Source organism: Acinetobacter faecalis (assembly GCF_034187745.1).
GTDB classification, from domain to species: Bacteria; Pseudomonadota; Gammaproteobacteria; order Pseudomonadales; family Moraxellaceae; genus Acinetobacter; species Acinetobacter faecalis.
Genome location: NZ_JAXHPF010000003.1, coordinates 1 through 115343, shown reverse-complemented (window position 1 = coordinate 115343; position 115343 = coordinate 1). Strand labels below are relative to the sequence as shown.

Annotated in this window: 104 protein-coding genes and 2 pseudogenes (1 of these 106 running past the window's edge); 64 read left to right on the top strand and 42 right to left on the bottom strand. The window is 35.7% G+C overall.

The annotated features are described in order from the left end of the window. A protein-coding gene (ilvA, locus tag SKM54_RS04160; protein ID WP_321087234.1) for a threonine ammonia-lyase, biosynthetic crosses the window boundary here: on the top strand, positions 1-1276 show its 3' portion. 263 nt of this gene lie to the left of the window's left edge; only the last 1276 of its 1539 coding nucleotides appear in the window; the start codon falls outside the window, past its left edge; the stop codon is at positions 1274-1276. A 27-nt stretch (positions 1277-1303) separates the two neighbouring features. On the opposite strand, the gene SKM54_RS04155 is transcribed toward ilvA, so the two are convergent. Further along, a complete protein-coding gene (locus tag SKM54_RS04155) occupies positions 1304-1711 on the bottom strand; it encodes a hypothetical protein (protein WP_321094295.1) in 408 nt (135 codons plus the stop codon). A 298-nt stretch (positions 1712-2009) separates the two neighbouring features. Here SKM54_RS04155 and putP point away from each other — a divergent pair, with 298 nt between their 5' ends. Next, positions 2010-3527, top strand: coding sequence for a sodium/proline symporter PutP (gene putP / locus SKM54_RS04150; protein WP_321094547.1), 1518 nt, complete (start codon positions 2010-2012; stop codon positions 3525-3527). Between the two features lie 76 nt (positions 3528-3603). Here the strand turns inward: putP and SKM54_RS04145 are convergent, their stop codons facing one another. Beyond that, positions 3604-4101: an Lrp/AsnC ligand binding domain-containing protein gene (locus SKM54_RS04145; protein ID WP_154773063.1), complete on the bottom strand. Its 498-nt coding sequence runs from the start codon at positions 4099-4101 to the stop codon at positions 3604-3606. A gap of 116 nt (positions 4102-4217) precedes the next feature. Here SKM54_RS04145 and putA point away from each other — a divergent pair, with 116 nt between their 5' ends. The 6 genes from putA (at position 4218) to SKM54_RS04115 (ending at position 11979) form a co-directional block, all read left to right on the top strand. Continuing rightward, a complete protein-coding gene (gene putA / locus SKM54_RS04140; RefSeq protein ID WP_321094292.1) occupies positions 4218-7970 on the top strand; it encodes a trifunctional transcriptional regulator/proline dehydrogenase/L-glutamate gamma-semialdehyde dehydrogenase in 3753 nt (1250 codons plus the stop codon). A gap of 243 nt (positions 7971-8213) precedes the next feature. Further along, on the top strand, positions 8214-8786 hold the full coding sequence (locus SKM54_RS04135) for a hypothetical protein (RefSeq protein WP_321094289.1): 573 nt from the start codon (positions 8214-8216) through the stop codon (positions 8784-8786). 220 nt (positions 8787-9006) lie between these two features. Further along, positions 9007-10089, top strand: a complete 1083-nt coding sequence (gene trmA, locus SKM54_RS04130; protein ID WP_321094285.1) for a tRNA (uridine(54)-C5)-methyltransferase TrmA — start codon at positions 9007-9009, stop codon at positions 10087-10089. Between the two features lie 241 nt (positions 10090-10330). Continuing rightward, positions 10331-10555, top strand: coding sequence for a hypothetical protein (locus SKM54_RS04125; RefSeq protein ID WP_154773066.1), 225 nt, complete (start codon positions 10331-10333; stop codon positions 10553-10555). A gap of 161 nt (positions 10556-10716) precedes the next feature. After that, on the top strand, positions 10717-10962 hold the full coding sequence (locus SKM54_RS04120; protein ID WP_154773067.1) for a hypothetical protein: 246 nt from the start codon (positions 10717-10719) through the stop codon (positions 10960-10962). 471 nt (positions 10963-11433) lie between these two features. Beyond that, a complete protein-coding gene (locus SKM54_RS04115) occupies positions 11434-11979 on the top strand; it encodes a lecithin retinol acyltransferase family protein (RefSeq protein WP_321094282.1) in 546 nt (181 codons plus the stop codon). Between the two features lie 58 nt (positions 11980-12037). Here SKM54_RS04115 and SKM54_RS04110 read toward each other — a convergent pair whose 3' ends face one another. Next, positions 12038-13765, bottom strand: a complete 1728-nt coding sequence (locus SKM54_RS04110) for a glutamine--tRNA ligase/YqeY domain fusion protein (RefSeq protein WP_321094280.1) — start codon at positions 13763-13765, stop codon at positions 12038-12040. Positions 13766-13931: 166 nt separating this feature from the next. On the opposite strand from SKM54_RS04110, the gene SKM54_RS04105 reads away from it, so the two are divergent. The 3 genes from SKM54_RS04105 (at position 13932) to nfsB (ending at position 16139) form a co-directional block, all read left to right on the top strand. Beyond that, positions 13932-14441, top strand: a complete 510-nt coding sequence (locus SKM54_RS04105) for a peptidylprolyl isomerase (protein WP_154773070.1) — start codon at positions 13932-13934, stop codon at positions 14439-14441. A 114-nt stretch (positions 14442-14555) separates the two neighbouring features. Further along, positions 14556-15272 carry a UDP-2,3-diacylglucosamine diphosphatase gene (locus SKM54_RS04100; RefSeq protein WP_321094278.1) on the top strand — a complete coding sequence of 239 codons (717 nt, stop codon included), beginning with the start codon at positions 14556-14558 and terminating at the stop codon, positions 15270-15272. Between the two features lie 213 nt (positions 15273-15485). Continuing rightward, a complete protein-coding gene (nfsB, locus tag SKM54_RS04095) occupies positions 15486-16139 on the top strand; it encodes an oxygen-insensitive NAD(P)H nitroreductase (RefSeq protein WP_321094276.1) in 654 nt (217 codons plus the stop codon). Between the two features lie 92 nt (positions 16140-16231). On the opposite strand, the gene SKM54_RS04090 is transcribed toward nfsB, so the two are convergent. The 4 genes from SKM54_RS04090 to SKM54_RS04075 form a co-directional block, all read right to left on the bottom strand. After that, positions 16232-17083 (bottom strand): DMT family transporter, encoded by an 852-nt coding sequence (locus SKM54_RS04090; protein ID WP_321094274.1) that lies wholly within the window; start codon positions 17081-17083, stop codon positions 16232-16234. Between the two features lie 99 nt (positions 17084-17182). Continuing rightward, positions 17183-18220: a class II fructose-bisphosphate aldolase gene (gene fba, locus SKM54_RS04085; RefSeq protein WP_321094273.1), complete on the bottom strand. Its 1038-nt coding sequence runs from the start codon at positions 18218-18220 to the stop codon at positions 17183-17185. Between the two features lie 146 nt (positions 18221-18366). After that, positions 18367-18621, bottom strand: a complete 255-nt coding sequence (locus SKM54_RS04080) for a hypothetical protein (protein ID WP_321094272.1) — start codon at positions 18619-18621, stop codon at positions 18367-18369. A 127-nt stretch (positions 18622-18748) separates the two neighbouring features. Further along, positions 18749-19936 (bottom strand): phosphoglycerate kinase, encoded by a 1188-nt coding sequence (locus SKM54_RS04075; protein ID WP_321094270.1) that lies wholly within the window; start codon positions 19934-19936, stop codon positions 18749-18751. Positions 19937-20077: 141 nt separating this feature from the next. Between SKM54_RS04075 and SKM54_RS04070 the strand changes: the two genes are divergently transcribed. Then, positions 20078-20461: a DUF2237 family protein gene (locus SKM54_RS04070; RefSeq protein WP_154773076.1), complete on the top strand. Its 384-nt coding sequence runs from the start codon at positions 20078-20080 to the stop codon at positions 20459-20461. Next, positions 20461-21054 carry a Maf family protein gene (locus SKM54_RS04065; RefSeq protein ID WP_321094267.1) on the top strand — a complete coding sequence of 198 codons (594 nt, stop codon included), beginning with the start codon at positions 20461-20463 and terminating at the stop codon, positions 21052-21054. The genes SKM54_RS04070 and SKM54_RS04065 overlap by 1 nt, the downstream gene beginning before the upstream one ends. Positions 21055-21253: 199 nt before the next feature. Here the strand turns inward: SKM54_RS04065 and SKM54_RS04060 are convergent, their stop codons facing one another. After that, the gene (locus tag SKM54_RS04060; RefSeq protein ID WP_321094265.1) at positions 21254-21784 is read right to left on the bottom strand and encodes a hypothetical protein; all 531 of its coding nucleotides are present in this window, start codon (positions 21782-21784) and stop codon (positions 21254-21256) included. Between the two features lie 250 nt (positions 21785-22034). Between SKM54_RS04060 and SKM54_RS04055 the strand changes: the two genes are divergently transcribed. From SKM54_RS04055 to SKM54_RS04045, 3 genes are all read left to right on the top strand, one after another. Beyond that, the gene (locus tag SKM54_RS04055; protein ID WP_321094263.1) at positions 22035-23195 is read left to right on the top strand and encodes a ribosomal protein uL16 3-hydroxylase; all 1161 of its coding nucleotides are present in this window, start codon (positions 22035-22037) and stop codon (positions 23193-23195) included. A 163-nt stretch (positions 23196-23358) separates the two neighbouring features. After that, complete coding sequence (locus SKM54_RS04050; RefSeq protein WP_321094260.1) at positions 23359-25032, top strand: FMN-binding glutamate synthase family protein; 1674 nt, start codon at positions 23359-23361, stop codon at positions 25030-25032. 136 nt (positions 25033-25168) lie between these two features. Next, positions 25169-25600 carry a VOC family protein gene (locus SKM54_RS04045; protein ID WP_321094258.1) on the top strand — a complete coding sequence of 144 codons (432 nt, stop codon included), beginning with the start codon at positions 25169-25171 and terminating at the stop codon, positions 25598-25600. Between the two features lie 59 nt (positions 25601-25659). On the opposite strand, the gene SKM54_RS04040 is transcribed toward SKM54_RS04045, so the two are convergent. From SKM54_RS04040 to SKM54_RS04025, 4 genes are read right to left on the bottom strand one after another with little or no spacing between them, the layout of a single operon-like run. Next, complete coding sequence (locus SKM54_RS04040; RefSeq protein ID WP_321094255.1) at positions 25660-26703, bottom strand: alpha/beta hydrolase; 1044 nt, start codon at positions 26701-26703, stop codon at positions 25660-25662. After that, the gene (locus tag SKM54_RS04035; protein WP_321087207.1) at positions 26703-27827 is read right to left on the bottom strand and encodes a YdcF family protein; all 1125 of its coding nucleotides are present in this window, start codon (positions 27825-27827) and stop codon (positions 26703-26705) included. Before SKM54_RS04035 ends, SKM54_RS04040 begins: the two co-directional genes overlap by 1 nt. Positions 27828-27830: 3 nt before the next feature. Further along, complete coding sequence (gene murB / locus SKM54_RS04030; protein WP_321094253.1) at positions 27831-28874, bottom strand: UDP-N-acetylmuramate dehydrogenase; 1044 nt, start codon at positions 28872-28874, stop codon at positions 27831-27833. 10 nt (positions 28875-28884) lie between these two features. Then, positions 28885-29394, bottom strand: coding sequence for a low molecular weight protein-tyrosine-phosphatase (locus SKM54_RS04025; RefSeq protein WP_321094250.1), 510 nt, complete (start codon positions 29392-29394; stop codon positions 28885-28887). Positions 29395-29970: 576 nt separating this feature from the next. On the opposite strand from SKM54_RS04025, the pseudogene SKM54_RS04020 reads away from it, so the two are divergent. Beyond that, a pseudogene (locus SKM54_RS04020) lies at positions 29971-30720 on the top strand (OmpW/AlkL family protein). A gap of 66 nt (positions 30721-30786) precedes the next feature. Here SKM54_RS04020 and dnaX read toward each other — a convergent pair. The 6 genes from dnaX to SKM54_RS03990 all read right to left on the bottom strand — a co-directional run bounded on the left by dnaX (position 30787) and on the right by SKM54_RS03990 (position 37916). Further along, positions 30787-32811, bottom strand: coding sequence for a DNA polymerase III subunit gamma/tau (dnaX, locus tag SKM54_RS04015; RefSeq protein ID WP_321094248.1), 2025 nt, complete (start codon positions 32809-32811; stop codon positions 30787-30789). Between the two features lie 58 nt (positions 32812-32869). Further along, positions 32870-33595, bottom strand: a complete 726-nt coding sequence (locus SKM54_RS04010; protein ID WP_321094246.1) for a hypothetical protein — start codon at positions 33593-33595, stop codon at positions 32870-32872. Between the two features lie 61 nt (positions 33596-33656). Beyond that, positions 33657-34115: a copper resistance protein NlpE N-terminal domain-containing protein gene (locus SKM54_RS04005; RefSeq protein ID WP_321094243.1), complete on the bottom strand. Its 459-nt coding sequence runs from the start codon at positions 34113-34115 to the stop codon at positions 33657-33659. An 86-nt stretch (positions 34116-34201) separates the two neighbouring features. Then, positions 34202-35458, bottom strand: a complete 1257-nt coding sequence (locus SKM54_RS04000) for a serine hydrolase domain-containing protein (protein ID WP_321094242.1) — start codon at positions 35456-35458, stop codon at positions 34202-34204. A 70-nt stretch (positions 35459-35528) separates the two neighbouring features. Then, entirely contained in the window at positions 35529-36383 is an 855-nt protein-coding gene (locus tag SKM54_RS03995) for a MaoC family dehydratase (protein ID WP_321094239.1), read from the bottom strand. A 141-nt stretch (positions 36384-36524) separates the two neighbouring features. Then, positions 36525-37916, bottom strand: coding sequence for a 3-oxoacyl-ACP reductase (locus tag SKM54_RS03990; RefSeq protein WP_321094235.1), 1392 nt, complete (start codon positions 37914-37916; stop codon positions 36525-36527). A 241-nt stretch (positions 37917-38157) separates the two neighbouring features. Between SKM54_RS03990 and SKM54_RS03985 the strand changes: the two genes are divergently transcribed. Next, positions 38158-39687 carry an acetyl-CoA C-acetyltransferase gene (locus SKM54_RS03985; protein WP_321094232.1) on the top strand — a complete coding sequence of 510 codons (1530 nt, stop codon included), beginning with the start codon at positions 38158-38160 and terminating at the stop codon, positions 39685-39687. A 711-nt stretch (positions 39688-40398) separates the two neighbouring features. On the opposite strand, the gene aceI is transcribed toward SKM54_RS03985, so the two are convergent. Beyond that, positions 40399-40824, bottom strand: a complete 426-nt coding sequence (gene aceI, locus SKM54_RS03980; RefSeq protein WP_154773500.1) for a chlorhexidine efflux PACE transporter AceI — start codon at positions 40822-40824, stop codon at positions 40399-40401. 111 nt (positions 40825-40935) lie between these two features. Here aceI and aceR point away from each other — a divergent pair, with 111 nt between their 5' ends. The 4 genes from aceR (at position 40936) to SKM54_RS03960 (ending at position 44927) form a co-directional block, all read left to right on the top strand. Continuing rightward, entirely contained in the window at positions 40936-41841 is a 906-nt protein-coding gene (aceR, locus tag SKM54_RS03975; RefSeq protein WP_321094227.1) for an HTH-type transcriptional regulator AceR, read from the top strand. Positions 41842-41915: 74 nt separating this feature from the next. Continuing rightward, the gene (tal, locus tag SKM54_RS03970) at positions 41916-42905 is read left to right on the top strand and encodes a transaldolase (RefSeq protein WP_321094222.1); all 990 of its coding nucleotides are present in this window, start codon (positions 41916-41918) and stop codon (positions 42903-42905) included. A 71-nt stretch (positions 42906-42976) separates the two neighbouring features. Next, complete coding sequence (gene leuE / locus SKM54_RS03965) at positions 42977-43624, top strand: leucine efflux protein LeuE (RefSeq protein WP_321094219.1); 648 nt, start codon at positions 42977-42979, stop codon at positions 43622-43624. Between the two features lie 127 nt (positions 43625-43751). Continuing rightward, complete coding sequence (locus tag SKM54_RS03960; RefSeq protein WP_321094215.1) at positions 43752-44927, top strand: benzoate/H(+) symporter BenE family transporter; 1176 nt, start codon at positions 43752-43754, stop codon at positions 44925-44927. Between the two features lie 101 nt (positions 44928-45028). Here SKM54_RS03960 and SKM54_RS03955 read toward each other — a convergent pair whose 3' ends face one another. Next, the gene (locus SKM54_RS03955) at positions 45029-46018 is read right to left on the bottom strand and encodes an alpha/beta hydrolase (protein WP_407060880.1); all 990 of its coding nucleotides are present in this window, start codon (positions 46016-46018) and stop codon (positions 45029-45031) included. Positions 46019-46284: 266 nt separating this feature from the next. Here SKM54_RS03955 and SKM54_RS03950 point away from each other — a divergent pair, with 266 nt between their 5' ends. Both SKM54_RS03950 and SKM54_RS03945 read left to right on the top strand, forming a co-directional pair. After that, on the top strand, positions 46285-46728 hold the full coding sequence (locus SKM54_RS03950) for a universal stress protein (RefSeq protein ID WP_321094211.1): 444 nt from the start codon (positions 46285-46287) through the stop codon (positions 46726-46728). Between the two features lie 127 nt (positions 46729-46855). Then, positions 46856-47302, top strand: coding sequence for a universal stress protein (locus SKM54_RS03945; RefSeq protein ID WP_154773506.1), 447 nt, complete (start codon positions 46856-46858; stop codon positions 47300-47302). Between the two features lie 44 nt (positions 47303-47346). On the opposite strand, the gene SKM54_RS03940 is transcribed toward SKM54_RS03945, so the two are convergent. Both SKM54_RS03940 and pepN read right to left on the bottom strand, forming a co-directional pair. Next, a complete protein-coding gene (locus SKM54_RS03940; protein WP_154773507.1) occupies positions 47347-47571 on the bottom strand; it encodes a hypothetical protein in 225 nt (74 codons plus the stop codon). A 228-nt stretch (positions 47572-47799) separates the two neighbouring features. Then, on the bottom strand, positions 47800-50409 hold the full coding sequence (gene pepN, locus SKM54_RS03935) for an aminopeptidase N (protein WP_321094209.1): 2610 nt from the start codon (positions 50407-50409) through the stop codon (positions 47800-47802). Between the two features lie 354 nt (positions 50410-50763). Between pepN and SKM54_RS03930 the strand changes: the two genes are divergently transcribed. From SKM54_RS03930 to accC, 5 genes are all read left to right on the top strand, one after another. Then, positions 50764-51927, top strand: coding sequence for a hypothetical protein (locus SKM54_RS03930; RefSeq protein ID WP_321094545.1), 1164 nt, complete (start codon positions 50764-50766; stop codon positions 51925-51927). A gap of 41 nt (positions 51928-51968) precedes the next feature. Continuing rightward, positions 51969-52799 (top strand): hydroxyethylthiazole kinase, encoded by an 831-nt coding sequence (thiM, locus tag SKM54_RS03925; RefSeq protein ID WP_321094206.1) that lies wholly within the window; start codon positions 51969-51971, stop codon positions 52797-52799. Positions 52800-53605: 806 nt separating this feature from the next. Then, the gene (gene aroQ, locus SKM54_RS03920; protein WP_154773511.1) at positions 53606-54061 is read left to right on the top strand and encodes a type II 3-dehydroquinate dehydratase; all 456 of its coding nucleotides are present in this window, start codon (positions 53606-53608) and stop codon (positions 54059-54061) included. Between the two features lie 17 nt (positions 54062-54078). Continuing rightward, a complete protein-coding gene (gene accB / locus SKM54_RS03915; RefSeq protein ID WP_154773512.1) occupies positions 54079-54501 on the top strand; it encodes an acetyl-CoA carboxylase biotin carboxyl carrier protein in 423 nt (140 codons plus the stop codon). A gap of 17 nt (positions 54502-54518) precedes the next feature. After that, positions 54519-55877, top strand: coding sequence for an acetyl-CoA carboxylase biotin carboxylase subunit (gene accC / locus SKM54_RS03910; RefSeq protein ID WP_154773513.1), 1359 nt, complete (start codon positions 54519-54521; stop codon positions 55875-55877). 73 nt (positions 55878-55950) lie between these two features. On the opposite strand, the gene SKM54_RS03905 is transcribed toward accC, so the two are convergent. Beyond that, on the bottom strand, positions 55951-56436 hold the full coding sequence (locus tag SKM54_RS03905) for a hypothetical protein (protein WP_154773514.1): 486 nt from the start codon (positions 56434-56436) through the stop codon (positions 55951-55953). Positions 56437-56642: 206 nt separating this feature from the next. Here SKM54_RS03905 and SKM54_RS03900 point away from each other — a divergent pair, with 206 nt between their 5' ends. Beyond that, positions 56643-58073, top strand: a complete 1431-nt coding sequence (locus tag SKM54_RS03900) for a sensor domain-containing diguanylate cyclase (RefSeq protein WP_321094203.1) — start codon at positions 56643-56645, stop codon at positions 58071-58073. Positions 58074-58086: 13 nt separating this feature from the next. Here the strand turns inward: SKM54_RS03900 and SKM54_RS03895 are convergent, their stop codons facing one another. Then, the gene (locus tag SKM54_RS03895) at positions 58087-59247 is read right to left on the bottom strand and encodes an MFS transporter (protein ID WP_321094199.1); all 1161 of its coding nucleotides are present in this window, start codon (positions 59245-59247) and stop codon (positions 58087-58089) included. Positions 59248-59531: 284 nt separating this feature from the next. Here SKM54_RS03895 and SKM54_RS03890 point away from each other — a divergent pair, with 284 nt between their 5' ends. Then, on the top strand, positions 59532-59720 hold the full coding sequence (locus tag SKM54_RS03890; RefSeq protein ID WP_321094197.1) for a hypothetical protein: 189 nt from the start codon (positions 59532-59534) through the stop codon (positions 59718-59720). A 63-nt stretch (positions 59721-59783) separates the two neighbouring features. Here SKM54_RS03890 and SKM54_RS03885 read toward each other — a convergent pair whose 3' ends face one another. The 7 genes from SKM54_RS03885 to SKM54_RS03855 form a co-directional block, all read right to left on the bottom strand. Further along, positions 59784-60017: a hypothetical protein gene (locus SKM54_RS03885; protein ID WP_321094194.1), complete on the bottom strand. Its 234-nt coding sequence runs from the start codon at positions 60015-60017 to the stop codon at positions 59784-59786. A 248-nt stretch (positions 60018-60265) separates the two neighbouring features. After that, entirely contained in the window at positions 60266-60805 is a 540-nt protein-coding gene (locus SKM54_RS03880; RefSeq protein ID WP_321094191.1) for an Ail/Lom family outer membrane beta-barrel protein, read from the bottom strand. A gap of 249 nt (positions 60806-61054) precedes the next feature. Continuing rightward, on the bottom strand, positions 61055-61603 hold the full coding sequence (locus tag SKM54_RS03875; RefSeq protein WP_321094188.1) for an Ail/Lom family outer membrane beta-barrel protein: 549 nt from the start codon (positions 61601-61603) through the stop codon (positions 61055-61057). 107 nt (positions 61604-61710) lie between these two features. Then, positions 61711-62142, bottom strand: a complete 432-nt coding sequence (locus SKM54_RS03870) for a 2-amino-4-hydroxy-6-hydroxymethyldihydropteridine diphosphokinase (RefSeq protein ID WP_321094185.1) — start codon at positions 62140-62142, stop codon at positions 61711-61713. Next, positions 62099-62479 carry a dihydroneopterin aldolase gene (gene folB, locus SKM54_RS03865; protein WP_154773475.1) on the bottom strand — a complete coding sequence of 127 codons (381 nt, stop codon included), beginning with the start codon at positions 62477-62479 and terminating at the stop codon, positions 62099-62101. Before folB ends, SKM54_RS03870 begins: the two co-directional genes overlap by 44 nt. Positions 62480-62510: 31 nt before the next feature. Beyond that, entirely contained in the window at positions 62511-63809 is a 1299-nt protein-coding gene (locus SKM54_RS03860; RefSeq protein ID WP_321094183.1) for an ABC1 kinase family protein, read from the bottom strand. 58 nt (positions 63810-63867) lie between these two features. Then, positions 63868-64596 (bottom strand): HesA/MoeB/ThiF family protein, encoded by a 729-nt coding sequence (locus SKM54_RS03855; RefSeq protein WP_321094543.1) that lies wholly within the window; start codon positions 64594-64596, stop codon positions 63868-63870. A gap of 462 nt (positions 64597-65058) precedes the next feature. Between SKM54_RS03855 and SKM54_RS03850 the strand changes: the two genes are divergently transcribed. Next, positions 65059-65409, top strand: coding sequence for a hypothetical protein (locus SKM54_RS03850; RefSeq protein ID WP_248103440.1), 351 nt, complete (start codon positions 65059-65061; stop codon positions 65407-65409). A gap of 63 nt (positions 65410-65472) precedes the next feature. On the opposite strand, the gene prmC is transcribed toward SKM54_RS03850, so the two are convergent. Both prmC and prfA read right to left on the bottom strand, forming a co-directional pair. Continuing rightward, positions 65473-66291 (bottom strand): peptide chain release factor N(5)-glutamine methyltransferase, encoded by an 819-nt coding sequence (gene prmC, locus SKM54_RS03845; RefSeq protein WP_321094180.1) that lies wholly within the window; start codon positions 66289-66291, stop codon positions 65473-65475. Continuing rightward, positions 66292-67380 (bottom strand): peptide chain release factor 1, encoded by a 1089-nt coding sequence (prfA, locus tag SKM54_RS03840; RefSeq protein WP_154773472.1) that lies wholly within the window; start codon positions 67378-67380, stop codon positions 66292-66294. It lies immediately after the preceding gene. 419 nt (positions 67381-67799) lie between these two features. Here prfA and SKM54_RS03835 point away from each other — a divergent pair, with 419 nt between their 5' ends. The 4 genes from SKM54_RS03835 to SKM54_RS03820 all read left to right on the top strand — a co-directional run bounded on the left by SKM54_RS03835 (position 67800) and on the right by SKM54_RS03820 (position 70789). Continuing rightward, positions 67800-68228: a glycine zipper domain-containing protein gene (locus SKM54_RS03835; RefSeq protein WP_154773471.1), complete on the top strand. Its 429-nt coding sequence runs from the start codon at positions 67800-67802 to the stop codon at positions 68226-68228. 211 nt (positions 68229-68439) lie between these two features. Further along, entirely contained in the window at positions 68440-68937 is a 498-nt protein-coding gene (locus tag SKM54_RS03830) for a hypothetical protein (protein WP_154773470.1), read from the top strand. Between the two features lie 131 nt (positions 68938-69068). Further along, positions 69069-70070 carry an LLM class flavin-dependent oxidoreductase gene (locus SKM54_RS03825; RefSeq protein ID WP_321094177.1) on the top strand — a complete coding sequence of 334 codons (1002 nt, stop codon included), beginning with the start codon at positions 69069-69071 and terminating at the stop codon, positions 70068-70070. 155 nt (positions 70071-70225) lie between these two features. After that, the gene (locus SKM54_RS03820; protein ID WP_321091078.1) at positions 70226-70789 is read left to right on the top strand and encodes an NAD(P)/FAD-dependent oxidoreductase; all 564 of its coding nucleotides are present in this window, start codon (positions 70226-70228) and stop codon (positions 70787-70789) included. A gap of 112 nt (positions 70790-70901) precedes the next feature. Here SKM54_RS03820 and ppsR read toward each other — a convergent pair whose 3' ends face one another. Next, on the bottom strand, positions 70902-71738 hold the full coding sequence (gene ppsR / locus SKM54_RS03815; RefSeq protein ID WP_321087161.1) for a posphoenolpyruvate synthetase regulatory kinase/phosphorylase PpsR: 837 nt from the start codon (positions 71736-71738) through the stop codon (positions 70902-70904). 153 nt (positions 71739-71891) lie between these two features. On the opposite strand from ppsR, the gene ppsA reads away from it, so the two are divergent. The 12 genes from ppsA (at position 71892) to alr (ending at position 84424) form a co-directional block, all read left to right on the top strand. Continuing rightward, the gene (gene ppsA, locus SKM54_RS03810; protein ID WP_154773466.1) at positions 71892-74273 is read left to right on the top strand and encodes a phosphoenolpyruvate synthase; all 2382 of its coding nucleotides are present in this window, start codon (positions 71892-71894) and stop codon (positions 74271-74273) included. A 78-nt stretch (positions 74274-74351) separates the two neighbouring features. Beyond that, on the top strand, positions 74352-75128 hold the full coding sequence (locus SKM54_RS03805) for an RDD family protein (RefSeq protein ID WP_321094175.1): 777 nt from the start codon (positions 74352-74354) through the stop codon (positions 75126-75128). A 305-nt stretch (positions 75129-75433) separates the two neighbouring features. Continuing rightward, positions 75434-76474, top strand: coding sequence for a ubiquinol oxidase subunit II (gene cyoA / locus SKM54_RS03800; RefSeq protein ID WP_321087157.1), 1041 nt, complete (start codon positions 75434-75436; stop codon positions 76472-76474). Between the two features lie 3 nt (positions 76475-76477). Further along, entirely contained in the window at positions 76478-78466 is a 1989-nt protein-coding gene (gene cyoB / locus SKM54_RS03795; protein WP_154773463.1) for a cytochrome o ubiquinol oxidase subunit I, read from the top strand. A gap of 4 nt (positions 78467-78470) precedes the next feature. Beyond that, positions 78471-79091 carry a cytochrome o ubiquinol oxidase subunit III gene (cyoC, locus tag SKM54_RS03790; protein ID WP_154773462.1) on the top strand — a complete coding sequence of 207 codons (621 nt, stop codon included), beginning with the start codon at positions 78471-78473 and terminating at the stop codon, positions 79089-79091. Continuing rightward, a complete protein-coding gene (gene cyoD / locus SKM54_RS03785; RefSeq protein WP_171501349.1) occupies positions 79088-79417 on the top strand; it encodes a cytochrome o ubiquinol oxidase subunit IV in 330 nt (109 codons plus the stop codon). Before cyoC ends, cyoD begins: the two co-directional genes overlap by 4 nt. 10 nt (positions 79418-79427) lie before the next feature. Further along, positions 79428-80306, top strand: coding sequence for a heme o synthase (cyoE, locus tag SKM54_RS03780; RefSeq protein WP_154773460.1), 879 nt, complete (start codon positions 79428-79430; stop codon positions 80304-80306). A 237-nt stretch (positions 80307-80543) separates the two neighbouring features. After that, positions 80544-80933, top strand: a complete 390-nt coding sequence (gene rpsF, locus SKM54_RS03775) for a 30S ribosomal protein S6 (RefSeq protein WP_154773459.1) — start codon at positions 80544-80546, stop codon at positions 80931-80933. Between the two features lie 12 nt (positions 80934-80945). Continuing rightward, the gene (gene rpsR / locus SKM54_RS03770) at positions 80946-81173 is read left to right on the top strand and encodes a 30S ribosomal protein S18 (RefSeq protein WP_004278792.1); all 228 of its coding nucleotides are present in this window, start codon (positions 80946-80948) and stop codon (positions 81171-81173) included. Positions 81174-81182: 9 nt separating this feature from the next. After that, on the top strand, positions 81183-81629 hold the full coding sequence (rplI, locus tag SKM54_RS03765) for a 50S ribosomal protein L9 (RefSeq protein ID WP_171501347.1): 447 nt from the start codon (positions 81183-81185) through the stop codon (positions 81627-81629). 225 nt (positions 81630-81854) lie between these two features. Next, positions 81855-83300 carry a replicative DNA helicase gene (gene dnaB / locus SKM54_RS03760; RefSeq protein ID WP_154773458.1) on the top strand — a complete coding sequence of 482 codons (1446 nt, stop codon included), beginning with the start codon at positions 81855-81857 and terminating at the stop codon, positions 83298-83300. 50 nt (positions 83301-83350) lie between these two features. Beyond that, positions 83351-84424 carry an alanine racemase gene (gene alr, locus SKM54_RS03755; protein ID WP_321094172.1) on the top strand — a complete coding sequence of 358 codons (1074 nt, stop codon included), beginning with the start codon at positions 83351-83353 and terminating at the stop codon, positions 84422-84424. A 56-nt stretch (positions 84425-84480) separates the two neighbouring features. Here alr and SKM54_RS03750 read toward each other — a convergent pair whose 3' ends face one another. Further along, complete coding sequence (locus SKM54_RS03750) at positions 84481-84891, bottom strand: BLUF domain-containing protein (protein ID WP_321094169.1); 411 nt, start codon at positions 84889-84891, stop codon at positions 84481-84483. A gap of 292 nt (positions 84892-85183) precedes the next feature. On the opposite strand from SKM54_RS03750, the gene SKM54_RS03745 reads away from it, so the two are divergent. Further along, positions 85184-86185 (top strand): helix-turn-helix transcriptional regulator, encoded by a 1002-nt coding sequence (locus tag SKM54_RS03745; protein WP_248104240.1) that lies wholly within the window; start codon positions 85184-85186, stop codon positions 86183-86185. Between the two features lie 386 nt (positions 86186-86571). On the opposite strand, the gene mhpT is transcribed toward SKM54_RS03745, so the two are convergent. Continuing rightward, positions 86572-87771: a 3-(3-hydroxy-phenyl)propionate transporter MhpT gene (gene mhpT / locus SKM54_RS03740; protein ID WP_321094166.1), complete on the bottom strand. Its 1200-nt coding sequence runs from the start codon at positions 87769-87771 to the stop codon at positions 86572-86574. Positions 87772-88063: 292 nt separating this feature from the next. Beyond that, positions 88064-89944, bottom strand: coding sequence for a tRNA uridine-5-carboxymethylaminomethyl(34) synthesis enzyme MnmG (gene mnmG, locus SKM54_RS03735; protein ID WP_321094164.1), 1881 nt, complete (start codon positions 89942-89944; stop codon positions 88064-88066). A gap of 290 nt (positions 89945-90234) precedes the next feature. Here mnmG and SKM54_RS03730 point away from each other — a divergent pair, with 290 nt between their 5' ends. From SKM54_RS03730 to purD, 6 genes are all read left to right on the top strand, one after another. Continuing rightward, positions 90235-91107, top strand: a complete 873-nt coding sequence (locus SKM54_RS03730) for a bile acid:sodium symporter family protein (RefSeq protein ID WP_321094161.1) — start codon at positions 90235-90237, stop codon at positions 91105-91107. 118 nt (positions 91108-91225) lie between these two features. After that, positions 91226-92128, top strand: a complete 903-nt coding sequence (gene prmA, locus SKM54_RS03725) for a 50S ribosomal protein L11 methyltransferase (protein ID WP_171501213.1) — start codon at positions 91226-91228, stop codon at positions 92126-92128. A gap of 20 nt (positions 92129-92148) precedes the next feature. Continuing rightward, positions 92149-93009, top strand: coding sequence for a DUF3426 domain-containing protein (locus SKM54_RS03720; protein ID WP_321094159.1), 861 nt, complete (start codon positions 92149-92151; stop codon positions 93007-93009). 387 nt (positions 93010-93396) lie between these two features. Then, the gene (gene fis, locus SKM54_RS03715) at positions 93397-93666 is read left to right on the top strand and encodes a DNA-binding transcriptional regulator Fis (RefSeq protein WP_001086304.1); all 270 of its coding nucleotides are present in this window, start codon (positions 93397-93399) and stop codon (positions 93664-93666) included. A 94-nt stretch (positions 93667-93760) separates the two neighbouring features. Further along, positions 93761-95335 (top strand): bifunctional phosphoribosylaminoimidazolecarboxamide formyltransferase/IMP cyclohydrolase, encoded by a 1575-nt coding sequence (gene purH / locus SKM54_RS03710; RefSeq protein WP_321094157.1) that lies wholly within the window; start codon positions 93761-93763, stop codon positions 95333-95335. Between the two features lie 161 nt (positions 95336-95496). Continuing rightward, positions 95497-96780, top strand: coding sequence for a phosphoribosylamine--glycine ligase (purD, locus tag SKM54_RS03705; RefSeq protein ID WP_321094155.1), 1284 nt, complete (start codon positions 95497-95499; stop codon positions 96778-96780). A 67-nt stretch (positions 96781-96847) separates the two neighbouring features. On the opposite strand, the gene SKM54_RS03700 is transcribed toward purD, so the two are convergent. Continuing rightward, a complete protein-coding gene (locus tag SKM54_RS03700) occupies positions 96848-97846 on the bottom strand; it encodes an SEL1-like repeat protein (RefSeq protein ID WP_321090038.1) in 999 nt (332 codons plus the stop codon). Positions 97847-98351: 505 nt separating this feature from the next. On the opposite strand from SKM54_RS03700, the gene SKM54_RS03695 reads away from it, so the two are divergent. The 9 genes from SKM54_RS03695 to SKM54_RS03655 all read left to right on the top strand — a co-directional run bounded on the left by SKM54_RS03695 (position 98352) and on the right by SKM54_RS03655 (position 110995). After that, positions 98352-99221 carry a MetQ/NlpA family ABC transporter substrate-binding protein gene (locus tag SKM54_RS03695; protein ID WP_321087145.1) on the top strand — a complete coding sequence of 290 codons (870 nt, stop codon included), beginning with the start codon at positions 98352-98354 and terminating at the stop codon, positions 99219-99221. A gap of 73 nt (positions 99222-99294) precedes the next feature. Next, positions 99295-100320: a methionine ABC transporter ATP-binding protein gene (locus SKM54_RS03690; RefSeq protein WP_321094152.1), complete on the top strand. Its 1026-nt coding sequence runs from the start codon at positions 99295-99297 to the stop codon at positions 100318-100320. Then, the gene (locus SKM54_RS03685) at positions 100317-101012 is read left to right on the top strand and encodes a methionine ABC transporter permease (protein ID WP_321087143.1); all 696 of its coding nucleotides are present in this window, start codon (positions 100317-100319) and stop codon (positions 101010-101012) included. The genes SKM54_RS03690 and SKM54_RS03685 overlap by 4 nt, the downstream gene beginning before the upstream one ends. 268 nt (positions 101013-101280) lie before the next feature. Next, the gene (dnaE, locus tag SKM54_RS03680; RefSeq protein WP_321094150.1) at positions 101281-104850 is read left to right on the top strand and encodes a DNA polymerase III subunit alpha; all 3570 of its coding nucleotides are present in this window, start codon (positions 101281-101283) and stop codon (positions 104848-104850) included. A gap of 27 nt (positions 104851-104877) precedes the next feature. Then, complete coding sequence (locus SKM54_RS03675) at positions 104878-105705, top strand: RNA methyltransferase (protein WP_321091089.1); 828 nt, start codon at positions 104878-104880, stop codon at positions 105703-105705. 14 nt (positions 105706-105719) lie between these two features. Further along, positions 105720-106526: a serine O-acetyltransferase gene (gene cysE / locus SKM54_RS03670; RefSeq protein WP_154772158.1), complete on the top strand. Its 807-nt coding sequence runs from the start codon at positions 105720-105722 to the stop codon at positions 106524-106526. A gap of 121 nt (positions 106527-106647) precedes the next feature. After that, positions 106648-107484: an ABUW_2363 family tetratricopeptide repeat lipoprotein gene (locus SKM54_RS03665; protein ID WP_321094147.1), complete on the top strand. Its 837-nt coding sequence runs from the start codon at positions 106648-106650 to the stop codon at positions 107482-107484. Between the two features lie 111 nt (positions 107485-107595). Further along, positions 107596-109599 (top strand): esterase/lipase family protein, encoded by a 2004-nt coding sequence (locus SKM54_RS03660; protein ID WP_321090043.1) that lies wholly within the window; start codon positions 107596-107598, stop codon positions 109597-109599. A 172-nt stretch (positions 109600-109771) separates the two neighbouring features. Continuing rightward, a complete protein-coding gene (locus SKM54_RS03655; protein ID WP_321094144.1) occupies positions 109772-110995 on the top strand; it encodes a GGDEF domain-containing protein in 1224 nt (407 codons plus the stop codon). A gap of 375 nt (positions 110996-111370) precedes the next feature. Here SKM54_RS03655 and SKM54_RS03650 read toward each other — a convergent pair. From SKM54_RS03650 to SKM54_RS03635, 4 genes and pseudogenes are all read right to left on the bottom strand, one after another. After that, positions 111371-111847, bottom strand: a pseudogene (locus SKM54_RS03650) (VENN motif pre-toxin domain-containing protein); the annotation flags it as partial. 281 nt (positions 111848-112128) lie between these two features. Continuing rightward, positions 112129-112623 (bottom strand): contact-dependent growth inhibition system immunity protein, encoded by a 495-nt coding sequence (locus tag SKM54_RS03645; protein WP_321090046.1) that lies wholly within the window; start codon positions 112621-112623, stop codon positions 112129-112131. Beyond that, positions 112623-114266: an endonuclease toxin domain-containing protein gene (locus tag SKM54_RS03640; RefSeq protein ID WP_321090047.1), complete on the bottom strand. Its 1644-nt coding sequence runs from the start codon at positions 114264-114266 to the stop codon at positions 112623-112625. Before SKM54_RS03640 ends, SKM54_RS03645 begins: the two co-directional genes overlap by 1 nt. Positions 114267-114750: 484 nt before the next feature. After that, positions 114751-114990, bottom strand: a complete 240-nt coding sequence (locus SKM54_RS03635) for a hypothetical protein (protein WP_321090048.1) — start codon at positions 114988-114990, stop codon at positions 114751-114753. Positions 114991-115343 lie beyond the last annotated feature (353 nt).

The following is a 115343-nucleotide window of genomic DNA, read 5'->3' as shown; positions in this document are numbered from 1 at the left end:
AAAGTTAGGTATTCGCGCCATTATTGTTATGCCAAAAACAACACCAGACATTAAAGTGCAAGCTGTTAAACGCTTAGGTGGTGAAGTTGTATTACATGGTGACTCTTTCGATGTTGCTAACAAATACGCAATTGCACGTGCAGCTGAAGATGGTATGACATTTATTCCACCCTATGACGATGAACTCGTAATGGCTGGACAAGGCACAATTGGTAATGAAATTTTACGTCAATGGCGTGATGTAGATTATGTATTTGTTGCTGTTGGCGGTGGCGGTTTAATTGCAGGTGTTGCTGCTTACTTAGGTGATGTTGCACCACATGTAAAAGTTATTCCTGTTGAATATGATGAGTCTGCTTGTTTAAAAGCAGCACTCGAAACAAATGAGCGTGTAATTTTACCTACAGTTGGTTTATTTGCCGATGGTACGGCTGTTGCACAAATTGGCGAAAAACCATTTGATGTCATTCGTCTACAAAAATCTGATAATTCAGGTCCAATTGTTGAACCAAATGTTGTTTTGGTTAATACAGATGAAATTTGTGCTGCAATTAAAGATACCTATGACGAATGCCGAAGCATTGTAGAACCATCAGGTGCAATGGCTTTAGCAGGTATTAAAAAATACGTGGCTGAACATGGTATTGAAAATAAAAATTTAGTGTCTATTGTTTGCGGTGCAAACATGAACTTTGACCGTTTACGCTATATTGCAGAACGTACAGAACTGGGCGAACGTAAAGAAGCTATTTTTGCAGTTACAATTCCTGAAGAAAAAGGTTCATTCCTTAACTTCTGCCGTGCATTGCAAGGCCGTAACATTACCGAGTTTAACTACCGTGCAAGTCACGCATCTGCTGCACAAGTTTTTGTGGGGATTAGTCTTAAATCTGGTGAAAAAGAACGTCAAGACATTTATGAAGCATTAAAAGTTAAATTTGATGTAGATGATTTGTCTGATGATGAAGTTGCTAAATTACATATTCGTTATTTAATTGGCGGTCATGCAGATTTAGAAAATGAACGTTTATTCCGTGTAGAATTTCCTGAACGTCCGGGTGCTTTACTCACTTTCTTAGAACGCCTTGGTCCAACACACAATATTACCCTTTTCCATTACCGTAACCACGGTGCAGCGGAAGGTCGTGTATTGGTTGGTTTAGAAGCTGAAGATGCTCAACAAAACCCAGATGGTTTAATTGAAACATTAGAAAACATCAGTTATCCATACGATGAAATTACCAATAACTTAGGTTATCAACGTTTCTTAAAATAAGTTTTCTCCCTTTAAATAAAAAAGCCTCTATATAGAGGCTTTTTTTACAATCATTCTATTTTGAATTAATGAAGCAATAAAAAGTAAGATAAGTAAAATAATCGTTCCAACAAATGATTGATTCCAATTATTAGGGAGGAGAATATATCGAAATATAAGCCCATAAATAAGAATTGCAAAAGCAAAAAGTAAAATGGATTTGCAGAATACTTTCATATCGAATTTTATCTCTACAGCATCTTTAATTAAAATCTTAGTTATCAAGCCTACTAAGCAACCCGCAGTTACACTCACAATAAAAAAGACACTTAAAGAACCAAATGCAGGAGACTTATATTCAATCCATCGTAAAATTGAGAAAAAGACAAAAAATGGCAAGCCCCAACCTAAACCACCATACAAAAGTACTTCTTTAATTTTTTTATTCATATTCATTTTATAAAACTCATCATAATAAATTCCTAATCTACTTTTTATATAGCAAGCATCCTATAGTCTAAATGCCTGCAAATAAATACAAATAAGAATTATTATCACACAAAAACAATTAACCTTCATCATTTCCACTTTGTAACCAAAATTACATTCCGTTGCACAAACATCGTACAAGAGCCACTCAATTGTTACAGAGCGTAATTTTAATATTGTGCTTGAATCAGCAACTTGCAAAAAATGCATAAAAATTCATCTTGGATAGATGATTCTTTTAGGACTGACAAAGGATGGCAAAATGATGAGCCAACTGAATCCCACATTAGTAACATTCATGTTCTATATCGTGGCTATGATTGGTATTGGGCTATATGCCTACAAAGCCACTACAAATTTTGATGACTATATTTTAGGTGGACGAAGCTTAGGTAGCGTAGTAACCGCTTTATCTGCTGGTGCATCCGACATGAGCGGATGGCTATTGATGGGCTTACCAGGTGCAATTTATCTTTCAGGTTTATCTGAAGCATGGATTGCTATTGGTTTGGTTATTGGTGCTTGGCTCAACTGGCTACTTGTTGCTGGACGTCTACGTACACATACAGAGGTTCAAAATAACGCCTTAACCCTCCCAGACTATTTCACTAGTCGTTTTGGCGATACAAAAAAAGTTTTACGCTTAATTTCTGCTGTCGTTATTCTAATTTTCTTCGCGATTTACTGTGCTTCAGGTATGGTTGCGGGCGCGCGATTATTTGAAAGCCTATTTGGTTGGGACTACACAACTGCATTATGGATTGGCGCTATCGCTACAATCAGTTATGTATGTATTGGTGGTTTCCTTGCAATTAGTTGGACAGATACATTCCAAGCTGGTTTGATGATTTTTGCATTATTACTAGCACCTATCGTAACTTACCTTGCAATTGGCGATCATGCGCAAAGCGTTACGGTTCTTATTGAAAATGCACGTCCACATGCAAATAGCTTAATTGGCGATTTGAGTGTTGTTGCAATTCTATCGTCAATGGCTTGGGGCTTAGGCTACTTTGGTCAACCACATATTCTAGTACGCTTCATGGCTGCTGATTCTGTAAAAGTAATTCCTGCGGCTCGCCGTATTGGTATGACTTGGATGATTCTTTGCTTAGGTGGTGCTGTTGCTGTTGGTTATATTGGTATTGCTTATTTCCATGCAAACCCTGAACTAGGTGCATTGGTCGACGCTAACCCTGAAATCGTATTCATGGAAGTGACTAAGGTTTTATTCAATCCTTGGGTTGCAGGTATTATCTTAGCTGCAATTTTAGCTGCGGTAATGAGTACGCTTAGCTGTCAGTTACTTGTATGTTCTACAACTTTAACCGAAGATTTATACAAAGGCTTTTTCCGTAAAAACGCATCTCAAAACGAATTGGTTTGGGTTGGTCGTTTAATGGTAATTCTTATTGCAATTATTGCAATTTGCTTAGGTATGAACCCAGAAAGTAAAGTTTTAGGCTTAGTTGCTTATGCTTGGGCTGGTTTTGGTGCTGCTTTTGGCCCATTAATTTTACTTTCATTGTTCTGGAAACGTATGACGTTGAATGGCGCAATTGTAGGTATGATTGTTGGTGCTGTAACTGTAATTGCATGGAAAACTTACTTTGCAGATACAGGCCTATACGAAATTGTTCCTGGCTTCATTCTTTCTACAATTTCAATTGTTGTTGTAAGCTTATTAGGCAAAGCGCCTTCTAAAGAAGTTGAAGAGCGTTTTGAACGCGCTGAAACACTTTACGCACAAGCGATGGAAGAAATGAAACACGATAAGAAATAATCTTATTTCTTTAAAGTGAAATAGAAAAAGGGGCTAAATGCCCCTTTTTCTATTGTAAATTTCTTACGATGTATAATTAAACTGCTGCTTTTGGTGGCATTTTCAATTTAATTTGGCTCGATTCTTTAATCACTTCCATAACAGGATAACTACGGGTTTCTTTCACACCTGGTAATTGCCACAAAATTTGACCTGAAATTTTTCGAAACTCTTCCATATTGGTACAGCGAATTTTCACCACAAAATCAAATCCACCACTAATCATGTGGCATTCAACAATTTCAGGATAATGCACAACTGCATCTGAAAAAGCATCCAAAGCATTTGGTGTGGTTTTATCTAGTAATATTTCTACAAATACTACAAAACCACAATTCAATTTGTCTGGATTCAGCCGTGCTTCATAGCCTAATATATATCCTTCTTTATTTAGCTTTTGCACACGAGCTAAAGCAGCTGTTGGTGATAAATTTACAGCTTCTGCCAATTTAATATTCGAAATTTTTCCATCTTTTTGAAGAATGTCTAAAATCTTAATATCTATACGGTCTAGCGTGGTTGTGTGAGTCGTCATCCGAATAATTCTCTAAAAAACACACAAAATATAGTGAGTTGTTCGTTAAATTTTCTGTAATCATAAATTATATCTGGTTTTTTACCTATTATTTTTTGTAGTCACAGGATGCTGACATGAATATCACTGAAAACGAATTTCAAACTGATAATTCAAAACCTCATTTAGAATATATCTCCCAATTTCGTGAAAAAAATGAGTACGAACAAAAAATCAATGATGCTTGGCGCATTGATGAAAGTGATTGTGTAGAAAACTTACTTGCACATAGTGAAATTTCAGACGAACTTAATGGCAACATTCAAGATTTAGCGTTCCAACTTGCGCATGCTTTACGTGAACGTAAAGGCTCAAATGGCAAGGCTGGTATTGTTCAAGGTCTACTTCAAGAATTCTCTCTTTCTTCTCAAGAAGGCATCGCATTAATGTGCCTTGCAGAAGCATTGTTACGTATTCCAGATACAGCAACACGCGACTTACTTATTCGTGACAAAATCAACCAAGGTAGTTGGAAAGATCATTTAGGTAACAGTAACCTAATGTTCGTAAACGCTGCTGCTTGGGGCTTAATGCTTACAGGCAAGTTGATGGAAACACCAAAACAAAAAAGTTTAAGCACTGTTTTAACAGGTCTTCTTGCACGTTCAAGCCGCGGTATTATTCGTAAAGCAGTAGACGTTGCTATGCGTATGATGGGCGAACAGTTCGTTACTGGCGAAACTATTGGCGAAGCACTACAAAATGCTGAAGTACTTGAAGCAAAAGGTTTCCGCTATTCATACGATATGCTTGGTGAAGCTGCATTAACAGATCACGATGCAGAACGTTATTACCAAGACTATACCAATGCAATTCATTCAATTGGTAAAGCATCTGCCGATAAAGACGTTTACGATGGCGCTGGTATTTCAATTAAGCTTTCAGCTTTGCACCCTCGCTATGTACGTGCGCAAATTGACCGTGTACATGACGAGCTTTATAGCAAAGTTTATAACCTTGCATTGTTGGCAAAACAGTACAACATTGGTTTAAACATTGATGCTGAAGAAACTGAACGTTTAGAAATTTCTTTAGAATTATTAGAACGTCTTTGCTTCGAACCAAAACTTAAAGATTGGAAAGGCATTGGCTTCGTCATTCAGGCTTATCAAAAACGTTGCTTTTACGTTGTAGATTATATTATTGATCTAGCTAAACGTAGCGAAAAACGCTTAATGATTCGTTTGGTTAAAGGCGCATATTGGGATAGCGAAATTAAAAAAGCGCAAATTGAAGGTATGTCTGACTACCCTGTTTTCACTCGTAAAGTGCATACAGATTTGTCTTACATTGCTTGTGCTCGTAAATTACTTGCTGCTCCAGATCAAATTTACCCTCAGTTTGCGACCCACAATGCGCAATCTTTGGCAACAATTTATCACATGGCAAACCCTGCTAAATACTACCCTGGTCAATATGAGTTCCAATGCCTACACGGTATGGGTGAACCATTATACGAACAAGTTGTAGGTCCAAAAGTTGAACATAAATTAGGCGTACCTTGCCGTATTTATGCACCTGTTGGTAACCATGAAACTTTATTGGCTTACTTAGTCCGTCGTTTACTTGAAAATGGTGCGAACACATCATTCGTAAACCGTATTGCAGATAAAAATCTTAAAGTTGAAGATTTAATCGAAAATCCGCGTCAAACGATTCAAGAAGCGCAGCGCAAAGAAGGTAAAACAGGTCAAAAACATCTTAGTATTCCATTCCCTATAGATTTATACGGCTTTAACCGTAAAAACTCTTCAGGTTTAGACCTTGCTAACGATAAAGACTTGCTTCAATTAAATGAAACAGCAACTAAATTGATGGCTCATCAATGGCATGCTGCTCCGCTTGGCAAAGAAATTGTTGAAGATACATCTGCTGTAGCAGAAAACATTATCAACCCTGCAAATCATAATGATGTTGTGGGTACATTAATTGAAGCAACATCTGCACAAGTTGATGCTGCATTAAATACTGCTGCAAATGCACAAAGTGATTGGATTAACACAGACAAAGATGTGCGTGCAGGCTGTTTACTTCGTGCTGCTGACATCATGGAATCACGCTTACAAGAATTAATGGTTCTTTTAAGCCGTGAAAGTGGTAAGACTTATGCCAATGCAATTGCAGAAGTTCGTGAAGCTGTAGATTTCCTACGTTATTACGCTTCTCAAATTGTTGATTTAGACAAAAATGCAAACATTGAAGCTTTAGGTACAGTGTTATGTATTAGTCCTTGGAATTTCCCGCTTGCAATTTTCTCGGGTCAAATTGCAGCGGCATTGGTTGCAGGTAACACTGTCATTGCAAAACCTGCTGAACAAACACCGTTAATTGCAGCCGAAGCAATTCGCATTTTATGGTTGGCTGGTGTGCCTCAATCTGTTGTACAACTTGTACCAGGTCGTGGTGAAACTGTGGGTTCACAACTTAGCCAAGATGACCGTATTAAAGGCATCATGTTCACTGGTTCAACAGAAGTTGCAAAAATCTTGCAAAAAACTGTTGCTAACCGCTTAAGTAAAAATGGCACGCCTATTCCTCTTATTGCGGAAACTGGTGGTCAAAATGCCATGATCGTTGACTCATCTGCTTTAACTGAACAAGTTATTTTAGATGTTGTGAACTCTGCTTATGACAGTGCTGGTCAGCGTTGTTCAGCTTTACGTATTTTATGTGTTCAAAAAGATAATGCTGAAAGCGTAATTGCAATGCTTAAAGGTGCAATGCAACAACTACGCGTAGGTAATCCAAGTCTATTAAAAACTGACATTGGTCCTGTAATTGATGCTGAAGCACAAGGAATTATTCGTAACCATATTGAAAAAATGACTTCAAAAGGTCATAAAGTTCATCAACTTATGCGTAATGCAAATAATGATGATCTTACAAATGGTACGTTTGTTCCACCAACGTTAATTGAACTTCCAAACCTTGATGACTTAGAGCGTGAAGTATTTGGTCCTGTTCTACACGTCATCACTTACCAATATGGTGAATTAGATCAATTGCTTGATCATATTAACTCTAAAGGTTATGGCTTAACTATGGGCTTGCACACACGTATTGATGAAACAATTCAAACTGTTGTTGCTAAAGCTCAAGTAGGTAACTTATACATCAACCGCAACATTGTTGGTGCTGTTGTTGGCGTACAACCTTTTGGTGGTGAAGGCTTATCTGGTACTGGTCCTAAAGCTGGTGGTCCAATTTACCTATACCGCTTAATGGAAAACTGTGACCGTAAAAAGTTAGCTAAACCTTATGCAACTGGCGAAATTACACCTTTAACAGACAATGCAACGGTATTGGAACAATTCAAAACTTGGGCACAAAAAACGTTCCCACAATATGAATTGAAAATGCCACAAGCATTCTGTGTGGGTAACAGCTACGAGTTACAAGGTCCTACAGGCGAAAGCAACCAATATGTTGTTGTTCCACGTGAACGTGTATTGTCTTTAGCAGATAACGAACGTGACCAAATTCAACAGTTACTTGCTATTTTTGCTGTTGGTAGCCATGCCGTGGTTCTTACAGAAAATATATTTATTTTGAAGCATTTATCTAGCATGCCTAAAGCTGTCATTGACAACATTAAAGTGGTTAAAGATGTTGTAACTGGCGATTTTGAAGCAGTATTGCACCACAACAATGCTTCTGAATTACTTGAATTGCAAAAGCAAATTGCGAGCCGTAAAGGTGCGATTGTTGGTATTACTCACTTAAATTCTGGTGACTACAACATTCCACTTGAACGTTTTATAATTGAACGTGCAATTAGCATTAACACTGCTGCTGCGGGTGGTAATGCAAGCTTAATGACAATGGACTAATTCATTTCATATAAAAGCGAAAAGCCCGTAACTTAATTGTTATGGGCTTTTTTATTGTTGATATACTACGTTTACATGATTCAATTAACTTTTATTTGCATCTTAATCTCGTATAATAGCTATTCTGTTAAATTACTATAGTCTCTATGATTTAAATCACTTTGTTAGCACTACATTACAATAATTCAATTTTTTACAAAATTATCGAATGAAGCTACCAAAATTTAAATAAGTTGAATAATAATGTTTAGTCAAAATGAAAAATTTGCTCCTACTCCTAGATGTGCTTTTATAAGTAAAGATTTTTTTCCATCGAGATTAGCATCAGCTCTTATTGTTTTCTTTTCCTTATACATAACATTTTCTATTTTTAAAGATGGCATTTTATTGTTTTTTTCATACCCTTCATTAGATAAATGTCTGCTAATACTGACCGTTCTATCCATGTTTTTTGCAGGATGGTTCCTTTTTTCAACAACATTCCCAGTTTATATTAATGAATATGGAGCTTCATATCGGGACTTTTTTTTAAAAAAAAAGAGCCTTAGATGGGATCATGTTATTGATATTTTAATCTTAAAAAAAATAGATACAAATACTTATAAAATTTTTTATAGCTTTACTATAAATAGCAAAAAAAATCTTAAATTATCATGGAGTGTAGATATTAAAGAAAAAGATGATTATCATTTTTTTTTGCAAACAATGGATTACTATGTGAAAAAACACGATATAAAAATATGTTTTAATGATTCAGAATTTTCCTTTAAGGCCAAATTAAAAGAGATACCACAAAAACTAGATTTTTCTAATTAATATAAAAGTTTCATCAAATTAATAATATACAAATATTAAAACAGAAAGTTTTCTCCATTCCACAATTATAGTCCTTATGATGTAAAAACTTATTTGAGGTTCTCTTTTAATTAGTCCCCCTCATACAGTTTTTTCGTAAAATTATCCAATTCCTTTAGTGTTCAAAGGCAAACTTTGTTACCATCCCTGTTTTGAATATGTTTGTGATTTTTACTGCATTATGACTTCATCTTATCAGCAACAACTTGAAGCAAAAGTTGAACGTATTTCAGCGCAATTTGCCGAATTTAATCCTCCCTCATTAGAAGTTTTTGCATCTCCTGAACAAAACTTCCGTATGCGTGCAGAATTCCGTATTTGGCATACAGATGATGATATGTTCTATGCGATGTTCGAGCGCGATGAAGACAACCAAAAAACAGTTGTTCGTATAGATGAGTTTCCAATTGCAGATAAAAGCATTAACGTTTTAATGCCAAAACTACTCGAAGCAATAAAAGCTGAACCTATTTTGTCGAAGCGTTTATTCGAAGTCGATTTTTTAGCAACACTCAGCGGTGAAATGCTTGTAACACTTATTTATCACTGCAAACTTGAAGCAGAATGGGAAACCGCTGCAAAAGCATTTTCAGAACAACTCAATATTAAAATTTTTGGTCGTAGTCGTGGTCAAAAAGTCATTCTAACTGATGACTATGTTGTAGAAGAACTTCAAGTTTTTGACCGTAAATTTGCTTATAAACAAATTGAAAGTAGCTTTACTCAACCCAATGCTCAAGTATGCCAAAAAATGCTTGAATGGGCATGTAATGCTGCTGAAAAAACAGATAAAGATTTACTTGAACTTTACTGTGGTAATGGCAACTTTACCCTACCGCTTTCTTTGAAGTTTAACCGCGTACTTGCAACAGAACTTGCTAAATCTTCTGTATATGCAGCGCAGTGGAATATCGAAAAAAATGCGATAGACAACATTCAAGTAGCACGTTTGTCTGCCGAAGAATTTACCCAAGCTTATAATGGCGAGCGTGAATTTAGACGGCTAGAAGAAGCGGAGATTAATATTTCAAGCTATGACTTCAACACTGTATTTGTAGATCCACCACGTGCAGGTATTGATGATGATACGTTAAAGCTTATACAGCGCTTTGAACGTATTATTTATATTTCATGTAACCCAGATACGTTGTATGACAATCTTGGATTATTAAGCCAAACACATCGCATTACAAAATTTGCGTTGTTCGATCAGTTCCCATATACGCATCACGTTGAATCTGGTGTTTTATTTGAAAAGATTTAAACAATTTGTTTCATAAAATAAAATTGTCATAAAGGAGGTGTAAATTACATCTCCTTTTTTTATGCTTCAAAATGAATGATTTATAATCTATTTTTAACTATCTCCTGTTTAATTGTTGTTTTCTCATACCAAAATTACAAAAATATTTCATTCAAATGACTAAAGCATCACAGAAGAATACTTGCATTATTTTTTAATATGTCTATATTTCGAACTATGTTAGGTTGCGTATGAAGGCTCTATGAGTTTTTGGCAAAAGTTGTTCTCTAATGAACAACACAACGAACATAAGAACCAAATTTCTTGTGTTGAAAATGATTGCTCTTGTAAGACAAATGAACAGCTTATTGAAGCTTTAGCTAAAGCGACAGATGAAGATGTCATTATCGGTATTAAGAAAGTTTTAGCCTCTCGAGGTTATAGCCGCAAAGAGTTAAACGAACTTCAGCATTTACCACTGCAATAGTAGTGAAGAATCGCGAAGAAGGTATTTAGGTGTAAATCTAAATACCTTTTTTATTTGCTTTAAAATCGTGTTTCATTTTATTTGGGTAATTTACAAACAATTACACCCTATGATTTAATGACAAAGATTAAAAAATAAACACAAAAAATTTAAGGATGATTATGAATAAATTTTTCTTATTAAGTATGGGGATTACACTAGCTTCATTAACTGCATGCAGTAAAATGCCGAGCGAATGCCAAGAGTCTTGGAACAAAATGGAAAAATTTGGTAAAAAATTAGGTGTTCCAAAAGAAGAACTTCAAAAACGTAAAAAAGAATTTGAAGAAAATATTGAGCAAATGGATTCTAAAGAAGCGATAAAGCTTTGCTCTACTCAAAATTCAATTTTAGAAATGGCAAAATAATTTGTTTTAATGCTGACGGGCTGAAGTCATAAAAATTGATTTTATGATTTGTAATGACGGAATACATACCCTTTTCAGTTATCTCTACACATTGCCTATTTTTAAAAAATTGAAATCTTGTTTAGTATTTTTCATATACAAGCCTATAGATTTATAATTTGAATGATACATGCCTGCATTCATTATAAAATTAAGCTTTTACAATTGCTTAGGCTATTTATCAGAAAAATAACATCAATATTAATGAAGTATTGTGTACTCTCTAAGTTCCAAACTCTACTCAGCTTGTACAACACCAGAGAAAGTCGCTAGAATTGCGCTTATACATTATTGCAAAATCTATTTTTTATTGTGGTTTTTTGCATTTGTTTCATTATGTTTTCATCAGCCTTTGAACTATCGTAATCCGAAATCAAACACTGTAAAATATCGCATTAAAATACACTTGTAACTTTATTGGTAAATACGTCAATGCAACAGCAGAAAAAACGATTTCCATTAGGGTCTCATCTCATTGTTACCCACTTTGGCTATACCCATCATGGTATTTACGCTGGTCGTGGGCGTGTTATTCATTACTCTGGCTTTGCTCACATTTTTAAAAAGCACCCTATTGAAATTACTTCAATGGAAAAATTTAGCTTTGGCAAACCCGTAAAAGTTCAAAAATACAATCAACCTAAATATTCAGGTCGTAAAGTTGTGCGCCGTATGCGAAGTCGTATGCACGAAAATAATTACCATCTTATTATTAATAACTGTGAACATTTGTGCACATGGGCAATTACAGGCGTTGAAAGCAGCCCTCAAGTCATTAAGATGATGAACAGATTGACCACCATTGGTTATGTAAGCTCTGTAATGAGCTATATGAACAGTATGATGCTTACAGTGACAACAACGTGCTTTGCAATCGTTCTATACATTAAGAAGAAACTCCGTGAAAAAGCCAAAGCTCAGAAAGCACAGCTTGTTGCCTATTTTCAGCTCAATGAGCAAGATCACAAAAACCACTAATATGTAAATTACACTCAATAAAAAACCGCCTTGAAGGCGGTTTTTTATTTGAACTGAACTATTTTGCAGGTTTAAAACTATCTTTTAAATCTAAGATGCGGTTAAACACAGGCTTTTCAGTTGTATGATCATGTTGATCTGCCACAAAGTAACCTTCACGTTCAAATTGGAAACGATCTTCTGGTTTAGCTTGTGCCAAAGCAGGCTCAATAACAGCTTGAACTACTTTTAAAGATTCAGGATTCAAGTTATCAAGGAAGTCTTCACCCACTTCAGGATCAGATTCTGTAAATAAACGATCGTAAATACGAACTTCTGCAGGAATACCTTTAGTCGCTGAAACCCAATGCACAACACCTTTCACCTTACGACCTTCAGGGTTTTTACCTAAAGTTTCAGGGTCAATTGAACATTTAAGTTCTACAATTTCACCATTTTCATCTTTAATTACTTCATCGCACTTAATCACATAAGCATGGCGCAGACGAACTTCACCATCTGTTGTTAAGCGTTTAAAGCCTTTTGGTGGCACTTCTTCAAAGTCTTTACGATCAATGTAAATTTCAGATGTTAAAGGAATTACACGTTCGCCCATATCTACGTTTGGATGACGTGAATGAACTAAATCCATTGCTTCTGGCAAATTGGTTAAAGTCACTTTAAGTGGATTTAACACAGCCATACCGCGAGCAGCCGTATTTTCTAAAGATTGACGAATACAGTATTCAAGCATTGCAACATCAACAATACTGCCATCAACTTTCGTTACACCAACGCGCTTACAGAAATCACGCAAGCCTTCTGGCGTGAAACCACGACGACGCATACCAACTACTGTAGGCATACGTGGATCATCCCAACCATTAACAAAACCGCCATCTACTAAACGACGTAACTTACGTTTAGAGGTAATGGTGTAATCAACATTTAAACGGCTAGATTCGTACTGACGTGGAACCGATGGAGATTGAACTTTTTCAACAACCCAATCATAGAATGGACGATGATCTACAAACTCTAATGTACAAAGTGAGTGCGTAATGCCTTCAATTGCATCTGATAAAGGATGCGCATAGTCGTACATTGGGTACATTTTCCACTTATCACCTGTTTGGTGATGTTCAGAATGCAGAACGCGGTACAAAATCGGGTCACGCATATGAATGTTAGGCGCTGACATGTCAATTTTGGCACGTAAAACAGCTTGTCCTTCGCCCAATTCACCATTACGCATTTGTTCAAAGCGTGCTAGGTTTTCTTCAACAGTCGCATCACGTTGCGGAGAGTTTTTACCTAACTCTTGGAAATTACCACGGTTTAAGCGAATTTCTTCAGGTGACTGTAAATCTACGTATGCATCGCCTTGCTTAATCAGTTGAACTGCCCATGTATAAAGCTGGTCGAAGTAGCTCGATGCATAACGCGGTGCGCCATTCCATTCAAAGCCTAACCATTTCACATCGTTTGCAATACCATCAACATATTCTTGTTCTTCGGCATCTGGGTTTGTATCATCAAAACGAAGATTACATAAACCATCAAATTCTTGTGCAATACCAAAGTTTAAGCAAATTGCTTTCACATGACCAATATGCAAGTAACCATTTGGTTCTGGCGGGAAACGTGTTACAACTTGTTGTGTACGGCCAGCTTCTAAATCGTCTGTAATGACTTGACGTACAAAGTCCAAGCCTGGCTGTTGTTCTTGCTGCACAGCTTCGACAGAGGCATTGTTACTTGGTGTCGGATTGTTCGGCAGAGATGAAACAACATCATTTGGCTTCATAGTAGTAAAATCACTTTTAAAATAAAAATTTGGATAATTAAAACGCTTTTCTGTATTTTTAACAAAGAAAATAACGTTTTTACTTGCCTTGTAGTTTACAGTTTGCTTATGCTTCTCACAACCAAAAAACCCATGGCTTTCATGTCCATGTAAAGGAGATTACACAATGAGTTTTCCTCAAGTTGAATTAAACACCAATAAAGGCCGTATTGTTCTTGAGCTTAACGCAGAAAAAGCACCTATCACAGTTGCTAACTTTTTAGAATATGTTCGTGACGGTTTCTATGATGGCGTAATTTTCCACCGTGTAATTGATGGTTTCATGATCCAAGGCGGCGGCATGGATGAAAACTTCAAAGAAAAAGCAACACGTGATGCAATCGAAAACGAAGCAGACAACGGCTTAACAAACGATTTGGGCACAATTGCAATGGCGCGTACACAAGCTCCTCATTCTGCATCTGCTCAATTCTTCATTAACGTTGGCAACAACGCATTCCTTAACCATTCAGGCAAAACAGCTCAAGGTTGGGGTTATGCAGTATTTGGTAAAGTAACTGAAGGTCTAGACGTTGTAAATGCAATTAAAGGCGTTCGTACTGGCAACCGTGGTTACCACGCTGACGTTCCTTTAGAAAACGTTGTAATTGAATCTGCTAAAATCATTTCTGAATAATTTAGAATCCTCCCTAACCCTCCTTTAATAAAGGAGGGAATTTCCACTCGCGTTATGTGGTTTTCTCCTCCCTTTTGAAAAGGGAGGTCGGGAGGGATTAAAAGGAAAAGATTCGTGACCTATTTGTTTATCTCAGATTTACATTTGTCACCCGATCACCCTCTACTTGTTAGAGGGTTTTTGGATTTGTTAAAAGAATATCAAAATAAAGGAACGCATCTTTATATTCTTGGAGATTGGTTTAACGCATGGATTGGCGATGATTACAGCGCACCATGGTTAGATGAAATTGTTTTAGCCTTACAACAATTTAACACTGCAGGAAATGAAGTCTACTTCCAATTTGGAAATAGAGATTTTGCTTTAGGTCAAAAGTTTTTAAATCAATTTAATGGTCATTTATTAAAAGATGTCGATTATTTAGAAATTTCCAATGTAAAAATTCGTTTAGAACATGGCGACTTACTTTGCACAGATGATGTTTCTTATCAAAAATTTCGTAAAGTGATTCGCAATCCATTAATTCTAGGACTTCTCAAAAGTACACCTTTGCGCTTTAGACAAAAATTAGCAAATGGTTTTCGTAAAAAAAGTGCCGAAACAAAGCAAACCAAGTCTTATGACATTATGGATGTAAATCAACATGCTGTAGATGATGCTTTAGCGCATGTAGATATGTTAATTCATGGTCATACACACCGCCCCAAAATTCATAATGTGAATGGTAAAAAGCGTATTGTTTTAGGTGATTGGCGCGAACATGAAGCTCAAATATTAGAAATTGATGAAAACAATATAAAAGATTTTCAGCTTAAAACTTGGAATTATTAACTTACTATTTAGATGAAAATTACTTTTTCATAATTACAATATTGTCACGCTGACAATAAACAACAGAAAAATATGTGCAACTCTAAAATGTATGCAATATTTTATAACTAAAACAATTAAATACTTATAAAATCACCTTTAATAGATCAACAATTACCTTTAACATTAAAAAATATATACTAAATTAATCAGCAATTTTCTTGGAGCTAAACGATGGACTTGTTAAACGTTTCAAAAACTCGATATACCACCAAAGCATACGATTCAAGTAAAAAAATTCCGCAAGAACAATTTGAACGTTTACTTGAAATTTTACGTTTAGCCCCATCTTCTATTAATATTCAACCTTGGCATTATTTTATTGCAGACAACATCACTGCAAAAGAACGTATAGCTAAGGCACTTGTTGGAAAATATGCGTATAACGCACCAAAAGTACTAGAATCTTCACACACTATTTTATTCTGTACCAAAGCAGATATTACAGAAGAACATCTAAGCAACTTATTAAATCGTGATGATTTAAGTGGTCGCTTTAAAGATGATGCTGCAAAACAAGCTCAAAATAATGCTCGCACAGGTTATGTAGATTATTACCGCAATGAAAAAGGTGACGTTCAACGCTGGGCAGAAAATCAAACCTTTATTGCACTTGGGCAAATGCTACTTGCAGCAGGCATTGAAAATCTAGATGCCACACCTATTGGCGGATTCGATGAACAAATTATTTCAGAAGAATTAGGATTGGCAGAAAAAGGACTAATCCCTTCTGTAATTATGACTTTGGGCTTTCGTAGTGAACAAGATTTCAATGCAAAATTACCAAAATCACGTTTAACCGCAGAAGAAATTTTCACAAAACTTTAAGTACATTCAAAAATAGGGACTCAACGTCCCTATTTTTTTCTATAAATATTGATAGATTTTTATATTAAATTTTCTATATAACATCATAAACTTTAAAGCATTGAATAAGCCAAACAAGCAACACTTATAATTGCTAAAACCAAACCAATCGCCGAAGCTGTTTTCAATCTTTCTTTAAAGAAAACTAAACCGCTTAAAACACCAAATACAACAACTAATATATTCATGCCTGCGAAAACCACAGCAGGACTATCTTTTAACAACATATGGGCTTTTACATACAGTGCAATATTGGCGAAATTTAATAAACCTAGTACAGCACCCGCGCCTATATTTTTAAGCTGACCAATGTTGTTATATTTAATATAAATAAAACTTAAAGATAAAATAAACGCACAAATAAACATTAGGTTTAAAGCAACTGAAAACTGCAAACCTAAACCCGTTGTGTATTTTAATAATACATCGATTAAGGCATAACCTACCCAAACCAAAGCCAAATACACAATGCCTTGATTGCTACCACCACCTTTCGATTTATTTGATAATAAAATGAGTAATACAGCGAATATTCCTAAAATTATTCCTGCAATTTTTAAGTCATTAAATTGCTCATTAAATATAACGTATGCAGCTAATAGCGATAAAACTACAGATAAACGTTGAGCAATTTCAGTTTTTAGAATACCTGCTGTTTGTAAAGACTTAGACAAAAATAGGAACACACTTGGTAAAAGCACACCCAAAGCAATAATCAGTAACCACGGTGTATGTATAATCGAAATATGTTGTAAATCTGGCTTAAACCATACAAAGCATAAAATACTCGCAATTGCATAATTCCAAGTAATCATTTGAATAGGTTCCAATCCCCTATTTTTCATCATTTTTAGAAAAATTGAGACGAAAACGCTACATAAGGCAGCAGCAAGTATTAATTCCATATATTCATCTACTTATGTTTTTGTTTATAGAATTCTTTTTGTTAAATAAAAGCCCACAAATCGTGGGCTTTTATTTTTTATAAACGATTACTTTCGCAATTATTTATAACGATCAACCATTTTCTCTAAAGAAATTGGACGAATCTTGTCGGCATTGCCCGCAGTACCAAACGCTTCATAACGTGCGATACAAATATCTTTCATTGCATCAACAGTTGCAGAGAAGAATTTACGTGGGTCAAATTCGCTTGGTTTTTCAGCCATCATACGGCGCATAGCACCTGTAGACGCTAAACGTAAATCTGTATCAATGTTGATTTTACGAACACCGTGTTTGATTGCGTCAACCAATTGCTCAACAGGAACACCATAAGTTTCTTTAATGTCGCCGCCAAATTCATTGATTACAGCTAACCATTCTTGAGGAACAGAGCTTGAACCGTGCATTACAAGATGCGTATTTGGTAACGCAGCATGAATTTCTTTAATACGGTCAATTGCTAAGATATCACCTGTAGGTGGACGAGTGAACTTGTAAGCACCATGTGAAGTACCAACAGCAATCGCCAAAGCATCTACATTTGTATCTGCAACAAAGCTACGTGCTTCTTCAACAGAAGTAAGAAGTTGAGAATGATCTAAAACGCCTTCAGCGCCTACGCCATCTTCTTCACCAGCCAAACCAGTTTCAAGGCTACCTAAGCAACCAATTTCACCTTCAACTGAAACACCACAAGCATGCGCCATTTGAACCGTACGACGTGTAACGTCTACGTTATATTCATAAGATGTTGGTGTTTTACCATCTGCACCCAAAGAACCATCCATCATTACAGATGAGAAGCCCAATTGGATAGAACGCTGACATACATCAGGGTCTGTACCATGATCTTGGTGCATAACCACTGGAATATGCGGCCATTCTTCAATTGCAGCCAAAATTAGGTGACGTAAAAATGGTGCGCCTGCATACTTACGAGCGCCCGCAGATGCTTGTACGATAACAGGTGAATTAGTTGCATCAGCAGCTAACATAATTGCACGCATTTGTTCTAAGTTGTTTACGTTAAATGCTGGTACGCCGTAAGCATGTTCGCCGGCGTGATCCAAGAGCTGGCGCAATGAAATAAGAGCCATAATATCCTCCCAGGTAATGTCCCATATTCTACATTGGGATCTGTTTCAATTCAGCAACAATTCGTATCTTTTAAAAAAAAAGTCCTCATATCTTGAGGACTTTTACAAAAATAACGCTAAGTTAAGCTTTTTAGCCCAATTTAACCTTAGTTTTCTTCATGAGCTGTTGCAGCATCGGCAGGTGCATTTGCAATTTCAGCAGGTACATCTGTATTTTTCTCATCTAATACAGGTTGATCAATTGCATCAATTTCTGCTTGTTGTTCTGGTGTTACTTGAGCCGAATCTTCCACTACAGCAGATGCATCAGTTTCAGTTGCTGGTGCTTGTTCTGGCTTTGAACATGCAGTTAAAGTTAAAGATGTTGCCAATAATGCAGCCAATGCTAATTGTTGTTTCATTTCATGTACCTTTCGAATGATTTAATTCATTGAAGGCATAATATGACAGTGATGTTTCAATTTTATGACGATTTCATAAACAAAAAAGGTTGACCGAAGCCAACCTTTTTTCACTTTAAGCGAACGATTAACCGCGTTCTAAAAGTGCTGCTACAGCAGGAAGTGTTTTGCCTTCTACAAATTCAAGGAATGCACCACCACCTGTAGAGATATAACCAATTTTTTCAGCAACTTCGTATTTATCAATTGCAGCTAAAGTATCGCCACCACCAGCAATAGAGAAACCTGCTGATTCTGCAATTGCAAGAGAAAGTGCTTTTGTACCTTCGCCAAATTGATCAACTTCAAATACACCTACTGGACCATTCCAAAGAATTGTTTTTGAGTTTTTAATAACTTCTGCAAAAGCTTTTGCTGTTTCAGGACCAACATCAAGAATCATGTCGTTGTCTGCTACATCTTCAACTTTTTTCACAACTGCTTTAGCCGCAGCCAATGAACCTAAGAAATCTGCAAAATCAATTTCAGATGCATCTGCAACAACAACGTCTGTAGGAAGTGGTACAGATACTTTTGCAGCAATTGCTTTAGCTGTGTCAATTAAGTCATTTTCGCAAAGTGATTTACCCACATTAAAGCCAGCAGCAGCTAAGAATGTATTCGCAATACCACCACCAACAATAATTTGATCACAAATATCTGAAAGTGAAGTTAAAACATCTAACTTAGTTGAAACTTTAGAACCTGCAACAATCGCAACCATTGGTTTTTCAGGTGTTTTAAGTGCGCGACCTAAAGCATCTAATTCTGCTGCAAGTAAAGGACCTGCTGCTGCAACTTTTGCAAAACGCGCTACGCCTTCAGTTGAAGCTTCTGCACGGTGTGCTGTACCAAATGCATCCATTACATATACATCGCAAAGTGCTGCATATTTTTGTGCAAGTTCAGGATTGTTTTTCTTTTCACCTACGTTGAAACGGCAGTTTTCAAGTAGAACAACTTGACCTGCTTCAACTTCTACGCCATCTAGGTAATCTGTGAAAAGTTTAACTTCTTGACCAAGCGCTTCTGTTAAATAAGCCGCTACAGGCGCAAGAGATTGTTCAGCTTTTGGCTCACCTTCAACAGGACGACCAAGGTGAGAATAAACCATTACTGCTGCGCCTTTCGCTACGGCAGCTTTAATTGTTGGTAATGCTGCGCGTAAACGTGCATCACTTGTAATCACACCATTTTTAACAGGTACGTTTAAATCTTCACGAATTAAAACACGCTTGCCTGCTAAATCAAGGTCAGTCATACGCTGAAAGTTCATGTATAGCTCACTGTATAGATATTAAATTCGCCAAGATTTTAAATGATTATGCAAAAAAATGCTCCGCTTCTTTTGCATAAATGATGTAGAAATCTTAACTTTTGATTATGATAGTGCTAGGTCACTACTAAATACGTACTTATGTCTATTCATCCAGACCCAAATATCAACCGTTTAAACGTACTTGGCGAACCACTTTCGAGTTGTTGCTTCGACCCTATTACAGGATATTTCCGTAATGGTTTTTGTCATACAGCCACCACAGACTTAGGGCAACACACCGTTTGTGCGCAAATGACATCTGAGTTTTTAAATTATTCTCAAAAAGTAGGGAATGATTTAATTACTCCTTTTCCTGAAGCTGGTTTTCCAGGCTTAAAACCGGGTGACTTTTGGTGTATTTGTGTGACTCGTTGGGTCGATGCCTACCAAGATGGTTACGCACCTCCTATTAAAATTCAAGCATGCCACCAAGCGGCGCTGTCATATGTTCCGCTTGATGTTCTTATGGATTACGCAGTGTAATGAACAATATGCAACTTATTTTGGCATCTAGCAGCCAAACTCGTAAAGAATTGATGGATCGTTTACGCATTGACTATCAATCTATTGTTCCCGATATTGACGAATCTCCACGTGGTGAAAACCATGCCGATGATTTAGCCAAACGACTTGCTTTTGAAAAGGCAAAATTTATTTCAGATCAACATCCCAATGCAATTGTTATTGGATCCGATCAGGTTGCTTGGCGTGAAGGCGCTCCCGATATTTTTATGGGTAAACCTTTAACTAATGAAAAAGCAATTAAGCAACTTCAAGCAAACTCGGACAAAATTGTTTATTTCAGTACTGCTTTAAGTGTTCAACATAAAGCTTCTGGGTTTGAAAGAACTTTAGTTGAGCATTACAAAGTGAAGTTCCGTAAGCTAAATTTAGAAGAAATTGAGCGCTATGTAGAAATTGAACAACCTTTACATTGTGCGGGAAGTTTTAAATGTGAAAGCCTTGGTATAAGCCTTTTTGAAGAAATGATTGGACAAGATCAAACCACTTTAATGGGCATGCCAATGATTAAACTTTGTAGCATTTTAAGAGAGTTAAAAATTTTAGTACCTTGATTTCCTACTCTTTCATAAAAAACCGAGTTCAATGACTCGGTTTTTTAATTAATGTCCGTTGATCGTCAAATTACAATCAATCTGACACCCTGATTTTCAACTAAAATAATTTAATATACTGAAATTTAAAAATAAATTTTTCCATATAACGTGTATTATGTTAATTTTAGTTTTCCTTAATACGACAAAAATATCTACTTCATTTCACTAGAATTTCTTTTGCTAAAAGTTCTTCTTTCGTTACACCAAAATATCTTATTTCTAACCTAGGTCTGCCTAACATCTTTAAAAGATTTTTTTCATCATTTATATTTTTTATAGCTTTGCTTACACAAGCAATTACATCATTAGTTTTAGAAATGGCTTCTTTTTCAGATACTTGATCACTTACTTTTCGAGATATTAAGTCATCAAAATATATCCTATATTCTTCACAAACTAGATAAAAATAAGGGTCTAATCTATCTAAATCATATTCAGATTCAAAGGGTTTACGATCTAATAAATCTTTTTCAGGATAAATAATCAATTGTCCTGCATCGAACCAAAAATCCACAGAAAAATTATCAAACTCAATTTCATTTAAATCATTACTAAAATATTGAAAATACTGTAATAAAAGATTTTCTATATCCTCTATAAATGCTTTATTCTTAATATCAAATATTAAAGATTCATTAGAAATAGCTTTGATACAATCTTCTTGAATATCTAACCCCTTTAAAGTCATTTTTACTCCATTTAAATTTTTAGGTTTTGGTGCATTAATAATTTTGATTAACTTAACATAATGGCTGTTATACGAAATGAAATTTTGAACTCAAAAGTAGAAAGATTCAATTTCCTAAAAAACAGCCATATTTAGTTGTCTGTCCTTTTATATCAATTATGAAAAATAAAATACAAGCATTTAGACCTATTAACTTGCACCAAAACTCGTCACAAGGGACAATATACAAAATTTATCTGTAGTTATTTTTATGTCCCAAACTCTTGATGTTTTAGGCGGTATTACCGCAGAACAATTCCTTGCCGAATATTGGCAAAAAAAACCTCTCCTTGTTCGTAATGCAATGCCTGAAATTGCTAATATTTTAGAACCAAATGATGTAATGGAACTTGCTTTAGACGAGAACATTACAGCACGTTTAATTAAGCAAAAAGACCGCGATCCAAATCAATGGTCTGTGAAATCTTCACCTTTATTAAAAGCAGATTTCCAGAAAATGCCAAAGCTTTGGACTTTATTGGTTCAAGCGGTAGATCACTATTCATTTGACCTTGCAGAACTTTGGAAGAAATTTTCATTTATTCCACAATGGCGCCGTGACGACATTATGGTGTCTTATGCACCTAAAGGTGGCTCTGTTGGTAAACATTTCGACTTCTATGATGTGTTCTTAGTTCAAGGTTACGGACATCGTCGTTGGCAGCTTGGGCAAATGTGCAATGCTGAAACAGACTTTGTTGCAGGACAACCGCTTAAATTATTAGCCGACATGGATATTCATTTTGATGAAGTTCTCGCACCAGGCGATTTACTTTATGTTCCACCTGGTTTGTCGCACTATGGCGTAGCTGAAGATGATTGCCTCACCTTCTCTTTTGGCTTCCGCATGCCAAATGTCAGCGACATGATGGATCGTGTAGGCGACAAATTCTCTGAAAATGAAGTTCTGCGTAATCCACTTGTTGATATTATTCGTGACCAAATGAGCGCTGTTGGCGAAGTTACGAATAACGAGTTGGAATATTTGAAAGAAAAAATTATGGAGCAACTTCAAAACTCAAATGTACTTGAAGATGCAATCATGACGTTAATGTCTGAGCCTAAATATCCTGAAAATATTCCTGAAGCAGAAGAAATTGGTTCAGGCGACTTAGAAGAAGCGCTAGAAGAAGGTTATAAACTTTGTTTAGAGCCATCATCTCGCTTGCTTTATACAGAACAAGATGGCGACGTTCTATTCTGGGCAAATGGTGAAGGTATCTGCATTTCAGATGTATTTACACCAATTTTAAAACAATTGGCAGATGGTCAAATTATTAATCTTGATGAAAAGCTTTACGATGCAGAGATTCTAGAAGACATCGCACAACTGCTCAATGAATCGATATTAATATTGGTTCCTGTCGAATAAAAATACAATCAGGTCTGATGTGTTTTGCGCATTAGACCTGATTAATTCATCAAATTTCAACCAGATAACTTATTACATATACCTGCAAATAGACAAATCAACACTTGAAAATTATTTCTAAAAGTTGCAGTGTTAGCACATATTTAATTTTTTGGGTTAAAAAGTGTCCAGCATATCTCAAAGCGTAAGACATAAATTTTTAAATACATTTTTTTCAAGATACTCTGTTTGGTTTCTTAGCATTATTATTGCTGTTTCCCTCACATGGTTAAGAGTTTTCTCTGAAGTTCACTATTTACATTATTTCCTTTCAGATACCGTTATTAATAGCATTTGGTTAACAACTCTTGCGCTTAGTATTTTAGGTATTTATGACATCTTACAAAAACGTCATGCAATTTTAAAAAATTACCCAATTATGGGGCATTTCCGTTATTTATTTGAAGATTTTCGTCCAGAAATTCGTCAATATTTCATTGAATCAGATCAAGATGCTTTGCCGTTTTCACGCATGCAACGTAGCTTAGTTTATCAGCGCTCAAAAAATGAAAATGCAGATAAACCTTTTGGTTCAATCATCAATGTATATCAGCAAGATTACCGCTTTATCATGCATTCGATGTCGCCTTGTAAACCTGCCGACCCATCTACTTTCCGCATTAATATTGGTAATGAGCAATGTTCGCAACCTTATAGCTCATCTATTATGAATATTTCTGCAATGAGTTTTGGTAGCTTGAGTGCCAATGCTATTCGTGCATTAAACAAAGGCGCAAAGCTTGGTAATTTCTATCATGACACAGGCGAAGGTAGTATTAGCCCTTATCACTTAGAAAATAATGGCGATATTGTTTGGGAACTAGGCAGTGGTTACTTTGGTTGCCGTACTTTAGATGGTCAGTTCTCACCTGAAATGTTTGCCAAACAAGCACAATTACCACAAGTAAAAATGATTGAGATTAAACTTTCTCAAGGTGCAAAACCGGGTCATGGTGGTATTTTACCTAAAGACAAAATTTCAGAAGAAATTGCTCAAATTCGTGGCATTAGCCGTGATCGTGATTGTATTTCTCCTTCAACACACTCAGCATTTTCCAATCCAATTGAATTAATGCAATTTATTCAGCAATTACGTGAATTATCAAATGGTAAACCAGTTGGCTTTAAGCTGTGTATTGGTCAACCTTGGCAATTCATGGCAATTGTAAAAGCCATGCTTGAAACCAAAATCATGCCTGACTTTATTGTTGTAGATGGCTCTGAAGGTGGTACAGGTGCAGCGCCTATCGAACTTATTGACAATATGGGTGTTCCATTACGTGAAGGTTTACGTATTGTGCACAACACCTTAGTTGGCGCAGGTTTAAGAAAGCATATTAAAGTTGGTGCAAGTGGTAAGCTTATTAGTGCATTCGACATTGCAAGTACTCTTGCAATTGGTGCCGATTGGGTGAACTCAGCACGTGGATTTATGTTTGCTGTTGGATGTATTCAGGCTCAAAGTTGTCATACCAACCAATGTCCTGTTGGTGTTGCAACACAAGATAAAGAACGCCAAAAAGCAATTCATGTTCCAACCAAAGCAGAACGTGTTCATAATTTCCACAAAAATACCATGCATGCTTTAGCGGAATTGCTTGCTTCAGCAGGTTTAGAACACCCTTCCGACATCAAAGCGCATCATTTAGCACAACGTGTCAATGACCGTGAAATAAACAACTATGCACAACTTCACTTTTGGTTAAAAGAAGGCGAACTTCTCAATTGTGACCAAAATATGGATTCAGATAATTTCTATTATCGTATGTGGAAAGTTGCAGATGTGAATAAGTTTTAAAACTAAACGATTCAAATCAAAGAGGCTTCGGCCTCTTTTTTATTATGTTGTATTAAGTAACGATATAACTTTCACTCTTAGTTATCGCCTAATATCTAACTTAATCAAAATTATTTCTTGATTGGGGAGATATAAGTTGAATCGAATAAATCTAATCTGTTTGGGCGTAAAAGATATTAAAGCCTCTTTGGATTTTTATAAAAATATTGGTTTTAAAACCTATGAAACTCAAGCAAATCCTACAATAGTATTCTTTGATAATCAGGGTTCGAAGCTTGAACTCTACCCAATAGAGCAACTCGCTAAAGATATCAATGCTGAAAATCCACCAATTATAAATCAAGGATTTAGCGGTATTACTTTTGCTTGCAACACAAAATCAGAAAATGAAGTCGATGTCATTTTACATAAAGTTGAAATGCACGGTGGAACCATCATTAAACCTGCTCAAAAAGCTTTTTGGGGTGGTTATAGCGGGTATTTCCAAGACTTAGATGGTTATTATTGGGAAGTCGCATACTCAGCAGATTGGAAATTTGATGATCATAATATGTTAATTATTGAGTAATTATTCAAAACATAAAAAAGCTCAAGCATTTTCAACTTAAGCTTTTTTAGGGAATTTATTTAATAATAAACTTTACTTTGCTGGGCATGTAAAAATGCAGGAATTAAGCCTGTTAATGCAGCACGAATATCCGCACGTTCATTAATTAACTGATGCGAACCTTCTTCAAGCATCAGCGTCGTTTGTAATCTAAACTTCTTACGAATGAAATCAACATTGTATTTCCAATCGACTGTTTGATCTTGAGCACCTTGCGCCAACCAAACAGGAATACGACAAGACGGTCTTTGCTCCATTTCATGCATCCATTTTGACATGGCCAAAATCCAATCCATCCCCATCATTTTAGGTTGTAGTGGATCTTTTAAACGAATAAATCTTAAAAACTCAGGATTATGATTATTTCGACGGAAATGGCGTGGCACTTGTTTTTTAATACGACGAATAATGCCTAAACCCACTGCATTGTGCCACCAAGCAGATTTTGCGGGTCGAACTAAAGGTGAAAGTAACAAAACACGATCGACATAAGGATTTACACGACGCTCTGCAAACTCAAGTAAATGATGCATTAAAATTGCACCACCTGTACTTTGTCCAATGCCTAGCCACGGTTTTGGTAATTGATCTGCTGTTTTTACATATTGATAAACTGCATGTAAAACGTCTTGATAATGGTCGAAATCTTTAATATTTGCAGGTGAACCATCACTCAAGCCATGACCAGGCAAGTCAAATGTAATGACACTAAAACCCTGTTCAAGTAATTCTTTAATAATTGGCTGATAAATTCCGCTATGTTCCAAATAGCCATGTAGTAAAAATACAGTGCCTTGAATAGCTTTAAATTGTGAATTGTCTAAATTTGGCTGAAAAACCTGCACATGTAATTTAAACAAAAGCATAGATACATAGCCTTGCCAATGTTCACAATCTAATAAATGAAAACCATATAATTTTCGATATGCTTGTAATTCTGAATTTGGCGAAAATTTACGATTTAAGTTTAAAGCTTCAAGTTGCAGTGGCGTTTTTTCTCTACTTGGTATAGGTAAATCTAATAATTTTAATTGGTTAGGATTCAAAAATGGAATATCAGGCATTATGGAATCTCTCTACAATCACTTGATCCCAAGAACACATCTCGAATAGATGCAAGCATTTCATAATTTGCTCTACGGCTATGATCATAATTTTTAGCACTAGGACGCCAGTTTGTAAGTTGCGTTGGCATTGGAGCTTCTACTGGAATCGTTTCAATTCCATTTAAAGCAAATAAACGACGTGTACGTGGCATGTGATATTCATCTGTCACTAAAATCACTGTTGGCGCACCGCCTTTTTTTTGTAATAGCAAAGAGCTAAACCGTGTATTTTCACAAGTATTCATACTTCTATCTTCTAATAATTTTGCATCAACACCACGTTCTTTAAGCCATGCTTGCATATAAGGTGCTTCTACACCGCTTAAAACAATTGGAAGTTGATATTTTTTTTCTATTTCTAAGGTTTTTTCTAATCTTAATTTGGTGTAATTATTTACCACAATAGTCTTCGAATCTTTGTCTAAAGTCAAACCACCACCTAAAACAACGATGGCATAAGGTTTCATTTTTTGCACATTACTTGGAGTGATGCCTTGATCTTGAATTTGTTGAACATCTTCTAGCGTTTGTAAGTTAATTTCTTCTTTTATAGGCTCGACAATTTCATGCTTGAGTAAAAATTCTGTGTATTTTTCCATGGCTGCTTTATTTTCAGAATTATTTAATTCAAGTAATTCACGAACCGCTTGTGTTGATTCTGCTTGAGATTCAGAGCTCGATGTTACATCTAACAAAGGAATTGAAGACTTCGCAGGTTCATCTTTTTCTTGCTCTTCTTGTTCATTAATAATAGAGATTTGTAAAATCTTATACCGAGCTTGAATCGTACTTAAATCAGATTCTGAACCTTTTTTCAATTCAGTTTCCATCACTTTCAAATAAGCTTGTCGCGCAATCCAAAGCTCAGAACCCGGCTCCAAAGTATCATTTTCACTTAAAGATGCCATTTTTTGACTTTCGGCAGCCAATTCATTGACTTCAACAGGTACAAAAGTGTTTAAAGCTTTAACCACTAATTTTGAATAATATGGCGAATAAACAAAAAGCATCAGGCAGCCTAAAAGTACAAATAACAAAGAAGCTATTTGTACTAATTTCACCATTAAATGCTTTTTAGCCATTTATTACCCTGTAATTACATTGTGTATGGAAATCAAGCCTTCTTCATTATATAAAACAGGCTCAGGTTCTAAAGATACACCAAATTTAGCATAAACATCTTGTTGAACCGCTTTATAAGTCGATTGAACGTCTTTTAAATTCGCATCTGCATAATTAACCAAAACCAATGCTTGCTTATGGAACATGCCAACAGTTCCTAGCTTTTTACCTTTCCAACCCGCTTGATCAATCAACCAACCTGCTGCAATTTTCACTTGATTATTCGGCTGCGGATAATGAGGAATATTTGGAAAGGTTTCTGCCAATTTTAAATAAACAGATTGATCTACAACAGGGTTTTTAAAGAAACTTCCTACATTTGGATATTCTTTCGGATCTGGCAATTTTGCTTGACGAATTTGAATCACTTGAGTTTGTAAATTCAAGGCTGTTCTATCTTCACCAACCGCAGTGTTTAAATCGCCATAATGTAGTTTTAAATCTTCGTGTTTTAAAAGTTTAAAAGTTACTGAAATAATCACATAACGATTTGGGTCATCTTTAAAAATACTATGACGATATGAAAATTTGCAATCCGATACAGGAATTGAAACAAACTCTTTTGAATAACGGTCATAAACTTGCACAGAATCTATAAATTCACCAGCTTCCACGCCATAAGCACCAATATTTTGTACAGGTGATGCACCTACTAAACCAGGAATAAGTGCTAAATTTTGTAAGCCAAATAAATTTTGAGATGTCGTCCATAGCACAAAATCGTGCCAAACTTGTCCCGCACCAACACAAATAGTTTTAGAGTTTTCATCTTCAGAAATATCATCTATACCTTGAATATTCATATGAATAACAAGCGCATGAATTTCTTTAGGCAGAAGCATATTGCTGCCACCCGATAAAATCATCACATTCAATTTTTGCTCTTCTGCATAAGCCAATGCATCAACTAACTCTTGTTGTGATTGAACCTTAATGTAGTGCGATGTAATTACGCCCAAACTTAACGTATTAAAAGGTTTCAGTTGAATTTGTGTTTGAATATTCATATTGTGAAACCTATACCGCTAATTCATTTTTAAAAACTTCAACCCAAGCACGACTGCTTGACTCGCATTGATCTAACACACGTTCAAACCCATTTTCACCACCATAATATGGATCTGGTAATGCTTGTTGTTTATATACTTCATCATGCTCACTCATTAAAGCAAGCTGTGGGCGAAGTTTAGTTTTTCCAAACACACTTAAAGCTTTATTTTGAAGAATTTGAATATTTTCTAAATTTTCATGATCCATAGCTAAAATTAAATCAAAATCGATAAAATCTTGTATGTTCAGTTGTCTTGCTCTTAATGATGATAAATCATAACCACGTTTTAACGCATGCTTTTGGCTACGTTCATCAGGCGATTTATTTGGATGATAATTGCTTGTACCCGCAGAATCGACCACGATATTGAGTTGTTGTTGATCGCAAAATTGTCTAAGAACAACTTCCGCCGTAGGAGATCGACAGATATTTCCCAAACAAACACATAACACCTTGTATGGCGTTTTGGACGACATAACAACCTCATCAATATTTATATTTTAACTGCCTTATGTTAAGTGATTTAAAGCTTTAATCCTATATAGAATTTCTATAATAATGTTGAATTTAGTATTAATTTCAATATTAAATCCAATGTATTTTCCTAAATTGAAATTTTGATTAGTGATTAAGCCAAACCAATTACCCTTTTAATATCTTACTAATTGATAGCAGTATAAAAGCGAATTTTTTGTTCGAAATCGTACTATTGATTGTCTTTTTAAAAGATTTTTATCACAATAGATATATTAGAAATACTTAATAGATTATTATTCTTATTTATAATTTACAAAAGTATAAAATAACTGATTAAACAATAATCGAATAATTACTCTAAAATAATAACCTTTAAAATCAATTACTTATTTAATAGAAAGTCATAAGTGAATTGTATATATGTTTGTTTTATAAAATTTTTTATTTCTAATGTTCTTAGTAAAATACTCATAACTATGTAATTTTTATTAACCAATCGTTCCATTTATAAATTAATTCCCTACACTTCACAGTACTTTCAAAACTACTTTGCTACTTCTATTAAGGGAATATATATGAAGCCGTCTTTTAAAACGATTCTCCCAATTGCACTTTTAGGCTTAACTGCTATTACAGCAACGCATGCTGAAACTTCAGATGGTAAAACATTTGGTGTATCTGCAGGTTGGTTACACGTAATGCCACAAAGCTCTGAATAAGGTGTTAACAATCAGCTTGGTAACAATTGGAATATGACAGATAATGCAGGCTTTAAAGTAAAAGACGCAGATACTGCTGGTTTAGCTTTTGATTACTTTGTAAATGACAATGTTTCATTAGAAATGGTTTTAGGTGCACCACCTAAAATGAAATTATCTGGTGTTGGACGAGTAAACCTAATCGGTAATCTTGGTGTTGAATTAGGTGACTATGACAACATTGCTACTACTCGTGCATACACACCTACTGTCTTAGCAAAATACCAATTTGGCACGATTAACAGCAAGATCCGTCCTTACCTTGGTGGTGGTTTGATGTATGCACATTTCAGCGACATTAAAACCGATCCAAACATTGCTCTACCACTGGGTGCAAAAATTGGCAATGTCTCTGTAGATGATGCTATTGCACCTGTAGTAGTTGCTGGTATTGATTACAATATCAACAAAGAATGGTTTGCTACAGCATCTGTTTCATATGCCCATCTTTCTACTGATGCAACATTAACAATTAATTCTTCTACTGGCAGCAAACTCGTTACAGGTAAAAGTGAAATAGAAATCAATCCAATCATAACTTACGTTGGTCTTGGTTACCGCTTCTAATCTTTTATTAGATTAAATAAAAAACAGGCTATTTAGCCTGTTTTTTATGCTCAACGAGCAGAAATATTAAGCTTTAATCTGAATATTTTGTAACTCACCATCAAAAGTTTTCATCAAATCTTGAACAATTGGCTCTGCATTTAATAACTCAACTGTACGTTGATAAGCTCGTTCTTTACGCTCATTTTGCATAGCGAATGGTGTTAAACCCTCTACAGCGCCAAATTGAATTTTGAATAAGGTATTAGACCATTTTGCCTTTAACGCATCTTCCAAATTGGATTGCATTTGAGTGACTAAATGTTGGTATTTTTCAGGTACATGAAACACAGACTCGCCATTAATTTGACCTTGTATTACACCATATTGTGCAATTTCTTGAACTGCGGGTGAAAGTCCACTATTTCTGAACCAATACTCCCACTTATCAACGTTCCATTCACCTTCTAGAACTTGATCTTCTAAGCGCAAAATATCTTGTGGCATTAAAGAGGTTTTTTCTACAGCTAAAACTTCAGCAGGCTGTTCAATTTGAACATTCACTTCAGATGAACTAGGTAACTCTACAAGTTGCTCTGCTTCAGGCTCTACAGAAATTTGAGTCTGTTCTTTAGTTTCAGTAATCGTACTAACAGCTTGATTCACTGGCTGTTCATCAAAACTACTTAGGCTAAAATCTTCTTCTAAAAAATCATCACTTGATGATTCATCTGCTTGATGAGCAGTTTCTTCAACTTCAGATTCATCTAAGCCAAATAACTCATCACCTGTAGATGGATCAAATACAATTTGGTCTGTTTCTGCTTGATGGGTCGTTTGAATATCAACAGTTTGATTTGGCTCAGCTTGTGGTTTTTCTTCTACAGAAAATTCAGCCACATATTCTGCTGTAGTTTGCTCAACTGCCAAGGTTGGAGCTTGTACTACTGGAGCAGTTAAAGTTACTGTTTCAACTTGTTGCGTTTGTTGAATAGGTTGATGTTGATTCACAACAACTTCATTTGGCTGTAATGGTCTAAATGCGAGTAAACGCAATATACACATTTCAAAGCCTTGTTCTTGCGTTACAGATAACTGTAAATCTGCACGACCTTTACACGCAATTTGGTAATAAAGCTGTAAATCTTGTGCAGAAACCAACTGCGATAATTGCATGATTTTTTGATTAATTTCAGCACTATATTTCAGACTTAAATCTGGTAAATACTGTAATAATGCAAGTTCATGCAATGTTGAAATAAACTGATCTAAAACCAATGATACATCTAAAGCTTGTTGTCTAAACTGAATCAGCAAATCGCTCACTCGTTGCTTTTGGTTTTGATGTATTGCAAGAATAAGATCATAAATAATTGTGCGATCAATTAATCCCAACATTTCTTTAACATCTTGGTGATGAATTGCACCTTGACCATAAGCAATCGCTTGGTCTGTTAAAGATAATGCATCACGCAATGAACCTTGCGCAGATTCGGCAATTTGCCAAAGTGCGTCTTGTTCAGACTGAATACTTTCTTTAGCCAAAATATCTGTTAAATGTGTTGTAATTTCATCTACAGCTAATGGACGTAATGTAAATTGCAAACAACGTGAAATTACAGTAATTGGTAACTTTTGTGGATCTGTCGTTGCGAAAAGAAATTTCACATGCTCTGGCGGTTCTTCTAATGTTTTGAGTAACGCATTAAATGAATGCGTTGAAAGCATATGCACTTCATCAATCAAGTAAACTTTAAAACGACCTTGCGTAGGCGCATAAGGAACGTTATCTAATAATTCACGTGTATCTTCAACTTTTGTACGTGATGCTGCATCAATTTCAATTAAATCGATAAAACGACCTTCATTTACAGCATTACATGTTGGACATACTTCACACGGCGTAGATGTAACGCCAGTTTCGCAGTTCAAGCACTTTGCCAAAATACGAGCGATTGTTGTTTTACCAACACCGCGCGTTCCCGTAAATAAATAAGCATGATGCAAACGACCACGTTCCAATGCGCTTGTTAATGCACGTGACACATGGTTTTGCCCGACTAACTCATTAAAATTACGAGGACGGTATTTTCGTGCGAGTACTTGATACATGTATGCTCCTTTTTATAGGTATAAGGATACTGTTTTTTTGATAAAGAGTGAATGAAAACTATTGATTTGGGCTTACTTCTGCAACAATCTTTTTAATCTGATCTGTATTCATCAGTTGAATTTGATAATTTGAATCAACCACCTTAAAAATAATAACTTTATCTTGTGTGACTTCCACTAACCGATATTTTTCATCATTATCATTCTTTAAATAAACATATGGTGCTCTATCCAACTCTACAATTTTAAGTTCAGCATTAAGTGCTGTTACACACAACAAAATCATACCTAATGTCACATAACGTATAGTACGATCAAATTCTTTGTCAGTTAATAGAGCAAGAATCAATCCAGAAATAGCGGATATCCATAATAAAATACCCACCCTAAAAATATTTGTAAAATAGTTCAACAAGAACCACTCTACAAAAATCATAATTCCTAAAAAAACTGTTAAATTATTTCCATATTTTTTTTGCTGTCTAGATAAAAGCTCTTGTACATCTGCTTCATTATTTAATAACTTTACTTTCTTTTTACCTGAAATATATTTAATGATTTTTTTAAACAATAGTTCAACAATCAATATATTAGAAAATAATAAAATAAATAAAATGATTACTTTTACAACTTCAACGAAATAGATTGATGGTGTTAGTAATGACATAACCCACAAAGCATCCAATCTATAATAAAAGTATGCCTGTGATGTCACTGATACCAATACTGAAATTGTAGAAATTAATGCAATAAGATCTGTAAGACTTAATTCCTTAAGTTTCATAAACTAAAAGATCAAATAAATAATAGATCTGATATCACATAATTTATGACTTAAGCAAATCTTAAACCACTGAATCCAATAAAAAATCATTTTGTGCTTGGTATGGTTCTGCTGTTTTATCAACACGAATTTCTAGAATTTTATTTTCTAAATCTACAAATAACTGATTTCTTGTTTGAACATTCAACAACTCTAATTTTGTTTGTGCAGAATCTTTAAATACAATTTTACCTTGAAGCGTTTCAATTTCATTGTGCCCACTTAGACTTTCACGCTTAAGCACATAAGTCATATCATCTTTCAGCTCTACATCTACCGCCATTCCTGGGCAATCTTCACATCTAGAAAAACAGCCCATGCACGGCGTAGTTCCCTGATAATACCCTACCCATTGAGGAATAATTTTCTTTTCCACCAATTTATCATTCACTTCACTTACTTGAGTATTAGGCTGATTTGACTCCTGACAACCCAACAATACAGAAGATGCAAATAATGGAATAAGTATGCGATTTTTCATAAAACAAAATAATTAAAATATTTGATACAATATAACATAGCTAAATAAAAGCTCAGAATAAAACCACCTACTTTTATCTAATAAAACTAAAACCATCCCTTATAACCATACAAGTCAGCATCTGCACAGCGCAAGGTTTCTTGAGTGAGTCCCCACAAACGGTAATCACCTGTAATAGAACCTGTTTGAAAATTATGAGTATATGCAAAACTTAATTGTCTTTGAAGATCACACCAAGCACCTGAACCATTAAAGCCAATATGCCCAAAACCATGTGGCGCTTTTTTACCTAAAGTTAGCAAACGGTGAAATCCCAAACGCCAATGCATAGCAATAGGCATAACTCTGTCTCGTTTTATATATTGAATAGTCGATAATTGTTGGAATATTTCAGGCTTAATAAATTGTTGATTATTCCATGTTCCTTTATTTGCAAGCATTGCATAAATTTTCGCTAAACTTTGTGCCGTAAATACACCGTTTGCAGCAGGAATAATCGCTTTTAGCGCACTCTCATCAAACATGCTTAATTTACTCATACCCTTAGGAATCATTGCATCTTGAAAATCTAAAGGATTATGTCCACTAAATTCCATTAAGCGATCCATATGCGTTTTTTTTCGTTTTACTTTTTTAGCATTTGGATTAAATGGTTTTAGTTCTTTTTTATTTGTGGGTAATGGTCTAGCAACTCTGTTCATTTCATATTCTGGCACGCCATAAAATGCACCATCTAAATTCAGCGGTTTTATTAAATATTGCTCCATTAATTCTTTAAGTGATTTATTTGTAGCTTTTTCAAGTAACCCACCCACTTGCCAACCAAATGTAAATGGTTGATAGGCAGCGTCTGCACCCACGCTAAATCTAGGTGTTGCTTGCTCTATAACTTGCAACATGTACGACCAATCGGTCATCTCTACAGCATCTTGAATATTTGAACGAATATCAAACAAACCACTTTGATGACACAGCATATGCCTCAAAGTAATTTTCTCTTTACCATTTTGAGCGAACTCAGGCCAATATTGTGCAACTGGCGTATCGTAATTTAAGAAGCCTTCGCTCACCAAAATATGTGCTAATGTTGCTAATACGCCCTTACCTGTCGAATAGCATACAGACAGCGTGTCTGACTGCCAGTTTTCACTAATTGATTTTTTCCCAGTAAAAATATCAATAACTTTTTCACCTTGGAAAAATACGACCAATGCAGCGCCACCATATCCTGTACGCGCATCTTGCATTTGGCTAAATTGCTTTGCTAAATCTTTAAAACGTGGGTCAACATATCCCTTATAGTTTTTTTGATTAGCAAATAAATACTGCGGAATTCGGTTCATCTATACAATCCTTTGCATAAATTTTATTTTATATAAAAAAACCTAAATCACTTGATTTAGGCTTCTTAGATTAAAGTGCTTTTACACTTCCTGCTACATGTGGCTTCTTATTCTTGGCATTTTGAATTAAGAAGTTTGTCTCATTTGCATCTTGGGTAGTTAAAAACTCAACTTTAGATGGCAAATACATTGGCAATTTAAAAGACACATCTGCTTCATAAGCATCTGGCAAACTTAAATGAGATAATGCCTTTGCTTTACTCCACATTCCGTGTGCAATGGCTTGCTTAAAACCAAAAGCTTTTGCAGTAATTGCATGAATATGAATTAAATTAAAATCGCCTGAAGTTAAAGCATAACGACGACCCGTATTTTCAGATACATTCCATTCACTCGTAGTTTGATACTCTGGCTTCTTCGCTTTAGTTTCTTTAGCAGATACCTTATTGCCTGTTTTTTGACGTGCTAAATATGTTGTTAAAGATTCAACCACAACATCATTACCCACTTTAACAGTAGTAATAAAATCAAATTGAACACCTTTATCATGTGGTTTTAAATCACCAAATTTACATGACAATAAAAGTTGTTCATTCACACCAATTTTACGTAATTGCTTCACTTGGTTTCGAATATGCACTAAACCTAAAATTGCAAATGGAAACGCCTCTTGCGTCATCATATGCATTTGTAAACTTTGTGATAAAACAGCCAAATAAATTGCAGGAATATAACCGTTATTTTTAAAACCCGTCACTTCGTTATAGGCTTTTAAATGCTTTGCATCAACTTTAAATGAGTCCACCACATATTCAACTTGCGGCAGGACTTTTTCACCTTTTGGCTTTTTAAAAATCAAACCTTGAATAACTTTTGGATAAGCTAAATAAGGCTTTGGAAGTTGATTAAAATGGCGAGTATTCATACTTAACCCTTAATTTTTTAATTGCATACATGGAATACGCTCACCTATTCAAGAGAGCATTAAAGAAAGAGTCGATCATATTTTCTACTCATTCATCTCCCTCTCCTAAATCCTCTCCCTGAAGGAGAGGACTTTAAGGCATTAAGCGCCTAACAAGCTTTGACCACATACACGAACAACGTTTCCATTTAAACCTGAAGATGCTGTTGATGCAAACATCGCAATTGTTTCTGCAACGTCTACAGGCAAACCACCTTGGCTCATAGAGTTCATACGGCGACCTGCTTCACGAATAGCAAATGGAATAGCCGCAGTCATTTGCGTTTCAATGAAACCTGGCGCTACTGCGTTAATAGTTACACCATTTTTCAATAACGGCGCAGTAAATTTCACAACACCAATTACACCAGCTTTAGAAACTGCATAGTTGGTTTGACCTAAATTACCTGCAATACCTGAAATTGAAGATACGCAAACAATACGACCATTTTCATTAATACCATCGTTAGAAATTAAGTAATCATTCACACGTTCAATTGCTGAAAGGTTAATGTTAATGACTAAATCCCAAAGCTCTGGCTTCATATTTGCCAAAGTTTTATCGCGTGTAATGCCTGCATTATGAACAATAATATCTAGTCCACCATGTTCAGCAGCCGCAGCTTTAATTTTTTCACCTGCATCCGCAGCAGTAATATCAATGGCTAATGTAGAACCACCAATTTCAGCAGCAACACGATCTAAATCTGCTTGTTGTTGCGGTACATCTAAACAAATAACATGTGCACCATCACGTGAAAGTACATGTGCAATTGCTTCACCAATACCACGGCTTGCACCTGTTACCACTGCTGTTTTGCCCGCAAGCGGTTTTGTCCAATCAATATCGACAGTTTTTGCTTTAGAAACACGAATCACTTGACCCGAAACATAAGCAGAACGTGGCGAAATAGTAAAACGCAATGCAGACTCTAAATTGTCTTTAGCAGTTGGATCTACATAAACCAAGTTAGCTGCAATACCTTTCTTAAATTCTTTAGCAACAGATTTTACAAAACCTTCAAGCGCGCGCTGTGCAATTGATTGTTTAACAGTTTTTGCAGATTCTGGATTAATACCCACAACAACCACACGACCAGAAGCTTGAACTTGGCGTGCAATTGGATTGAAAAATGCATATAACTCGTGAAGTTGTTCTGAGTTTTCAATACCTGAAGCATCAAAAATAACAACTTTAAATTTAGACTCTTTATCACCTTCATTAAATGCACTTAGGTTTAAGCCTACTTTTGCCGCAGCTTGTTGTAATTCTACATTATTTCCTGCATAAGCATTTGCATGAACATTTGCCAATACTTGCGCAATCGAACCAGACAAACTACTTGTAGATGCCGCACCAAATAAAACCGCACCTTGAACCACAGGCGTTGCTGATACAAAACGATCTAATAAAGTTGGTGATGGTAAGCCTAAGTTTTTAATGACAAGTTTACCAATGGTAGATTTTGCGAATGCTTGATATTGGTCACTCATGTTTATTATCTCTCATGCAAATTAATTTTTGATGAATCTGGATGTCATCTTTTAACTTCAATGTGATGCCAAATACTTATATTTCAACAGATCCGTCAGTTTCTCTTGAATAATACTTGAGTTAAAGTCTATATGTCTTGACCTGAATGCATACCACAGCGTCATTTTAGTCAATTGAGCTTTTTCTCTAGTATGATAATGTACGTTATATATTGATGATTAACATGCTTGGAAAAGCCTTATGAGCAAGATAACTCAAGAAAATCCAGCAGTCGATAATTCTGTAGCAAAACCTGTGTCAAATACATCAAAAAGTACAACTCGCGCTAAAAGTACTGGCACAGCTGCTAAAGCTGCAAACACAACGACTAAAACAACAACGACTCGAACTCCTTCAACACGTAGAGCTAGCACTGCTACATCTACAAAAACTGCAGCTACAAAAACAGTTAAACCAAAAACCCAACCTAAAATTCAACAAGGTCAATCCATGAGTCAAAACACAGTTCGTCGCGTAGCTATTATTGGCGGCAATCGTATTCCTTTCGCTCGTTCTAACGGTGCATATTTTTCAGCTTCAAACTCTGACATGTTTACAGCTGCATTAAATGGTTTAGTAGAACGCTTTAACCTTCAAGGTCAAAGACTTGGTGAAGTTGTTGCTGGCGCAGTGCTTAAACATAGCCGTGACTTCAACATGACTCGTGAATGTGTTTTAAATACAGCTCTTGCACCTGAAACACCTGCTTTTGACTTACAACAAGCATGTGGTACTGGCTTACAAGCTGCATTTTTAGTGGCGAATAAAATTGCACTTGGTCAAATTGAAGTGGGTATTGCAGGTGGTGTAGATACGACATCAGATGCCCCTATTGCATTTGGTGATGGCTTACGTAAAGCCCTACTTGAATTGAATATTGCAAAAACTGCAAAAGATCGCTTTAAAGCTTTAGCTAAAATTAATGTTAAAGACTTAATGGATGCTCCTAAAAATGGTGAGCCACGTACAGGGCTTTCTATGGGTGATCATCAAGCATTGACGACGCTTGAATGGGGTATTGCTCGTGAAGCGCAAGATGAACTTGCAGCATCTTCACATCAAAAAATGGCAGCAGCTTATGAAGAAGGCTTCTTCGATGACCTAATTACGCCATTTTTAGGTTTAGAACGTGACAATAACTTACGTGCAGATTCAACCGTAGAAAAACTTGCAAAATTACGCCCTGCTTTTGGTAAAGGCGATGCTCGTACTATGACTGCTGGTAATTCTACACCACTTACAGATGGTGCATCATGTGTGCTTTTAGCGTCTGAAGAATGGGCAAAAGAAAACGGTCATGAAGTTCTTGCTTACCTAACGTTCACTGAAACTGCTGCTGTAGATTTTGTAAACAAAAAAGAAGGCTTATTGATGGCGCCTGCTTATGCAGTTCCACGCATGCTTGAACGTGCTGGCCTTAAACTTCAAGATTTCGATTACTACGAAATTCACGAAGCATTTGCATCACAAGTACTTTCAACATTAAAAGCTTGGGAAGATCCTAAATTCTGTAAAGATCGTTTAGGCTTAGAAGCGCCTTTAGGTTCAATTGACCGTAGCAAACTGAATGTAAAAGGCTCTTCACTTGCAGCAGGTCATCCATTTGCTGCAACTGGTGGTCGTATTATTGCAACTGCTGCAAAACTGATTAGCCAAAAAGGTTCAGGTCGTGTTTTAGTTTCGATTTGTGCTGCGGGTGGTCAAGGCGTTACTGCAATTATTGAAAAATAATAAAGCACCTTATAAAAAGCATCTCATTTGAGGTGCTTTTTTAGTTTAAAAATCAAGTAAATCGATCAGTTAACTTTTTGATAAAAATAAGATATATTCCTTGGCACACGAATAAGACAAAATAATCATGAAGAGTCCTCAGCCATTTTTCTTCTATATAAACTCACTAATTCCCTATTATTATTTCTATCTTATTCCAGTTATTTTATGCCTTATTGTTGTAAGTTTCGATTTTCAATTTCATGGAATTTTTACAGAAACAATCAATTCAACACTTTCTAGCAAGCATAAATTTATTAACGATTTTTTTGCTATTTGTTCTTATTCAGTCATGATTTTAATTTTCTTCAACTATTTTAGGCTCAATTTAGATCGCGCACACAAAAATCAACTTAGATTAAACTATCGTAAATTAACCACACAAAAGCAATCATTATTTGGTTTTCTTGGTTTAGCTTTTTTAATATTTATTCTATTTTTCTTTTGTATAAGCTGGTTGTTTATTTCAGATACATTACCTAGTAAAAATTCTAAAGGATACTTTTTCAGTTATATAACTAATTTTGCACATCCATATATCAGTGTTTTTGCAGTAAGTCTTCAATATTTACTTATTGTATTTTTCACACTTTATTTTGTATATGCACTCAATATGCGTAAATATCGTTAATATAAAAAAGGGAGCTCAATAGCTCCCTTTTATTTTTACATTTAAGAATGAACTACGCCATAACCTAAACGCGCTTCAATATGGTCATAAAACCATTGGAAGATAAATGTATAAACCAAAATACACATGGTTAAACTAAAATCGAGCACAATTGCTTGCCAAATTGTCATATCCATTGCATAAGCCACCATAGGAATTGTTGCTAGCATTAAGCCACCTTCAAATCCAATTGCATGCAAAATACGAACTCTTATAGTTCTTTTTAGCTTACGTTTTGCCTCAAACTTTTCAAAAAAATGGTTAAAAATCATATTCCAAATTACTGAAGTAACCGCCATGGCAATACCCAATGAGCCTGTAACTTCTAATGGCATATGAAAGATAAAACTCAAAGCTACCGCAATGATTACCAATAGGATAATTTCATAGCTCAAAGCATGAATAATCCTTCTTTTGGAAATCAACATTTTAATTCTCTCTAAAGTTCTTTGTTTAAGATGAGTGAATTATATTTCCACTTATTTGAATGATTAAGTTAGAATCTATCAATTATTTTGAAAGATAAGAAATTTATAATTATGAATATCAATCAAGATCAATTGCTCATTTTTAAAACTGTTATTGAAACAGGTTCATTTTCTGCTGCTGCAAGAAAGCTTGGAAAAGTGCCATCTGCGGTAAGCATGTCTATTGCCAACTTAGAAATAGATTTAAATTTACAACTTTTTCAAAGGATTGGACGTGAACCTATTCCTACAGAAGAAGCTTTGGTTCTTTATGAAAAAACCGAACAGCTCTTAATTGAAATGAAACAATGGAAGCAACATGCTTTTGCGCTGAGTTCTGGCTTAGAATCATCTTTAAATATTGTTGTCGTTTCAGAGCTTATACATACAAATTGGACAGACTATATATCTTTATTAGAAAAAAATTTTCCACAATTACAAATTAATATATTCACTGCTCCACAAGAAGATGCCACAAAAATGTTAATGAATGGCAATGCCCAACTTGCATTAATGTTTGAACGTGAACAATTAGAAAGCAACGAACAATTTGTAGAATTAAAGCGTGAAGTTTTAGTTCCTGTATCATCTAAAAATTTTGAGTTGGCTAAATTTGATCATGTAAGTTTTGAGCAAATTTTACAAAGCCGTCAAATTGTTGTTGCAAGCCGAGATAAATCTATTAAACCTGAACTGCTCTATTCGAAATCTTATTGGCGTACAGACAATCATCATTCTGCATGTTCTATTATTTTACAAAACTTAGCTTGGGGTGTTTTACCCCTTGAAATGTTTAATGAAAACCCAGAACTGAAACATCAATTAAAGATTTTAAACTTTTCAGATTTCACGCCAAAGTTTGAATACTTCGTAGATTTGGTCTGGAGTCGTGAAAGCCAATTGGGCGCAGCTGCTCGTTTTTTGATTAATCACATAAGAAATGAACGAAAAAAACCGAATTTAGCTGAACAAAATTAAGGAAGATACTTTGCCAATCAAAAGTTTGTGCTATAAATAAATGATGGGTAAACAACTTTAAAGAATAGAAACGAATGACACTTACAGCCTTAAATCAATTAAAAAAATTGACCACCATTGTTGCAGATAGTAGCGACTTAGCAGCAATTGAAAAGTTCCGCCCATTAGATGCAACGACAAATCCATCTTTAATTACGGCTGCAGCAAACCAAGCAGAAAACTTAGAACTTATTCAAAGTGCATTTGCTCAAGCTAAAAATGAAAACTATGAAGATGATGAGCTGATTGAACGCACTATCGATATTTTAACGGTCAAATTTGGTGTAGAAATTTTAAAACTCATTGATGGTCGTGTATCTACAGAAGTTGATGCTGCTTTATCTTATGACACAGAAGCAACGGTTGCTAAAGCAAAAGAATTATTGGCTTTATACAAAGCGTACGGCGTAGATCAAAACAGAATTTTAATTAAAATTGCATCTACATGGGAAGGCATTCAAGCTGCGCGTATTTTAGAGGCTGAAGGCATTCACTGTAATTTAACCCTGCTCTTTGGCTTACACCAAGCTCAAGCATGTGCTGATGCAAAAGTAACACTCATTTCACCATTTGTGGGTCGTATTTTAGATTGGTACAAAAAAGCAGAAAATGTAGATGCTTACCCTATCGATAAAGACCCTGGTGTACTGTCTGTAAAACAGATTTATCATTTCTACAAACAACACAATATTAAAACGGAAATTATGGGCGCAAGCTTCCGTAGTATTGACCAAGTTTTAGGTTTAGCTGGCTGCGATTTATTAACCGTTGCACCAAATTTACTTGCGGAATTAGATCAAGATACTCGCACAGTTGAAGCTCAACTTTCTGAAAATCAAGTATCGGAAAATAATCCTCAAGATCTTGTAGCGTTAAACAAAGAAAGTTTTAAACAAGCAATTGAACATGACTTGATGTCATCTCAATTATTACAAGGTGGTATAGATGGCTTTATTAAAGCACGTGAACAATTAAATAGTTTATTGCGTCAATCTTTCGGAATTGATGCTGAAATAAAAGCTTAATCACACTTTTAAACCATTTTTATAGCCGATGTTGATATACTCACATCGGCTTTTTATTTGAGTTCTGCCTCGTGTTTGGTATCACAGATTTAGCAACCTATATTATTGGCACAATTTTAATTGTGATATTACCAGGCCCAAACTCATTGTTTGTAATGTCTGTTGCTTCTCGATTTGGTATTAAAGCTGGTTACAAAGGTGCTTTGGGCATTTACACCGGCGATATGATTTTAATTATATTAACTGCCTTAGGTGCTGCATCTTTACTTCATGCTTTTCCGTGGCTATTCATTTTATTAAAAGTGGTTGGTGCAACTTATTTAAGCTATTTAGGTATTAAGTTACTTATTGCTGCGTACCATACATTTAACGCGGTAAAAATACCTGAAAGAGTAGAAGAAAAGCAATCTTTAGAACAAGTTAAGCCATTTAGTACGGCACTAACAATTAGCATTTTAAACCCTAAAGCGATTTTATTTTATTTGTCTTTTTTTGTGCAATTTGTAGATCCTGCTTATACATACCCTGCAATTACTTTCACAGCACTTGCAATTATTTTACAAATTATCAGCATGAGCTACTTAACTATTCTTATTTTTTCTGGTGCAAAATTAGCATCTTACTTTTCAAACAGATTTAAACTTACCGCCATTTGTGTAGCAAGTGTTGGAATATTATTTTGTGGTTTTGGCTTAAAACTCGCAACATCAACTCTTTAGTTCCTTACTCACTTTTTAGATAATCCTTATCAGAACTATTCTTTAACCACACTAATGAAAAGCGTATGATAACTACTCGAATTATCCATTAATAAATTACTCATTAATAATAATGTTGCAAGGACTCATGCAAAAGCTCATTCAAGATTTTTCTATACCTGCAGTTTTTGCAGGATTTATTACCTTTCTCGTAGGTATAAGTGTTTCATCTGTATTGGTTATTCAAGCTGCGCAACTTTTAGGTGCTAGCCCCGAACAAATTACGTCTTGGTTTTGGGCACTTGGACTTGGTATTGGTATTAGCGGTTTATTTCTATCTTGGAAATATAAATATCCTGTTGCAACCTCTTGGTCTACCGCAGGTTTAGCGCTGATTATTGCAACTGGTAGTGGCTATACGCTAAATCAAGCCATTGGTGCATTTTTAGTTTGTGGCTTACTTACAGCGGTTCTTGGCTATTTAGGTGCATTTAAAAAAGCGTTGGAATACATTCCTCAAAGCTTAACAAGTGCCATGCTTGCAGGCGTACTTCTTAAATTTGGTATTAGTATTTTTGCAACTATGCAACAAGAATGGGGTTTCATTCTTGCTTTACTTGCAAGTTACGTTATTTCTAAGCGCCTTTTACCTCGTTATAGCATTGTTATTACAGTCATTGCAGGTATTTTACTGTGTCCTTTATTCTTGACATTCAACACACCCAATATTCAATGGTCTTTGGCACAACCTGTTTGGATTAGTCCTGAATTTTCTGTATCTGCAATTTTAGGTTTAGCCCTGCCTTTATTTGTAATTAATATGGCATCGCAATATTTACCCGGTTTAGCAATGATTCGTAGTTATGGCTATCAACCACATGTAAATCAACTGATTGGATTTACAGGTCTTTCCCAAACTTTACTTGCCCCATTTGGTTGTTTCACTGTGAACATTGCTGCAATTAGTGCCGCAATTAGCTTAGATGACCAAGCGCATCCTGATGAAAAACGCCGTTATATTGCAGGAATAAGCTGTGGATTTTTCTACATATTAATGGGACTTTTTGCTGCGACTTTAACAAGCTTCTTAATGGCATTTCCTTTGGTATTTATTACTGCACTTGCAGGTATTGCACTCTTTGGCACCATTGGTCATAACATCTCAATTGCTTTTCACAATGTAGATGAACGTGAAGCTGCTTTGCTGACATTCTTATTTAGTGCTTCAGGTGTGCAATTCTTTGGCATTGGTTCGGCATTTTGGGGCTTATTATTTGGTTTTGCAGTTTCTTTAATTTTCAAATTTAATGCAAAGAAATCTTAACTAAGAATAACGTGAAAATAAAAGCAAACCTCGGTTTGCTTTTTTTAAACTCAGAATAAATATTACTTAGGCTATTTATTCTTTAAGTAAAGATAAATAACTTAGTCTGAAGTTCGCTTTAAAAACTCAATGGTTTTAATAAAGGTTTCTTGGCTCGCTTTTTTACTCATCATAAATTGATATTCATGCACAAGTAACTCTTTTGAATTTGGGTAAAAAACATCAGTCACAGGAATATTCTTTTCTTTAAGCAGCTGAACAAAAGGCACAGACTGGCTTTCAGTTAAAAAGTCTTTATTTCCACCACTTATAAATACAGGTGGATAATTCTTTGTTAAATGCTGACTTGGCGAAATATCTGCCAAGAATTTTGCATCATCCTTTTTGCCACCTGTATAAGCTTGAACAAGATTTGTAATCCCCCATTCAAGCAATTTCATTTCACTCGAACTGTTATTTATAAAACTTTCTAAATCATAAATCCCACAATGCAAAATTAAACCTTTTAATTGTTCAATTGAAGTTTTTGGATATAAAGATGAAGCCTGCGCAAACTCAGAATTTGCAACAAGTGCAGCATAATGACTTGCCATATTCGCACCCGCAGAATCTCCTGCTAAGTAAATTTGGCTCGCATCAATTTGATACTTATTTGCATGCTGTTTTATAAACTCTAAAGCTTGATCAATTTGTAGTAATTGTTGAGGATAAATTTCTGTAGGTGCAACTTGATATTCAACTGAAATAATATTGTAGCCTTGCTCTGCCAAACGCTTGAAATATCCACTGGCATGTTCTTTAGAACCAGAAATCCAACCACCGCCGTGAATCCAAACAACAACAGGTCGCTTAGCTAATTCAGCAATATTTTCAGGTTGATATAAATCGAAATGTAAACTTGGAGTTTCCATATATTGAATATTACGCGTAACTTTAATATTTTCAGGCGCATGACGTTCAATAAACTTTTTTTGAATATTTGTAGATGCATTAAATGCACCTGCAATTATTTTGCTATTGTTTTGTGTATTTTGACAGCCACTAATGGCTAAAGATAAAACCAAACTCATAACAGCAAATTTAAATTGCACTACTAATCCTTTCATTCATATATAAAAAATATTGTGTGGAGTTTAATTTATTTTTAAATTTGAACCTATATAAATATGTAAAAACAATGCTTCAAAACAACCCAAAAACCAACCTAATTCATATACTTATTTTGCCAATTCCATAACAAAAATTTAACTAAAATTAATGATTTTTCTACGATCGTATTATAAGGTTTGAACCATTTCTAACAATGTGTTATCAATTAATTAGTAGGGTAATAACGATAACTTTGGAGCATTTTTTAATGTCTTATAATCATATTTTAGTTCCTGTAGATGGTTCACAAATTTCTTTTTCTGCTGTAAAAAAAGCAGCCCAAATTGCAAAAGCATTTAACAGCAAACTAAGCTTAATTAGCCTTGTTGCTGAAGACCCATTCACAGATGCAGATTTTTATTACTCTTCTGCTGTAATGAAAGAATATTTTGTTATTGCTTATGAAAATGCAGAAGCAGCTTTAAAAGAAGCAAGTGAGTTTGCAAAAGCTGAAGGCGTTGAAGCTAATGTAAAAGTAGTAAAAGGACAAGTAAATGCTGATGGCGTTTCATCAGCAGCAACAAATGAAAAAGTTGACCTCATTGTGATGGGTTCACATGGTCGTAAAGGTTTCAAAAAATTAATTCTAGGCAGTTTTGCTCAAGACGTATTAAACAAAACAGAAATTCCTGTGCTTGTTGTTAAAAACTAAATTCCATCAGAATAAAGCTCAATTTAAATTGAGCTTTATTCAACTCTGCACCACTATAAATACTCATACTCAATAAGTCTTTTAAATACAAACGATACTATTTCAGTTAAAAATTTAGGAAAAACAGATGACAACATATAAACATATTTTGGTTCCTGTAGATGAATCTCCTATTTCCTATGCAGCAGTTGAACAAGCACTTGCTCTAGCCAAAGAACTAAAAAGTGAAGTAACAGTAATGAGCGTTATTTCTGTAGATCCATTTAAAGGGGTCGATTTTTATAAAGTTGCACCTGCAATTACAGATTATTTTATGCAAGCCGAAGAAAATGCTCAGCTTCGCTTAAAAGACATAGAACGATTATTTGTTCGAGATGGCGTATCTGTAAATACGAAAGTGATTCGTGGCGTTGCAGCATCTGAAGGCATTATGGCTATTGCTAATGAAGTTAGTGCCGATTTAATTATTATGGGTTCACATGGTCACACGGGCTTTAAAAAGATGGTGCTTGGAAGTGTTGCACAAAACGTGCTGACACAATCTCACATCCCCGTACTCATTGTTAAAGTATAAAAATATAAAAGCCCGTTTAAACGGGCTTTTTATATATAGATGAACTATACGCGATGCGGTAGATAGTACATTTGGTTTAAAGCTGTATAAAAACTACGACGGTCTTGATTTAACTCAATTTCACGACCAGAATCTAATAAAATATTTAAGCCAACATTTACCCAGATAAACCCTTCTCGCGTATTTTGCATTTTTTTCGAAGGTACTAGGGATACTACAATTTCACTACCATTAATTGCTTTCGCAACCAATTGATTACTATTACTCAATATTTACACCAATTTAACACTTAAAAATCGTTCCTTTTGGAACATCAACAACAGAAGAATTATGACATCTAGAAATATCGCTAAAACGATAATTGAGAGGAAAAATAGAAGTTTTTATTATCTGTCCAACTATTATAACACATTTTTAAATTTTTATTAAACAATATAAAAAGCCAAACAACCTAAGTCATTTGGCTTCTAAATATATACAAACAATATAAGCAAAAATTACGCGTTTAAAATGCTGTTTAATGTTTCAGAAACGTTTTTAGATTTAACTAAAGGCTTCAGTGCTTCTAAATCCGCTTTTACTTGCGAACGCTGAGGTTCTGCTAAAGTGTACCAACGAGATAAAGCTTGCAATAAACGAGAACCAATAATTGGATTTTTTTCATCTAAATACTTAGCCAAACCTACAAAATGCTGAACACCAAAACTCCAAGTGTTTACAGGATTTGCATTTAAACCGCCTGTTACAGAACGAATTCTGTTTGGTACACCAAGGTCATAATCAGGATGTGAAGTTAAATACGCAATGGTTTCCGCATTCGCTTTAGGATGTGCTGCTTGCACCATGAACCACTGATCCATAGATAAAGCTTCATCTTTAAAACGTAGATAAAAATCAATTAATGCAGCTTCAGCTTGCGGTGCATCATTCCAAACCAATACACGTAAAGCACCTAAACGCTCAGACATATTTTTTGTTGATTTGTACTGTGCATCTGCCAATTCAAATGCAGATTCATCACCTTGACGCGCAATCATTGCCAAAAGAATATTTTTTAACGCTCGAACACCCATTGCTTGTGAAAACTCTGTTTCATTTGCAGGGTCTAACGCTAAATACGCTTCTTTACAGAAAGCGCCAAATGCATTTGCCAATGTATCTAACAACGAATTGCGTTTTTCTTGAATCTCTAGAGGATTATAGTTCGCGTCTATACGGCTTCCTAAATAACCTTCAGTTGGTACATCAAACAAACGAGAAGCAAGTAGCGGATCTTTCTTTATCACTTCAGGTAATGCATTTTTCATTGCCTGAACATAAATGTCAGATGAATGACCATTTAATAAAATACGTTCAAGTAAAGTCTGCGTTGCTTGCCATTGGTTAAAACCATTGGTTTCATACTGCAATAAGAATGCAAGGTCTTCATCTGAATAGTTAAATTCAAGATTTACAGGTGCAGAGAAATTACGAAGCAACGATACAACAGGCTTTGTCATTACATTTTTAAATGCAATGCTTGCTTCATTTTGTTCAAATAAGTAAACGCCATCTTTTACAGCATTTTCAACTAAAGCTTCAGATTCAAGAACAAGCTGTTCACCTGATGCAGCGTCAAACAAAGCTAAAGCAACTGGAATTGGCACAGCTTTTAAATTTGGATATTTGGCATTTGCTTTTAAGCTTTGTTTTAGGTTTAAACGATACGTTTGAGTTGTCTCATCATATTCACCTTTTGCTTCTAATTTTGGCGTACCCGGTTGGTTGTACCAAGTTAGGAAGTTAGATAAATCGACACCTGAACCTGCTGTAAGCGCAGCAACCCAATCTTCAACTGTAACGGCTTGACCATCGTGACGCTTGAAATATTCGTCTGTACCTTTACGGAATTTTTCTTTGCCCAATAATGTTGCCATCATGCGGTTAATTTCCGCACCTTTTTCATAAACAGTTGCTGTATAGAAGTTATTAATTTCTACAAAGTGATCTGGACGTGGCGGATGCGATAAAGGACCTGAATCTTCAGGGAATTGATGCCCTTTTAATACTGCAACGTCATCAATACGTTGAACAGCCGCAGATTGTAAATCTTCTGTGAAAGATTGATCACGGAAAACGGTTAAGCCTTCTTTTAAACACAATTGAAACCAGTCACGACAAGTAATACGGTTACCTGTCCAGTTATGGAAGTATTCGTGCGCAATTACCGCTTGTACTTGCATAATTGCAGCATCAGTTGTGTATTCTTCATCTGCAAGCACACATGAAGTATTAAAGATGTTTAAGCCTTTATTCTCCATTGCACCCATGTTAAATGCACTTGTTGCAACAATCATGTAAATATCTAAATCGTAAGGTAAGCCATAATGCTCTTCATCCCAACGCATAGAATGTTTTAAAGCTTGCATTGCAATATGGCATTTTGGAATATCTTTTTCTTCTGCATAAATTTCTAAAGCAACATTACGTCCTTCAGAAGTCACAAAAGTATCTTTTAAAACAGCCAAATCACCAATTACGCATGCAAATAAATAAGCTGGTTTTTTCGTTGGATCTTGCCAAATTGCATAATGGCGACCTTCACCTGCTTCGCCTTTTTCAATTAAATTACCGTTAGCAAGTAATACAGGGAATTTTTTGTCTGCTTCTACACGTGTGGTAAATACAGACAAAACATCTGGACGGTCTGGATAGAACGTAATTTTACGGAATCCTTCAGGCTCATTTTGTGTTACAAACAAATCTGAAGCTGCTTGATATAAACCTTCAAGCATAGTATTTGATTTAGGATGAATAACAACTTCTGTTTCAATAATGCTATTTTCAGGCGCATTTTGAATAACCAATTGTTCTGAATTAAGCGAATATTCTGTATTGTCCAGCGTTTTTCCGTTTAAGCGAATCGCTTTAAGTTCAAGGTCACGACCTAAAAGAACCAAATCACCAGCAGTTTGGCGTTGCATAACCAATTTTGAATTTACGTTGGTATGATCTGCAAAAACTTGAATATCCAAATGAATAGAATCGACCAAGAATGATGGTTTTTGATAATCTTTCAAATATATTGTTTGATCTGCTTCTACTACTGGATTTGCCGCAATATTCATATTGTATCCTACTGTTGTTTTAGCTCTAACTTTCCTGTGAAGTCATTCGATCATACTTCAAACTTACAGAGATTGTCTTTGCAATTCATCTGTCTTTATATATGGGACTTGAGCAGTATTTTTCAACACAAAAGCACTGAAATTAATGCATTTATTTTATTTACAGCAGTTTTTCTAGATACGTTTAAACAACATTCGATACAAATGTAAACAGTCGTTCGAATCTTAAAACCATCATTCTTTCAGTTTTAATGAATAGATGCTAATTTCTTGTAAATTCATTCAAAATAGAGAAAAACAATTTTATCTCTAGGTCTTGTGTATAATTCAATTAGACAATTTTTCTTATGGATTATTATGCTTCAAATTCTCCAAAAACAACTTGATGAAAGTACACAATGCCCTTTGTGTCGCGCATCTATGAATTGGATTGAAGCAGAACAGTTCGATAAAGAAATAAATTATCACGAATGTATAAGCTGCTTCCATAAAGTCTTTCAAGACAGCAAGCAAAATTGTCATTGCGATAAATGCACATCAGAACGTAAAAAGCTGATGAAAGAAACAATGCAGCAAGAACAACGAAAAATTAAGCAAAAAACCCAAGATGTTTTTGAATATGATCTCAATCATCTTAGCTTTTTAAATAAATTGTTTTTATTGGGTATTTTGGATGAGTTAGTTGATGAACATACCGGACATCAAGAATTCATTGATTGGGATCAACTTAAATATCGCCCTATTAGCCCAAGTTATTTATTTCAAAGTTATTTAATTAAACAACTGGTTAAAGATAATGTTCTTGTGGCTAAAGAATTTAGCGACTCAGCACAACAATACTATATAAATGTACGTTTAGATGGTTATTCGGAACCTAGCCTTTTTAGTGTTACGCAACAATTAAGAAATTGGTTTTATGAAAACTTAGCATTAGGTGTGCCTTTTCAATCTTCAGATGAAGTTAAAGATACTCTTCAACTTTTGCTTTACCAAGAAATTGTGCAATTTATGCAATTTTATTGCAGAACCTGGGGCATTCAAATTGCAGGAAATCAAAGTTTTCAAAGCTTCTGTTACCGCTTAATGGAATCTCTTGCCGTTGGACAGATTTATTATTTAATTCAAAATGCATTGGAATATTTACATCAACAAAATGCATTAAAACCTAGAAATGAAAATTTCATTAACACCAATTTATTGAAAAAAACCTTACAACAATACCGTGAACGTGCATTAACAGAAAAATGGGAAACGACGACTTTACCGCGTCCTTACAACATTCCATTAAGTAAAATGAGTGAAATCTTATTTTATAAATTTTTAGGCTACGATGAAAAAATCTTTTTCCAACCATTTTGGCGCTCATGGAAAAAAATTGAACCTCGCTTAAAATTTTACTCTCTCAAGCGTTGTATGCACTGCGGTTCCAACGAACTCACTGTCGATTATGACGCAGAAGATTATGTCTCTTTATTTTGCAGAAATTGTAAACATCAAGACCATTACTTCACGCAATAACACCTTACTTTGCCCCAAATAGTACGAGTCAAATTTATCTTATGAATGATTCTAGCCAACTAAAATCTGAAATTTTAGAACAAGTCATTGACGCTTGGAATCAGCTACAAGCTCAACAACCATTGGTTCATTGTATTACCAACAGTGTTGCAGCCAATTATGTTGCTAATATTCTTTTAGCAGCAGGTGCATCTCCTGCAATGATTGATAACCCATTTGAAGCTGAAAGTTTTGCCAAAATTTCTGGTGCAATTAGTATAAATACAGGCACACCTACAACAGAACAAACTCAAGCAATGAAAATTACAGCTCAAACTTGTTCAAATCATAATAAACCTTGGGTACTTGACCCTGTTGGTTATGGTGCTATTTTGGCTTGGCGCTCACAAACAGTTGATGAACTTGTTAAGTTTAACCCTACTGTAATTCGCGGCAATGCTTCTGAAATAAGCACACTTGCTGGAAATCAGGTTCAATCTAAAGGTGTAGACAGCACACTAAATAGTGCAGATGTTTATTTACAAGCGAGTGTACTTTTACAGCAAACTGACTGTGTCGCAATTTCTGGCGAATCCGACTTTATTGTGGCAAAAGATATTCCTGCCGTAATTCAAATTAATGGTGGGTCATTCTTACAACCAAAATTAACAGCGACAGGTTGTGCTTTAGGTGCATTAATTGCTGCATATTGTGCGGTTAGTAAACCAAGTATTGCGGCTATTGCGGCTCACATTCATTTTGCAATTGCAGGTAAATTAGCTTTTGAGAAAGCAATCTCTGTAGGAAGTTTTGGCGTTTCATTTATAGATGAAATTTACACAATGAATGCCGAAAAACTTAAAAATTATGCAGATATTGAAATAATACAGTAACTTAATTATGGAGATTTACGTTAAATTAAATCTCCATTTCCCCCCAAATACAAAAATTTGCTTTAAAACTCTCAATGATAAATGTCAAATACGTATTTTTTGCCAATCCAACAATTTCTCATTTTATATTTTTATGTTAAAAATATTCGAATATTTGAGATAAATCGTCAGTTCTTTTCTATAAATAAAAATATCTTAAAATAAATATAAAAAGCATAAATGAAAATAATTGGACATTACATCGTAAGCCCACTTTTTTATAAGAACTAAATTTAAAAAATTCGATATTAGATTCCTCATTCAAAAAAAGATGAATTCACTCACGCTTAAAAAACCAAAAACACCTTTTAAACCAATATTTTATTTACTTTATTTATAAAATACAAAAGAATTAACAAATTAAAATTCGCTTTCAAAGCTATTTTTTATAAGCAAAAATATGACTAAATATTATGCATAAAATCATTACACATCGTATAGGTTTGTTGATCAAATCAATTTTGTAAGCTTATTTGTTAATTTCATTATTATCACAATCAATTAAATACACTTAGGCTACATAATTTTATTTCATCATTTTCGCCAATTGCCCTACAATGTAAAAATTAGTAACAAATAGATAATTTGTCATTTTTTAACATTGCCATTTACTTGCAAAATTTACATTATATAGCCAAGTTTTGGCAAAAGACTTCTGCGTCAATTAAAAGAAATTATAAAAAAAATGTAGAATTTTATGCCATAATTAGCAAACTTTGCAGACATCTTGCAAAATAACTTTGCAACTTATAATTGGAGCAGGCTGAATGAGTGCGACCATTTTGGTCATTCATGGACCGAATTTAAATTTATTGGGAAAACGTGAACCTGAAGTTTATGGTTATCTTACTCTTGAAGATATCAACTTACAGCTCACAAACCAAGCACAAAAAGCTTCTATTTCTTTAGACACTTTCCAAAGTAACTGGGAAGGTGCAATTGTGGATCGCATTCATCAAGCGAAACAAGACGGTACACAATTTATCATTATTAATCCAGCAGCACTAACACATACATCGGTTGCGCTTAGAGATGCGTTACTTGGGGTAGCAATACCTTTTATTGAAGTTCATTTATCTAATGTACATGCACGTGAAGCATTTAGACATCACTCATATTTATCAGATAAAGCTGTTGGCGTAATTTGTGGTTTAGGTGCAAAAGGTTATGCCTCTGCCCTCGACTTTGCTATTGAAAAAATTCAATCTTCTACACAATCTTAAATTAGGAATACTGTCTCATGGATATCCGTAAAATCAAAAAACTCATCGATTTGATGATTGAGTCTGACTTACAGGCGATTGAAGTTAAAGAAGGCGATCAATCGATTGCATTAACTCGTCGTAATCCGGTTGTCGCAGCAGCGATTCCAGCTATGCCAACACCATCAGCAGCACCTGCTGCACCTGCGGCTAAATCTCCACGTGGTGCAGTTGAAACTTCACCAATGGTTGGCGTGTTCTATACAGCACCAAGCCCAGGCGAACCAACTTTCGTTAAAGTAGGTCAAACTGTTTCTGCTGGTGAAACACTTGGTATTATTGAAGCAATGAAAATCATGAATCCAATTGAAGCAACTCAAAGTGGCGTGATTGAAGAAATTTTAGTTAAAAATGGCGAAGTGATTCAGTTCGGTCAACCATTATTCCGCTACCGCGCTTAAGACCTCGGGGATTCACAATGTTGCAAAAAGTTTTAATTGCAAACCGTGGTGAAATTGCGTTACGCATTACACGAGCTTGCAAAACTTTAGGAATTAAAACCGTTGGTATTTATTCCAGTGCCGATAAAGATCTTATGCATCTTCGCTTTTGTGATGAAGCCGTATGTATTGGTCCAGGTGCAAGTAGTGAAAGTTACTTAAACATTCCTGCGATTATTACTGCTGCTGAAATTACAGGTGCAGATGCAATTCACCCAGGTTATGGTTTCTTAGCTGAAAATGCTGAATTTGCAGAAATTGTAGAAAACTCAGGTTTTACATTCATTGGTCCTCGCCCTGAACATATTCGCCTTATGGGGAATAAAGTTTCGGCAATTACCGCAATGCGTAAAGCTGGTGTTCCTACAGTTCCTGGTTCTGCACATGCCGTAACACCACAAAATGCATTAGCTGAAGCAAAAGAAATTGGCTTCCCGCTTATTGTAAAAGCTGCTTCTGGCGGTGGTGGTCGTGGTATGCGTATTGTTGAAAACGTAGATACATTACTTGAGTCTGTTCAAGCTGCTCAGCGCGATGCTGAAATGTGGTTCAGTGATGATACTGTTTACATGGAACGTTTCCTACAAAAGCCTCGCCATGTTGAAGTGCAAATTCTTGCAGATGGTAACGGCCATGCAATTCACTTATATGACCGTGACTGTTCTTTACAGCGTCGCCATCAAAAAGTACTTGAAGAAGCACCTGCTCCAAACTTACCTGAAAAAGCACGTGCAGATATTTTAGAAGCTTGTGTAAAAGCTTGTAAATTAATGCAATATCGTGGTGCTGGTACGTTTGAATTCTTATTTGAAGATGGTGAATTTTTCTTCATTGAAATGAATACACGTGTTCAAGTTGAGCATCCTGTAACTGAAATGGTAACAGGTATCGACATTATTGAGCAGCAACTTCTAATTGCTGGTGGCCTAGGCTTAAATATCCAACAAAAAGATGTTGAAGTTAAAGGTCATGCAATTGAATGTCGTATTAATGCAGAAGATCCAACAACTTTCTTACCTTCACCAGGTAAAATTGAGCACTTCTATGCGCCAGGCGGTGCAGGCATTCGTTTAGACTCTCATATTTATGATGGCTACAGTATTCCGCCATATTATGACTCAATGATTGCTAAACTTATTGCACATGGTAAAGATCGCGCGACATCTATGGCTCGTATGAAACAAGCTTTAGATGAAATGATTTTAACTGGCGTTAAAACAAATATTCCATTACACAAAGACTTAATTCTAGAAGATAAAAACTTCCGTGAAAAAGCGATGGATATTCATTATTTAGAAAAGCATTTATTAAAACAATTAGAAGGTCATCAAGACTAATTCTAATCCCAAATAAATTGCTATATAAAAAAACCGCTATCAATGAGCGGTTTTTTTATATAAATTTGAAACGTTAAGGTAAAACACGTTTTAATGTTGCGAAACATTGATCAGAGTTTTCTCCATTACATAAACTTAAAGTATTTGGATTTTTCCATTTCACATAATATTGACTTATTTCACCAGTTTGATCTTCTTGAATACCTGAACAATCGACGGCATTATTATCAAATTGAATTTGAAAAGTTAATGCTGATAAGACAGAATTTATATCGGGTGTTGGTTGATAGTCATAAATGCCTGTTGACCACTCACTCCCACTTTTAACCAATAATTCGCTATTACTTTTAAAATTATAATATTCCACACATTTATTTTTATTTGCTATGTGCATCCCCCAAAGTCCAACTATTTCAGGTCTAGTTTGAATACGAATGGTATTTTCAGTAACAGATGAATTGGCTTTTGAATTTGGTTGTACTTCAGTTGATTTTAAATTTTCAGCATAAATCATAGAACCGTATAAATTAATTAATGCCAATAGCGCTATTTTTTTCATAAGGATTTAAAGTTATTCCATTTATATTAACGTTATCATATTTACAAAAAAATGATATATTACAAAAACAAATACCAACAAATAATTTAATTTTAGTAAAATTATTTTGCATTTCAACACTTAACAATATAATCTTTGGGTAATACTTATAAAAGCATCATAATAAAAGAAACTATATAAGTTTCATAATTTGTTGAGGTGTAAATTTGCAAGCTAAATTAATTCAACTAAGTCGCCAGCAAATTCAAAGACATTCCTATATCTTTGTCATTTTTGCTGTGGCAATTTTTAGTGCGGCGCTTATTGGAATTTTTACACGACCTTTAGCTTACTCTGCATTTTTTTGGCCAGCAAATCCAGTTTTCTTAGGTTTACTTATTCGCTTCCCTAGAATGCGAACGGCAAGTGCATTATGGGGTGCATTCTCTGGATATATGATTGCAGATCTTCTTACTGGGAATGGTCTTGCTTTGGCATTCATATTAACAATGACTAACTTTGTTGCTGTGCTTAGTACAATCAGTATATTGGTTTATATTCAAAACCAATTTAAATATTTCAAAGATGGGCCTCAAATCATCTATCCTTATATTTTTGCGCTGATTTTAGGAACATTAATTGGATCTACATTTGCCGTTAATACAATTCCTTATGTACCAGGCACATTCATGTCAAAGACCCAATTACTAGTAGATTTTACGAATTGGTGGAGTGGTGAATTTTTAAATGCAGTTATTGTTTTGCCTTTAGTGCTTGCTTTTCCAAAGCTCATTGAAATTAAACATTTTTTTATAAATAAACGCTCAAGGTCATTTAATCCTTTTGATGCATTTCCGTTTATTGCTGTTATACTTTCAATGATATTAACGCATTCTTATTACGGACCAGGTGCTTTACTTTATCCACTTGCAACACTTGTTTGGGCTGCTTCTATTTACAGCCTCTTTAATATTGCTATTATTAATAGCTTCGTTTGCCTAACGTTATATCACAGCGTGTCATATTTATATTTATATGACACAACCAATTCATTTCTAAAAGAAATCACATCTATTCGTATTGGCTTAGCTATTCTGGGATTAGCCACAATTGTTCTGTGTATTATTAGTCAAAATCGCAAACTATTATTTAAAGAAATCTATTATTTAGCCAATCATGACACTCTTACAGATACTATGAATCGTCGTAGTTTTATTAGATTGAGCGAACAAAGACTAACAAGTAAAAAATACAAAGAAGCTTGTATTCTTATGTTAGATATCGATTTTTTCAAAAAATTGAACGATAACTACGGACATCACGCAGGTGATATTGTACTTAAAAAATTTGCCGATATTGTGAAAGAAAACTTAAGAAGCGAAGACCTTTTTTGCCGACATGGCGGTGAAGAGTTTGTTGTACTTTTATCTAATGTCGATAGAGCAGAAGCATTAATGATTGCTGAGCGTATTCGAGTACAACTATCTGAAACTTTTATTCATATTGAACAAGAGAACCCGATTAAAATTACTGTCAGCATGGGTGTTACGCATACTTATCTTCCATCACGTTTGGAATTACAACAACTTATTAATACTGCAGATCAAGCACTTTATCGAGCAAAAGATAGCGGTCGAAATTGCGTTGTTTTAGCTTAAAATGTGCTTATACTTATTCTAACTTCATAATATTATTTGGTAATTTTTTAATAAAAAATATACCTAAAAGTGTAGATAGTCCTGCAATTATAAATATTGCAGAACCGCCAATTTGCTCCCAATAATGACCTGCAAGCAAACTACCAAGCGCAACACCTAAGCCCCACATTGTACTGTAAATTGCTTGCCCTCGTCCCTGCTGACCCATTGTAAAATTTTGAAAAATAATTCTCATTGCAATCATGTGAAATAATCCAAAACTAAATGCATGAATAATTTGTGCTAAGAATTGCATACTAAAATTTGTGGGAAATATACCAACAATACACCAGCGTAATCCTGTAATTACTAAGCAAACACAAACCAATGTTCGCCATGAGTAACGTGTTAAAAATACATTTGCATATGCGAACATGATAATTTCAGCAATTACGCCAGCTGCCCATAAAAATCCAATAACAGAAGTTTGAAAACCGGCATTATTTAAATAGTTACTATAAAAACTATAAAATGGTGCATGTGAAAAAAGCATTATAAATTCAATAATGAAAAATGAATAAACAATAGGATTTTTTAATATTGGAATTAAAGGTTCTAATTTTTTTTGAGATACTGGTGCTTCACTCGGTTCCTTAATTGTAAATGACCAAATGAATGCTAAAAAAGCGATACATAATAATAAAATTGGCAACATAGAAATTGAAATAATTTCTAATAAAGCACCTATGCCAAATACACCAACAATAAAACCAACAGAGCCCCATTTACGCACTTTACCATACAGCTCAGTTCGTTTTTCTGCCAGCCAAAATAGAGTAACACCTTCAAATTGCGCCAAAATTGCATTTTGAAAAAAACTAAAAATAAGCATAAGTAATGCAATAGATTGAAAGCTATTTGGAATAATAAAAATCATAAACCAAACACAAGCTTCCATCCAAGTTGCAATACGAACCAACAACATTCTTTTACCCGATTTATCTGCAATCCATCCCCAAATAAATGGTGCAAAAAACCGTGTGATAATAGCAATTGATGATAACAAGCCTATTTCTTGAAAATTGAAACCCTGATCTTCTAAATAAAGGCCCCAAAAAGGCATAAATGTGCCAACAATTGCATAATAAAAAAAGTAAAATGCACCTAATTTATGCTGAATTGGAAGTGCTTTCACTAAAATATAATCCCAAAGTGTTTCTCATCAATATTCACATAAGGTATGAATATTTAAACTAATTTAAATATTATACAGACATCTAGATATCAGTAATACATGAGATATGAATAACCAATTAACGACATAAAATACAAAATATTTTAATTTACGTATTATGAAACAAGAACTTCATCATATTATTGATTTAAAAATACTGCCCTTCTTTTAAGCATATTCAGATGTATTTCTATTCATTTAGGCGTATAGTAATTAAATCCTTAAATATTTTATGGAATTATTTTATGCTTAAAAAATTCTTTGTATTATTTGCAAGCTGTTTAGCCTTAGTTCTTGTTGTTGGTACTATTCTCATAAAAGCATTGAGTGACCACAACCTTGTGGAATTTTGGATTTTACTGATGCTTCCAAGTTTTGGTGTACCAATTTTTACAGCTATCTTAATCAGCAAAACTGAACAAATTACTATCTAATTACTGAATATATTAAAAAGCTCGCAGATGCGAGCTTTTTAATTCAAATGAAAAGTATGAAACTTAAACTTGTGAAATAACTTTTACGATAATTGTTTGCATTTCTTCTTGCTCTTCAGCTAAATAAACTCGCTTTTGTTCTTTTGACTTTACTTTAAACTGATGATTTTGAAACGAAATAACAGCAGGAATTTGATCAAAATATTGTGAATCTGCATCAATTTCTTCCTGAAATAATGGCGTTCCTAATTGGTAATCTAAACTTTTTAATACAACATACTTTACTGTGGTTTTCATAAGATGTACCTACTTTCACTGAACACTTTATTTTTATTTGTACCACTGTTTAGAAAATGAATAAACCTTTAATTTCCAAAATAGTTCAATCCTTAGACAAATAAATCATTTACCGATTCAAATATCATTCCTATTCTTTTCATTTCATTTCAATCCAAATCTCAAAACAAATCATAAACCCAATAAATTCATAATCAATATATAAAAAAAGGCTCAATGTTTTGAGCCTTTTTTAAATCTTCTTGGACTTAGAAACGGTAACCAACGCTTACGTTGAAGCCGTTAAATCTAGTACTGTCTACATTAGTTCCTTCATAACCCACATTAATCGCGATATTCTGAATAGGATTTACAGTAAGACCAACGCCATAAGCAAAACCCGTTTCAGAGTTTTTTGTATTTGAATGATATGTACCATCAAAATCAAGCTCATCTACTTCTGCTTTAATATGGGAAAAACCAGCAAGTACATATGTACTCACATACTCATTAAAGCGATACGATGGACCAGCTAAAAGTGAAAAATATTTTCCATCAATTTTCTCACGCCCATCATCAGCTGCTAGTGTTTCATCCCCAGTAAGATAAGAAGATGAAACAACTGCGCCCCATGGAGATTGGGTTTCGTATTGGTACTGAACGTTAACACCCTTTAAATCTTTTAGCCCTTCACTTTCATTAATTTTTGACTGGCCATAACCCAATGAAACAGTATGTGTTGCGGCCATAGCAGAAGTTGAAGCAACAAAACCCAATAGTAAACCCAGACTAATATTTTTAACTAACATGTTATATCCTAAAATTATTGTAAAAAACTGCCCAATTAATTAGATATTATTAAAAAACAATTAAGCATTACATTAAAGTTAACATAAGTACTTTCATTTTAAAACTTGATTAATTGATAATAGTTATGAGTTTTACAAATAAATCTTATTTTTTTAAGGGTTTCTTGTTTTTATAAGCCATCAAATAATCCCTTATTTATCAATACAAAAAAGGCTCAGATTTCTGAGCCTTTTTAAATATTCTAAATCTTAAAAACGGTAGCCAACACCTACATTAAAGCCGTTAAATGCTTGCTTATCAGAATTTTTACTTGTTAGTTTAGAACCTTCGTAACCCACATTAATTGATAAATTTTGAATAGGATTAACAATAACACCTGCACCGTAAGCTAATTCTGTTGCTGAGTTACTCTCAGATTCAACAAAACCAACATCATCATATTCATCATCTTTTGAATCAATCTTAGCAACACCAACAAGCGCGTAAGCACTTACAACATTATTAAAACGATAAGCTGGACCTAATAAAAATGATGTGTACTCTACTTTTGTTTTATAAATTTCATCTGGAGCATCAACCATAGTCGCTTTACGCTCCATATAAGATACAGATGCTAATAAGCTAAATGGGGAATCCCATTCGTAGCGATACTGAGCATTAATACCCTTTAAATCTGTAAAGCCTTCAACTTCAGTTTGTGCATAACCTAATGAAAATGTATGGTTATCAGCAAATACCGATGAAGATGCAGCTACAGCAGCAACTAATAAACTTAATTTTAATGTGTTATTTAACATATCCGTTCTCATTATCTAAATTTTTTATTTAAATGTATCTAAATACAAACGGAATATACACTAAAATTAATTTAATGCGTAATAAGTCACATTTTTCATATGATATATCAATTTTGAATTTTTGGATATGAAGTATTAGGAGATTCAAACAAAGAATTATGCCAAATATCTGACATTGGAACTTTCACATCTAAAGCCAAAGGTAATTTTTTCGGATTAAATTGCATACCATCTAATTGCGTTCCCCATGCAATTAAATCGACATCTAATGAAATTTTATGAGATGGTCGTACACGATTCGACTCTTCTTCCATTTTTTTTAAAATAGATAGAATTTCATCTACAGCATATTTACTTTTAATTAAACATGCAGAATTCCAATAATCATCACCAACACCATCACGACATGGTATTAAATAAATATTAGAAAACTGAACATCACCTAGCGTTAGGATTCTGTTATAGGCTTTTTTAAAATTAAATTCAGGCTCGAAATTACTCGCTAATGCTAGCGCGAAAATCGTTTCGGTGTCGTTCAAGACGAATTCCTACAGAATTGGCTTGCGGGATAATTGCAGGCTTACGGATCGTGATGATGATTGATTCAATTGCTGAAAATTGTGTAAATAATGCATTTATCACCAATTTTGCAGCATGTTCAATCAATTTTGGTTGAGCTTCTTGAATCACTTTTGCTGAAATTTCACAAATTTCAGCATAGTTCATAGTATCTTCAAGTTCATCTGAATTTGAAGCCTGTTCAAGATTTGTTTGCAAAGTCAAATCAAGCATGAGTGGTTGAATAATTTGACGTTCCCAATTGAAACATCCAACTACGGTATCCACTTTTAAGCCTTCAATGATGATTGCATCCATAACTCAACCTTATAACTAAATTAAATCTTTATTAATGTTTTAATAAAAGATTTGGGTCTATAGTTTGCACCATCTGTAAACGTTGGTCTGCATAAATATCTGTATATGGCGCTAGAATGCGCATAAAGCGATCAAAATACAGCATTTGTTTAAAGAGCAAAGCAAAATCTCGTGGGAAGCGAATTCCATGACGTTCACCAACAGCAACCATATCCATCATAATGTCATTTAAATCGGCAGGATTTGACGACAAAATTTCTTGTGGATCTGCAAGTAATACACCACTAAATAGACGCTCTAAATCATCCGCTAAAACTTTGGTGTCAATTTCTCGATCCGTCATCCCCATTTTCAGCATATTTTCAGCCATTAATGGAAAATCAGTTTTTTGCAACGCATCCATAAATGCAATACATGCTGTCCAAACTTCAGGTTTTAGCTGTCCAACAATCCCAAAATCGATAAAGCCAACACGACCATCTTCAAGTAGCATCAGGTTTCCTGCGTGTAAATCAGCATGAAAACTATTACACATCATCAAGCTACCAAACCATGTATTCATGGCTGTAATTAAAACTTGAGATGGATCTTTTGATACTTTTTTTACAACGTTAAAGTCTGTTAATGGCACACCAAATAAACGTTGCATGGTCAACACACGGCGTGTTGAGTATTGGTGATAGACCTTTGGTGCTGTTGCGGCTTTATTTTGCGTAAGTTCTAAATATTGAACAAAATCATCAATATTTTTCGCTTCTTCAATAAAGTCGACTTCACGAACCATACGGTTTTTAATTTCTTCAACAATATCTGCTAGTGAAGCAAACTTCACTTTTGGAACAACTTTTTCTAAAATTTTTGCAGACCAATGTAATACATTTAAATCTGTATAAAGAATAGTTTCTACACCAGGTTTTTGAACTTTAATGACAACATCTTCACCGCTCACTAATTTAGCAGCATGAACTTGTGCAATTGAAGCAGATGCAAGTGGCGTTTCATCGATAGAGGCAAAAATATCACCTAAATCGCGCCCTGCAAATTCAGATGCTAAAACACCTTCAATGTAGCTAAATGGCAGTTTTGGTGTTTGATCTAAGCAACCTTGAAATTCGTCTACATATTCACGCGGAAAGAGTGATGGCGTACTGGCAATAAACTGCCCTAACTTAATATAAGTTGAACCTAAAGATTCAAAAGTTTCACGCATTAATTTTGCGTTACTTGGTTTTTCAGTTGCGTATTTAATACCTGCTTTAGCAGCAACAACCGCAGTTTCACCCATCCGAGCAACTGACTTAAGTCCATCTAACAAAATTTTCTTTTTCATAATGTCTTAGGAAAAAATAATTGCACCGAGTGTAGCAAAATTTTGAACTTATGCAGGATTAAATTACCTGACATGTCGAACAATTTTCATCAATTTGAAAATTAACGATACGTTGTTTCATGCTTAAACCATCCCAAAGTAATAACTTCTCTTTTAATGGTGATAAACCTAAACCTAAATAAAGTAATGCATGATGAGCCTGCAAACTTGCCATAACGTTGGGTGTTGTCGCTAAAACCCCTGAATCAGCACATCTTAAACTTTCATTCGCATGATCTTCTTTTGGGAATAAACATTCGTAGCAAGCTGATTCGCCCTCTACCATAAATAGTTGACCTTGAAATCCAATTGCTGAAGCACTAATTAAAGGTACTGAAAACTGATGACAAACAGCATTTACTAAATAACGTGTACTAAAATTATCACAACCATCTAGCACAAGGTCTTGCTGAGAAATTAACAATTCACTGTTTAATTCAACTAACTTTTCTAGTTTTGCACGAACTTCAATAAATGGATTAATTGCTTGTAAACGCTTTGCAAGAATTTCTGCCTTATAAAAACCAACATCTTGTTCTGTATATGCAATTTGGCGCTGTAAGTTACTTACTTCAATTGTATCTGAATCTATTAAGGTAATTTTACCCACACCTGCACGCGCAAGCAATTCTGCTGTTGTGCACCCAATACCACCACAGCCTACAATCAAAACATTGGCAAGTTTTAACTTTTCTTGAGCTTCAATATCCCAACCATCAAGTAAAATTTGACGTGAATATAAGTGCATTTCTGCATCTGAAAGCTCTAAATTTGAATCGAATATTTCTGTCAAAACAATTACTCAGCCAAGTTTATGGAAGATAATACAAATAATGCATCTAAAGTCTGCTCTATTTTTACAAATATTTCATTAAATTCAATTTAATCTTTAAAATTTATATCTTAAAGATTCTGGCTCTAAAACTGATTCTCAGCATCTAATTAAACTTGCATTAATAATGCATGATGATTTTACAGCTTGAATGCCAACTAAAAATAAATTTTGTAATGACAATAGCAACACCTATCACTCCATTGTAATTACATATCTAAAAAATAGATAACTAAATAGACTTACTTTCATATTTTAATGAACTGAACGTTCATCGCTTCCATATTGTATAAACAGCCTTAATAGATTAATTTTCACTCAATTTAAAGCATTTGCTTAATCCGATTTTCTAAATCAACCTGCCCTAGAGGTACTCCCATGTCTAAGATGATTGATCTATTTGAACAAAATCTGGTTCAAAACTTTTCGCAATTTTTCTTTTCAAAAGCCGACTCTATCGAAAATGAGTTACATCAGAATATTCAAAATACGTCTGAAAATGATCTTAAATCGATAATTGCGAATTTCTTTGCACAGCCTCAAGCACAAGAAACTGCAATTGCTTTAGATTTACAACAAAACGAAATTCAAGCTTTGCTTGCAGGTGAAGCATTAACTCAAACTCATTTAGAAAGTACTGCTAAAATTGTGGCATATTATTTAGCTATGGAAACAGATGCTTTTTCTAAAGTAGAAGTATTTGATAGCTTAAAAGATTATCCAATGTAATTTATTTAGCACATAAAAAAGCGACTTTTCAAAGTCGCTTTTTTATTTCATATTTATTATAAATTAATGTGGCCAGCAGCCTAATGTAACTCGATCATTTCCGCCATAATCTTTCACTGTTCGCACTTGTTTATAACCTGCTTGTCTAAACAAATGTTGAACTGCATCTGCTTGGTCATAACCATGTTCAAGAACAACCCAACCATTTACAGTTAAATGTTTTTTCGCTTGAACAATAATTTCTTCAATATCTGCTAAACCATTTTTAGCCGAAACTAAAGCACGTTCTGGTTCTGTAGCTAAATCCTTCATATGTGCATCATTGGCATCAATATAAGGAGGATTTGATGCAATCACATCAAAAAATTGACGTCCAAATGGTTTTAACCACGAACCCAATACAAACTCAACATTTTCAATGTCGTGTTCTTCTGCATTAAATTTCGCAACTTCTAACGTTGGCTCATAAATATCTGAAGCCACAAGTTTCCATTCAGAACGTTCAGAAGCAAGCGATAATGCAATTGCGCCTGTTCCTGTACCTAAATCTGCAACTCGAGCATCTTCAGGTAAATCCAGTTTTAAAACAGTTTCAACTAAAACTTCCGTATCTGGACGTGGTACTAAAGTATCTTTCGTTACTTTTAAGTCTAAAGTCCAAAATGGCTGAGACCCCGTTACATAAGCTAAAGGCTCGCCTGCTGCAATTCGCTCAAGCGCAGATGTATATGCTTTTTCTTGCTCAGCTGTTAGCTCTTGTGCCTTTTTCATGACCAAGTCAAATGAATCAATTTTTGTGATGTGTTCAAGCAACCAAGCATTTTCTTGGCGCTCGTAACTTTCTGGTTCACCACGTAAGGCTAAAGCCTGTCCAATATTCACTTAACCACCATTCTGTTGAGCTAGCATTGCAAGCTGATCTGCTTGATATTCACGATGTAAACTATCTAAAAGTTCTGTTAAATCACCTTCCATTACAGCATCTAACTTATATAAAGTTAAATTAATACGATGATCTGTCATACGACCTTGGGAATAGTTATAAGTACGAATACGCTCTGAACGATCACCTGAACCTACTAAATCACGGCGCATTTCAGAAGTTGCAGCATCAGCAACAGCACGTTTGGCATTCTCTAAACGTGATACTAACAAAGCCATCGCTTTGGCTTTATTTTTATGCTGAGAACGTTGATCCTGACATTCCACCACTGTACCTGTTGGTAAATGGGTAATACGAACAGCAGAGTCTGTTTTGTTAATATGCTGACCACCAGCACCCGAAGCACGGTAAGTATCAATACGCAATTCAGATGGGTTAATTTCAACAGTAGTATCAACATCAATTTCAGGCAAAATAGCAACTGTACATGCAGATGTATGAACACGACCTTGCGATTCTGTCGCAGGAACACGTTGCACACGATGCGCGCCACTTTCAAACTTTAAACGACCATAAACACCTTCACCATTAATCAGGCAAATGATTTCTTTATAACCGCCATGTTCGCCATGGTTCTCAGATAAAACTTCTAAACTCCAACCTTGAGATTCCGCATATTTACTATACATGCGGTATAAATCGCCTGAGAAAATAGCGGCTTCATCACCACCTGTTCCAGCACGAACCTCCAAATACGCAGAGTTTGCATCATTTGGATCTTTTGGAATCATTAAGATATTTAAATCTTCTTCAAGCTGACTAATAATCGCTTTATTTTCTTGAATCTCTTCTTGCGCCATTTCCTTAAAATCAGGATCGGCTAGCATTTCACTTGCGGTAACAATATCTTTTTCCGCTTGCGTATATTTTTTCCAAACATTCGTTATTTCTGTTAAGTCATTATGCTCGCGTGACAAATTTCGGAAACGTTTATTATCCGAAATAACTTCAACATCAACCAGTAACGCCTCTAACTCTTCATGACGGTCACAAAGCTGATCTAATCGTAAACGTAACGATTCTTTCATTTTTTTAAATATCTCAATACAAAAGCCACAACTTGTTTTTATAACAAGATCGGCATAATAAAAATTGCGCTTAGTTTAACGATTCTTTGATGTAAATGACATATTTAACTTGTATATAAGCAAAGTATGTATCTATACATAATGAAATGCTTATTCTGAAAAAATCTTTACTTTAATAAAATAATTGTAGAATTTTTTACGCTTTAAACTTCATTATTAATCACCTTTTTCCAACTTGCTTACTTCTTAATCGCATTTCTTCATATTTACTTCACCTTTCACGTGCTAATTAACAAAGCGCAACAATGTAGAAACTAAACTGCTTAAAAGCACTCGCATCTCTTCATATTGTGAAGTAATCCCTTTGCTAAATTACTCATCAAGATAAATATTCAAATCCATAAGGATACGGAGATACCATGAAACTTAATGCAATTTTATTAAGCGCAACTTTTGCAGCTTCTTCAATGTTTGCAATGACAGCACAAGCAGATAGTACAACTCGTGTTGCAGCTGCAAGTGCATTAGGTAGTGTCGCAGGTACGGCAATTGGTAAAAATATGGGTGGTAACACAGGCGCAACGCTTGGCGCAGCTTTAGGCGGTGCTGGTGGTGCTGCAGTAGCAAGTGATCGACGTAACCGTACAGAATCTGCAATTGGTGGTGCTTTAGGTGGCGGTGCTGGTTATACCGTTGGTAAAAGCATGGGCGGTACAAATGGCGGCTATGTTGGTTCTGCTCTAGGTGCAGCGGGTGGCGCAGCTTTAGGTAATAAAATTTCTAAAGACAAACAATACTCAAGTTCAAAAAACAGCAAATGGAAAAAACATAACCGTAAGCGTCGTTAATTTTACCTTTTGATTTAGACAGTTCTCCATTAGCACCCTCGGGTGCTTTTTTTTATTTCTGAAATTAAAGTAATTTAAGACAAATTAAGGAGAAATATAAAGTATTTTTTAACAATTAAACACTGTGTTTGCAGTTCTCTCCATCATTTTCCCGTAGTCATTTATTACATTATTCTTAATCGATAAATAATGCTTCGTATGGAGTAAACTCATGAAAATTCAGTCAATCTTAATCGCAAGTGTAATTGCAACGTCAGCAATAACAATGTCAAACGCACAAGCAGACAATAACACTCGTGTTGCAATAAGTTCTGGTTTAGGCGGTCTTGTTGGTGCAGCAATTGGCAACCACATGGGTGGACAAACTGGTGCAATGATTGGCTCCGCGATTGGTGGTGGCGCAGGTGCTGCTGCATCTTCTAGTAAACGCGACCGCAATGGTGCAATTATTGGTGGTGCTTTAGGTGGTGCAGGTGGTTATACTGTTGGTAAAAGTATGGGTGGTACAAATGGTGGTTATATTGGTGCAGCAGCAGGTTCTGCAGGTGGATCAGTTTTAGGTAAAAAAGTAAGTGAAGATCGTCGCTATGATGACCGCTATGATCGTCGTGACAATAATTACAAATACAACGATTACCGCTATAACGACCGTAAATATCGTAAAGACAATGGTCGCCATAACGGTTGGTATAAAAACGGAAATCGCTAATTCATTTATAAAGCATCTTCGGATGCTTTTTTTATTTAGTTACAGCTAAAAACAATATATCGTTTTTTTTCGATATACAAACCTCTTTTCACACCGTATGATGAAGTCAGTTTCTCTTTTTGGAATACATCATGCGTTCATTGCAAGATATTAAATTTTCTATTCTTGAACTTGTTCCCGTTCGTGATGATAAGTCAGTTCAATTCTCTTTACATCATGCATTAGAACTTGCACAACATGCTGAAAAGCTTGGTTATGAAAGACTTTGGCTTGCGGAACACCACAATATGGATGGCATTGCAAGTTCAGCAACTGCCGTTTTGCTCGGATATCTTCTTGCGAACACTTCAACTTTAAAAGTCGGTTCTGGCGGCATTATGCTACCTAATCATGCTCCCCTTGTTGTTGCAGAACAATTTGGTACTTTGCAAACTTTATATCCAAATCGAATAGAACTTGGTTTGGGTCGTGCACCTGGTACAGATCAAGTGACTATGCGCGCATTAAGACGTGGTCGCCAAGAAACCGAAGATCAATTCCCACAAGATGTTTTAGAAATTCTTAGCTATTTCAAACCAGCACAACCAAATCAACGTATTGTTGCTACACCAGGTCAAAACACAAATGTACCTGTTTGGCTTTTAGGTTCAAGTTTGTTTAGCGCACAACTTGCTGCACGTTTAGGACTTCCCTATTCATTTGCATCTCACTTTGCCCCACGCATGCTAGGTCAAGCGATACAGCTATATAGAGATAATTTCCAACCTTCTGAATATTTAGATAAACCCTATGTTTCTATGGGCATTCCAACTGTTGTTGCTCGAACAGATGAAGAAGCAAACTATTTAGCAACCAGTGCATATCAACGTGTATTAGGCTTATTACGTGGTCAAAGTTTAAAACTTAAAGCACCTGTTGAGAGTATGAATGGCTTATGGTCTGTTTCTGAAAAAATGTCCGTCGATAATTTTTATGCAATGGCACAAATTGGTAGCATAGAAACAGTAAAAGCAGGCTTAGAAAAAATCTTGGCGCAATATAATGTTGATGAATTTATCTTTACTTGTGATATTTATGACACAGACAAAAGATTAGAAAATTTCGAGCATCTTATCCATCTAAAAAATCAATAGAACGTCATTTCTCTATAAGGCTTATGAAAAAACATAAGCCTTTGTTTTTTCATGCTTATATCCTATTAAAAAAAGAATTTCCGAATGCGTCAAATCATTGTATAAATATTAACCAAAACCAAAATTCAAAAAATAATGATTCTAGGGGAATTGGCATGGCATACAAAAGTCAGCGAGAAATATTGTCGTCTTTTCAAAACCAACAGGAAGATTTTTTAGACTTTCAAGCTCCAATAATTTCATCTAAAGATATTGTAAATTACTGTTTTGACCAACTGAATGTTGCAATTATTGGCACCGATCAACATACAGTTTCACATTTAGAAAATATTTCACTCTCTGCAAATCATGTAAAAGTTTTTCAAATTACACCTCGTTATATTTTACCTAAAACAGATAAAGGCATTAATCGCTTAATTAGTCACCCTCTTCTAATTAAAAATCGTCGCTTATTTAACAATAGAATTAAAACATTATTGTCATTACGCTTTTTAGAATCTCAAATAACAGCACCTTGGTTAAGAAATTTACTTACACCTAATAGCGCCAATTTGCCTAAAGTATTTCTAAAATCGGATAGTTATTATGCTGCTTTACAACGTGAAAATTGTGTTTTAAGCGCATGGCCTATTCAAAAAATTTCATCATCAAACATACAAAGCATTGATGGTATAAGCTTTTCAGCCGATTTAATCATCACTACTTTTAATGAAAATTAAAATTTTCTGAGCAAAACTCAATTTTTATTATATTTTTTTGTGATTATTTACTCATTATTTCTAATAAAAAAGAGCCAATACTTGGCTCTTTTTTTTAAATACAACAACTGTTTTAACTAATGCGACGTTTTAATCCAGTCATCTGAAGCACACGTGTAGAAATTTCTTCAATAGACATTTCAGATACATTTAAATATTTAATACCTTCTGAAATATAAATGCCTTCAATTGCACGAAGTTCCATTTGGCACTGGCTGAAACTTGCATAACGACTATTCGCCTTACGCTCTGAACGTATTGCTACCAAACGCTCTGCATCAATCATTAAACCAAAAAGCTTATGTTTATGCTCTTTTAAAACGGCTGGTAAACGGTTGTCATCGAGGTCTTCTTCCGTTAAAGGATAGTTCGCTACACGTATACCAAATTGTAATGACAAGTAAATTGATGTTGGTGTTTTACCCGAACGAGACACCCCAATTAAAATCAAATCTGCCTTATCGTAATGACGTGTTCTAGCGCCATCATCGTTATCTAAAGCAAAATGAACAGCATCAATACGAGATTTATAAGACTCTGAATCTGTTACAGCATGTGTTTGCCCGACTAAAGTTGTAGGTTCTGTGCCTAACTCATCAGACAATTTACTAATAAGACCTTCAAAAACATCAAGATTTATAGCATCTGCAGTATTAATAATGTCTCGAACATACGGGTCTACTAATGTATCGAACACCAAAGGCTTTTGACCATCTCTTTTTGCACATTCATTAATTTCAGCAACGACATTTGTTGCCGATTCTTCTGAACTAATATAAGGAATAATATGTATGTCAAAATTAACATGCGGAAACTGCGCTAATAGTGAGTGTCCAAGTGTTTCAGCGGTAATTGCTGTACCATCTGAAACAAAGAAAACACTACGCTTAATTTGTTTTTCTTCCGACATTAAAATTCTCCCGAAACATTTGTCTTAGTGCTATTAAATCTTTATAGTAAGCCATCTTACATGACTGTAGCTTAGTTCAACCAAATTACTAAGTATTTTGTTATAATCTCATGCCAAGATAGTGATTAATACTGCAAAAGTGGAGTAACAACTTTGGAAGCGCGCGTAATTGGTCTAGAAAAATTAGGGAAACATGACGTTGAGCTAGTTGGTGGGAAAAACTCATCATTAGGCGAAATGATCAGCCACCTATCTAACGCTGGTGTATCTGTCCCTGGTGGTTTTGCAACTACAGCTTCGGCGTATCGTGAATTTCTCGAGCAAAGTGGCCTAAACGCTAAAATTAATGCAGAGCTTGCAGCACTCAATGTTGAGGATGTAATTGCTCTTGCAGAAACAGGCGCAAAAATTCGTCAATGGATTGTCGACACTCCTCTGACAGCTGAACTTGAAAAAGAAGTTCGTACTGCCTTTGAAGCGCTTTCAAATGGTAATCCTGACATTGCAGTTGCGGTACGCTCTTCTGCAACAGCGGAAGATTTACCAGATGCATCGTTTGCAGGTCAGCAAGAAACATTCCTAAACATTCGCGGTATCGACAACGTACTTATCGCAATTAAAGAAGTTTTCGCATCGTTATATAACGATCGCGCTATTTCTTACCGTGTACACCAAAACTTTGCACACGATGTTGTTGCATTGTCTGCGGGTATTCAGCGTATGGTTCGCTCTGAAACTGGTGCTGCTGGTGTAATGTTTACACTAGATACTGAATCTGGTTTCCGTGATGCTGTATTTATTACAGCTTCTTACGGTTTGGGTGAAATGGTTGTTCAAGGTGCAGTTAACCCTGACGAATTCTATATTTCTAAACCGCTTTTAAATGCAGGTAAACACGCAATTCTTCGTCGTAATTTGGGTTCTAAACACCAAAAGATGATTTATAGCGATGATGCTTCTGCAGGCAAATCAGTTTCTATCGTTGATGTTGAAAAAGCAGATCGTCAACAATTTGCGTTAAATGACCACGAACTACAAGAACTTGCTAAGCAAGCTCTTATTATCGAAAACCATTACGGTGCTCCAATGGACATCGAATGGGCTAAAGATGGCGATGACGGTGAAATCTACATCGTTCAAGCACGTCCTGAAACTGTAAAAAGCCGTGAAAATGTCGGCACAATGGAACGCTACCTATTAAAACAAAAAGGTACTGTTCTTTGTGAGGGTCGTTCAATTGGTCAACGTATCGGTTCTGGTAAAGTTCGTATTGTTACTGACATCAAAGAAATGGATAAAGTACAAGACGGTGACGTTCTTGTATCTGACATGACAGATCCAGATTGGGAACCAGTAATGAAACGCGCTGCTGCGATTATCACAAACCGTGGTGGTCGTACTTGTCACGCTGCAATTATTGCACGTGAACTTGGCGTTCCTGCAATTGTTGGTTGTGGCAATGCAACTGAAATTTTGACAGATGGTCAAGAAGTTACAGTTTCATGTGCTGAAGGTGATACAGGCTTTATTTACGAAGGTGCTTTAGACTTCGAAATTCAACGCAACTCTGTTGAATCTATGCCGCCCCTTCCGTTCAAAGTAATGATGAACGTTGGCAACCCAGATCGCGCATTCTCTTTTGCTCAAATTCCAAACGCCGGTATTGGTCTTGCTCGTTTAGAGTTCATCATCAACCGTATGATTGGTGTGCATCCTAAAGCATTGCTTAACATTGAAAGCTTACCTCGCGAAACTCGTGCTGCTGTAATGGCGCGTACTGCGGGCTACTCTTCTCCTATCGATTTCTATGTAGAGAAATTAGTAGAAGGTATTTCAACGCTTGCTGCTGCATTTGCTGATAAACCAGTAATTGTTCGTATGTCTGACTTTAAGTCAAACGAATACGCAAACTTAATTGGCGGTAAGTTATACGAACCTGAAGAAGAAAACCCAATGCTTGGTTTCCGTGGTGCTAGCCGCTACGTTTCAGATAACTTCCGTGACTGCTTCGAACTTGAATGCCGTGCATTGAAAAAAGCACGTGATGAAATGGGTCTTACAAATATCCAAATCATGATTCCTTTCGTACGCACAGTTGCTGAAGCTAAACGCGTAATTGAGTTATTAGCACTTAATGGCTTAAAACGTGGCGAAAATGGTCTTAAAGTGATCATGATGTGTGAGCTTCCAACGAACGCATTATTGGCTGAACAATTCCTTGAACACTTCGATGGTTTCTCTATCGGTTCAAACGACTTAACTCAATTAACTCTTGGTTTAGACCGTGACTCTGGTATTGTTTCTCACCTATTCGATGAGCGTGATGCCGCTGTGAAAGTACTTCTTTCTATGGCTATTCAAGCATGTCGTAAAGCAGGCAAATACGTAGGTATTTGTGGTCAAGGTCCATCAGACCATCCTGATCTAGCAAAATGGTTAATGGAACAAGGTATTGACTCTGTTTCTTTAAACCCAGACTCAGTGCTTGAAACTTGGTTCTTCTTATCTGAGAAAGAAAAAGCTCAACAAGCATAAGAATCTGTGTTAAAAAAAGACCCTAATTAGGGTCTTTTTTCATTTATACTCTTAGCACGTTTTTGAGATTTAAAATTTATGCAGATTTATTTGGCACGAAATAATCAACAAGCTGGTCCATATACTGTTGAACAAGTTAATCAAATGCTCGCGAGCCAACAAATTCTACTTACGGATTTAGCTTGGCACGAAGGTATGGTTGAATGGAAAGCATTGGGCGAACTCACACAAGGTAAACTTGTGTACGAACCTGCTGGTTATATAGCACCACCATCTGTACCAAATTTTGATAAAACACAACAAACTTATCAAAACCCAAGTATTCACAATATTAGCGTGAATAAAAAAGTTGAGCCTGAACTTGCATCAATTGGTTCACGTGCATTGGCTAAAGGCTTAGATATTCTACTTTGGATTCCTGCTGCGGTTATCCCTTCATTTTTCTTAAACCAAACTCAATTCACTGCTCTAACTGAAATTCAACAGAAAATGCAAGCAGCTACAACTTCAGAACAAGCACTCAAAGTTCAATCGGAATTATTTCAACTCATTCCAAATGAAGCTTGGATTGCTGTTGGTATTTACATTGTTAGTATGCTCGCAATTCAAGCAATTTTATTGGCTAAACATGGTCAAAGTATTGGTAAACGTTTAGCAAAGATTAAAATTGTAGATGTAAACACAAATGAAAAGGTTTCATTAATGCGTGGATTCACTTTACGCAGTGTTTTGTTTATTTTACCAACGTTTTATTTACTGCCATTCTTTTCTATTATCGATTATGCGTTTAGCTTTAACAAAAATCGTCAAACCTTGCATGACAAACTTGCTAAAACCAAAGTTGTAAAGCAATAAGTTACCGAAAATACACAAGGGCATAATAATGTCCTTGTTACCCTTCACTGCCTTGATATTTCAAATAAAAATTTATAAATATAATTAATTCCGACTAACAAAATTGGTTTTTATTACAGTCATTTAAAGCACCTTTAGATATAGCTTAGTTCATAGATATAAGGCATAATGCCCTACAACGTAGCGGTGTCCGATGATTTCAAGATTTTTAGTTTAATTTGAACATTAAAGCTTGAACATATCAGACACTTTAATCGCTATCCCATATTTAATTAGGGAATGGGACTCTTCACCGAGGTTGTAAAATGAGACAAACGACATTAGCTGTATTGTCTTTATCAATGATGGCCGCACTGTTAACAGGTTGCGGTGGTGATCTAGTACTTCTAAACTCAAAAGGTCCAGTAGCAGCAGGTCAAAGTAGCCTGATGATGACTGCGATTTACCTAATGTTATTGGTGGTAATCCCATCAATCATTATGGCTTTGTGGTTTGGTTGGAAATATCGCGCGTCAAATAAAGATGCAGACTATAAACCTACATGGGCACACTCTACTGCAATTGAAATTGTAGTTTGGGGTATTCCTGTGATTATTATTGGTATTCTAGCGGTTCTAACTTGGGTTGGTTCACACAAGTACGATCCATACAAACCACTTGAATCTGATAAAGCGCCATTAACTGTTCAAGTTATTGCAGAACAATTCAAATGGATCTTCATCTATCCAGAGCAAAGCATTGCGACTGTAAACGAATTACGTTTCCCGGAAAAAACTCCTGTAAACCTTCGTTTAACATCTAACTTTACAATGAACTCTTTCTTCATTCCTGCGCTAAGTGGTCAAATCTACGCAATGGCGGGCATGCAGACTCATCTTCATTTATTATCAGATGAAACAAGTCCTGCTGAAGGATATCGTGGTTTCTCTTCTAACTATTCTGGCTATGGCTTCTCACAAATGCGCTTCCGTGCACATGCTGTGACTGATGCTCAATTTGCTGAATGGGTTGCAAGTGTTAAAGCAGGTAAAGGTACTTCAGTAAATCCAGAAGCAGTTCAAAAAACTGTTTTAGACAAAGCTGAATTTGCTACTTTACGTGACGGTAACCGCTCTGCGCACCAAATCAAAGTGATGAATGAAACTGCAAGAACTGACTTAGAGAAGAAACTTGCTGCGACTGCTAAAGCAGAAGGTCCTTATCCGACTAAGCCACACCCTGTGACTTACTATTCTTCTGTTGAGCAAGGTTTGTTTGAATCTGTGATCAATACTTATATGTCAAACTACCATGGCGCTGATCATTCAGCTTCTGAAGCACATGCAACTGCTTCTCAAGGGGAATAACACATGAGCTTATTAGGTAAGTTAGGTCCTGATGCAATTCCACACGATCCAATCGTGTTGGTGACAGTTGCATTAATGATTTTAGGTGGTATTGCTGTAGTTGGCGGTATTACTTATTTCAAAAAATGGTCTTACTTGTGGAACGAATGGTTCACATCTGTAGATCATAAAAAAATCGGTATCATGTATCTTTTCGTATCTATCATCATGCTACTTCGTGGCTTTGCTGATGCGATTATGATGCGTCTTCAACTATTCCTTGCAAAAGGTGGTGGTGAAGGTTATTTACACCCAGAACATTACGATCAAATCTTCACAGCTCATGGCGTGATCATGATTTTCTTCGTAGCAATGGGTCTTGTTGTTGGTCTAATGAACATCTCGGTACCGCTTCAAATTGGTGCTCGTGACGTTGCATTCCCATTATTAAACTCTTTAAGCTTCTGGTTATTCGCCGGTGCTGCTGGCTTAATGATGGTGTCTCTTGCTCTTGGTGAGTTCGCTGCAACTGGTTGGATGGCTTATCCTCCATTGTCAGGTATCGAATACTCTCCTGGCGTAGGTATGGACTACTACATCTGGGCATTACAGGTTTCTGGTCTTGGTACGTTGTTAACTGGTGTTAACTTCTTTGTTACCATTATCAAAATGCGTGCGCCTGGCATGGGTCTTATGGATATGCCGATTTTCACGTGGACATCTTTATGTACTGCTGTGTTAATCATTGCATCATTCCCTGTGTTAACTGCAACAATTGCAATGTTAACGCTTGACCGTTACTTCGATTTCCACTTCTTCACAAACGACTTAGGCGGTAGCCCAATGTTGTACGTGAACTTGATTTGGACTTGGGGTCACCCAGAAGTTTATATCTTAGTATTACCTGCTTTTGGTATTTACTCAGAAGTTGTATCTACATTCTGTCGCAAGACTTTGTTTGGATACAAATCAATGGTGTATGCAACGATCGCGATTACAATTCTTGCGTTCGTGGTATGGGTTCACCATTTCTTTACTATGGGTGCTGGTGCCAACGTTAACGCGTTCTTCGGTATCATGACTATGGTCATTGCGATTCCTACAGGTGTGAAAATCTTCTCTTGGTTATTCACAATGTATAAGGGTCGTATTACGTATACAACACCAATGCTTTGGACACTTGGCTTCCTTGTGACTTTCGGTATCGGTGGTTTGACTGGTGTATTAATGGCTGTTCCGCCTGCGGACTTCCTTGTACACAACTCTTTATTCCTTATCGCTCACTTCCATAACGTAATTATTGGTGGTGTTGTGTTCGCTATGTTCGCGGGTATCATTTTCTACTGGCCAAAAATGTTTGGTTGGAGATTAAATGAAACTTGGGGTAAAGCATCTTTCTGGTTCTGGTTCTTCGGTTTCTACTTTGCATTCATGCCACTTTATATCCTTGGTTTCATGGGTATGACTCGTCGTTTGAATACATATGACAACCCTGAATGGGATCCGTACTTAGCTATCGCTTTATTTGGTTCAGTACTAATCTTAATTGGTATTCTGTGCTTCGTTATGCAAATTGTTGTTGGTTTCTTACAACGCAATCAACGTATCGACTATACAGGCGATGCTTGGGATGGTCGTACGCTTGAATGGGCTACTTCTTCTCCTGCTCCGTTCTATAACTTTGCTCACCTTCCAAAAATCAATGGTATTGATACTTTCTGGACTGACAAAGAAAACGGTGTTGCATACGTTAAACCAACTCAATACGAAGACATTCATATGCCAACTAACCGTGCCGCTGGTATTGTTATTGGTCTAATCATCACATTAATGGGCTTTGCTTTAATCTGGCACATTTGGTGGTTAGCTATTGTTTCCTTCGTTGCTGCAATCGTGAGTTTCATTGTTTCTTCATTCACGAAGAAAGTTGACTACTACGTTCCTGCTGCTGAAGTTGAACGTATTGAAAACGAACGCTATGCGATTCTTGAAAAACATTTGAAGAAGGACTAAGACAATGGCTGACGTACTTCATCACGAAAATCACGGACACGATGAGCATCATCACCACGATGATACAGACATCACTGTCTTTGGTTTTTGGACATACTTGATGAGTGACTTGATCCTTTTCGGAACACTCTTCATTGCATTCGCTGTTTTAAGTAGCCATATCCCTGTTGGCACTCCAAGCGCAAAAGATTTGTTTGGCGATTCTTTAAGCTTCGTTTTAACTGAAACTTTTGCTCTTTTAATCTCTTCAGTAACGTTTGGTTTTGCTGTTCTTGCAGCATACAAAAAAGACGTTGCTAAAGTATTAACTTGGTTAGCTGTAACTTGGGTATTTGGTGCTATCTTCATCGGTATGGAACTTTATGAATTTCAGCATTTAGTTCACGCTGGTCATGGTCCAAGCACTTCTGCATTCTTATCTGCGTTCTTTACGCTGGTAGGTACGCATGGTATCCACGTAACCTCAGGTTTAGTTTGGATGATCGTGTTAATGGTTCAAATCAAGAAATATGGTTTGACACTTGCAAACACTCGTCGTCTTGCTTGCCTAAGCTTATTCTGGCATTTCCTTGATATCGTTTGGATTTGTGTATTCAGCGTAGTTTACTTATTAGGAGTACTATAATGAGTCACGAACATAACGCTGCAGGTGCTGCACACGGTAACGTTAAGCAATATACAATTGGTTTTATTCTTTCAGTTATCCTTACCATTATTCCTTTTGGTATGGTAATGGCTGGCGGATTTAGCCGTGGTTTATTGGTTGCCGTTATTGCAATTACTGCTATTGCACAAGTACTGATTCAATTAGTTTACTTCTTGCACATGAACTCATCTTCAGAGCAACGTTGGAACGTAATTGCATTTGTTTATACAATTGTTTGTATCGCCGTGCTTTTAATTGGTTCTGTATGGATCATGAACTACTTACACCTCAACATGATGATCTAAACTGGTCGTCATGCTGAAAAAGTATTTATTCCTGACTAAGCCAGGAATTCTCTTTGGTAACTTCGTTACCACTTTGGGCGGCTTCTTTTTAGCCGCCCAAGGTTCTGTAGATTTCCTTCTCCTACTCATCACCCTCATTGGTACAACACTTGTTGTTGCCTCTGGATGTGTGATCAATAACGTTATTGATCAAGACATAGATCAAAAAATGCAACGCACTCAAAATCGTGCGCTTGTAATTAAAGCCATTTCTGTTCCTGTCGCACTCGCGTTTGCCTTTGCTTTAGGTCTATTTGGTTTTAGCATTTTATGGTTTGCTGTAAATGCCTATGCCTTTTTATTTGCTGTTATTGGTTTTGTAGTTTATGTATGTTTTTACAGTCTTTGGACAAAAAGAACGACAATTCATCAAACTGTAGTTGGAAGTATTTCTGGTGCAAGCCCTCCTGTTATAGGCTATACGGCTGTTGTAGCACAATTTGACGTTGGCGCCTTAATTCTATTTATAGGATATGCACTCTGGCAAATGCCTCATTCATGGGGAATTGCAATTTACCGTTTTGATGACTACAAAAATGCAGGTATTCCAATTTTACCTGTAGCACGCACAATCTTACGCACAAAAATCGAATCTTTGATTTATGTCGTATTGTTTACAATTGCAATGAATCTTATCTTTGTATTTGGCTATGCAAATTGGATTTACTTTGTAATATTAAATGCACTTTGCATTTACTGGTTGTATATTGCGGTTATTGGCTTCAAAGCACAAAATGATCAATTATGGGCAAAACGCTTTTTCCTATTTTCGGTTATTTTAATTACTGTTTTAAGTATTAGCTTTAGCTTTACTTCAATTACACCAACTACAAATTTTGTACTTTTTTAAAAGATAGAGCTCTCCTCTATCTTTTATTAGAGTTTTCCATTTTTAAATATAAAAACTATATCTTCCACTCAATATTAATTTTCCTAATTGCATTTGTAGTTTATTTCACGCAATTCCTTGTAATTTCCACTTAAAAGCACTAAAATCACGCTTCGCATTTTTTTGCGACACAACTTCGGTTGTGACTCCTTGCCTTTAACTTTTGTTACAGGCTGTATAATCCGTAAGGAGCTGACAATGCGTCACTACGAAATCGTACTTTTAGTACATCCTGATCAAAGCGATCAAGTAGTGGGTATGGTAGAACGTTACCTAACTCACATCAAAGAAGCTGAAGGTCAAATTCACCGTCTTGAAGATTGGGGCCGTCGTCAATTGGCTTACCCAATTAACAAAATTCACAAAGCGCACTACATTCTTATGAACGTTGAATGTGGTCAAACTACGCTTGATGAATTAGAAGAGTTGTTCCGTTACAACGATGCAATCCTTCGTAATCTTATCATCCGTCGTGAAAACGCTATCACTGAAGAGTCGTTATTGGCTAAGAGTGCTGAAGAAAAACGTGCGCGTAAAGCTCAACGTGAAGAAGCACAACACGCTAACCAAGACTCTGCTGAAGCTTAAGGAGAACATAACATGGCACGTTTTTACCGTCGTCGCAAGTTCTGCCGCTTTACAGCTGAGAACGTTACGTACATCGATTACAAAGACATCGATACTTTAAAACAGTACATCACTGAAAACGGCAAAATTGTTCCTAGCCGTATTACAGGTACTAAAGCTCGTTACCAACGTCAATTGGCGCTTGCTATTAAACAAGCTCGCTACTTGTCTTTGATCCCTTACACTGACAATCATAAGTGAGGTTGAGCTGTGGATATTATTTTATTACAACGCGTTAAAAACCTTGGTAAATTAGGCGATAAAGTATCAGTTAAAGCTGGTTACGGCCGTAACTTCCTTATCCCTCAAGGTATTGCAGTTGCTGCAACAGAATCAAACACTGCTGCTTTTGAAGCTCGTCGCGCTGAACTTGAGAAACAAGAAGCTGAAGTATTAGCTGCTGCTCAAGCACGTGCTGACCAATTGAACGAAGTAAATATCGTAATCACTGCGAAAGCTGGTGACGAAGGTAAATTATTCGGTTCAATCGGTACTCGTGACATCGCTGATGCGTTAACGAATGCTGGTCTTTCTGTAGACCGCGCTGAAGTTCGTTTACCAAACGGTGCGCTTCGTCATACTGGCGAATTCAACATCGCAATCCAATTGCATCATGATGTTGTTGCTGAAGTTCTCGTTACTATCGTATCTGAGTAATTTTCTGCAAAGAAAAAGAGCATGCATTCGCATGCTCTTTTTTTATCTTTAAAAATACCCTTCTCTACTCTTATTAATATTTCACGTTATTTGCTTCGAGAAATATTCAAATTCAAGTCGCATTTTGTGTGCAGAACACGTATGATTTAAAATCATAATTGATAATTTATTGATTAATCAAACTTAAATAATTCTGCATATACTGTTTTAAAATCAGGGATTTATATGTCACAGGCAACTGCCAACTCAAAGCAAAATTCAACAAAAACAACACCTACGCTTAGCGAAAGTGCTCAGCTTAAAGAATTTCGTACGCCTCCACATAACTTGGCGATTGAACAAGCTGTACTTGCTGCTCTTATGACTGTTGCTGAATCCTTTGAACAAGTAGGTGATGTACTTCAAGAATCTGACTTTTACGCAACACGACACAAATATATTTTCCGTGCCATTGATACACTCGCAAAAGAAAACTCACCTTACGATGCCGTATTGGTAAATGACTGGCTTATTAAGCAAAATTTACTCGATGCAGCAGGTGGAGAAGAATATTTAATGCAATTGATGGCAGATTCCCCATCAAGTTTTTATAACATTGAAACCTATGCATCTAAAATTAAAGAATTTTCTACGTTAAGAAATATGATTAAGGTCAGCTCTGAAATCTTACAAAATGCTTATGACACCAAAGGTCGCAATGTCAGTGAAATTTTAGATTTAGCTGAAACCAATATTTTCCAAATTGCAGAGCAACATAATAATAATAAAAAAAATGCAGGCCCAAAGCCTATTAACTCCGTTGTTGCAGATGTATTTGATAAGTTAAATGAACTTTCACAAATGGAAGGCAGTATTACAGGTTTAACTACAGGCTTTGTTGAACTTGATAATAAAACTTCAGGTATGCAAGCAGGCGATTTAATTATTGTGGCTGCTCGTCCATCTATGGGTAAAACAACATTTGCCATGAATTTGGTTGAAAGTGTTCTGTTTAACAATAACTTACCTGCGCTTGTATACTCAATGGAGATGCCCGCAGATTCGATTGCAATGCGTCTAATTTCATCTTTTGGACGTGTTCATCAAGGGCATTTGCGTTCAGGAAAAATGGACAGCGATGAATGGTCAAAAGTAACTAGCACTATTGTTCATTTACAAGAAAAAAATCTTTATATTGATGACTCTTCTGCATTACCACCAACAGAATTACGTTCACGAGCACGTCGTATTGCAAAACAACATGGCGGTAAACTCGGATGTATTATGGTCGATTACCTTCAGTTAATGAAAGTTCCTGGTATGGGCGATAACCGTGTTGGTGAGATTTCTGAAATTTCACGAAGCTTAAAAGCACTTGCCAAAGAAATGCAATGCCCCGTTATTGCACTTTCTCAGCTTAACCGTGCACTAGAGAACAGACCAAATAAACGCCCTGTAATGTCAGATTTACGTGAATCTGGTGCGATTGAGCAGGATGCCGATTTGATTATGTTTATTTACCGTGATGAGGTTTATAATAAAGAGTCAAAAGAAGCAGGTACTGCCGAAATTATTATCGGTAAGCAACGTAACGGTCCTATTGGTACTGTTCGCCTTGCTTTTGAAGGTCAATACACTCGTTTTAGTAATTTATCACCTGAGTTTTATGCTCAATATGATGACGAAGAATAAAATCTATTCTTCTCATCATTTTATAGTTTTCGTCCCAAGGAGTATCTAGGGTGCGTCAAGCAACAGTTTATATTGATAGCGAAGCACTTCAATATAATTTAAACCGCGTTAAACAACTTGCTCCAACTGCCAAAATTGTAAGTATGGTAAAAGCCAATGCCTATGGACATGGTGTTAAAGACTGTTTAACAGCCTTAGCAAATACAGATGCTTTTGGTGTTGCTTGCTTAGAAGAAGCTTTAGAAATTCGTGAATTAGGCTATCAACAACCAATTACGCTCATTGAAGGCATTTTTTCTGCTGAAGAAATGCAAATTGTGATCGATCAAAATATTGAAATTGTTGTTCATCATCAACAACAGCTCGATTGGTTACGCGCACAAAAAGATGCTTATATTGCTAAAAATCTTAAAATTTGGGTAAAACTGAATAGCGGAATGAATCGCTTAGGTTTTAAAGTTGATGAAATTATAGATGTAATCCATCAACTTAAAGCAGATGGTTTTAAATGTGTACTTGCTATGCATTTTGCTAATGCAGATGCCGATAATCACCCTTTAAATGAACAACAAAAACAACAATTTTTACATGTAAAAGAAGCTTGTGCTCCAATTTTGGCATCTTGTTGTAATTCTGCTGCTATTTTTAAATGGCCTGAACTAAATTTCGATTTTGTACGCCCAGGTATTATGCTTTATGGTGCAAGCCCATTTGCAGACAAAACCGTAGAAGATTTAGATATTCAACCTGTAATGACATTTACAGCCGAAATTATTGCTTTAAATACCATTCAAGTGGGTGAATCTGTTGGTTATGGATCTACATTTATTGCAGACAAAGTAACAGAACTCGCTATTATTTCTATTGGCTACGGTGATGGCTACCCTCGTGCTTTCTTCAAACAAAATTATGTTGCAATAAATGGCCAAAAAGTGCCTGTTGTAGGACGTGTTGCAATGGATATGATTGCAATTGATGTCACAGACTTAAATGCACAATTAGGTACACAAGTTGAACTTTGGGGTAAACACCGCTTAGTTGATGATGTTGCTGAAGCCAATGGTACAATTGGTTATGAATTATTATGCAGACTAAGCAACCGCCCTATTCGTAAAAAACTTTAATAATCTCCATAAAAAAAGCCCAAAATACTTTGGGCTTTTAAAATTATACAAATCAATCAATCTTTTATATCAACCAATAAAGTAATTAGCTCTTCAACTTGATGTGGTTGCAATAATTTTGGTCTAAATAATTCAAATCCTTGATCTCGCATATACTGCTGAATTACGCTATTTCTTCTAACGTATTTCATTGACCAGTCTACAAAGTGTGATTTGTTTACAGGCTTATATTCAAAAAGAGTAAATCCTTTATGGCGTGTATCTTTCTTTAACTTTTCAATCAGAATATCTAAAGCTTCCTTTTCACCTTCTAGACACTGAAAAAAATATTGATCTGCAAAATAAAGAACACCTCTAATTTCATGTTCAACGTTAAAATCACGTGCTTCTTTTAAAATATTTCTTAAGTCTTCTAACAACTTATCACTATCTGACGTTGAACAACTTGCATAACATAATTGGTACATGCATGCTCCTTTTATTATTATAAAAATTAAATAGTTAAATCTCGCTTTAACAATGTAATTCTTTTAAAAATAAAAGCAAACATTTTAATCAAAAAAATCTAACATCTTTAAAATACATTCAAATAACCACATTTACATATTCAGCCCCCGCCCAAATGGATTTATCATTTAATTATTCATTAAAAAATTAATTGAATATGATTTTGTTAAATTTACTTGCTAAACCAATGCGGTTTTCATATTGTGTGATGTAGCCAATTTATGTCTTTCTCAATTCATCGTATTTTTATTCATTATGCAAGCACAAGAAAAAGAAACATCAAATACTTTATATCGCCAATGGCAAATTCTTTCTCGCTTATCTACGGGAAAATGGATGGGTACGCGTGAATTACAAGAAATTTTACAACGTGAAGGCATTGATATTAGCTTGCGCACAATTCAGCGTGATTTAAACCAAATATCACAACGCTTTCCAATTGAAAATAACGGCACAGTCCCACAAGGTTGGCGTTGGCGTGCAGATGCGCCTATTCAAAGCTTACCGCACATGACCAGCTCTCAAGCCGTTACTTTTATGATGGTTGAAGAACATTTAAAGCATTTACTTCCGCCAAGTTTGGTTGAAGAAATGAATCCTTGGTTTGATCTTGCACGTCGTAGCTTATCGACACAAAATAATGTGCGCCAATGGATCAACCGTGTTCGCATTGTGCCTGCAAACCAACCGCTTATTCCTCCGTTGGTTGATCGAGGTTCTCAGCAAGCAATTTATGAAGGCTTGTTGCAAGATAAACAACTTGAATGTGTTTATCATGCACGTACAACTGGTGCAGAAGAAAAGACCTATGTTCTCAATCCTTTAGCATTAGTTCAAAAAGGTGCAGTTATTTATTTAATTTGCACTCGTTTAGACAAAACAGATATTCAGACTTTTGCCTTGCATCGTTTTAAGACAGCCAAAGTCCTCAATTCACGCGCATTACATCCTGTTGATTTTGATATAGATAAATATATTGAATCGGGTGCACTAGGTTTCCGTGTCGATTATACAAAGCCAACAGATTTGGTTAAATTAAAGCTCACAATGACGCTTGAAAATGCTGCATATTTTGAAGAAAGTCAGCTCAGTAAAGATCAAATTATGGAAGATTTAGGCAATGGCTTAATTCAAGTTCAAGCCTCCGTTCCTTTTACATCTCAACTTGTTTGGTGGTTACGTAGCTTCGGGCGTCGTATTCAAGATATTGAACCTATAGATGTATATAACGCAGTTTATGAAATTGAAGATTAAAAGAAGCCCCATTCAAGGGGCTTTTTAGTTTTATATTTATATTTTTATCGTTTTTTGCGCTGTTGGTTTATAGAAATCGAAGCGTGTAAACAAAGCCCCCCGACATTACAACCTTCTTTGTTATTTATATGCGTTATTTCACAATTCAGTTTAAGCATAGGCATGCTAAATCTGAATTGTTATAACGAATACTTTTCATAGTCATGGTGTTTACCTCGTGTTGTGAACATAAGGCTAATTTAATTGTTCTCATATTATTTGTGAAATAAGTTGATGTGCTAAATAAATCATCTTTGCTATTAAAAATAAAACTCACTTTTCTTATAAATAAAAAAGCTAAAGTAACCGTAGCTACTTTAGCTTTTAAACGACTATTTTTTAATCTATCAATCTTTTAAACTGGTTTTATATTTAGATAATGCTGTTACAGCAACTGCAGATATTACAACTGCAGGCAAACTTGCCATTAAGATACCTGTTGTGCCTAAACCTAGCGCCAAAATTTTCCCTGTTAATAAAGGTCCTGTCATTGCACCTAAACGACCCAACGAAATAGCACTACCAACACCCGTTACCTTACCTGAACCTGCGTAAAAAATTGGGGAAATACCATACAGAATTGACTGCCCACCTGTAGAGAATATACCGCCCATTACACCAGCTAAAATTAACAGTGGGATTGATGTCGTTGTGAATAATAATACAAGTGCTACAAATAAACCGCTGTAGATAATCGTAGCCATTTGCCACAATTTTAATTTATCTAGTAAATACCCTAAGCCTAAAGTACCAATCACTGCACCTACTTGGAATAACAACATAATCATGAAAGCTTGTTGTCTTTCTAAACCTTGCTGCATTAATAAGTTTGGCAACCAGCTAATTAAAATATAGTTAATCATTAGCGTAAAAAAGAAACCAAACCACAATGGCACTGTTTGCTTATAGCACTGTTCCTTAAAGAGAACCTGAACCATACCAGGTACAGCTTCATCCTGAGCTTGTTTAACTTCACGAGGCTTATCTTTTAAAATAAATGCCATGAATGGAATTAACAACAATGGTGTTAAACCACCAATCAAAAACAATGTTTGCCATTTAATATCTGTGATTAACATTGCTAGACCAGCAACAAAAATAGCACCTACAGGCAAACCACAGTACATTAAACTATTCAGCTTTCCTCGATTCTCTTCAGTTGCTTCATCACCCACAACAGAAATCATGGTTGGCATAGCTGCACCCAAACCAACGCCTGTTAAAAAGCGAGCAATATAAAGTACTTCTAAACTAGTCGCGATTGCAGTAACCGACATGAATACACCAAAAATACCAATCGAGAGCATTAAAACTTTTTTCTGCCCAATATAATCGGCTACACGACCACCAAAGAATGCACCAAACAACATTCCAAATACACCAAGGCTAAACACGTAACCCATTTGAATTTGGTCTAAACTAAATGATTCGGCAATTCCTTTTGCTGCAATACCAGGTGCTTGCAAGTCAAACCCTTCAAAAAAGGCAACCCAAAAACACAAAAATACCACGAGTACTTTTTGTATTTTAGTTCTCTGAACACTCATTTCTTCATCCTAAATTGGCGAATTTATTTCAAATCCATTTTCAGTATTTTCTATAGTTTGAAATGAAATAAGTATCTCTACGTTAGTCTTGCGAAAATTTAAATAGACTAAATTAGTCTGATTTAATACATAAAAACTTACTTTAGATATCCCACTTAAAATAAATTATCTATATAAAATATATAGTTATATAAATAAGATATTAAAATAATCGTACGATCATTTTTTATAATCATTAAAAATTTATATAAAAAAACCCGCATTTAGCGGGTTTTTTTATCAGCTTAAAATCTTATGCAGATTTCTTCACTTGGTTATTTTTACGAATGGTAATCATCACAAGTTGAACCGCAGCAGGCGTAACACCCGGAATACGGCTTGCTTGTGCTAAAGTTTCAGGACGAACATCCTTTAACTTCAACGTAATTTCACGAGATAAACCTGAAACAATGTCGTAATCAAAATCGGCAGGAATACGTGTTTTTTCAAGACGCTTCATTTGAGCAACATCTTCTTGCTGACGGTTAATATAACCTGCATATTTCACAGCAATTTCAATTTGCTCACCCACAAAAGCAGAAACTTCAGAACCTGTGATTTCAGCAATTTGTGAGAAATTAATATTTGGACGCTTCAACAAATCAATCGCATTTGTTTCTTTAGATAAATCATCACCTGTTAATTCAACAAACTTTTTACCTAAAGGATTATTTGGTGCAGCCCAAAGATGTTGCAAGCGACCTGTTTCAGTTTCAATCGCTTCCATTTTCTCGCAGTAAGATGCCCAACGCGTATCATCAACAAGACCCATTTCACGACCAATAGCCGTTAAACGCTGATCTGCATTGTCTTCACGAAGCATCAAACGATATTCCGCACGCGATGTGAACATACGGTACGGTTCTTTCGTACCTAATGTAATTAAGTCATCTACAAGCACACCAATATACGCCTCATCACGTTTAGGCGTCCATTGTTCTTGATCCCATGCACGGCGCGCAGCATTTAAGCCTGCAAGTAGACCTTGAGCGCCCGCTTCTTCATAACCTGTTGTACCGTTAATTTGACCTGCAAAATACAAGTTATTAATGGCTTTAGTTTCTAAAGAGAATTTTAAAGCTTGTGGATTGAAGTAATCGTACTCAATTGCATAGCCTGGACGCATAATATGCGCATTTTCCATACCACGAATTGAGCGAACCAATTCAAACTGAACATCAAAAGGTAAAGATGTAGAAATACCATTTGGATAAAGTTCGTGCGTATCTAAACCTTCAGGCTCAATAAATACTTGGTGCGAATCTTTATCTGCAAATTTATGAATTTTATCTTCAATTGATGGGCAGTAACGTGGACCAACACCTTCAATCACACCTGTGTACATAGGTGAACGATCTAAACCACCACGAATAATGTCGTGAGTTCTTTCGTTTGTATGTGTGATATAGCAATTCACTTGTTCAGGATGCATTGAAGCATCGCCCATAAATGACATGGTCGGAGATGGAAAATCACCCGGCTGTGCTGTCATTACAGAGAAATCGACTGAACGTGCATCAATACGTGGCGGTGTACCTGTTTTTAAACGACCTACTGGTAAATTTAATTCACGTAAACGATGTGCTAATGAAATAGATGGTGGATCACCCGCACGACCACCAGATGCATTATTTAAACCAATGTGAATTACACCACCTAAGAATGTACCTGTGGTTAAAACAACAGTTTTCGCATCGAAGCGTACGCCCATTTGAGTAACAACACCTTTAACGGTATCGCCTTCAACAATTAAGTCGTCTGCTGCTTGTTGGAAAATATCTAAATTTGCTTGATTTTCTAATGTTTCACGAATTGCAGCTTTAAAACGTACACGGTCTGCTTGAGCACGTGTTGCACGAACAGCAGCACCTTTACGTGAATTTAGAATACGGAATTGAATACCGCCTTTATCGGCAGCAAGTGCCATAGCACCGCCCAAGGCATCAATTTCACGCACTAAATGCGATTTACCAATACCACCGATGGCTGGGTTACAGCTCATCTGCCCTAAAGTCTCAATATTGTGAGTTAAGAGTAATGTCTGTCGACCCATACGTGCCGCAGCCAATGCTGCTTCTGTACCTGCGTGACCGCCGCCGATAACAATGACATCGTAAACTTTAGGATAGTGCATAGTGGTATGAGAGATAAAAAATAATGACTGAATATTGTAGCAAAATTTAGGCTTTAAGTTGACAATTTAAGTCGAATTTATCGTAATAAAAACATACTAGAAAAATACCGTATCTTTATAGATTAATTTTTAAACGCACAAAAATAAAATGAACAGTCATCTTTTATGGTTTACATACCTTTCACAACTATGGTTTATATCTTTTTACAGCTAAATAATTACAAGTAAATTTACAACAAACACATGCATATGGAATATGCCAAAACGACAATATTTACAGGAGTAAATCTATGAACATGGGAATTATTACTGTGCTTTTGCCTCTCGCATTAGCCATTATTATGATTGGCTTGGGTTTAGAACTCACACTAAACGATTTTAAACGTGTATCTAAGCATCCTAAAGCTGTACTTATTGCCCTATTCTGCCAATTGGTTATTTTAGTTGGTGTTGCATTTTTACTCTGTAAAGTTCTTTCTTTACCACCATTACTTGCCGTAGGTTTAATGTTGCTTGCAGCGTCCCCTGGTGGTAGTACAGCCAATTTATTCAGTTACTTATTTAAAGGTGATATTGCACTCAACATTAGTTTAACTGCCATAAATTCTGTTGTTGCAGCTATAACTCTACCTTTAATTATGAATTTTTCTATTTTGCACTTCATGCAAGAAAATCAGCAAATTACATTACCTTTGTCAAAAATAGTGCAAGTATTTGCCATTATTATTGTTCCTGTTGGTATTGGAATGCTGATTCGTCACTATGCGCCAAAACTTACAGAAAAATTGAATAAACCTTTACGTATATTTGCCGTTATCTTTTTAATTGCAATTATTGCCCTTGCGATATTTGCAGAACGCCAAAATATTGCAACATATTTAGCCCAAGTTGGGCTTGCAACTGCAATATTCTGTGCATGTAGTTTGGCAATTGGTTATTTTGTACCACGACTTTTAGGTATTAGTAGCACTCAAGCACGTGCATGTGCGTTTGAAATTGGCATTCATAACAGTACACTGGCAATGACCATTGCATTAACAGTTATGGTAAATACCACAATTGCCATGCCTGCTGCGGTTTACTCTATATTTATGTACATCTTCGCGGCTGCTTTTGGTTTTATGATCACTCGATCCAAACAAGCAACTGAACAAAATACTTAAATGGAAGATAAAAAATGATAATTGGAGCGGTATCTACACATCACCACTCCAATTTTTCAGCAGTGTGCTTTCAGATCGGCTACAATACGCAAGATATAAAATTTTTTAGGTTATTCCCGTGAAGTGGTTACAAATTCATATTACTGTTGAACAAGCTCAAGTCGATTTCACCGAAACTCTTTTAGAATCTCTTGGCGCAGTTAGCGTTACTTTAGACGATGCTGAAAATCAAGACTTGCTTGAGCCACTTCCAGGCGAAACACCTCTTTGGAATAAAGTTATTGTTACAGGCATTTACGCGCAAGAAGATGACGAAGAAATTGATGTTGCTGCATTAGAAACATTTATTCGTACTCAACTTCCTACAGAACCTATGCGTAGCGAATTTATGGAAGACCAAGAGTGGGAACGCACTTGGATGGATGCATACGAACCAATTCAAATTGGTGAGAAATATTGGATTGTTCCTGAATGGATGGAACCACCTGAAGCAGATGCTGTAAACATTAAATTAGATCCAGGTTTAGCATTTGGTACAGGTAACCATGCATCTACATTCCTTTGCCTACAATGGTTAGGTCAAACAGATGTTAAAGATAAAATTGTAATCGACTACGGATGTGGTTCAGGTATTTTAGCTGTTGCTGCCCTTCTATTAGGTGCTAAAAAAGTTTATGCCACAGATATCGATCCGCAAGCTGTTTTAGCAACACAACAAAATGCTGAATTAAATGGCGTATTAGATAACCTATATGTAGGTTTACCTGACGAATTTTACGAAACTTTAAAAGACCAAAAAGCAGATGTATTTGTAGCAAATATTCTTGCAGGTCCTTTAATGATGCTTGCCCCACAATTTGCGACACTTGTTAAACCTGAAAGTGAATTTGCATTGGCAGGTGTTATTCAAGAACAAGTTGAAGAAGTTTCTAGTGTATATTCAGAATTTTTTGATATATTACAAGTAGAAACGCGCGACGAATACTGGTGCAGAATCTCTGGAAAGCGTCATTCATTCTAATAACACAATACGTATAATTTATGAGTGAAAAACAAACTAGATGCCCTGAATGTTTAACAACATACAAAGTTACTGTGCCGCAGCTTACTGCGGCTCAGGGCATGGTTTGTTGCCCAAAATGCGATGCAACCTTTAATGCTGTTTCTTATCTAACATCTGTTCACAGTGATATTGATACTTCTATTTCTTATCAATTTACTGAAGCAGAAAAATTTGCAAGTGACGGTGTCACGCAATATGTACCTACTTTGGCAGCCAATGTATCTAAAATTTTTGATGCAACAGTAGAAAATTCAACAATTAATTTAAGAACCTATTTAAACAACTTAAATGCATTTAATCCCGAACCGATTAATACATTACCCTCAATTAATCTATCTAAAGATAATGACTTTATTCTCGATAAGAAAAATAGCGTTCGTTATTACACAATTTGGGGCGTCATTAATTTTTCTTTAATTGCTATTTTTGTTATTCAAATATTGATGGTCAATCCAAAAACATTAAACAGTAACTCTCTTCTAAATAGTGCTTACATAAAAATGTGTACTATTTTTAAATGTGACAATCTTATCCAACAATATTCCTTGGTCGATTTAGTCGATGTTAAAACCACATCGATAAATAACAAGGCAACGAATATTTCTGGTTATATCATTAACCACAATGAACATAGCCTGACACTTCCCCTTATTCATGTAAACTTATTAAATAATAATGTAACAGTGCATTCGCAGATTTATCATCCAAAAGAATACCTCATTAAAAGCTTAGTCAATGTCGAACGAATCCCTCAGAATAGTCCATTCAACTTCAATATTATTGTTCCAATTGCAAAAAAAGACTTCAATGATTATGAGATACAAATCATTCGCCCCTGAATATTGAAAAAAACTATTAAAAATCACAAAAAAAAGTAAAAAAAATGCAGTTTTCTTGCTCACTTTTTCTTATACAATGGTATGATACGCGCCACGAAAGCTTTGTTCTGCTAACTCCTCGCTTATTTCACAACATAATTAAATCCACAAAATGCGCTTTATGAATATTAATGCGTATCGAGTAGATTTTTTTGTTTGAGAAAGGTCTGTAACAAATCTTTAACTATTGTTACGCTTAAATTTCGACCAAAGCTCTGAGTTGTGGCAAGCTATATGCCAGTTTTAAAATATTCGGTTTTAGAATCTAGAACCCAATATTCGTTAAATTTTATAGACCATATTTATATATCACTTTACCCAAGTGATATTTGTTTCGGATTAATTCGCATGAATAGCAAATCTCCTATTTTTACTGCTCAATCTGATGTTGCTCTTCGTATTCACGTAGATCGCGCAGTTCGCCACTATTTTGCACAATTGCAAGGTGAGCAACCATCACAAGTTTACGACATGGTGTTGGCAGAAATGGAGAAACCTCTTTTATCTGTAGTTTTAGAATATACACGCGGTAACCAAACTCGTGCTGCTGAAATTCTAGGACTTAACCGTGGTACTTTACGTAAAAAGTTGAAAGCTCACGGTTTAATGAGTGAATAAATGATAAAATGCTTGCGGCTTCCGCAGGCATTTTTTTTATCTGTATATTAGCTAATTTGTTTTAATCTGTTTCTTAAAGACTGTGACGAAGATCATGACTATTAAACGCGCTTTAATCTCTGTTTCCGACAAAACTGGTATTGTTGAGTTTGCACAAGAACTTGCTGCTCTTGGGGTAGAAATTTTATCTACTGGTGGTACATACAAATTGTTGAAAGACAATAATGTGACTGTAGTTGAAGTTTCAGAGCACACTGGTTTCCCAGAGATGATGGACGGCCGTGTAAAAACACTTCATCCAAAAATCCATGGTGGTATCTTAGCTCGTCGTGGTCTAGACGAAGCTGTGATGGCTGAACACAACATCGATGCTATCGATCTAGTTGTTGTTAACCTTTATCCATTTGCAGCAACTGTAGCTAAACCAAACTGTTCACTTGCTGATGCAATCGAGAATATCGACATCGGTGGTCCAACAATGGTTCGTGCTGCTGCTAAAAACCATGCATCTGTTGGTATTGTTGTAAACGCATCTGACTATTCTACTGTTGTTGCTGAACTTAAAGCTGAAGGTGCTTTATCTCTAGCTACACGTTTTGACTTAGCAGTTAAAGCATTTGAACATACTGCTCAATACGATGGCATGATTGCTTCTTACTTAGGCGCTCGCGTAGGTAAAGAAGAAGGTCAAGCTGACAAATTCGCACGTACATTCAACACGCAATTAAACAAAGCTCAAGACTTACGTTACGGTGAAAACCCGCATCAGTCTGCTGCGTTCTATGTTGAATCAACTGCAACTGAAGCTTCTGTTTCAACTGCACAACAGTTACAAGGTAAAGAATTATCTTATAACAACATTGCAGATACAGATGCAGCACTTGAATGTGTTAAATCATTCGCTAAACCTGCTTGTGTAATTGTTAAACATGCAAACCCATGTGGCGTTGCTGTTTCTTTAGACGGTATTCAAGCTGCTTACGACTTAGCTTATGCAACTGATCCTGAATCTGCATTCGGTGGCATTATTGCATTCAACCGTGAATTAGACGTTGCAACTGCACAAGCAATTGTTGACCGTCAATTTGTTGAAGTAATTATTGCTCCAAGCGTTGCTGAAGGCGTTCTTGAAGTAACAGGTGCGAAGAAAAACGTACGTGTACTTGTATGTGGCGAATTACCAGCAATTGACGAACGTGCTGTTCAACTTGACTACAAACGTGTAAATGGTGGTTTATTAGTTCAAGATCAAGACTTAGGTATGATTACTAAAGATGATCTTAAAGTTGTGACTAAACGTGCTCCAACTGAAGCTGAAATTGATGACATGATTTTTGCTTGGAAAGTAGCAAAATATGTGAAATCTAATGCGATTGTTTATGCAAAAGGTCGTCAAACAATTGGTGTTGGCGCAGGTCAAATGAGCCGTGTAAACTCTGCTCGTATTGCAGCAATTAAAGCTGAACATGCTGGCTTAGTGGTTGAAGGCGCTGTAATGGCATCTGATGCATTCTTCCCATTCCGTGATGGTATTGATAACGCTGCTAAAGCAGGTATCAAATGCATTATTCAACCGGGTGGTTCTATGCGTGATGAAGAAACAATTGCAGCAGCTGATGAAGCTGGCATTGCAATGGTATTTACAGGCATGCGTCACTTCCGTCACTAATTGATTAGAAGTCGTATTTTATAATCCCCCTAAATCCCCCTTTGTAAAAAGGGGGACTTTTCGCATAATAGGACTGTGTTTTTATTTGCGATACATTCCCTTTTAGAGGGTAAGAAGTGCTACTTTGCATGGGGGATTCTATTCTTTTGAGGGATATTGAGATGAACATTTTAGTTTTGGGTAGTGGCGGCCGTGAACATGCGCTTGCATGGAAAATCGCACAAGACGATCAAGTCGCGAAAGTATTTGTTGCTCCAGGTAATGCCGGCAGCGCAACTGAAAATAAATGTGAAAATGTTACTTTAGACATTCTCGACAATCCTGCAATTATTGATTTTGCAAAAAATAATGCAGTAGAAATGATTATTGTTGGTCCTGAAGCACCACTTGTAAATGGTGTTGTAGATGCTTGCCGCGAAGCAGGTGTTAAAGTTTGGGGTCCAACAAAATTTGCTGCACAGCTTGAAGGCTCAAAAGCTTTCGCTAAACATTTTTTAAAACGTCACAACATTCCAACTGCTTTTTACGATGTATTTACAGAAGTAGATGCAGCGAAAGCATTTGTTGAAAAAAATGGCGCGCCTATCGTAATTAAGGCAGATGGTCTCGCTGCGGGTAAAGGCGTAATTGTTGCAATGACAAATCAAGAAGCATTTGATGCCATTGACGACATGCTTGCAGGCAATAAATTTGGTGATGCAGGTTCTCGCGTTGTAATCGAAGAGTTCCTTGCTGGTGAAGAAGCTTCTTTCATTTGTATGATTGATGGCGACAATATTTTACCAATGGCAACGTCACAAGATCACAAACGTATTTTTGAAGGTGACCAAGGTCCAAACACGGGTGGTATGGGTGCTTACTCTCCTGCTCCTGTTGTAACTTCAGACGTTTTTGAAAAAGCAATGAATGAAGTGATGCGTCCAACTGTTGAAGGCATGAAGAAAGATGGTCATGTTTACACAGGTTTCTTGTATGCAGGCTTGATGATTGATGAACAAGGTCAACCTAAAGTGATCGAGTTTAACTGTCGTTTTGGTGACCCTGAAACTCAACCAATTATGATGCGTTTAAAATCATCTTTAGTTGATTTAGTTCAAGCAGGTTTAGATGGTAACCTACCTGCGGAAGCAGAGTGGGATGAACGTAAAACTGTAGGTATTGTACTTGCGTCACGTGGTTACCCTGAAACTTCTAGCAATGGCGATGTGATTTCTGGTTTAGATACACAAATGACAGATGCTAAAGTTTTCCATGCAGGTACAAAAGCCAATGAAAATGGCGACATTGTTACTGCTGGCGGTCGTGTACTTTGCGTAACTGCACTTGGTAATACGATTGGCGAAGCTCAAGCAAAAGCATTAGAGCTTTGCGAAAAAGTAACTTTTGATGGTGTACAGTATCGCAAAGATATTGGTTACCGTGCAATTGCTCGTGAAAATGCTTAACTCTTTCTATTCGATTGATTAAGTAAAAACCCCGATTCGTTCGGGGTTTTTACTTAATAATAGAAATCTACTTAATCTCAATCAAACCTTGATCTAAAGCTTTTTGATATAATTTCTTAGCAAATATAGGGTCTTTTTCTACACCTAAACCATTTTCATACATATAGCCTAAATTTGCTTGAGCTTGAATATCTCCATTATCTGCAGCTAGCTTAAGCCAATAAATTGCACGTTCATAATCTTTAGGCATTCCCTGACCAGTGAAATAAATTGTTCCTATATTAAATTGAGCTTTAATTAACCCTTTTTCTGCAGCCTGCAAATATAATTTTGCTCCTTGCTCATAATCCCGCTTAACTCCAACCCCTTCAAAATATAAACTTGCTAAATTATATTGTGCAGAAGAAAGCCCCTGTTGAGCAGCTTGTTTATATAGCTCAACCGCTTGCGAAAAATCTTGTCGGATGCCTTTTCCTGTTTCATAAGCTTTAGCCAAATTATATTGAGCTTCTGCTATATTTTGATTTGCAGCTTTCATATACCAAAAAACTGCTTGTTCATAATTCTGTTTAGTTCCAAACCCTTGTTCGTAAGCGGAACCTAAACTAAATTGAGCTTTTGCAAACCCATTATTTGCTGATTTTTTATACCAAGAAACTGCTTGTTCATAATCTTTTATAACATACTGACCTGATGAAAAAATAACACCTAAATTATATTGTGCATAAGGATCACCTTGCTCAGCAGCCTGAGTTATAAGCAAAATTCCTTTTTTAATATTTTTTTCATTCTCAGAGCCATATAAATAAATCATTCCTAAATTAAATTGAGCATCACGATCTCCTGCATTGGAAGCTATTTCTAAATACTTAATTGCTTTTTGTTTGTTTATTTCTGTACCCAATCCTAGATCAAACATCATGCCTAATAAAAATATTGATCTAATATGTCCCTGATTCGCCAAATTTTGCATTTGAACAAATTGCTTATGAGCATCGTTCGCTAAAACTGTATTAACTAATGACAAGAAAGAAAAAGAAACTAATAAAACTAGTAAATGTCTCATACATTTCCTCATTAAAATCAACAACCAGTTCTTATGCATTAATACACACCAATATTTCTAAATTTTCTATAACAACCTGTATACCATATAGCTATTTTTCAGCAATGAATTAAATAAAATCTTATAAAGATGAATAAACACACATTATTAAGTCTAATTAAAATAATAATGTTATAATTCATTGTTTTTAAAAGTTTTTAATAACCATAAAATTTATTCTTATCCAACAAATCAGCTAAGTATTCTGTTTTTCATCACTATATTGAATAATTATTTATTGCTATGATATTACCAAGTTATGAATATTTCTAAGTTATACAAAATTTGCCTTTATTCAGCTATCGCTATAAAGTCTTTGTATAGTATGGAAGCAACCATATAAGCAATTGATCACAAAATAATGATTAACCTTAATATCAATAAGTTAAATCATTATTTAATCTGTAATCTCTCCAACATTGGTTATCGTAAATTTATATTTTATAAATTTACTTAGGATGAAAACATGAAAAAAATCCTCGGACTTATTTTAGGTCTTACAGTTGGCTTAACAGCTTGTTCAAAGCCTGAAGCTCCTGCAACTGAAGCAGCGCAAAAAGACACAACAGAATTACAAAAAGTTGTAATGGCTTCTACAGGTTCAGATGCTGACATTTGGAATCACATTGCAAGTCTACCTGAAACTAAAGAAGCAGGTATTGATCTTCAAGTAAAAAGTTTCACAGACTATGTTGCAATGAACACAGCTGTAGCAAACAAAGAAATTGATATCAATGCATTCCAATCTTATGCATATCTTGTTGCTTTCAATACATCAAACAAAGATAAAATTGCACCTATATCTACAACTTACTTAGAGCCAATGGGTATTTACTCAAGCAAAGTTAAAAAAGTTGAAGAATTTGCAAATGGCGCAACAATTGCAATTCCTAACGATGCTGCAAACGAAGCTCGCGCATTATTACTTCTTCAAACTGCTGGCTTAATTAAATTAAAAGCTGACTTTGACTCGGCAACAGGTACACCTGCTGACATTACTGAAAACTCAAAAGCAATTGTGATTAAACCAATTCAAATGGCAACTGCTGTTCGTGTTAAAGACGAAGTAGATGCAATTGTTTTAGGTAATACGCTTGCATTAGAAGGTGGTTTAAACGTTCTTAAAGATTCTATTTTCTACGAACCTGCTGACCAAAGCACAAAACTTAATGTAAACGTTTTAGCTGTTGCAGCAGATCGTGCAAATGATCCTGTTTTACAAAAAGTTGGTGCGTTATATCACACTGAAGCAGCTCAAAAATTCATTAAAGAAAAATTTGAAGGCACGAAAGTTGACGTAAATAAACCAATCAGCTATTTAACTGAATCTAAATAGTAATATAATTAAGAATAACTAAAACAGGCAAACACTCTTTGCCTGTTTTTCATTTTAGATTAATTTAGACGATATGATTGAATTTAAAAACATTTCCAAGCATTACACAATGAATGGTCAGACTATTCGTGCCTTAGATCAGATAAACCTTCAAATTCCAGATGGCAGCATTTTTGGCATTATTGGCTATAGTGGAGCTGGTAAAAGTACTTTAATTCGTCTGATTAATCTTTTAGAGCGTCCGAATGACGGTCAAGTGATCATCAATCAAACCGATTTCACAGCTTTAACCCCTGCCCAACTTCGTACTGAACGTGCAAATATTGGCATGATTTTTCAGCACTTCAATTTACTGCAAACCAAAACAGTTGCAGCCAATATTGAAATGCCTATGAAACTTTTAGGTTATAGCAAAACAGAGCGTGAAAAACGTTTAAATGAATTATTAGAATTTATTGATCTTAAGCACAAAGCAAATGCCTTCCCAGATGAATTATCTGGTGGTCAAAAGCAACGTGTTGGTATTGCGCGTGCACTTGCTAATCATCCTAAAATTTTATTATGTGATGAAGCAACTTCTGCATTAGATCCGCAAACAACAAAATCTGTTCTTGAACTATTAAAGAAAATTAATAAAGAACAAGGCATTACTATTGTGATGGTAACGCATGAAATGGATGTAATTGAGTCTGTTTGTGATTATGTTGCCGTTATGGAACAAGGTAAAGTCATTGAGTCTGGTTCGACTTTGGAAATCTTTAGTCAACCTCAGCACCCAACCACTAAAAACTTTATTCAGACTGTTTTACAGCAACAACTTCCTGTAAACATTTTAAGTAATTTAGAAAATCAAAATCATAACAGCGTGTATTGCCTTAAATTTTTAGGTAGCTCTGCACAAGAAACTGTTATTCAGGCTGTTATTAAACAGTTTGATATTAGTTTAAATATTTTATTTGCCAACATGACCGAAATTAACGGCACTGTTATTGGACAAATGTTTATTCAGCTTTTAGGTGATGATGCACTTATTCAACAAGCGATTGAGTTTTTAAGATCTCACGGCGTGCAAGTTGAACAGTCAGGAGTAATCGCATGAGAGATTTAATAGTGCAATTGCTGACTTCTTTAACAGCACCGTTTTGGACAAGTTCTGTTTCAATGGATCAGTTTGTTACCGCATTGCAAGAAACCCTAAATATGGTGTTCTTTTCAATGATTTTCGGAACAATTTGGGGCTTTGTTCAAGGTATTGCTTTAGTTGCGACACGCCCAGATGGAATTTTGCCGAACAAAGCTATTTATACGGCGTTAAACCCTATTGTGAATGCTCTTCGTTCACTTCCCTTCATTATTTTAATGATTGCGGTTTACCCTTTAACTAAGTTTATTACAGGTACGACCATTGGTACTTGGGCTGCAATTGTACCGCTTACTATTTATGTAGGTCCTTATATTGGTCGTTTGGTTGAGTCTTCATTACTTGAAGTAAATAGCGGTATTGTTGAATCTGCTCAAGCAATGGGTGCAACGCCATTACAAATTGTATTTAAGTTTGTCATTCCTGAAGCTCGTAGCTCGCTTATTTTAAACTTAACCACTGCCCTTATTAGCTTAATTGGTGCAACTGCAATGGCAGGTGCAATTGGTGCAGGCGGTATTGGTGACCTTGCTATTTCTTATGGTTACCAACGTTTTGATGACAGCGTGATTTACCTAACAGTAATTGTGCTGATTATTTTGGTTCAAATTGTTCAATCTTTAGGTGAATGGTTATCTCGCTTAAGATAATTACTTTTACGTAAGTTTTGATAAATTGAAGCCCTCAATTGAGGGCTTTAATTTTTTATATTCGCTTTCATTTTCATTAAAAATATTAAATTTGTCTGAGCTTATTTAATTTAAGTGATGCCAAGTCAATATTTTTTCATTTGTTAAAGTTTTGATCATGTTATATTTCTATGAAATATTTGATAAAACTTCACCAATTCATTTCAATTACACTCAGAAAAACAATAGAGCGTGCTAAAATAGCGGGTGTTTTTGCAGGGACTCATTTATGCACTTTGTACATCTTGGTATTCAAACAGAATTTTCAATTACGGAATCTATTGTTCGTATACCTGAACTTGTGAAAGCTGCAGCAGATGACAACATGCCTGCTCTTGCCATTACAGACTTATCGAATTTACACGCAGCTGTAAAATTCTATGGAAAGTGTTTAGGCAAAGGTATTAAACCTATTTTAGGTTCAATTTTACGCCTGAATGATGCAGAACATCGTATTACCCTGCTGTCTATGACCAACAAAGGTTGGCGCAATCTTACAGAATTGGTTTCTGAAGGTTATATTTCAGGTCAGCAACTTGATATCCCTTGTGTTAAAAAAGAATTAATTTTAGAACAAAACCAAGACCTCATTTTACTGCTTGGTATGCACAGCGACGTTGGTAAAATGCTGTGTACTTCTAATCCTCAAAAAGCGGAACCACTCTTAGAAGAATGGGTTGAGAAATTTGGCAATCGTGTTTACTTTGCACTTACACGTACCAATCATCCTGGTGAAGAAGATTTTATTCACGAAGCGGTAAAGCTTGCTAAAAAATACAATATTGGTGTTGTTGCACACAATGATGTTCACTTTATTAAAAGTGAAGACTATGAAGCACATGAAGCACGTGTTTGTATTGCAGATGGTTATGTTTTAGGTGATAGTCGCCGTCCAAAAAACTATACGCCTGAACAATATTTCAAAACATCTGAACAAATGGTTGAGCTGTTTTCAGATATCCCTTCAGCAATTGAAAATACTTACTATATTGCACAGCGTTGTAATGCAACGCTTCGTTTAGGCTTTAATGACCTACCCGATTATCCAATTCCTGAAGGTCATACAATTGACACTTACTTTGCACACTTGTGTGAAGAGGGCTTAGAAGAACGCCTAGATTTCCTTTATCCAATTGAAAAACGTGATGATGATTGGGCAGAAGTTCGTAAACCTTACGATGAGCGTTTAGCCTTTGAAATTAAAATTATTCTAGACATGGGTTTCCCAGGTTACTTCCTTATTGTCATGGACTTCATTCAATGGTCTAAAGGCAATGGCGTACCTGTAGGTCCGGGACGTGGTTCAGGTGCAGGCTCACTTGTTGCTTATAGCTTAAAAATTACCGATCTTGATCCATTACGTTACGACCTACTTTTCGAACGTTTCTTAAACCCAGAACGTGTATCTATGCCCGATTTCGACGTCGATTTCTGTATCGCTGGTCGTGACCGTGTAATTGACTATGTTGCGCGTACTTATGGTCGCGAAGCGGTATCGCAAATTGCAACTTTCGGTACTATGGCCGCAAAAGGTGCAATTCGTGACGTTGCGCGTGTATTGGGTAAATCTTATGGTTTAGCTGACCGTATTTCAAAAATGATTCCAACCAAACCTTTAGGTTTGAGTTTAGAAGAATCAATTGAAGCAGAACCACAACTTAAAGATATTGTAACCAATCCTTCCAACCCAGACTATGATGATGCATCTGAAATTTGGGAAATGGCACTAAAGCTTGAAGGGATTACACGTAACACAGGTAAACATGCGGGTGGTGTTGTAATTGCACCAACCAAACTCACCGATTATTCGGCTGTTATGTGTGATGCAGATGGCACATCACGTGTTGCACAGTTCGATAAAGATGACGTAGAAGCCGCAGGCTTAGTGAAGTTCGACTTCTTGGGTTTACGTAACTTAACCGTAATTGAAGATGCGATTAAGCACATTAATGCACGTGAAGATGTTACCGAACCTGTCAATATTTCATATATTCCATTAGACGATAAACCTGCATACGAAATTTTTGCAAAGGCAAATACCACAGCAGTATTCCAGTTTGAATCCGTGGGCATGAAAAAAATGCTCAAGGAAGCACGCCCAAGTAAATTCGAAGAAATTATCGCCTTTGTGTCGTTATACCGTCCAGGTCCAATGGATCTTATCCCAGACTTTATCCATCGTATGCATGGTGGTGAGTTTGAATATTTGCATCCATTACTGGAAAAAGTACTTGAGCCAACTTACGGCATTATGGTGTACCAAGAACAGGTAATGCAGGCAGCACAGTTCTGTGCGGGCTATAGCTTGGGTGGTGCAGACTTACTTCGTCGTGCAATGGGTAAGAAAAAACCTGAAGAAATGGTGAAACAGCGCCAAATCTTTATTAAAGGTGCTGCCGAAAAAGACATTGATGAAGCAACAGCCAACCATATTTTCGACTATATGGAAAAATTCGCCGGCTATGGTTTTAACAAATCACATGCTGCGGCTTATGCCCTTGTTGCTTATCAAACAGCTTGGTTAAAAGCGCATTATCCTGCTGAATTCATGTCTGCCGTTTTAACTTCTGAAATGCAGAATACAGACAGCATCGTGTTCTTAATTGATGACTGTCGTATTAACAAGCTAGAAGTGCTTCCACCTTCTATCAATATGTCTATTTACCAATTCCACGCAAGTAGCCCATCCACAATTGTTTATGGTTTAGGTGCAATTAAAGGTGTTGGCGAAGCTGCAATGCAGTCTGTTATTGACTCACGCATTCAAGATGGTCCTTACAAAGATTTATTCGATTTCTGCCATCGTGTAGATTTGAAAAAAATCAATAAACGTACTTTAGAAGCGCTGATTCGTTCAGGCGCACTCGATTGTTTAGGCATTGAACGTTCAAGTTTAATGGCTCAACTTCCTGAAGCAGTTCAAGCAGCCGAACAAGCTCGCTCAAACCGTGAAACAGGTATTATGGATTTATTTGGTGAAGTTGAAGAAGTTCAACGTAAACCAGCTAAACCTGTAAAACCTTGGTCAGATGAAGTTCGCTTAAAAGGTGAAAAAGATACTTTAGGTTTATATTTAACAGGACATCCAATTGATGTTTATAAAGTAGAACTTAAATCTTTTGTATCGAATAAAATTAATGAATTAACACCAACACGTCGTGGCGTAACTACTGTATTTGCAGGCTTAGTTGTAGATATTGCCAACTTCCCTAACCGCATGATGGCTACTTTAGATGACGGCACAGCGCGTATTGAAATTTCTGCCAATCACGAACGTTTCCAACGTTTTAAAGATGTGATTGTGAATGAAAAAGTTGTGGTTATTGAAGGTGAAATTTACGAGCGTGAAGGCTTTGATCGCCCAATGGGACGTTTAACCAAAGCATTTAACCTCAATGAAATTCGTCAAAAACGCGCAAACAGCATTCAAATTAAACTCGCACCTGAACATTTCAGCAAAACATTAAATAAAGATTTACAAGAAATGCTTCTTCCTTACTGCAATGTAGATATGCATACCCATATTCCAGTTCAATTAAAACTCGACTTTGAATATGCAACAACAGAATTACATTTAGGAATTAACTGGAAAGTTGCTCCTTTAGATGAATTACTCAGTAAGTTACGTGATTATTTTGGTGCCGATGCCTTACACATCGAATATCAAGTAAAGTCAAAAGCAGCCAAAGCCGTAAGCTATGAGGCTGCACAACCTGTTCAAGTTGCACCACCTCCTGAAGGTATGTCTATGGACGATGCAATGGATCAATTTCAGGCACAAGCCGAACAATATTCTTAAGATAAAAACTGTCAAAGTGGAAAAAATATGAGTCATATTGACAATGCTGCCGTTTCAGCACATCTCTCCCATGTGCGTATTGTCATGGTGAATACAACACTACCTGCAAATATTGGTAGTGCTTTACGTGCAATGAAAACAATGGGTTTATCTAAGTTGGTTTTGGTTTCTCCAAAAACCTACCCACACCCAGACATCAACGCACTTGCAGCAGGTGCAACAGATTTAATTGATCAAATTGAAATTGTTGAAACACTTGAAGATGCAGTTAAAAATTGTCACATTGTATTTGGTACAAGCGCACGTAGTCGCACCATTCCATGGCCTTTACTTGATGCACGTCCTGCTGCTGAAAAATCGTTAAAAGCTGTCATTAACGACAAACAAGAAGTTGCTGTTATTTTTGGACGTGAAGACCGTGGTTTGACTAACGAAGAACTTGCACTTGCAAACTTTCACGTGACAATTCCTGTGAATACAGATTATGGTGTATTAAACGTTGCACAAGCTATTCAAATCATTTGTTATGAAATGCGTATGGCAGCAATGGATAAAATGGGTAAAGAAGTTAATCCAGAAGCGACTATGCATGTAACAGAAACTGAAGATATGCAATGGGATGAGCCACTTGTTACACATGAACAAATGGAACAGTTTTACCCACATATTGAAAAAATGTTAGCAGAAATTGAGTTTTTAGATCCTAAAAACCCACGATTACTTCCTTTACGCTTGCGTCGCCTATTTGGTCGTATACAATTAGATCGTATGGAATATCATTTACTTCGTGGCATATTTAGCCGTGTACAAGCACTAAATAATGGCACATGGAAACAGTCGAAGTCTGAAAAATAATGGGGATCAATCCAATGCTTAAACAGCTTAAAGAAGATATAAACGCTGTATTCGCGCGCGATCCTGCCGCACGAAACACCCTTGAAGTCTTAACCACATATCCTGGTATTCATGCACTTATGATGCATCGAGTTGCCCATGAATTATGGAAAAAAGATTGTAAAGGATCAGCACGTTTACTGTCTTCATTTAGCCGTTTTTCAACAGGTATTGAAATTCATCCTGGCGCTAAAATTGGTCGTCGTTTTTTCATCGATCATGGCATGGGTGTTGTGATTGGTGAAACTGCGGAAATTGGCGATGATGTTACGCTTTATCATGGCGTAACTTTGGGTGGTACAACTTGGAATAAAGGCAAACGCCATCCAACACTAGAAGATGGTGTAGTTGTTGGTGCTGGTGCCAAAATTTTAGGGCCATTTACAGTGGGTAAAAACTCTAAAGTTGGTTCAAATGCTGTTGTAACAAAAGCAGTTCCAGAGAACACAACTGCTGTGGGTAACCCTGCTCGCTTTATCACTAAAGACAAACCAAGTGAAGAAGAAGCACGTCGACGTGATTATGCAGAAAGTATTGGTTTTCAACCGTACGCTGCAACGCAAGACCAATCCGATCCAATCCTTGATGGCATGCGCGTTCTACTCGATAGAATTCAACAAAATGAAAAACGTATGAACACATTATGTCAACGTTTATCCTTACTTGATCCTACTTTCAAAAAACAGCAAGTGAAAGAACAACCTTTTAGTGCTGAAGAACTTAAGATTATTGAAGATGTTAGACGTGAATGTGAAGCTCAAAGTAGCCAATCTAAAGCCTAATATTTTCCTTTATAAATTAACAAGCTGTAACTTGCATATTTATCAGTGTTTTTCTAGACTGATAAATATGCTCAAAATTGCACTTTGAACCACACTTTAAAAAAATTAATGGATGATCATAATGATGCTTAAACCGTTGGCATGCGTAGCACTATCAGCAGCACTTTTATCTGCTTGTTCAGTTCTACCAACAAGTCACGAACCGATCGTTTTCAAAGAACCTACTCTTTCTGCACCATTTTATGCACTTAATCCATTTAACTACGCAGCACCTTCTGCATTTGAATTAGATTTAAAGAAAGCAGAAAACGGGAAAAATCGTTTAATTGTTCCTGCTACAAACAGCAACACACGTGAAATTTCTTATGCAAAATCTGCATCTAGCAATCAAGTAGATGTCACTGAAATTGATGATTTTTTACAAATGGTTGAAGGTAAAGCACGTCATTACCCACCACGCTTCACTGAGCGCCAAGAACGCAAAGGTTTCGAACAAAAATTAAAACAAGTAAACCAACAACTTGAGGCACTTACAGCGAAAGATAATGCATCTTTTGATGTGCTTATTCGTGCATTTAAAGCAAGCGTAATGGCACGTAATTTAGACCTTGGTTCTGCATATACAACTAAATCTATGAATTATGCACAACGTTTGCAAAAACTAAATAAGAATGACCCAGAACTTAATTTCTGGTTTGGTTTTGCACTATCTGAAGGTGGTGGTCAACGTGAAGCAATTTCATATTTAGACAAAGCCATGAAAGGCGGTGTTCAAGAAGCTTATTTATCTGCTACAAACAATTATTTAGCGATGGAACAGAAGAAAAATGCTGTTCAAACCCTAAAAAATTACAAACTTCAATATCCTCAAGAAGCTAATGTAGCAGATCGCTTAATTAATGAAATTGAGAAAAAAGGTCGTTGGAATGTATGGCAAGTTATGAATCCAACTAAATAACTCAACTTGTTACCAAATTAAGACCGTTTATACGGTCTTTTTTTATACTTAACGATTGAAATCACACAAAAAAATCGTATGATAAAAAATCGGATTTTATGTAGTAAACCTATGGCTACGCTTATAAAAAAAATAACATTCCTTGCTGCCCTAAGTACGTTATTACTTTCAGGTTGTCAGGTTGTCAGTGTTAAAAATGTTTCTCTAAATGCCACCATCGCAAATGAACGTGATAGCATTTTGTCACGTAATAAATTAAGTGAAGCAAGTCTAAATGTTTTGTCTATGACTGGTCGAGAGGCAAAAGTTTGTACAGACAATCCTGAACATTGCGTTAAAGAATTAAAAGAGATTTCTCAAATTCAAGATGAACAACTCCTCTCTACAGCGAGTGAACTTTATCTTGCAAAAGCACTTGCATATGAAAATTCATCACACTGTAAAACAAGTGTCTTGACGAGCCATCGCTCAGAAGAAAAACAAAAAATCATTCAACAAAATTATGATACTTGCTTAGACAATCAGCTGCATATGCTCGATCAAAGTATTCGTTATAGCTATGCATATATGTTTAAAACCAAGCGTAATGTGAATGATCGTATTTTTGACAACAGACAAGTACAAATTCGAGATTTCTATAATCAAGCGATTGCAAAACTTTCAAATGCATATTCATTAAGATATAAAAATGCTCAATTTAAGCCTCAAATCGAAATTGGAAAAAGTACATACAACATCAATTTTGATCACTATCCTGCGCTAAAAACACAAAAAATTGACAGTATCCTGTCTACCTATAACATGAACTTTTCTGGATTAAGATCGATTACACGTCGTGATGGTTTTGGCTCAGAATTCCTTGTGGTTTTAAATGATGCAAATGAAAAAGCGAATCGTAGCAAAAAAACACCTTATATTACAGACCCGCTCAACCATAAATACCCAAATGGAAGTAACCCCAATATTCATGATGCGCGTTATTTAGCAGTCACGGTTACCGTTGAGCCTGAAAAAGCATCAAGTGTTGATGAAATTATCAACAGCAAAGTGTTAAATTTAAAAGTGTATGATCCCTACAATCACGACACTGCACAAATTTCAGGTAAGTCTTATCCATTAGCTGCAAACTTTTCTGCACCTTATGGTCTATGGTTAGCTGAAAATAATCTTGTTCGTGCTGCATTTTTATCACTGATTGACCGTGATGATCGTATAACACTGCCCCACCTATTTATGCTTGAACCTTATAATCCAAATAAAAAAGTTATTGTTTTGGTTCATGGTTTGGCAAGTAGCCCAGAAGCTTGGGTACGCTTAACAAACGATATCATGGGTGATCCTGTATTACGCGATAATTACCAAGTTTGGCAAGTTTTCTATTCTACCAATATGCCTATTTTAGAAAGTCGCTTTCAAATTTATGCACTTATTACTCAAACATTCAATCAAGTTGCACCAAATGCATCTGCAAAAAAAGATGCTGTGCTAATTGGTCATAGTATGGGTGGTATTATTTCTCGCTTACTTGTGAGTGATGCAGACTTAGTGAAGCCCGCAGTTGCTCTGTTAAATAATAGTCGTGCCAACAAATATAAAAATGACCCTTTATTTAAATCACGTTTGCAAATGAATCATGTACCTAATTTTAGCCGCGCAATTTTCCTTGCTTCACCACATAGAGGAACCGAATTCGCTGACCGCTGGTTTACATTGGCTGCACGCAAAATTATTAAACTCCCTGGTGCCTTTCTTGGTGCCCTTGCAGATACAGTACAAGATGGTAATTTGAAAAACTTTGGTAAAGAAGTTGGCAATGGACTCATTCAAAATGGCCCGAGTGATTTAAGCAATAACTCGAAATTCACTGAAATTACGAAAAATGTCATGCCTTATAAAGGCTTTAAATATCACAGCATTATTGGTAACAATACTTTAAGTGATGATTTAAATATTATTTCCGATGATATTGTTCCATATAGTAGTGCACATTTAGATGGTGCAATTTCTGAAAAAATCATTAAAGGTGGTCACTCTATTCAGGAAACACCAGAAGCTGTTTTAGAGCTTCGTCGAGTTTTAAAACTTCATTTGATGGATTTAGGTTTGCATAAATAACCGTATTCAATACAAGATTTTTACTCAAGCCCAACTTATAACTTAAGTTGGGCTTTCTTATTTTTCACGCTGTAAATCCGTCTTGAATGAAATAACTTGCATCTACCAAATTAAATATGCTATTGATTGATAAATAACCACAAAAACAACATATTATAAGTAGTACCCTAATATGAAATTACATGGTACAAAAAATTTAACTCGTGATCATATTAATAAGCTGATTACTAAAAAATTAAATTTTTTATATTTTTCTAAACCAATTGAAAATATCTATAGAAAGCAATATCGCTCTGCGGCTGCTTTTGAATTTAGGTATCGAGCACCTTTGGTCTTAATTTTATATGCCTTTTTAACTTGGGGCGTTTATCAAAATATATCTGACCTTTATTTAAAAAATTTATGGCTATCTTTATATAAATGGGTTGGTATTATTATTTTCAGTGCTTGGCTATGTTCATTCAAAAAATCATGGTCTAAATATTTCGATATCTATATGGGGATAGGTGCTCTAAGTGCTGTTTCTATAACATTTGTTATTATTAATTTATTAACAACAACCTATAATACAGCACTATTACATGCAGCCATGATGTATGCGGTTGTTATTATTTATGCTTTTATCGGACTTCGCTTCTATACAGCTATTATTTCTGGCTGGATAGGAGGATTAGTTGGTGTATTTTTTTCAAATTATTATAATTTATATATTGATTGGACTTATTTAATACACACTTATATTTTTAGCAGTTTCTTAGGCATGTCTTTATGTTATGTCATAGATCGGCAACATCGTGAAAACTATCTTCAAAACTGTATTATTGAAATCACACAAAAAGAAATATCCGATCAAGCACAGTTACTTGAGGAACTTTCATTGCTCGATCCACTCACAGGATTAGCCAATAGACGCTATTTAAATCGAATTTTAGAAGCCGAATGGACTTTAGCAATTAAACAACAAGAACCTATATCTATCATTATGTTAGATATAGATTACTTTAAAAATTATAATGATAGCTTAGGACATATTTCTGGTGATAGTTGCCTACAATCTATTGCTGTCGCGCTGAAAAGCATAACGAACAATCACTCGGAAATAGCAGCTCGTTATGATGGAGAAGAATTTTTATTGGTATTTCCACAAACAAGTAAAGAAAAAGCAGAAGAAATTGCAAATTTAATTTTATATAGCATTAAAAATCTTGAAATAAAACACCCAAATAGTCCTATTTGTACAAATATAACAGTAAGTTTAGGTGTAGTTACGACTATCCCTAAACCAAATGATCTATTGCACGAGTTTATTGAAGAGGCTGATAAAAAATTATATGACGCTAAAAAATTAGGATGCAATCAATATCAAATTTCACAACAAAATAATGTAATCATTTGATTGTTTTTATAACAGAATAAGCCCAGTCAACAGGTAGTTTTTCACAAAAAGACTGCTAAAATCGAATACATAAATGACTTAATTAATGTGATGACGAACTTTTCAATGACTGATCTTTCTAACCATACACCGATGATGCACAGGTATCTATATATTGATTTATAACATTATTTTATATAAAAAAATAAAAACCTATACTTTAACCTATACTTTTTCAAAATGAATATTAGCATTTTCTAGTAACGTTCCTCTTGCGTAATTATTTATTAATGCACTAAGTATTTCTTCATTACTAAAATTTTTATCATGCATATTTTGCGCTAAAGACAGAGCTCCGCTTCCCCAAAGTGCCAATGTCGATGGAATATTCATCCCATGATTCTCCACCGCATTCTGCCCAATCACACCTGCAAGCTGTGCGTTGTAACTCGAATCTCCTGCTACCCCGCCAATCACAGCGCCAATACCTGCTGTCAGGTCTCGGATTTGCGCTTTAACATCTTCAGGCAGTAGATTCGGCTGGAATTCTCCATTGGCATCTTGGTATTCTTTCTTATCCTTGTATTGGTTAGCGAGATAGATCGCTGCTGCCTCACTTGCTACAGCCGCACTTCCGCCTGCGGTTGGGTCGCCTCCATTAATATAAGCAAGCGTTGCTCCCAAAATCGCATGTGAGATGAGTTGCGCTGCGGTGTTCTTGTCTTCTCCATGTCCAAACTCTTGCCCAATGATTTGCGCTGCGCATGGCGCTAAAGCATTGGTTGCTGCTTGTAAGTCGGTTTGCCCACCCAATGCTGCGGTAATGGCTATGGTCACTGCATTTAATGCTCGACTGCTATCTCCACCCATGCCCTATGCTTGCGCTTGGTCTGTGGCTGTTTTGCATTATTTTGAATAGCCTTTTCAGATTTCTTGATTTTGTTACGCTCAAAGAAGGATCAAACCCAATCGATATGTTTCCTCAATTGATCCATGTTTTATTGTAAGAAGACCAATTGGTTACACGATAGATTTTAGGGGTAGGCTTATTCATTTTGATATTATATGGCTGAATAAGCCTTCTATGCTAGGTTTGTGCAACAAAGTCATTTTATGACAAAGAACACTTTAATTTTACAGTTTAAAAAGCTAATTTACTTATAAATACTCGTGCATAAACTCATTGCCTTTCTAGCTTCCAAGCCCATTTCTTCATCTGAAATAGATAACGATAAAATAAAATCTTTATCTAGTGAGGTAGATCCATCTTTATCTGTATGAGATGGACTAAAAGTATATTCTTTCTTATTCAGTTTAAGAAAAATATACATTAAATCCTGTTCATATTTTTTTTTATTTTTATAACCATATTTTTTTCTTATTTCACTATCTACATCATTCATTTTATTTTTTATTGCATCCTGGTTAAGCATTGATTCTTGACAAATTCTTGACCGCTCTCCACCATCCTCAATTACAGTACTTCGTATTAAAGCTTTCTTAACTGCCCAGCCTAACTCTTCATTAGTACATTCAATATCTAAAATAATTGGATCATAATTTTTATCTACAATTGATAATCCTGCATTTATATAGGTTATTAACTTAATAAAACTTCCACCAAATACTAACATCGCTTCCTGATTCATTACTTCCCACTCTTAGTAACTGTCACAATCACTTTGACATTATTTTGCTTACCATAATCTACCATATTTTTAATTACTTGCATTTTAGCTTTTGATGTACCTTCAGGTATTGCTATTTGCACTTCTCTATTTTTAATTTTATCTTTAGTTAAAACAAAAGGACCTCCTCCCTTTTGAGCATCTCGCTTAAACGCTAAAGTATCATTAATATAACCTTTCATCTGTTTTTCAAGCGACTTTAAACCATTGGTACCATTAAATGAACTAATCGTGTCCATTGATTTTGCACTAATTGCAGTTTGTGTTGATGGATCATAAAAATCAAAAGTCTTAAAATTTGTTTTAAAACTATTAAGATCAATAAAATTTGATGATAATGATTGCTTTAATGTTGCTTCCCACTGTAAACCCCTCGCTGCCCAGCCAGTAGACCAATTAAGTTTTGGAATATTCGAAACATTATTTGTACCTAGTTTCTTAATACTCGCTGCACTCAACCCTAAACTAGTAAATACTTCTGCTTGAACTCTTTGTGCATTCGCTACTTTTACTGGATCTCCACTTGCTAAATCTTTATACGATTGCTCAATTGCAGCCGCTTGCTTTTTTAAATTATTAATAGTCAAGAAATCAATAATGGCTTGACCTTTCTTACGATTGTTCTCCATCGCATCTGCACATGCCGAAGTACCTAATGGGCAATGTATTGCTGATACTGCTGTATCACCAAATGCATCAGCTATGGCTAAAATACCATCACCAATACTCCCTACACCATTTATTACACCTTGTGCAATTGGTATATCTGTCTTTGATACGACCCATTTAACTGTTTCTTTTAACTTTTCTCTTACATCATCGCCAAGTAGAGAATTATTCTCCACTGCATTCTGCCCAATCACACCTGCCAATTGTGCGTTGTAACTCGAATCGCCTACCGCTCCACCAATCACAGCACCAATGCCTGCGGTTAAATCACGAATTTGTGCTTTTTCAGTTTCTGACAATAGATTCGCTTGGAACTCTCCATTGACGAAGTATTTAGGATCGTCTTTGTATTTTTCTTCAAGCTGTTTTGTAAAGTACATTGCTGCCGCTTCACTCGCAACTGCCGCACTGCCTCCTGCTGTCGGGTTTCCTCCATTTATATAAGCGAGTGTTGCACCTAATAAAGCATGTCCGAGCATTTGCGCTGCGGTATTCTTGTCTTTACCATGCCCAAACTCTTGTCCAATAATTTGCGCTGCATATGGTGCTAAAGCATTGGTTGCTACTTGTAAGTCTGTTTGTCCGCCAAGGGCTGACGTTATCGCTATAGTCACTGCATTTAATGCACGACTGCTACTTCCTCCCATGCCCCATGCTTGGGCTTGGTCTGAGGCATCTTTGTATTCTGTTGAGTTGTTTTTCAGAAGTTGTTGTTTTTCAGCCGTGTTGTCTGTGCTGTTGTATTTCGCCCAGTCTTCTCCGCCTTCTGCTTTGAGCTTTTCAATAGCTTGTTGCTCTGCCGCTTGCTTCTTCGCTTCTGCCTCTGCTTGTTTGTTTTGGCTATAGGTACGTGTTGCTGTTACTATCGTCGATGTCGCATCCGATACGATCTTTTGTTTTTCGAGTAGTGCATTTAAATCAGGAACATCATCCACTTTTTGGTTCGCAGTATTAATAACACTGTGAATACCTAGTTCTTCAACTGTTGTATCTTTTCCACCTATGTTGATGTTGCCTGCACTCAGTGTTGCATAAGTAGTACTGCTATCTTCGCCTTTGTCTTGTTGTGGTAGCGTTAGACTAAAGTTTTTGTTTTCTCGCCAATTTTCATTATTGGTCGGGGTTGCTGTTGGTGTCTTGTCAGCCGTGTCTGAATTTGGATCTTTTTTACCATAACCAGCAGATAACGCAACAGTCGTTGCTTTTGGCTACTTTCATTTTCTATATTGCTAAATGTGAGGCTGTTCGCTGTAAGGTCATTGTTTTCTTTTGTGGCGAACGACTACTTCATTTATACAAATTTTAAAACAGAAAATTACTATCACGTCGATTATTTAGGTGAAGCAAAGGGGGCTGTCACAGGAGTAGCCACAATTAGAGTAAGAAATAGTACAGTTTTAAAATGGGTCAACTTCATAGTTAATAGCCTTTCTTTTTCATGCAATTTCTATATACCTGATATATTTCATTTTCATCCATTTCACGTACTTTTCTTTCTTGAGCAACTTTTTCAGAGCATACTTCATTAGCACTACTTCTTTTATCTGTATAAACAAACCCATCATTCAAGAATCGAACTAATGAACTATTACTATCATTCGTTGCGCAGCCTTGTAGTAAAAAACATATAATACTTAACTTAAAACGGATTAATTTCATCTTCTATAACCCTTATTTTTCATACATTTATTGTATTTGTTATTTCGATCCTCTTTATTCGTAATCATATTTGTTTCATGTGAACAAACCGTATTTGCATTGGCTTCCTTTTCTGAATAGATAAACCCATCATTCCAAAATCGAACTAATCGACTATTACTATCATTTATTGCACAACCAAATAATAAAAAAGGCAAACTTAGTACACACAACTTTAGATGGATTTTCACCCAAAATCTTTTATTGAGAGTAATTACGATAACCTCTTTCACGCATACATTTATCATGTATCTTATGCCAATTTTTATTATCTCCCGTAGCAGATTGAACAGGAAAAGCTGTACTAGCAATAT

Excerpts from the sequence above, each read along its gene's own strand:
- SKM54_RS04145 (WP_154773063.1), bottom strand. The coding sequence starts at position 4,101 with ATGACGACTCACACAACCACGCTAGACCGTATAGATATTAAGATTTTA.
- SKM54_RS03945 (WP_154773506.1), top strand. The coding sequence starts at position 46,856 with ATGACAACATATAAACATATTTTGGTTCCTGTAGATGAATCTCCTATT.
- cyoE (WP_154773460.1), top strand. The coding sequence starts at position 79,428 with ATGCTGAAAAAGTATTTATTCCTGACTAAGCCAGGAATTCTCTTTGGT.
- SKM54_RS03950 (WP_321094211.1), top strand. The coding sequence starts at position 46,285 with ATGTCTTATAATCATATTTTAGTTCCTGTAGATGGTTCACAAATTTCT.
- SKM54_RS03700 (WP_321090038.1), bottom strand. The coding sequence starts at position 97,846 with ATGAGACATTTACTAGTTTTATTAGTTTCTTTTTCTTTCTTGTCATTA.
- putP (WP_321094547.1), top strand. The coding sequence starts at position 2,010 with ATGAGCCAACTGAATCCCACATTAGTAACATTCATGTTCTATATCGTG.
- cyoA (WP_321087157.1), top strand. The coding sequence starts at position 75,434 with ATGAGACAAACGACATTAGCTGTATTGTCTTTATCAATGATGGCCGCA.
- SKM54_RS04000 (WP_321094242.1), bottom strand. The coding sequence starts at position 35,458 with ATGAACCGAATTCCGCAGTATTTATTTGCTAATCAAAAAAACTATAAG.
- SKM54_RS03645 (WP_321090046.1), bottom strand. The coding sequence starts at position 112,623 with ATGAATCAGGAAGCGATGTTAGTATTTGGTGGAAGTTTTATTAAGTTA.
- prfA (WP_154773472.1), bottom strand. The coding sequence starts at position 67,380 with ATGAAAGAATCGTTACGTTTACGATTAGATCAGCTTTGTGACCGTCAT.
- SKM54_RS04055 (WP_321094263.1), top strand. The coding sequence starts at position 22,035 with ATGTCCCAAACTCTTGATGTTTTAGGCGGTATTACCGCAGAACAATTC.
- SKM54_RS03655 (WP_321094144.1), top strand. The coding sequence starts at position 109,772 with ATGAAATTACATGGTACAAAAAATTTAACTCGTGATCATATTAATAAG.
- dnaB (WP_154773458.1), top strand. The coding sequence starts at position 81,855 with ATGTCACAGGCAACTGCCAACTCAAAGCAAAATTCAACAAAAACAACA.
- aceI (WP_154773500.1), bottom strand. The coding sequence starts at position 40,824 with ATGTTGATTTCCAAAAGAAGGATTATTCATGCTTTGAGCTATGAAATT.
- mnmG (WP_321094164.1), bottom strand. The coding sequence starts at position 89,944 with ATGCACTATCCTAAAGTTTACGATGTCATTGTTATCGGCGGCGGTCAC.
- accC (WP_154773513.1), top strand. The coding sequence starts at position 54,519 with ATGTTGCAAAAAGTTTTAATTGCAAACCGTGGTGAAATTGCGTTACGC.
- SKM54_RS04125 (WP_154773066.1), top strand. The coding sequence starts at position 10,331 with ATGAGTTTTTGGCAAAAGTTGTTCTCTAATGAACAACACAACGAACAT.
- SKM54_RS04090 (WP_321094274.1), bottom strand. The coding sequence starts at position 17,083 with ATGGAATTAATACTTGCTGCTGCCTTATGTAGCGTTTTCGTCTCAATT.
- folB (WP_154773475.1), bottom strand. The coding sequence starts at position 62,479 with ATGGATGCAATCATCATTGAAGGCTTAAAAGTGGATACCGTAGTTGGA.
- nfsB (WP_321094276.1), top strand. The coding sequence starts at position 15,486 with ATGGACTTGTTAAACGTTTCAAAAACTCGATATACCACCAAAGCATAC.
- SKM54_RS03690 (WP_321094152.1), top strand. The coding sequence starts at position 99,295 with ATGATTGAATTTAAAAACATTTCCAAGCATTACACAATGAATGGTCAG.
- SKM54_RS04025 (WP_321094250.1), bottom strand. The coding sequence starts at position 29,394 with ATGTCGTCCAAAACGCCATACAAGGTGTTATGTGTTTGTTTGGGAAAT.
- SKM54_RS03875 (WP_321094188.1), bottom strand. The coding sequence starts at position 61,603 with ATGTTAAATAACACATTAAAATTAAGTTTATTAGTTGCTGCTGTAGCT.
- cyoC (WP_154773462.1), top strand. The coding sequence starts at position 78,471 with ATGGCTGACGTACTTCATCACGAAAATCACGGACACGATGAGCATCAT.
- SKM54_RS03855 (WP_321094543.1), bottom strand. The coding sequence starts at position 64,596 with ATGCACTTATATTCACGTCAAATTTTACTTGATGGTTGGGATATTGAA.
- trmA (WP_321094285.1), top strand. The coding sequence starts at position 9,007 with ATGACTTCATCTTATCAGCAACAACTTGAAGCAAAAGTTGAACGTATT.
- SKM54_RS03730 (WP_321094161.1), top strand. The coding sequence starts at position 90,235 with ATGAACATGGGAATTATTACTGTGCTTTTGCCTCTCGCATTAGCCATT.
- SKM54_RS03990 (WP_321094235.1), bottom strand. The coding sequence starts at position 37,916 with ATGAGTGACCAATATCAAGCATTCGCAAAATCTACCATTGGTAAACTT.
- SKM54_RS03860 (WP_321094183.1), bottom strand. The coding sequence starts at position 63,809 with ATGAAAAAGAAAATTTTGTTAGATGGACTTAAGTCAGTTGCTCGGATG.
- SKM54_RS03685 (WP_321087143.1), top strand. The coding sequence starts at position 100,317 with ATGAGAGATTTAATAGTGCAATTGCTGACTTCTTTAACAGCACCGTTT.
- SKM54_RS03635 (WP_321090048.1), bottom strand. The coding sequence starts at position 114,990 with ATGAAATTAATCCGTTTTAAGTTAAGTATTATATGTTTTTTACTACAA.
- SKM54_RS04060 (WP_321094265.1), bottom strand. The coding sequence starts at position 21,784 with ATGACTTTAAAGGGGTTAGATATTCAAGAAGATTGTATCAAAGCTATT.
- aceR (WP_321094227.1), top strand. The coding sequence starts at position 40,936 with ATGAATATCAATCAAGATCAATTGCTCATTTTTAAAACTGTTATTGAA.
- SKM54_RS03825 (WP_321094177.1), top strand. The coding sequence starts at position 69,069 with ATGCGTTCATTGCAAGATATTAAATTTTCTATTCTTGAACTTGTTCCC.
- SKM54_RS04120 (WP_154773067.1), top strand. The coding sequence starts at position 10,717 with ATGAATAAATTTTTCTTATTAAGTATGGGGATTACACTAGCTTCATTA.
- putA (WP_321094292.1), top strand. The coding sequence starts at position 4,218 with ATGAATATCACTGAAAACGAATTTCAAACTGATAATTCAAAACCTCAT.
- SKM54_RS03695 (WP_321087145.1), top strand. The coding sequence starts at position 98,352 with ATGAAAAAAATCCTCGGACTTATTTTAGGTCTTACAGTTGGCTTAACA.
- SKM54_RS04135 (WP_321094289.1), top strand. The coding sequence starts at position 8,214 with ATGTTTAGTCAAAATGAAAAATTTGCTCCTACTCCTAGATGTGCTTTT.
- SKM54_RS03830 (WP_154773470.1), top strand. The coding sequence starts at position 68,440 with ATGAAAATTCAGTCAATCTTAATCGCAAGTGTAATTGCAACGTCAGCA.
- SKM54_RS03675 (WP_321091089.1), top strand. The coding sequence starts at position 104,878 with ATGAGTCATATTGACAATGCTGCCGTTTCAGCACATCTCTCCCATGTG.
- ppsR (WP_321087161.1), bottom strand. The coding sequence starts at position 71,738 with ATGTCGGAAGAAAAACAAATTAAGCGTAGTGTTTTCTTTGTTTCAGAT.
- SKM54_RS03720 (WP_321094159.1), top strand. The coding sequence starts at position 92,149 with ATGAGTGAAAAACAAACTAGATGCCCTGAATGTTTAACAACATACAAA.
- SKM54_RS03665 (WP_321094147.1), top strand. The coding sequence starts at position 106,648 with ATGATGCTTAAACCGTTGGCATGCGTAGCACTATCAGCAGCACTTTTA.
- accB (WP_154773512.1), top strand. The coding sequence starts at position 54,079 with ATGGATATCCGTAAAATCAAAAAACTCATCGATTTGATGATTGAGTCT.
- SKM54_RS04010 (WP_321094246.1), bottom strand. The coding sequence starts at position 33,595 with ATGAAACTTAAGGAATTAAGTCTTACAGATCTTATTGCATTAATTTCT.
- SKM54_RS03820 (WP_321091078.1), top strand. The coding sequence starts at position 70,226 with ATGGCATACAAAAGTCAGCGAGAAATATTGTCGTCTTTTCAAAACCAA.
- SKM54_RS03805 (WP_321094175.1), top strand. The coding sequence starts at position 74,352 with ATGCAGATTTATTTGGCACGAAATAATCAACAAGCTGGTCCATATACT.
- SKM54_RS03750 (WP_321094169.1), bottom strand. The coding sequence starts at position 84,891 with ATGTACCAATTATGTTATGCAAGTTGTTCAACGTCAGATAGTGATAAG.
- SKM54_RS03985 (WP_321094232.1), top strand. The coding sequence starts at position 38,158 with ATGAGCAAGATAACTCAAGAAAATCCAGCAGTCGATAATTCTGTAGCA.
- SKM54_RS04040 (WP_321094255.1), bottom strand. The coding sequence starts at position 26,703 with ATGCCTGATATTCCATTTTTGAATCCTAACCAATTAAAATTATTAGAT.
- SKM54_RS03890 (WP_321094197.1), top strand. The coding sequence starts at position 59,532 with ATGCTTAAAAAATTCTTTGTATTATTTGCAAGCTGTTTAGCCTTAGTT.
- purH (WP_321094157.1), top strand. The coding sequence starts at position 93,761 with ATGACTATTAAACGCGCTTTAATCTCTGTTTCCGACAAAACTGGTATT.
- SKM54_RS04110 (WP_321094280.1), bottom strand. The coding sequence starts at position 13,765 with ATGAAGCCAAATGATGTTGTTTCATCTCTGCCGAACAATCCGACACCA.
- SKM54_RS04155 (WP_321094295.1), bottom strand. The coding sequence starts at position 1,711 with ATGAATATGAATAAAAAAATTAAAGAAGTACTTTTGTATGGTGGTTTA.
- SKM54_RS04080 (WP_321094272.1), bottom strand. The coding sequence starts at position 18,621 with ATGAAACAACAATTAGCATTGGCTGCATTATTGGCAACATCTTTAACT.
- fba (WP_321094273.1), bottom strand. The coding sequence starts at position 18,220 with ATGGCTCTTATTTCATTGCGCCAGCTCTTGGATCACGCCGGCGAACAT.
- dnaE (WP_321094150.1), top strand. The coding sequence starts at position 101,281 with ATGCACTTTGTACATCTTGGTATTCAAACAGAATTTTCAATTACGGAA.
- SKM54_RS04115 (WP_321094282.1), top strand. The coding sequence starts at position 11,434 with ATGCAACAGCAGAAAAAACGATTTCCATTAGGGTCTCATCTCATTGTT.
- SKM54_RS04105 (WP_154773070.1), top strand. The coding sequence starts at position 13,932 with ATGAGTTTTCCTCAAGTTGAATTAAACACCAATAAAGGCCGTATTGTT.
- SKM54_RS04035 (WP_321087207.1), bottom strand. The coding sequence starts at position 27,827 with ATGGCTAAAAAGCATTTAATGGTGAAATTAGTACAAATAGCTTCTTTG.
- murB (WP_321094253.1), bottom strand. The coding sequence starts at position 28,874 with ATGAATATTCAAACACAAATTCAACTGAAACCTTTTAATACGTTAAGT.
- SKM54_RS03885 (WP_321094194.1), bottom strand. The coding sequence starts at position 60,017 with ATGAAAACCACAGTAAAGTATGTTGTATTAAAAAGTTTAGATTACCAA.
- cysE (WP_154772158.1), top strand. The coding sequence starts at position 105,720 with ATGCTTAAACAGCTTAAAGAAGATATAAACGCTGTATTCGCGCGCGAT.
- purD (WP_321094155.1), top strand. The coding sequence starts at position 95,497 with ATGAACATTTTAGTTTTGGGTAGTGGCGGCCGTGAACATGCGCTTGCA.
- rpsR (WP_004278792.1), top strand. The coding sequence starts at position 80,946 with ATGGCACGTTTTTACCGTCGTCGCAAGTTCTGCCGCTTTACAGCTGAG.
- SKM54_RS03960 (WP_321094215.1), top strand. The coding sequence starts at position 43,752 with ATGCAAAAGCTCATTCAAGATTTTTCTATACCTGCAGTTTTTGCAGGA.
- aroQ (WP_154773511.1), top strand. The coding sequence starts at position 53,606 with ATGAGTGCGACCATTTTGGTCATTCATGGACCGAATTTAAATTTATTG.
- pepN (WP_321094209.1), bottom strand. The coding sequence starts at position 50,409 with ATGAATATTGCGGCAAATCCAGTAGTAGAAGCAGATCAAACAATATAT.
- SKM54_RS03995 (WP_321094239.1), bottom strand. The coding sequence starts at position 36,383 with ATGAATACTCGCCATTTTAATCAACTTCCAAAGCCTTATTTAGCTTAT.
- mhpT (WP_321094166.1), bottom strand. The coding sequence starts at position 87,771 with ATGAGTGTTCAGAGAACTAAAATACAAAAAGTACTCGTGGTATTTTTG.
- SKM54_RS03850 (WP_248103440.1), top strand. The coding sequence starts at position 65,059 with ATGTCTAAGATGATTGATCTATTTGAACAAAATCTGGTTCAAAACTTT.
- SKM54_RS04070 (WP_154773076.1), top strand. The coding sequence starts at position 20,078 with ATGTCTATTCATCCAGACCCAAATATCAACCGTTTAAACGTACTTGGC.
- dnaX (WP_321094248.1), bottom strand. The coding sequence starts at position 32,811 with ATGTATCAAGTACTCGCACGAAAATACCGTCCTCGTAATTTTAATGAG.
- rpsF (WP_154773459.1), top strand. The coding sequence starts at position 80,544 with ATGCGTCACTACGAAATCGTACTTTTAGTACATCCTGATCAAAGCGAT.
- cyoB (WP_154773463.1), top strand. The coding sequence starts at position 76,478 with ATGAGCTTATTAGGTAAGTTAGGTCCTGATGCAATTCCACACGATCCA.
- SKM54_RS03835 (WP_154773471.1), top strand. The coding sequence starts at position 67,800 with ATGAAACTTAATGCAATTTTATTAAGCGCAACTTTTGCAGCTTCTTCA.
- tal (WP_321094222.1), top strand. The coding sequence starts at position 41,916 with ATGACACTTACAGCCTTAAATCAATTAAAAAAATTGACCACCATTGTT.
- SKM54_RS04065 (WP_321094267.1), top strand. The coding sequence starts at position 20,461 with ATGAACAATATGCAACTTATTTTGGCATCTAGCAGCCAAACTCGTAAA.
- SKM54_RS04005 (WP_321094243.1), bottom strand. The coding sequence starts at position 34,115 with ATGAAAAATCGCATACTTATTCCATTATTTGCATCTTCTGTATTGTTG.
- SKM54_RS03905 (WP_154773514.1), bottom strand. The coding sequence starts at position 56,436 with ATGAAAAAAATAGCGCTATTGGCATTAATTAATTTATACGGTTCTATG.
- SKM54_RS03660 (WP_321090043.1), top strand. The coding sequence starts at position 107,596 with ATGGCTACGCTTATAAAAAAAATAACATTCCTTGCTGCCCTAAGTACG.
- SKM54_RS04075 (WP_321094270.1), bottom strand. The coding sequence starts at position 19,936 with ATGAACTTTCAGCGTATGACTGACCTTGATTTAGCAGGCAAGCGTGTT.
- thiM (WP_321094206.1), top strand. The coding sequence starts at position 51,969 with ATGAATGATTCTAGCCAACTAAAATCTGAAATTTTAGAACAAGTCATT.
- fis (WP_001086304.1), top strand. The coding sequence starts at position 93,397 with ATGAATAGCAAATCTCCTATTTTTACTGCTCAATCTGATGTTGCTCTT.
- SKM54_RS03880 (WP_321094191.1), bottom strand. The coding sequence starts at position 60,805 with ATGTTAGTTAAAAATATTAGTCTGGGTTTACTATTGGGTTTTGTTGCT.